At 39.3% G+C, this 115,343-nt stretch carries 119 protein-coding genes, 1 riboswitch and 1 other annotated feature (2 of these 121 cut by a window edge); of the genes, 25 read left to right on the forward strand and 94 right to left on the reverse strand.

Annotated features, from left to right (window positions below):
• The 6 genes from AC0VYV_RS13580 to AC0VYV_RS13605 all read right to left on the reverse strand — a co-directional run.
• Window positions 1-78 carry the start of a 3-hydroxybutyrate dehydrogenase gene (locus AC0VYV_RS13580; protein WP_430246066.1) on the reverse strand. Its footprint begins 699 nt before the window's first position, so 78 of the gene's 777 nt are visible here — the first part of the coding sequence; the start codon lies at window positions 76-78; the stop codon falls past the left edge of the window.
• 240 nt (window positions 79-318) lie between these two features.
• Window positions 319-2,508, reverse strand: coding sequence for an FUSC family protein (locus tag AC0VYV_RS13585; protein WP_475365420.1), 2,190 nt, complete (start codon window positions 2,506-2,508; stop codon window positions 319-321).
• 216 nt (window positions 2,509-2,724) lie between these two features.
• Window positions 2,725-4,254 carry a glycine betaine uptake BCCT transporter gene (locus AC0VYV_RS13590; RefSeq protein WP_475365421.1) on the reverse strand — a complete coding sequence of 510 codons (1,530 nt, stop codon included), beginning with the start codon at window positions 4,252-4,254 and terminating at the stop codon, window positions 2,725-2,727.
• Between the two features lie 268 nt (window positions 4,255-4,522).
• Window positions 4,523-5,859 (reverse strand): IS3 family transposase gene (locus AC0VYV_RS13595; RefSeq protein ID WP_430241928.1). Its coding sequence is split into 2 segments (ribosomal slippage): window positions 4,523-5,475 and window positions 5,475-5,859, totalling 1,338 coding nucleotides; the frame shifts between segments, so codons are not numbered across the junction.
• Between the two features lie 123 nt (window positions 5,860-5,982).
• Window positions 5,983-6,744, reverse strand: a complete 762-nt coding sequence (locus tag AC0VYV_RS13600) for an anti-sigma factor (protein ID WP_475365422.1) — start codon at window positions 6,742-6,744, stop codon at window positions 5,983-5,985.
• On the reverse strand, window positions 6,728-7,300 hold the full coding sequence (locus AC0VYV_RS13605) for an RNA polymerase sigma factor (protein WP_194222029.1): 573 nt from the start codon (window positions 7,298-7,300) through the stop codon (window positions 6,728-6,730). The genes AC0VYV_RS13600 and AC0VYV_RS13605 overlap by 17 nt, the downstream gene beginning before the upstream one ends.
• Before the next feature lie 532 nt (window positions 7,301-7,832).
• Here AC0VYV_RS13605 and fabL point away from each other — a divergent pair.
• Complete coding sequence (gene fabL / locus AC0VYV_RS13610; protein ID WP_430246058.1) at window positions 7,833-8,591, forward strand: enoyl-[acyl-carrier-protein] reductase FabL; 759 nt, start codon at window positions 7,833-7,835, stop codon at window positions 8,589-8,591.
• Between the two features lie 109 nt (window positions 8,592-8,700).
• Here the strand turns inward: fabL and AC0VYV_RS13615 are convergent, their stop codons facing one another.
• Window positions 8,701-9,585, reverse strand: a complete 885-nt coding sequence (locus AC0VYV_RS13615) for a phosphatidate cytidylyltransferase (RefSeq protein WP_475367495.1) — start codon at window positions 9,583-9,585, stop codon at window positions 8,701-8,703.
• Window positions 9,586-9,684: 99 nt separating this feature from the next.
• On the opposite strand from AC0VYV_RS13615, the gene AC0VYV_RS13620 reads away from it, so the two are divergent.
• On the forward strand, window positions 9,685-10,239 hold the full coding sequence (locus AC0VYV_RS13620) for a hypothetical protein (RefSeq protein WP_430246056.1): 555 nt from the start codon (window positions 9,685-9,687) through the stop codon (window positions 10,237-10,239).
• A gap of 95 nt (window positions 10,240-10,334) precedes the next feature.
• Here the strand turns inward: AC0VYV_RS13620 and AC0VYV_RS13625 are convergent, their stop codons facing one another.
• The 3 genes from AC0VYV_RS13625 to AC0VYV_RS13635 all read right to left on the reverse strand — a co-directional run bounded on the left by AC0VYV_RS13625 (window position 10,335) and on the right by AC0VYV_RS13635 (window position 13,294).
• Window positions 10,335-11,264, reverse strand: coding sequence for a manganese-dependent inorganic pyrophosphatase (locus AC0VYV_RS13625; RefSeq protein WP_430246054.1), 930 nt, complete (start codon window positions 11,262-11,264; stop codon window positions 10,335-10,337).
• Window positions 11,265-11,412: 148 nt separating this feature from the next.
• Complete coding sequence (locus tag AC0VYV_RS13630; protein ID WP_475365423.1) at window positions 11,413-12,057, reverse strand: SDR family oxidoreductase; 645 nt, start codon at window positions 12,055-12,057, stop codon at window positions 11,413-11,415.
• A gap of 61 nt (window positions 12,058-12,118) precedes the next feature.
• Window positions 12,119-13,294, reverse strand: a complete 1,176-nt coding sequence (locus AC0VYV_RS13635) for an MFS transporter (RefSeq protein ID WP_475373918.1) — start codon at window positions 13,292-13,294, stop codon at window positions 12,119-12,121.
• 149 nt (window positions 13,295-13,443) lie between these two features.
• On the opposite strand from AC0VYV_RS13635, the gene AC0VYV_RS13640 reads away from it, so the two are divergent.
• Window positions 13,444-14,202, forward strand: coding sequence for a TrmB family transcriptional regulator (locus tag AC0VYV_RS13640; protein WP_430246048.1), 759 nt, complete (start codon window positions 13,444-13,446; stop codon window positions 14,200-14,202).
• Window positions 14,203-14,421: 219 nt separating this feature from the next.
• On the opposite strand, the gene AC0VYV_RS13645 is transcribed toward AC0VYV_RS13640, so the two are convergent.
• Window positions 14,422-14,727 (reverse strand): AbrB/MazE/SpoVT family DNA-binding domain-containing protein, encoded by a 306-nt coding sequence (locus AC0VYV_RS13645; protein ID WP_194222036.1) that lies wholly within the window; start codon window positions 14,725-14,727, stop codon window positions 14,422-14,424.
• A 378-nt stretch (window positions 14,728-15,105) separates the two neighbouring features.
• Between AC0VYV_RS13645 and AC0VYV_RS13650 the strand changes: the two genes are divergently transcribed.
• Window positions 15,106-15,558, forward strand: coding sequence for a MarR family winged helix-turn-helix transcriptional regulator (locus tag AC0VYV_RS13650; RefSeq protein ID WP_430246046.1), 453 nt, complete (start codon window positions 15,106-15,108; stop codon window positions 15,556-15,558).
• Window positions 15,555-18,197 (forward strand): MMPL family transporter, encoded by a 2,643-nt coding sequence (locus AC0VYV_RS13655; protein ID WP_475373919.1) that lies wholly within the window; start codon window positions 15,555-15,557, stop codon window positions 18,195-18,197. Before AC0VYV_RS13650 ends, AC0VYV_RS13655 begins: the two co-directional genes overlap by 4 nt.
• Before the next feature lie 83 nt (window positions 18,198-18,280).
• Here AC0VYV_RS13655 and AC0VYV_RS13660 read toward each other — a convergent pair whose 3' ends face one another.
• From AC0VYV_RS13660 to AC0VYV_RS13685, 6 genes are all read right to left on the reverse strand, one after another.
• Entirely contained in the window at window positions 18,281-19,210 is a 930-nt protein-coding gene (locus AC0VYV_RS13660; protein ID WP_475373920.1) for an aminoglycoside phosphotransferase family protein, read from the reverse strand.
• A 28-nt stretch (window positions 19,211-19,238) separates the two neighbouring features.
• On the reverse strand, window positions 19,239-20,612 hold the full coding sequence (locus tag AC0VYV_RS13665) for a hypothetical protein (RefSeq protein ID WP_475373921.1): 1,374 nt from the start codon (window positions 20,610-20,612) through the stop codon (window positions 19,239-19,241).
• A 313-nt stretch (window positions 20,613-20,925) separates the two neighbouring features.
• A complete protein-coding gene (locus AC0VYV_RS13670) occupies window positions 20,926-21,087 on the reverse strand; it encodes a hypothetical protein (protein WP_475373922.1) in 162 nt (53 codons plus the stop codon).
• Between the two features lie 9 nt (window positions 21,088-21,096).
• Entirely contained in the window at window positions 21,097-21,384 is a 288-nt protein-coding gene (locus AC0VYV_RS13675) for an NUDIX hydrolase (RefSeq protein WP_475373923.1), read from the reverse strand.
• 17 nt (window positions 21,385-21,401) lie between these two features.
• Window positions 21,402-21,965: a M15 family metallopeptidase gene (locus AC0VYV_RS13680; protein WP_475365427.1), complete on the reverse strand. Its 564-nt coding sequence runs from the start codon at window positions 21,963-21,965 to the stop codon at window positions 21,402-21,404.
• Window positions 21,966-22,001: 36 nt separating this feature from the next.
• Complete coding sequence (locus AC0VYV_RS13685; protein WP_430246031.1) at window positions 22,002-22,139, reverse strand: hypothetical protein; 138 nt, start codon at window positions 22,137-22,139, stop codon at window positions 22,002-22,004.
• Window positions 22,140-22,286: 147 nt separating this feature from the next.
• Between AC0VYV_RS13685 and AC0VYV_RS13690 the strand changes: the two genes are divergently transcribed.
• Window positions 22,287-22,826, forward strand: a complete 540-nt coding sequence (locus tag AC0VYV_RS13690) for a P-loop NTPase family protein (protein WP_475365429.1) — start codon at window positions 22,287-22,289, stop codon at window positions 22,824-22,826.
• Window positions 22,827-22,916: 90 nt separating this feature from the next.
• Window positions 22,917-23,378, forward strand: coding sequence for a hypothetical protein (locus tag AC0VYV_RS13695; protein WP_226615440.1), 462 nt, complete (start codon window positions 22,917-22,919; stop codon window positions 23,376-23,378).
• Window positions 23,379-23,425: 47 nt separating this feature from the next.
• On the opposite strand, the gene AC0VYV_RS13700 is transcribed toward AC0VYV_RS13695, so the two are convergent.
• Genes AC0VYV_RS13700 through AC0VYV_RS13710 form a run of 3 tightly spaced genes read right to left on the reverse strand, consistent with a single transcriptional unit; the run spans window position 23,426 to window position 26,741 of the window.
• Window positions 23,426-23,857, reverse strand: coding sequence for a GNAT family N-acetyltransferase (locus tag AC0VYV_RS13700; RefSeq protein ID WP_430246024.1), 432 nt, complete (start codon window positions 23,855-23,857; stop codon window positions 23,426-23,428).
• Window positions 23,854-25,089, reverse strand: coding sequence for an MFS transporter (locus tag AC0VYV_RS13705; RefSeq protein ID WP_475373924.1), 1,236 nt, complete (start codon window positions 25,087-25,089; stop codon window positions 23,854-23,856). Before AC0VYV_RS13705 ends, AC0VYV_RS13700 begins: the two co-directional genes overlap by 4 nt.
• A 32-nt stretch (window positions 25,090-25,121) precedes the next feature.
• Entirely contained in the window at window positions 25,122-26,741 is a 1,620-nt protein-coding gene (locus AC0VYV_RS13710) for an SLC13 family permease (protein ID WP_430246020.1), read from the reverse strand.
• Window positions 26,742-27,034: 293 nt separating this feature from the next.
• Between AC0VYV_RS13710 and AC0VYV_RS13715 the strand changes: the two genes are divergently transcribed.
• A complete protein-coding gene (locus AC0VYV_RS13715; RefSeq protein ID WP_430246017.1) occupies window positions 27,035-27,712 on the forward strand; it encodes a hypothetical protein in 678 nt (225 codons plus the stop codon).
• Between the two features lie 87 nt (window positions 27,713-27,799).
• Here the strand turns inward: AC0VYV_RS13715 and AC0VYV_RS13720 are convergent, their stop codons facing one another.
• The 4 genes from AC0VYV_RS13720 to AC0VYV_RS13735 all read right to left on the reverse strand — a co-directional run bounded on the left by AC0VYV_RS13720 (window position 27,800) and on the right by AC0VYV_RS13735 (window position 32,064).
• On the reverse strand, window positions 27,800-29,095 hold the full coding sequence (locus AC0VYV_RS13720) for a Na+/H+ antiporter NhaC family protein (RefSeq protein ID WP_194222049.1): 1,296 nt from the start codon (window positions 29,093-29,095) through the stop codon (window positions 27,800-27,802).
• 70 nt (window positions 29,096-29,165) lie between these two features.
• A riboswitch (SAM riboswitch) is annotated at window positions 29,166-29,269 on the reverse strand.
• A 193-nt stretch (window positions 29,270-29,462) separates the two neighbouring features.
• Window positions 29,463-30,302 (reverse strand): alpha/beta fold hydrolase, encoded by an 840-nt coding sequence (locus AC0VYV_RS13725; RefSeq protein WP_430246015.1) that lies wholly within the window; start codon window positions 30,300-30,302, stop codon window positions 29,463-29,465.
• Window positions 30,303-30,463: 161 nt separating this feature from the next.
• Complete coding sequence (locus tag AC0VYV_RS13730) at window positions 30,464-30,793, reverse strand: YolD-like family protein (protein ID WP_475367708.1); 330 nt, start codon at window positions 30,791-30,793, stop codon at window positions 30,464-30,466.
• Window positions 30,794-30,807: 14 nt separating this feature from the next.
• Window positions 30,808-32,064, reverse strand: coding sequence for a Y-family DNA polymerase (locus AC0VYV_RS13735; protein WP_475367709.1), 1,257 nt, complete (start codon window positions 32,062-32,064; stop codon window positions 30,808-30,810).
• Between the two features lie 522 nt (window positions 32,065-32,586).
• Between AC0VYV_RS13735 and AC0VYV_RS13740 the strand changes: the two genes are divergently transcribed.
• Together AC0VYV_RS13740 and AC0VYV_RS13745 are read left to right on the forward strand one after the other, a co-directional pair.
• Window positions 32,587-34,242: a M4 family metallopeptidase gene (locus AC0VYV_RS13740; protein WP_475367710.1), complete on the forward strand. Its 1,656-nt coding sequence runs from the start codon at window positions 32,587-32,589 to the stop codon at window positions 34,240-34,242.
• Between the two features lie 109 nt (window positions 34,243-34,351).
• On the forward strand, window positions 34,352-35,155 hold the full coding sequence (locus tag AC0VYV_RS13745; RefSeq protein ID WP_475373925.1) for an SDR family NAD(P)-dependent oxidoreductase: 804 nt from the start codon (window positions 34,352-34,354) through the stop codon (window positions 35,153-35,155).
• An 88-nt stretch (window positions 35,156-35,243) separates the two neighbouring features.
• On the opposite strand, the gene AC0VYV_RS13750 is transcribed toward AC0VYV_RS13745, so the two are convergent.
• From AC0VYV_RS13750 to AC0VYV_RS13765, 4 genes are all read right to left on the reverse strand, one after another.
• Window positions 35,244-35,804, reverse strand: a complete 561-nt coding sequence (locus tag AC0VYV_RS13750; protein WP_430247158.1) for a GNAT family N-acetyltransferase — start codon at window positions 35,802-35,804, stop codon at window positions 35,244-35,246.
• 162 nt (window positions 35,805-35,966) lie between these two features.
• The gene (locus AC0VYV_RS13755; RefSeq protein WP_430247157.1) at window positions 35,967-36,314 is read right to left on the reverse strand and encodes a DUF805 domain-containing protein; all 348 of its coding nucleotides are present in this window, start codon (window positions 36,312-36,314) and stop codon (window positions 35,967-35,969) included.
• A 116-nt stretch (window positions 36,315-36,430) separates the two neighbouring features.
• Window positions 36,431-36,967 carry a GNAT family N-acetyltransferase gene (locus AC0VYV_RS13760; protein ID WP_475367712.1) on the reverse strand — a complete coding sequence of 179 codons (537 nt, stop codon included), beginning with the start codon at window positions 36,965-36,967 and terminating at the stop codon, window positions 36,431-36,433.
• Window positions 36,968-37,158: 191 nt separating this feature from the next.
• Window positions 37,159-37,806, reverse strand: coding sequence for an NUDIX hydrolase (locus tag AC0VYV_RS13765; RefSeq protein ID WP_430247155.1), 648 nt, complete (start codon window positions 37,804-37,806; stop codon window positions 37,159-37,161).
• A gap of 200 nt (window positions 37,807-38,006) precedes the next feature.
• Between AC0VYV_RS13765 and AC0VYV_RS13770 the strand changes: the two genes are divergently transcribed.
• The gene (locus tag AC0VYV_RS13770; RefSeq protein ID WP_475367713.1) at window positions 38,007-38,504 is read left to right on the forward strand and encodes an LURP-one-related family protein; all 498 of its coding nucleotides are present in this window, start codon (window positions 38,007-38,009) and stop codon (window positions 38,502-38,504) included.
• A 248-nt stretch (window positions 38,505-38,752) separates the two neighbouring features.
• On the opposite strand, the gene AC0VYV_RS13775 is transcribed toward AC0VYV_RS13770, so the two are convergent.
• Together AC0VYV_RS13775 and AC0VYV_RS13780 are read right to left on the reverse strand one after the other, a co-directional pair.
• Window positions 38,753-39,544: an SDR family NAD(P)-dependent oxidoreductase gene (locus tag AC0VYV_RS13775; RefSeq protein WP_475365435.1), complete on the reverse strand. Its 792-nt coding sequence runs from the start codon at window positions 39,542-39,544 to the stop codon at window positions 38,753-38,755.
• Window positions 39,545-39,556: 12 nt separating this feature from the next.
• Window positions 39,557-40,525 (reverse strand): MBL fold metallo-hydrolase, encoded by a 969-nt coding sequence (locus AC0VYV_RS13780; protein ID WP_475367714.1) that lies wholly within the window; start codon window positions 40,523-40,525, stop codon window positions 39,557-39,559.
• 415 nt (window positions 40,526-40,940) lie between these two features.
• On the opposite strand from AC0VYV_RS13780, the gene proC reads away from it, so the two are divergent.
• On the forward strand, window positions 40,941-41,771 hold the full coding sequence (gene proC, locus AC0VYV_RS13785; RefSeq protein ID WP_475365437.1) for a pyrroline-5-carboxylate reductase: 831 nt from the start codon (window positions 40,941-40,943) through the stop codon (window positions 41,769-41,771).
• A 90-nt stretch (window positions 41,772-41,861) separates the two neighbouring features.
• Here proC and AC0VYV_RS13790 read toward each other — a convergent pair whose 3' ends face one another.
• Complete coding sequence (locus AC0VYV_RS13790; RefSeq protein ID WP_194222062.1) at window positions 41,862-42,125, reverse strand: HPr family phosphocarrier protein; 264 nt, start codon at window positions 42,123-42,125, stop codon at window positions 41,862-41,864.
• A 261-nt stretch (window positions 42,126-42,386) separates the two neighbouring features.
• On the opposite strand from AC0VYV_RS13790, the gene AC0VYV_RS13795 reads away from it, so the two are divergent.
• Both AC0VYV_RS13795 and AC0VYV_RS13800 read left to right on the forward strand, forming a co-directional pair.
• Complete coding sequence (locus AC0VYV_RS13795; RefSeq protein ID WP_194222063.1) at window positions 42,387-42,695, forward strand: MerR family transcriptional regulator; 309 nt, start codon at window positions 42,387-42,389, stop codon at window positions 42,693-42,695.
• Window positions 42,696-42,804: 109 nt separating this feature from the next.
• Entirely contained in the window at window positions 42,805-43,191 is a 387-nt protein-coding gene (locus AC0VYV_RS13800; protein ID WP_194222064.1) for a DUF302 domain-containing protein, read from the forward strand.
• A gap of 51 nt (window positions 43,192-43,242) precedes the next feature.
• On the opposite strand, the gene AC0VYV_RS13805 is transcribed toward AC0VYV_RS13800, so the two are convergent.
• Window positions 43,243-43,566 (reverse strand): MGMT family protein, encoded by a 324-nt coding sequence (locus AC0VYV_RS13805; RefSeq protein WP_475373926.1) that lies wholly within the window; start codon window positions 43,564-43,566, stop codon window positions 43,243-43,245.
• Window positions 43,567-43,707: 141 nt separating this feature from the next.
• Here AC0VYV_RS13805 and AC0VYV_RS13810 point away from each other — a divergent pair, with 141 nt between their 5' ends.
• Window positions 43,708-45,354: a BCCT family transporter gene (locus AC0VYV_RS13810; protein ID WP_475372642.1), complete on the forward strand. Its 1,647-nt coding sequence runs from the start codon at window positions 43,708-43,710 to the stop codon at window positions 45,352-45,354.
• A gap of 113 nt (window positions 45,355-45,467) precedes the next feature.
• Window positions 45,468-45,671, forward strand: a binding site (T-box leader).
• Window positions 45,672-45,742: 71 nt separating this feature from the next.
• Complete coding sequence (locus AC0VYV_RS13815; RefSeq protein ID WP_475367716.1) at window positions 45,743-47,086, forward strand: sodium-dependent transporter; 1,344 nt, start codon at window positions 45,743-45,745, stop codon at window positions 47,084-47,086.
• Between the two features lie 54 nt (window positions 47,087-47,140).
• Here the strand turns inward: AC0VYV_RS13815 and AC0VYV_RS13820 are convergent, their stop codons facing one another.
• Complete coding sequence (locus AC0VYV_RS13820) at window positions 47,141-49,189, reverse strand: peptidoglycan D,D-transpeptidase FtsI family protein (RefSeq protein ID WP_475367717.1); 2,049 nt, start codon at window positions 49,187-49,189, stop codon at window positions 47,141-47,143.
• Window positions 49,190-49,469: 280 nt separating this feature from the next.
• Complete coding sequence (cls, locus tag AC0VYV_RS13825) at window positions 49,470-50,915, reverse strand: cardiolipin synthase (protein WP_475367718.1); 1,446 nt, start codon at window positions 50,913-50,915, stop codon at window positions 49,470-49,472.
• A gap of 257 nt (window positions 50,916-51,172) precedes the next feature.
• Here cls and AC0VYV_RS13830 point away from each other — a divergent pair, with 257 nt between their 5' ends.
• Both AC0VYV_RS13830 and AC0VYV_RS13835 read left to right on the forward strand, forming a co-directional pair.
• On the forward strand, window positions 51,173-51,310 hold the full coding sequence (locus AC0VYV_RS13830) for a hypothetical protein (RefSeq protein WP_194222070.1): 138 nt from the start codon (window positions 51,173-51,175) through the stop codon (window positions 51,308-51,310).
• A 172-nt stretch (window positions 51,311-51,482) separates the two neighbouring features.
• Window positions 51,483-52,118 (forward strand): FMN-dependent NADH-azoreductase, encoded by a 636-nt coding sequence (locus AC0VYV_RS13835; RefSeq protein WP_475367719.1) that lies wholly within the window; start codon window positions 51,483-51,485, stop codon window positions 52,116-52,118.
• Window positions 52,119-52,170: 52 nt separating this feature from the next.
• Here AC0VYV_RS13835 and AC0VYV_RS13840 read toward each other — a convergent pair whose 3' ends face one another.
• From AC0VYV_RS13840 to AC0VYV_RS13850, 3 genes are all read right to left on the reverse strand, one after another.
• Complete coding sequence (locus AC0VYV_RS13840) at window positions 52,171-52,380, reverse strand: cation transporter (protein ID WP_430246947.1); 210 nt, start codon at window positions 52,378-52,380, stop codon at window positions 52,171-52,173.
• Between the two features lie 123 nt (window positions 52,381-52,503).
• On the reverse strand, window positions 52,504-52,890 hold the full coding sequence (locus AC0VYV_RS13845) for a DoxX family protein (RefSeq protein ID WP_475373927.1): 387 nt from the start codon (window positions 52,888-52,890) through the stop codon (window positions 52,504-52,506).
• A gap of 69 nt (window positions 52,891-52,959) precedes the next feature.
• Window positions 52,960-54,576 carry a M20/M25/M40 family metallo-hydrolase gene (locus AC0VYV_RS13850; RefSeq protein WP_475367720.1) on the reverse strand — a complete coding sequence of 539 codons (1,617 nt, stop codon included), beginning with the start codon at window positions 54,574-54,576 and terminating at the stop codon, window positions 52,960-52,962.
• Window positions 54,577-54,728: 152 nt separating this feature from the next.
• Between AC0VYV_RS13850 and AC0VYV_RS13855 the strand changes: the two genes are divergently transcribed.
• Both AC0VYV_RS13855 and namA read left to right on the forward strand, forming a co-directional pair.
• Window positions 54,729-55,514 (forward strand): glycerophosphodiester phosphodiesterase, encoded by a 786-nt coding sequence (locus tag AC0VYV_RS13855; protein WP_430246950.1) that lies wholly within the window; start codon window positions 54,729-54,731, stop codon window positions 55,512-55,514.
• Between the two features lie 76 nt (window positions 55,515-55,590).
• Complete coding sequence (namA, locus tag AC0VYV_RS13860) at window positions 55,591-56,610, forward strand: NADPH dehydrogenase NamA (RefSeq protein WP_475367721.1); 1,020 nt, start codon at window positions 55,591-55,593, stop codon at window positions 56,608-56,610.
• Window positions 56,611-56,640: 30 nt separating this feature from the next.
• Here the strand turns inward: namA and rnz are convergent, their stop codons facing one another.
• Complete coding sequence (gene rnz / locus AC0VYV_RS13865; RefSeq protein WP_475367722.1) at window positions 56,641-57,573, reverse strand: ribonuclease Z; 933 nt, start codon at window positions 57,571-57,573, stop codon at window positions 56,641-56,643.
• Between the two features lie 90 nt (window positions 57,574-57,663).
• Between rnz and AC0VYV_RS13870 the strand changes: the two genes are divergently transcribed.
• Window positions 57,664-58,260, forward strand: a complete 597-nt coding sequence (locus tag AC0VYV_RS13870) for a lysostaphin resistance A-like protein (RefSeq protein ID WP_475367723.1) — start codon at window positions 57,664-57,666, stop codon at window positions 58,258-58,260.
• Here AC0VYV_RS13870 and AC0VYV_RS13875 read toward each other — a convergent pair.
• From AC0VYV_RS13875 to AC0VYV_RS13915, 9 genes are all read right to left on the reverse strand, one after another.
• Entirely contained in the window at window positions 58,237-59,457 is a 1,221-nt protein-coding gene (locus AC0VYV_RS13875; protein ID WP_475367724.1) for a hypothetical protein, read from the reverse strand. The two genes, AC0VYV_RS13870 and AC0VYV_RS13875, sit on opposite strands and share 24 nt — an antisense overlap.
• On the reverse strand, window positions 59,454-60,665 hold the full coding sequence (locus AC0VYV_RS13880; protein WP_475372649.1) for a DUF58 domain-containing protein: 1,212 nt from the start codon (window positions 60,663-60,665) through the stop codon (window positions 59,454-59,456). Before AC0VYV_RS13880 ends, AC0VYV_RS13875 begins: the two co-directional genes overlap by 4 nt.
• Entirely contained in the window at window positions 60,662-61,615 is a 954-nt protein-coding gene (locus tag AC0VYV_RS13885) for an AAA family ATPase (protein WP_430246957.1), read from the reverse strand. Before AC0VYV_RS13885 ends, AC0VYV_RS13880 begins: the two co-directional genes overlap by 4 nt.
• 36 nt (window positions 61,616-61,651) lie before the next feature.
• Entirely contained in the window at window positions 61,652-62,932 is a 1,281-nt protein-coding gene (locus AC0VYV_RS13890) for a DNA polymerase IV (RefSeq protein ID WP_194222081.1), read from the reverse strand.
• Between the two features lie 98 nt (window positions 62,933-63,030).
• Window positions 63,031-63,519, reverse strand: a complete 489-nt coding sequence (locus AC0VYV_RS13895; RefSeq protein WP_430246958.1) for a transcriptional regulator, SarA/Rot family — start codon at window positions 63,517-63,519, stop codon at window positions 63,031-63,033.
• 139 nt (window positions 63,520-63,658) lie between these two features.
• Complete coding sequence (locus tag AC0VYV_RS13900; RefSeq protein ID WP_430246959.1) at window positions 63,659-64,780, reverse strand: M20/M25/M40 family metallo-hydrolase; 1,122 nt, start codon at window positions 64,778-64,780, stop codon at window positions 63,659-63,661.
• Between the two features lie 25 nt (window positions 64,781-64,805).
• Window positions 64,806-66,356, reverse strand: a complete 1,551-nt coding sequence (locus AC0VYV_RS13905; RefSeq protein ID WP_303531129.1) for an acyl-CoA carboxylase subunit beta — start codon at window positions 66,354-66,356, stop codon at window positions 64,806-64,808.
• Window positions 66,353-67,189 (reverse strand): methylmalonyl-CoA epimerase, encoded by an 837-nt coding sequence (gene mce / locus AC0VYV_RS13910; RefSeq protein ID WP_430246960.1) that lies wholly within the window; start codon window positions 67,187-67,189, stop codon window positions 66,353-66,355. Before mce ends, AC0VYV_RS13905 begins: the two co-directional genes overlap by 4 nt.
• A 21-nt stretch (window positions 67,190-67,210) precedes the next feature.
• Entirely contained in the window at window positions 67,211-68,869 is a 1,659-nt protein-coding gene (locus AC0VYV_RS13915) for an acyl-CoA mutase large subunit family protein (protein ID WP_430246961.1), read from the reverse strand.
• A 206-nt stretch (window positions 68,870-69,075) separates the two neighbouring features.
• On the opposite strand from AC0VYV_RS13915, the gene prli42 reads away from it, so the two are divergent.
• Window positions 69,076-69,168 (forward strand): stressosome-associated protein Prli42, encoded by a 93-nt coding sequence (gene prli42, locus AC0VYV_RS13920; RefSeq protein WP_142329569.1) that lies wholly within the window; start codon window positions 69,076-69,078, stop codon window positions 69,166-69,168.
• A gap of 146 nt (window positions 69,169-69,314) precedes the next feature.
• Here prli42 and AC0VYV_RS13925 read toward each other — a convergent pair whose 3' ends face one another.
• From AC0VYV_RS13925 to AC0VYV_RS13990, 14 genes are all read right to left on the reverse strand, one after another.
• The gene (locus AC0VYV_RS13925) at window positions 69,315-69,860 is read right to left on the reverse strand and encodes a L,D-transpeptidase (RefSeq protein WP_475373928.1); all 546 of its coding nucleotides are present in this window, start codon (window positions 69,858-69,860) and stop codon (window positions 69,315-69,317) included.
• 46 nt (window positions 69,861-69,906) lie between these two features.
• On the reverse strand, window positions 69,907-70,875 hold the full coding sequence (locus AC0VYV_RS13930) for an aromatic acid exporter family protein (protein ID WP_430246963.1): 969 nt from the start codon (window positions 70,873-70,875) through the stop codon (window positions 69,907-69,909).
• 225 nt (window positions 70,876-71,100) lie between these two features.
• On the reverse strand, window positions 71,101-71,823 hold the full coding sequence (locus tag AC0VYV_RS13935; protein WP_475373929.1) for an amino acid ABC transporter ATP-binding protein: 723 nt from the start codon (window positions 71,821-71,823) through the stop codon (window positions 71,101-71,103).
• A complete protein-coding gene (locus AC0VYV_RS13940) occupies window positions 71,816-72,475 on the reverse strand; it encodes an amino acid ABC transporter permease (protein ID WP_475373930.1) in 660 nt (219 codons plus the stop codon). The genes AC0VYV_RS13935 and AC0VYV_RS13940 overlap by 8 nt, the downstream gene beginning before the upstream one ends.
• A 26-nt stretch (window positions 72,476-72,501) precedes the next feature.
• Window positions 72,502-73,302, reverse strand: coding sequence for a transporter substrate-binding domain-containing protein (locus AC0VYV_RS13945; protein ID WP_475373931.1), 801 nt, complete (start codon window positions 73,300-73,302; stop codon window positions 72,502-72,504).
• A gap of 252 nt (window positions 73,303-73,554) precedes the next feature.
• Window positions 73,555-73,983 carry a BrxA/BrxB family bacilliredoxin gene (locus tag AC0VYV_RS13950; protein WP_226614125.1) on the reverse strand — a complete coding sequence of 143 codons (429 nt, stop codon included), beginning with the start codon at window positions 73,981-73,983 and terminating at the stop codon, window positions 73,555-73,557.
• 126 nt (window positions 73,984-74,109) lie between these two features.
• Window positions 74,110-75,405, reverse strand: a complete 1,296-nt coding sequence (locus AC0VYV_RS13955) for a dihydrolipoamide acetyltransferase family protein (RefSeq protein ID WP_430246966.1) — start codon at window positions 75,403-75,405, stop codon at window positions 74,110-74,112.
• Window positions 75,406-75,432: 27 nt separating this feature from the next.
• Window positions 75,433-76,416 carry an alpha-ketoacid dehydrogenase subunit beta gene (locus tag AC0VYV_RS13960; protein ID WP_404681646.1) on the reverse strand — a complete coding sequence of 328 codons (984 nt, stop codon included), beginning with the start codon at window positions 76,414-76,416 and terminating at the stop codon, window positions 75,433-75,435.
• 12 nt (window positions 76,417-76,428) lie between these two features.
• Window positions 76,429-77,421, reverse strand: a complete 993-nt coding sequence (locus tag AC0VYV_RS13965) for a thiamine pyrophosphate-dependent dehydrogenase E1 component subunit alpha (protein WP_194222093.1) — start codon at window positions 77,419-77,421, stop codon at window positions 76,429-76,431.
• A 28-nt stretch (window positions 77,422-77,449) separates the two neighbouring features.
• Window positions 77,450-78,871, reverse strand: a complete 1,422-nt coding sequence (lpdA, locus tag AC0VYV_RS13970; protein ID WP_475365458.1) for a dihydrolipoyl dehydrogenase — start codon at window positions 78,869-78,871, stop codon at window positions 77,450-77,452.
• Window positions 78,872-78,949: 78 nt separating this feature from the next.
• Complete coding sequence (gene buk / locus AC0VYV_RS13975; protein WP_475367727.1) at window positions 78,950-80,056, reverse strand: butyrate kinase; 1,107 nt, start codon at window positions 80,054-80,056, stop codon at window positions 78,950-78,952.
• A gap of 14 nt (window positions 80,057-80,070) precedes the next feature.
• Window positions 80,071-81,168, reverse strand: coding sequence for a branched-chain amino acid dehydrogenase (bcd, locus tag AC0VYV_RS13980; protein ID WP_194222096.1), 1,098 nt, complete (start codon window positions 81,166-81,168; stop codon window positions 80,071-80,073).
• A gap of 30 nt (window positions 81,169-81,198) precedes the next feature.
• Window positions 81,199-82,095: a phosphate butyryltransferase gene (yqiS, locus tag AC0VYV_RS13985; protein ID WP_475367728.1), complete on the reverse strand. Its 897-nt coding sequence runs from the start codon at window positions 82,093-82,095 to the stop codon at window positions 81,199-81,201.
• 118 nt (window positions 82,096-82,213) lie between these two features.
• On the reverse strand, window positions 82,214-84,280 hold the full coding sequence (locus AC0VYV_RS13990) for a sigma 54-interacting transcriptional regulator (RefSeq protein WP_475365461.1): 2,067 nt from the start codon (window positions 84,278-84,280) through the stop codon (window positions 82,214-82,216).
• A 237-nt stretch (window positions 84,281-84,517) separates the two neighbouring features.
• Here AC0VYV_RS13990 and AC0VYV_RS13995 point away from each other — a divergent pair, with 237 nt between their 5' ends.
• Window positions 84,518-84,757, forward strand: a complete 240-nt coding sequence (locus tag AC0VYV_RS13995; RefSeq protein WP_430244680.1) for a DUF2627 domain-containing protein — start codon at window positions 84,518-84,520, stop codon at window positions 84,755-84,757.
• A gap of 66 nt (window positions 84,758-84,823) precedes the next feature.
• Here the strand turns inward: AC0VYV_RS13995 and spo0A are convergent, their stop codons facing one another.
• The 30 genes from spo0A to AC0VYV_RS14145 all read right to left on the reverse strand — a co-directional run bounded on the left by spo0A (window position 84,824) and on the right by AC0VYV_RS14145 (window position 110,540).
• Window positions 84,824-85,624 (reverse strand): sporulation transcription factor Spo0A, encoded by an 801-nt coding sequence (spo0A, locus tag AC0VYV_RS14000; protein WP_194222100.1) that lies wholly within the window; start codon window positions 85,622-85,624, stop codon window positions 84,824-84,826.
• Window positions 85,625-85,866: 242 nt separating this feature from the next.
• Window positions 85,867-87,162 carry a SpoIVB peptidase gene (gene spoIVB / locus AC0VYV_RS14005; protein WP_430244683.1) on the reverse strand — a complete coding sequence of 432 codons (1,296 nt, stop codon included), beginning with the start codon at window positions 87,160-87,162 and terminating at the stop codon, window positions 85,867-85,869.
• Between the two features lie 124 nt (window positions 87,163-87,286).
• Complete coding sequence (gene recN / locus AC0VYV_RS14010; RefSeq protein ID WP_475367730.1) at window positions 87,287-88,981, reverse strand: DNA repair protein RecN; 1,695 nt, start codon at window positions 88,979-88,981, stop codon at window positions 87,287-87,289.
• A gap of 35 nt (window positions 88,982-89,016) precedes the next feature.
• Entirely contained in the window at window positions 89,017-89,466 is a 450-nt protein-coding gene (ahrC, locus tag AC0VYV_RS14015; RefSeq protein ID WP_098444159.1) for a transcriptional regulator AhrC/ArgR, read from the reverse strand.
• Window positions 89,467-89,645: 179 nt separating this feature from the next.
• The gene (locus AC0VYV_RS14020; RefSeq protein WP_194222102.1) at window positions 89,646-90,452 is read right to left on the reverse strand and encodes a TlyA family RNA methyltransferase; all 807 of its coding nucleotides are present in this window, start codon (window positions 90,450-90,452) and stop codon (window positions 89,646-89,648) included.
• A 6-nt stretch (window positions 90,453-90,458) separates the two neighbouring features.
• Window positions 90,459-92,351: a 1-deoxy-D-xylulose-5-phosphate synthase gene (dxs, locus tag AC0VYV_RS14025; protein WP_475367731.1), complete on the reverse strand. Its 1,893-nt coding sequence runs from the start codon at window positions 92,349-92,351 to the stop codon at window positions 90,459-90,461.
• A gap of 18 nt (window positions 92,352-92,369) precedes the next feature.
• Complete coding sequence (locus tag AC0VYV_RS14030) at window positions 92,370-92,978, reverse strand: CNNM metal transporter family protein (RefSeq protein WP_194222104.1); 609 nt, start codon at window positions 92,976-92,978, stop codon at window positions 92,370-92,372.
• A 768-nt stretch (window positions 92,979-93,746) separates the two neighbouring features.
• Entirely contained in the window at window positions 93,747-94,628 is an 882-nt protein-coding gene (locus AC0VYV_RS14035) for a polyprenyl synthetase family protein (RefSeq protein WP_242057410.1), read from the reverse strand.
• Window positions 94,625-94,861 (reverse strand): exodeoxyribonuclease VII small subunit, encoded by a 237-nt coding sequence (locus tag AC0VYV_RS14040; RefSeq protein WP_194222105.1) that lies wholly within the window; start codon window positions 94,859-94,861, stop codon window positions 94,625-94,627. The genes AC0VYV_RS14035 and AC0VYV_RS14040 overlap by 4 nt, the downstream gene beginning before the upstream one ends.
• The gene (gene xseA / locus AC0VYV_RS14045; protein ID WP_194222106.1) at window positions 94,848-96,206 is read right to left on the reverse strand and encodes an exodeoxyribonuclease VII large subunit; all 1,359 of its coding nucleotides are present in this window, start codon (window positions 96,204-96,206) and stop codon (window positions 94,848-94,850) included. Before xseA ends, AC0VYV_RS14040 begins: the two co-directional genes overlap by 14 nt.
• Before the next feature lie 21 nt (window positions 96,207-96,227).
• Window positions 96,228-96,614, reverse strand: coding sequence for a transcription antitermination factor NusB (gene nusB / locus AC0VYV_RS14050; RefSeq protein ID WP_475367734.1), 387 nt, complete (start codon window positions 96,612-96,614; stop codon window positions 96,228-96,230).
• A gap of 127 nt (window positions 96,615-96,741) precedes the next feature.
• Window positions 96,742-97,137 (reverse strand): Asp23/Gls24 family envelope stress response protein, encoded by a 396-nt coding sequence (locus AC0VYV_RS14055; protein ID WP_194222108.1) that lies wholly within the window; start codon window positions 97,135-97,137, stop codon window positions 96,742-96,744.
• Between the two features lie 10 nt (window positions 97,138-97,147).
• Window positions 97,148-98,515: an acetyl-CoA carboxylase biotin carboxylase subunit gene (accC, locus tag AC0VYV_RS14060; RefSeq protein WP_194222109.1), complete on the reverse strand. Its 1,368-nt coding sequence runs from the start codon at window positions 98,513-98,515 to the stop codon at window positions 97,148-97,150.
• A gap of 11 nt (window positions 98,516-98,526) precedes the next feature.
• Window positions 98,527-99,015: an acetyl-CoA carboxylase biotin carboxyl carrier protein gene (gene accB, locus AC0VYV_RS14065; protein ID WP_194222110.1), complete on the reverse strand. Its 489-nt coding sequence runs from the start codon at window positions 99,013-99,015 to the stop codon at window positions 98,527-98,529.
• A 439-nt stretch (window positions 99,016-99,454) separates the two neighbouring features.
• A complete protein-coding gene (locus tag AC0VYV_RS14070; RefSeq protein ID WP_475372655.1) occupies window positions 99,455-100,018 on the reverse strand; it encodes a SpoIIIAH-like family protein in 564 nt (187 codons plus the stop codon).
• Entirely contained in the window at window positions 100,019-100,657 is a 639-nt protein-coding gene (gene spoIIIAG / locus AC0VYV_RS14075; protein ID WP_430244693.1) for a stage III sporulation protein AG, read from the reverse strand.
• A 5-nt stretch (window positions 100,658-100,662) separates the two neighbouring features.
• Window positions 100,663-101,268 carry a stage III sporulation protein AF gene (gene spoIIIAF / locus AC0VYV_RS14080; protein WP_475367736.1) on the reverse strand — a complete coding sequence of 202 codons (606 nt, stop codon included), beginning with the start codon at window positions 101,266-101,268 and terminating at the stop codon, window positions 100,663-100,665.
• A 10-nt stretch (window positions 101,269-101,278) separates the two neighbouring features.
• Window positions 101,279-102,469: a stage III sporulation protein AE gene (spoIIIAE, locus tag AC0VYV_RS14085; protein ID WP_408962615.1), complete on the reverse strand. Its 1,191-nt coding sequence runs from the start codon at window positions 102,467-102,469 to the stop codon at window positions 101,279-101,281.
• Window positions 102,470-102,484: 15 nt separating this feature from the next.
• Window positions 102,485-102,874, reverse strand: coding sequence for a stage III sporulation protein AD (spoIIIAD, locus tag AC0VYV_RS14090; RefSeq protein WP_194222342.1), 390 nt, complete (start codon window positions 102,872-102,874; stop codon window positions 102,485-102,487).
• 12 nt (window positions 102,875-102,886) lie between these two features.
• Entirely contained in the window at window positions 102,887-103,093 is a 207-nt protein-coding gene (gene spoIIIAC / locus AC0VYV_RS14095; RefSeq protein ID WP_048308951.1) for a stage III sporulation protein AC, read from the reverse strand.
• A gap of 19 nt (window positions 103,094-103,112) precedes the next feature.
• Complete coding sequence (gene spoIIIAB / locus AC0VYV_RS14100) at window positions 103,113-103,625, reverse strand: stage III sporulation protein SpoIIIAB (protein WP_194222114.1); 513 nt, start codon at window positions 103,623-103,625, stop codon at window positions 103,113-103,115.
• A 1-nt stretch (window position 103,626) separates the two neighbouring features.
• On the reverse strand, window positions 103,627-104,562 hold the full coding sequence (spoIIIAA, locus tag AC0VYV_RS14105) for a stage III sporulation protein AA (protein ID WP_430244698.1): 936 nt from the start codon (window positions 104,560-104,562) through the stop codon (window positions 103,627-103,629).
• A 76-nt stretch (window positions 104,563-104,638) separates the two neighbouring features.
• Entirely contained in the window at window positions 104,639-104,899 is a 261-nt protein-coding gene (locus tag AC0VYV_RS14110) for a DUF2619 domain-containing protein (RefSeq protein ID WP_475365465.1), read from the reverse strand.
• Window positions 104,900-105,105: 206 nt separating this feature from the next.
• Window positions 105,106-105,765, reverse strand: coding sequence for a TetR/AcrR family transcriptional regulator (locus AC0VYV_RS14115; RefSeq protein ID WP_430244701.1), 660 nt, complete (start codon window positions 105,763-105,765; stop codon window positions 105,106-105,108).
• Window positions 105,766-105,780: 15 nt separating this feature from the next.
• Complete coding sequence (locus tag AC0VYV_RS14120; RefSeq protein WP_475373932.1) at window positions 105,781-106,794, reverse strand: ABC transporter permease; 1,014 nt, start codon at window positions 106,792-106,794, stop codon at window positions 105,781-105,783.
• Window positions 106,791-107,513, reverse strand: coding sequence for an ABC transporter ATP-binding protein (locus tag AC0VYV_RS14125; RefSeq protein ID WP_475373933.1), 723 nt, complete (start codon window positions 107,511-107,513; stop codon window positions 106,791-106,793). The genes AC0VYV_RS14120 and AC0VYV_RS14125 overlap by 4 nt, the downstream gene beginning before the upstream one ends.
• A gap of 125 nt (window positions 107,514-107,638) precedes the next feature.
• The gene (gene efp / locus AC0VYV_RS14130) at window positions 107,639-108,196 is read right to left on the reverse strand and encodes an elongation factor P (RefSeq protein WP_194222120.1); all 558 of its coding nucleotides are present in this window, start codon (window positions 108,194-108,196) and stop codon (window positions 107,639-107,641) included.
• A gap of 19 nt (window positions 108,197-108,215) precedes the next feature.
• A complete protein-coding gene (locus AC0VYV_RS14135; protein WP_475373934.1) occupies window positions 108,216-109,283 on the reverse strand; it encodes a M24 family metallopeptidase in 1,068 nt (355 codons plus the stop codon).
• 226 nt (window positions 109,284-109,509) lie between these two features.
• On the reverse strand, window positions 109,510-109,929 hold the full coding sequence (gene aroQ / locus AC0VYV_RS14140) for a type II 3-dehydroquinate dehydratase (RefSeq protein WP_194222122.1): 420 nt from the start codon (window positions 109,927-109,929) through the stop codon (window positions 109,510-109,512).
• Window positions 109,930-110,009: 80 nt separating this feature from the next.
• Window positions 110,010-110,540 (reverse strand): YqhR family membrane protein, encoded by a 531-nt coding sequence (locus AC0VYV_RS14145; RefSeq protein ID WP_194222123.1) that lies wholly within the window; start codon window positions 110,538-110,540, stop codon window positions 110,010-110,012.
• Window positions 110,541-110,763: 223 nt separating this feature from the next.
• Here AC0VYV_RS14145 and AC0VYV_RS14150 point away from each other — a divergent pair, with 223 nt between their 5' ends.
• Window positions 110,764-111,711 (forward strand): DUF1385 domain-containing protein, encoded by a 948-nt coding sequence (locus AC0VYV_RS14150; protein ID WP_194222124.1) that lies wholly within the window; start codon window positions 110,764-110,766, stop codon window positions 111,709-111,711.
• Window positions 111,712-111,733: 22 nt separating this feature from the next.
• Window positions 111,734-112,123 carry an SA1362 family protein gene (locus AC0VYV_RS14155; RefSeq protein ID WP_430244717.1) on the forward strand — a complete coding sequence of 130 codons (390 nt, stop codon included), beginning with the start codon at window positions 111,734-111,736 and terminating at the stop codon, window positions 112,121-112,123.
• 136 nt (window positions 112,124-112,259) lie between these two features.
• On the opposite strand, the gene AC0VYV_RS14160 is transcribed toward AC0VYV_RS14155, so the two are convergent.
• The 3 genes from AC0VYV_RS14160 to AC0VYV_RS14170 all read right to left on the reverse strand — a co-directional run.
• Window positions 112,260-113,165, reverse strand: a complete 906-nt coding sequence (locus tag AC0VYV_RS14160; RefSeq protein WP_475365467.1) for a patatin-like phospholipase family protein — start codon at window positions 113,163-113,165, stop codon at window positions 112,260-112,262.
• Window positions 113,166-113,242: 77 nt separating this feature from the next.
• On the reverse strand, window positions 113,243-113,689 hold the full coding sequence (mntR, locus tag AC0VYV_RS14165) for a transcriptional regulator MntR (protein ID WP_194222127.1): 447 nt from the start codon (window positions 113,687-113,689) through the stop codon (window positions 113,243-113,245).
• A gap of 297 nt (window positions 113,690-113,986) precedes the next feature.
• Window positions 113,987-115,343: the 3' portion of a vitamin B12-dependent ribonucleotide reductase gene (locus AC0VYV_RS14170; RefSeq protein WP_475365468.1), read on the reverse strand. 1,208 nt of this gene lie beyond the right edge of the window; the window shows 1,357 of its 2,565 coding nt (coding positions 1,209-2,565); its start codon lies off the right edge, out of view; the stop codon is at window positions 113,987-113,989.

Genomic DNA, 115,343 nt, shown 5'->3' on the forward strand with positions numbered 1-115,343 from the left:
CTCTGCGAACGTTTCACCAATTTCAAAACCAATACCTCTAGCTGCGCCTGTAATAAATACAGTCTTGTTGTTAACCATGAATATTTCCTCCTATTGTCAATCCTAAATTAAAATTATACTGTCACACCTCTCTATTCCCGCTCTACCTTTTAATAAACTAATCATTTTTGATTTATTTTCATAGCTCCCACTTCAAGTCACTTCATTAAGGATTAGTTAGCCTATATTTAAATGTATTGATTTCTGGTTTATTCGAATGAAAGCTTAGTTTCAATCGCCCCATCAACATTTTGCTCAACAAAAAAATAACCCGGTGCGTTACTGCTCCAGGTTACGATTTGTATTAAAATGATCAGATGCTTCTTTATTCTTTATTGAGCCAAGTTCCTTCCCTAATATCAATAGTGACTGGTTAATTCTCCATATATAATAGAGGTCATTTACAAACTTTTTCAAATTTACATCTTCATATTCAACTTTTTCTGAAAGACCTTCAATATGCTCTCTTTCTTTATTTAAACTATACATCGTTAACCCTGTTTCACCTTTTAATAGTTTAAGTAATGTATGGACATTATGTTTAATCACTTCATTAACCTCGAAAAGTGTGTTCTCTGATCCTTCTATGATAGTTGAACGGTTATTTCGATTTGTCGAAGCCAATAGATGTTTAGCAAAATAATTAATCGCTGTTAGTACAGTTAACCAGCGTTCAATCCCTGATCGGGCAAGAATAGCAGGTCGATTACGAAGCGGCCTCGCATCTTCAACGATTTTTCGCATTTGTTCATCAATACCAAACGCCTGATTTGTAAAATTAAAATTCTTTTCAGTATGTGAAAAGGATTCAAGATAATCCGACACATACTCATTTAATTTATTAAGAAAATCTTCCGCAGTATCTGCAACCTTTTCACGTGTAGTTTTAGGATAGATCACTGCTGCCGCTAGAAAGCCAATGAATGCTCCTGCTAACGTATCAAACACGCGAGCTATTAGAATCTGTTCTGTAATCCCACCTAGGATAAAATCGTACATAATTGCGATTAGCATTGTCATCCAAAACATCATCATCGCATACGAAATGGATAGCAAATAAAACGCCATAAAGATACAGCAAAATAATGCAATTAACTCTAAGACAAGCCTTCCTTCAAGAAGATGCGCCAGGCCAAAACCTGCAACCGCGCCGAAAATAGTTCCCAGTGACCGTTGAAAAGCTTTTTGTAACGTCATTCCAACGGTATCCGTTCCTAAAAGTACTACAAATGCAGAGAGGAGAACCCAGTACTGGTGAGTAGGTGAAAGAAAATAACCTAAGAAAATAGCCACTGCGCCTGCTACGATAGCTTGGAGCGCCTTCTTTGTAGCTGCTCTTGGTTGATTTGATTTTTCACTTTCTTGAACATTTTCTTTCTTTACTTCTTCTGGATCGTCTAATCGAACTTGTTCTTCAATATTTGCCATCCGTCTAGCTCCGAGTTCGTTTGAACTTTCAATAAGATGATTGGCAATCGACTCTATTCTCCTAATTAACCATAACCAATCTTTATTTTGATGATTAGATATTCGTAATTCGATCAGCTGATTTTTTAATTCTTCGATAACGGTCTGTGTTTGCTTTAAGTTTCCAACGATATCGTGGCTTCGTAACACCTCAGCGTCTCTAATGGATTCAACGACTTTATATAGCAATTTTCTCACTTCATTATGTTCAAGTGCATGAAGTTCTTTCATTCTTTTAACTGCTGGGTAAAGTGTTTCAATTAACATTTCTGCATCAAAGACGTACATTCTAAGTTGCTCAGCGTCTATACCACTCCAGACTTCTCCTGGATCAGTCGTTGTTAATTGGCTTGAAATAACCTGTGCATACTCATTAAGTTTTCTTACATCTCGCTTTAATAACAAGGCTCTATAGCGATTCGGAGTCGGATCTGCAATGGCATCAAGTACGAGATCTAGCGTTAGATTTGTTTGAATATGAAACGACTTCATACTTCGACTTAGCTGTCTTTTAGGACGATTTCTAAACAGAATAAAGTGATAAAGATACGAGTATGCTCCCCCGACAACAATTCCGAGGATAAAACCGAGCAAATCGGATGGTTGAAGTTTCAATAAGGTTGAAAAATAGATTGATAAAAAAGCAATCATAAATAGTCCAAAATATCGAAAACCATAATGTTGTAAGTAGTAAGCAAAAAAGATCACAAGTAAAAACAAACCATCCGTAACAAATGGAATAGAGCTAAGCAATGTTCGAAGTGTTAGCCAAATAATACTTGAAATTACTAACAAAAGGGCAGTGATTTTTTTCTTTTTATCTGTGTCATCATTCACAAGCAATAATGATAAAAGACTTACCACCCCAGCAAGAATAGCTGGGGTAAATGATATCCCAAGTATTGTGGTCAACCACAGCATTGTCATGACGGAAGAAAAAACGCTAATCGTTATTCTTGCTGCTTGATGTAACCTAGTCCTGCCGGGGTCTGTAGCAGCCAAACGAGACCACCAGCTTTGTATGATTGTTTTCTCGTTTTTAGTCCACATACATTAATAATAGCGAAATTTGATTCATTCTGCCAACATTGCGTATTCCATCCCTGCTTTTATTTGATCGGAAGTTAATGTTAGACCGCTCATATTGCTTATCTTCTTTTCCTCGGTATCTAGCTCTATTTAAAAAACCTTTGGAGAATGTTCTCCAAAGGTTTTATTTTAAACCGTTTTTAGATCTTTTTTGGACTTGGCTTTCTTATCCATACTACGTTGCTTTCTTGGTACTTCTTCATTAAATGATTTAATCATTCCCCAGCACGTAAATAACAGAATAATTGTAAGCGGGAAAGCACTAACAATTATAGCCGTCTGCATACTTTCAAGTCCACCCGTAATCATTAGAACGATCGCTGATGCTGATAACAAAAATCCCCAGGTAAATTTCACATAGTTCGGGGGATTCAAACTTCCATTTGTTGTTTGCATTCCAAGCACAAATGTAGCTGAATCAGCAGATGTAATAAAGAATGTAGAGATTAACAATAGTGTAACGATAGTTAAAATACCACCGAGTGGAAGTTGTTCATATAAGAAAAATAACCCCGTCTCAAGACTTTGACCTGCTATATCTGTTCCTTGAGTAAAATCAAAGAAAATACCAGATCCTCCAAATACGCCAAACCAAAAGGCACAAACGACTGTTGGCACAACTGTTACGGCTATCATAAACTCTCTAATCGTTCTTCCTTTCGAGACCCTTGCAATAAATGTCCCAACAAAAGGAGACCAGGCAATCCACCATGCCCAATAAAAGATTGTCCAATCTTGAATCCACGTTTCACTTTCTGCATTCATTGGAGCAAGTCTCATGCCCATAGCAAATATATTTTGAACGTATTCTCCGAAAGTAGTGACAAATAAATCTAACACAAATTTTGTTGGTCCGAGAATGACAAACATGATAAGCAATAATACAGCAAGCGCCATATTAGCATTACTTAAATACCTTATCCCCCTCTTTATTCCTGTTCCTGCTGAAACAGTAAAAAGAACAGTGATAATCGCAATAATAATCAATTGAATTGTGAAATTATTAGGTATGTTTGTTAAATAACTTAAACCACCGTTAATTTGTTGAGCCCCAAGACCTAGAGAAGCGGCAACACCAAATATTGTCGCAAATACTGCAATAATATCTACTGTAATCCCGATAGGGCCTTTCACTTTATCTCCTAATAGTGGATAAAGCGTTGCGCTCATTAATCCCGGCGCCCCTTTTCTAAATTTATAATAAGCTAGCGCTAAAGCGATGGTTGCGTAAATAGCCCATGCATGGAATCCCCAATGTAAATATGTATATCGAAGGGAAAGGTGCGCGGCTTCAACCGTTCCTCCTTCACCATATGGCGGGGTAGAAAAGTGGGACATTGGTTCTGATACACCAAAGAACAATAGCCCTATTCCCATCCCGGCGCTAAAGAGCATAGCAAACCAGGTGAGCCTGCTATATTCAGGCTTATCTGTATCCTTTCCTAGCTTGATATGCCCAAACCGACTAAAAATCAAATAAATTGCAAATATTAAAAAGAAAGTTGCGGCAAGCTGATAAAACCAACCAAATTGATCTAAGAAGAAATTTTGGGATACCGTCATAACCTGATTAAGGTTATCTGGCATGAGCACCCCCCAACCAACGAAGACAATCGCAATAGCGATTCCTATCCAAAAAACGTTAGTAACTTTGTTCATTCTCTCCACTCCTACTTTTAATATGTGGATCTCAAAAATATTTTAAAATAATAACCACATCGTTACTAATCATAAGCAAAACTGAACTTATTTTCAAATTTTTATAAGAATTTAGTATAATATACCCCATACTCCTTTACTAAAAACCCTTTCATATATTGTATTTGTTTTACGTTATATTCTATAATTCAGCCATTCTCTATTTATTATATAAAAAAAAGAGACGTATTTTAATATGTACCCTGTGTAAAGGACAGTTTAAAAAAGACTAGGCAACATTAAGAAGATGATTCCTGTATTGAACAGGGGTCATCTTTTTTAAGTTCCACTGACATCTATCCAGGTTGTAATACATCATATAACTCTTAACTTCACGTTTTAATTCGATTAGTGTTTGACAAGGTTTTATTGAGGCTTCGTCTTTAAAGTGACCAAAGAAAGATTCCTGTGGGGCATTATCCCAACAGTTTCCTCTTCTAGACATAGACTGATCTAAACCGTATTTCTTTAGCTGTTTTTGGTAGGTAGGGTGAGTATAGTGAAAGCCTTGATCAGAATGAATAAAGGCATTCGCATCTAGTTTTGCTTTACGGTTGTTTTTAAGTTTTACTAACGTATCTGTCGCTAGATCGAGCGTAATTCGGTCAGACACATGATAAGCTAGGATCTCATTCGTAGAGCCGTCCTTTATGGTAGATAGATACGCTTTCTTCTTATTTCCATAAAACAAATAGGTAATGTCAGTTAGAAGTACTTTCCCTGGGATGCCTTGTTTGAAGTTTCGCTCAAGTTTGTTTGGTACAACGCTGTGCTCTTTCGTTGCTTTCGCCATACGACGATAGGGATTCGCTCTTCTGATCGGACATACGATTCCGTATTTTTTCATGATTCTGCGTATGCGTTTTAAGTTATAGGTTATTTGATACTGGTTAGCTAGCGTCATCTTGATTTGACGTGCCCCTTTTTTTCGCTTTTTAAAGGCATAGGCTTTTAGGATCCAGTCTTTTAAAACTTGGTCTCGCGCCTCGTTTTCTGTTCGACGCTTTCGAGCACCTTCAGTGAAATAACGATAATAACCAGATCGTGAGACACCCACTACGGAACATAAGTATCGGACCATATTTTTAAGTTGATACTCATGGATGATATGGCGGATTAATTCAAACTTGAGAGAAGCAGCTAATTTTATCTCTTTTTTCCCATCCCCTTTTCCATCATTTCGAGCTTTTTTAGGAGATCATTCTCTGCTTTTAATAGGTTATTTTGAGCTTCTAAACGTTTGTATTTTTCCTCTAAAGACAGTTCCTTATCTTTGGATCTTCCGGAGCTTTCTTTACGAGTGTCAGTAAGTCCATTAATCCCTTTGTTTTTATAACCCTGTCTCCACCTTCTCGCGGCAGAATGTACTCTTTCGTGTCCGAGAGTATCGACATCAAATCCATTTTCTTTAAAAATCTGACTCGGTAGTTTTCCTTTTTCATACTCCGTAATGAATATTCGCTTAAATTCATCACTGTATGTGATTCCTTTTTCACTAACTGATTTCACAAATTTATTAGAGGCAAGTGTTTTGACATCTTCCTCTGAGAATACTTTCTTACTCATTAATAATCATTTCCCATCGTAGAATTTGTCCTCATTATACATAAAAGTACCCTATAGGGCAGACTTTTTTTAAGTGTCTACTCTATAGGGTACATATTATTTTACGTCTCTGCTTTTTGTGTTCTATAAACCTGAACTTAATATAATTTTCCCTTTAGGCGTTTCACTTGTATTGTCCGGTTCAAGAGTAATCGCGACAGCATCCCAGTCGTGCTCACCTTCATAATCCACCTGATAAGCTACCTCACCTTTTCCTTCCTGATTCGGAACAAAAGAGCCTGCACGGTATGGTTTTTCACCTTCAAGTAACCAAACTTGATACACTTGATCACCTTCAACTCCTGATACATCGTTCACTTGTACCACTAAATTCATTTTACCATCTTCGTTCATAAGCGCTGCAGATCCTGCTGAAGCTTCTGCTTCAGTTGGCTGTAGTTGTACAGCTTTGATGAGAGATGAAATTTGTTCTGAATTATCTATCTCGCCATCAGATTCGTTTATATACGTATACAAATTTCCACCAAGGGAGAGAAAAAGTGCTGCTGCTAATGCGGGCGCTACCCACTTCCTCTGTCTTGATTTTCTTTCTGTTTGCAGATCTATTACTGTATTACTTTGTTTCTCTTCCGGATTTTCGACTTCATTGTTACCTACTTCTTCAGCATCGCTCTCAAACACACTTGTCAAAACACGATCTTTCATGCCAGCGGGTGGTTCTTCTGGTATAGAGAGATAAGGAAGGTCACCTGTCAATTCTTCCAGCTCCTTTAACTCCTCTCTGCACTCTTCACAAGATAAAAGGTGAGTTTCGAACTGTTCTTTCTCTTCTTCTGATAAGGTTTCATTAAAATAGTCAAGTAGTTGCTCACAATTTGCTTTCATCTGAGACCCCTCCTTTCTCTCTGAGACTGGTATTTAAATGTTTGAGCGCTAGCCGAATTCGGCCTTTCACAGTACCCAGAGGGAGGTCGAACTCTTCAGAGATCTTTTTGTGCGTCATTCCTTTAAAATAGAACATTTCAATTATTTTCTGTTGCTCATCTTTAAGTTTTGATACAGCTGTACGAAGTATCTGTCCTCGCTCTTTCCATTCAACCTGATCCTCCACTGAAGATTCATCGCTATGAAGAGAGTCTCGTTCATCCAGTTCAAAATCTGGCTCTTTTGATTGCTTGCGGAGCAAATCAATTGCCGTATGCCGCGTCATTGTAAGGAGCCAAGAAGAGAATTTCCCTTTGTCAGCACTATACTCGGCCTTCCCTTTCCATAGCTTTATGAACACTTCTTGCATAACTTCTTCTGCAAGTCCTCCATCTTTTACAATTCGATATGAGAAAGAATATAACAACTTTTCATATCGATCGTAAAGAGATGAGAGAGCTTCTTTATCCTTTGCCTGCACCTTAACATACAGCTCGGCATCGTTAAGTTCTCTCATATCATTCTCCTTTTCATCGCAACTGACGCTAGCCTGAAGAGGCAGGAAGCTTATGTATAGCTAACGTTACTCAGTCTACTTTGGATGTGTTTTTCATAAAAAATCATCTTACCAATCCACGAAAGCGCTTTTAGTTTATAATGCCTCCCCTAAAACAAAAGCTGCAATTATACATAATTTCTGTCTCCAACACTTCTCTCAAGTATTGGATCCCTAAACCAAGGAGACTCATTACATCCAGTATTTCCCTAAAAAAGTTTTCTTCAAATCAGCTCCCTAAATAAACAGTTTACTGGCAGTTTTGACCAAAACTGATTTTAATACTTTCACTTTCATCTCCATGCTCTACTCAACTATTTAGCATAATTTGTTTCTAGATGAAAGTATATCATAATTGTATTCTTTCCCAATGAATACACCCTCTACCTTAAAAGCTTTTCCTACCAATTCTCCTCAGTTTGATTTCACGAAACTTTTCACATGCTTCTTGTTCCTGTATGATAGGTTGGAGTAAATATTGAAGAGGTGACTTATGATGAGTAATAAAGTAGCGCTAATCACAGGCGGAACAAGAGGTATCGGTAAAGCAATAGCACGAAAATTTGCTTCCGAAGGCTACAACCTTGTTCTCAACTTTATGAGAAAGAAGAAAGATGCGGAACAAACAAAACAAGAATTAGAAAGCGAATATGGCATTACAGTACATATCGTTAAAGCAAATGTTGGTGAAGTGAAGCAAATCACTTCTTTATTTCATGAAACAGAAGAAATATTTGGTCGACTTGATGTATTTGTTAACAATGCCGCTTCAGGTGTTATGAGACCTCTAATGGAAATAGAAGAAAGTCATTGGGATTGGACACAGAACATCAATGCTAAAGCATATCTATTTGCTGCACAAGAAGCCGCTAAAATCATGGAGAAAAATGGTGGAGGAGCGATTGTAGCCCTATCGAGTCTTGGTTCAATCAGGGCGCTTCCAAATTATGTTGCTGTTGGCGTATCTAAAGCATCCGTAGAAGCGATTACTCGCTATCTCGCTGTTGAATTATCACCAAAAGGAATTGTCGTGAACGCTGTTTCTGGTGGCGCTGTGGATACGGACGCTCTTAAACATTTTCCAAACAGAGAGGAATTATTAGAATCTGCTAAGGAAAGAAATCCAGCAGGACGCCTTGTAGAGCCTACAGATATGGCAGATGCCGCTTATTTCTTAACAACTCCAGCAGCACGTATGATTCGTGGGCAAACGATTATTGTCGATGGTGGCTTATCTTTGCTAGGGGAATAAATGTAAAGCACGACCGCGGTATTTTCTGCTGTCGTGCTTTATTTTGTCGCCTTCTCAATAACGACAAGCTAAAATATTATTCCTCGCTGTATGAAACATGCTCTTTTACTTACATAAAATCAAAAAAGTACCGAATTACATGAAAGTAAACAGGTGATGTGTATGCAAGACTATCCACTCTATTTAAGTAATTTCCCTCCAAAGCTTTCATTCTTCGATCGTCACCAAGTAAGAGGTCCCTTTTCAGCACGGAAATTGTTAGACTACCAAGAAAGCCAGCGACGCTGATTAGCACTCCTGATAAAACTCCAAACAACGTACCAAAAGGCGTTAAATAAGGAAATAACGTATAGGCTAGTGCTGTTGTGACGATAATTGCGCATAAAAATCCTTCTAAGGTAAGATAAGGATTGGAGGATGGAACGACTTTACGCCTGCCTACATAAAGAGAAATAATGTAATGAACTGCATCATTTACCTGAGTTAGCAATACAAGAAATAACACTAATTTGGCTCCATAAATTGGGCTAGCTATTTGGAAATAGGCAAGGTGGCTTAGACCAAAAACCATTAGCATTAACCCCCATTGAGTCGAACTAACTGATCTTAGAAAACCTAGCGTCCCTTTTCCTATAATACGTGGAAGCGGTAGCAATAAGAAAACATAAACTGGTATAAACACAATGAACATTCCATACCAATCGATTAGGACCCAATAGAATTGGAGTGGGATAGCGACATAGGACCATAGAAAAATCCTTCTATCAGCTTTCCGAGTTTTCATCATTGAGAAATATTCTTTTAATGCGAAAAAGCTTAATATCATTAAAGAAAACAAGGAAACAATTGGGTTAAATAGTGTGGCAAGACAAAAAACAACAAACATGCCCCACCACGTTTTTACTTTTAACGATAGTCCCGTAAAGTCCTTGTTTGGCTGCTTATTCTTCGCAACAAGAAAAACAGCCTGTGCAAATAAAAGACCTATTAAAATAGTTGCCAATATCCATATTGTGCTTTCCAGAAGAGGTACCTCCTTATCAATCTATTTATGTATAATGAGAGTAAACGTCAAATGTATAAGGATGCCATGATGAGTCAAAAAATATATATTTTACTTTCTGATACCGGTACGCTCTTTACAAAATCGATTAAAAAATATACTAAAGCTCCTTACAATCATGCATCACTTGCCTTCGATGAAGAATTAAATGATATGTATAGCTTTGGAAGAAAAAAACCTGGCAATCCTCTAAATGGTGGATTTGTGAAAGAGGATGTTCTAACGGGAACATACCGTCGATACCCCAAGACGACATGTGTGATCTATGAACTCAACGTAACAGAACGTGATGTGCACAAAATGAAGCGCTTGCTAAAGATATTCATTCGAAACAAACAGCGATTTTTGTACAATATTCTCGGCGTTCTGGGGGTTTCAATAAATGAACCTATTGAGTTTAGTAATTCTTATTTTTGTTCTCAATTTGTTGCTGAAGTTCTTCATCGTTCCGGCATTCAACTTTGGGACAAGCTTCCAGCACTTGTCACTCCAGATGATTTTCGCAAATGCGAAAGGCTGTTACTAATTTACGAAGGAAAACTTTTTGATTATGAACCTATTAGAAAGCAGCTTCATAAATTCTGATGTGTATATTTAGTATGACTTTTATGATGTTTTTCACAATAAATGAATAAAACGTGGACAGATCCCTTAGGATCTGTCCACGTTTGGAACGATCATTAAGCTGTAAACGCTTCTGTTAGAACAGGAACGATTTGTTTCTTACGAGAAACAACGCCTTCAAGTATAGCAAGGTTTTCAATTAATGTGACATCAAAAGCCTTCTCGACTTTATTTGCTTGTTTACCTAGTGCTAAAGCCGTTGAGTTATTTGTAAGAATGTCCGTTACAACAAGTAAGAAAAGATCAAGACCCTTAGCTTCGATCGTTTTCCTCATTTCCTCTTCAACCACATCCTGACGAGCAAGAACATCGAGAGTATCAACAACGTTAACTTGAGCTACTTCCACTTTAGAATCTCCCATACCAAATTCTTTCGCATCAAGAGAGATCAGTTCAGCAGGCGTTTTACTGCTCATATCCGCCCCAGCCTTAAGCATTTCAAGACCATATGTTTCGGCATTTACCCCTGCTATTTCAGCAAGTTCGCTAGCCGCAGCTATATCTTCCTCCGTACATGTTGGTGATTTGAAAAGAAGAGAGTCAGAAATGATCGCAGAAAGCATAAGACCAGCTATGTTTTTATCAACCTGAACATTCTTCTCTTTGTATAACTTATTTAGAATCGTTGCTGTACAACCAACCGGCTCTGCTCTGTAATAAACAGGATCAGCTGTTTCGAAGTTCGCAATGCGATGATGATCAATCACTTCTAGAATCCGAACATTTTCAATATCCTCAGCACTCTGTTGACGTTCGTTGTGGTCCACAAGAATAACCTCATTTGTTTCATTCGAAACGGTTTGAACCATTCGTGGAGCTTCCACATTAAATTGATCTAATGCGTATTGTGTTTCTCCATTGACTGCACCAAGGCGGACTGCCTCTACATTCATGCCAAGCTTCCTTTTTAAATCGGCATAAACGAGAGCAGAAGTGATCGTATCCGTATCAGGATTTTTATGTCCGAAAATCAATACTTTTTCCATAGTTAGACTCCTTTTAGATGAAAAGATTTATGTACTCAATACATATTGTAAAGATCTCTTACCGTAAACTCAACAGCATTTTGTATTCTTTAAATAAGAAAAAGTAAGGAAACCGATTCTTTCGCATAAAGAATCGGTTTCCTTATTATTATAGAGATCCTATTGACTGAGTAATCAAGCTATCCCCAGAAATCAAATCGAAAGATCGGCGAATCGTATTTTGCTTCATTAGTGTAGACACGATAACCTCAGCTACATCATCACGTGGAATCGATCCACGTCCTAGATTCTCAGCGATTGACACCTTGCCAGTTCCTTCTTCGTTTAAAAGACCACCTGGGCGCACAATAGTATAGTCCAATGAACTTGCTTCTAACGCTTTATCAGCGTAATGTTTTGCAGCGTAGTATGGCAATAATGCCTCACTCCAATTTTCTCTGTTGTGTGCTTGAAGTGCACTCAACATCACATAACGCTTAATGCCAAGTTTTTCAGCTGCTTCGATCGTTTTTACTGCTCCATCTAGATCTACTAATAATGTTTTATCTGATCCAGTACTTCCACCAGAACCAGCAGCAAAAATAACGGCGTCGCTCCCTTTCATAGCCTCAGAAATGGTATCGACTGAGTCTTCAAGACTCGCTACTACTGATTCAATTCCGCGGTTTGCTAATTCATCCGCCTGTTCTTTCTTTCGGACCATCGCCTTTAAGGAATGGTCTTTGTTATTATCAAGTAGATTAACAACTTTCTGACCTACCTGGCCGTTTGCTCCAATAACCAATACATTCATGAGTAAACTCTCCTTTTGGATTGTCTATCCATATTATTTCAAAATCAATTCTTAATCTCAACTAACCTGCTTGATTGTTCAATTGCGTTGACGCTTTCCTGCTATCTCTCTTCATAGAAAATACCGCGGCAGCAAGTGAAAGTAAAATAAAGGCACTTCCAACAGTGGCATTCATTTCAACTGAACTGTTTTCAATGACAAAAGCTCCAACCGAGGAGCCCAGTGCAATTCCGAGGTGAAGAGCAGAATTATTCAGGCTTTGTTGAATATCAGATGATTCTGGCGCAAGTTCAATTAAATAGCTTTGTTGTGCAGGTGTGATCCCCCAGCTCAGCATACTCCAAATTACCATTATGATAAGAAAGACCGGAAAGGAGAAAGTTGAAAAGGGAATAATAAACATTGCAACAGCAAAAACCATAATCGATATAAGTATTGTTGGTCTTGTTCCAAATCGATCTGAAGCCATTCCACCTAGTCCGCCCCCGGCAACTGCAGCCACTCCAAAGATCAGATAAACAATACTTACCCAACTTCCTGATAATCCAAGCGTTGTTTTGAGAAACGGCGTTAGATATCCATAAAGAGTTAGGTGACCTGTTAAAAACATTAAGGATGTTAACTGTGCTGAAAATACACGGCTATCTTTCAGGGTTTGTAGCTGTTTTCGAAGTGGAATCGCGGGTTTAGGCTGATTCTTCTCCATAAACAAGGTAACTCCCACCATTGATAACAGTGTGAGAACTAGGATTAAAACAAAAGGCGCTTTCCATCCAAAAGCATTTCCAAGCATTAATCCAATTGGCACTCCCAAAACTAGAGAAGCGCTAATCCCCATAAATACAACCCCTATAGCTCTTGCGCGATATTCCTGTTTTACTATATTTGAAGCAATAGTGACACATAGCACAACAAGAAGAGAACCACTTGCCGCCGAGATGATTCTCGCAGTCATTAACAGACTAAACGTTGTACTAATGACTGCGATTAGATTCCCTATTAAAAAAATAACGAGTGAGAATAGCATCAATTTTTTCCGTTCTATCTTTGCAGTTACAGAAAGTAGAACTGGACCCATTAATGCAAATACGATAGAGAAAACACTAATTAATAAACCTGTCTTCCCTAAACTTATTTGAAGATCTTCTGCTACAAGATCAAGAATTCCTCCTATAATTAATTCCACCATTCCTACTACAAATGAAACAATCGTAAGTAAGTAAACACGTTTATTCATTACCTCTTGCACCTCTCTTATTAAGTTACCACTAAAAGAGTAACTCTTTTTAGGATGGAAGGCAATAGGTAAATGAAGGACGCTTTTGACTGGTCAGTTGATGTGCTATCATTATAGAAAAGATTAGATGAAGCAAGGAGAATCGATAAATGCTGCAAGAGTTTGGATTTACTCAATATGAAAGTCAAGTCTATGAAGCACTGATTACAATAGATGAAGCACTGGATGCCACGGCTATTGTAAAACGTTCTGGTGTCCCTCGTTCCAAGGTTTATGACGTTATCCGTCGTATGATTGAGAAAGGGATGGTGTTAGAATCAACCACTGAGAAAAAAAGACTTTATACCGCTCTTCCAATTGATTCAGCGATTACCAAGCTTAAAAGTGATTTCAACGAAAATATTACACAATTAAAATCAATTCAAACTCGTAAGAAGCAAGCAGATGATCGCGTTTGGACACTTAAAGAAGATCAGTCGATTCATTCCCTTGTCTCAGAGTTACTTCAACAATCATCGAGCTCTATTATCTTTTCGGGCTGGGCCGATGATATCGAGCAACACCTCTCCTTGCTTGCGGAAAAAGAAGCTGAAGGCGTTATCGTTGAATTACATTCAATTGGAGAGATAGATTCTAATCTTAAAAATGTAACAACTTTAATTCCCGACAGCGCTCACCAAAAGTTAGAGCGGAGTCGTATTGTTATTGTAGATAATGAGGACGTTCTATTTGCCGGAATTGAAGATACAAGCTGGCAGGCGATTCACACCAAATCACGACCACTAGTTACCTTTTTCACAGAGTTCTTCTATCATGATATTGCATTAACTGAAATTACAAGAAAATTTGGGTCTTCAATGATGGAAGATCCTCATTTAAGAGAGCTATTATTGAAATTACGTTATTAGCCACGCTTATCTTTTTATCATTTTAACCTACATTAGTAGAAAAGTTCCCGCGCTATCCTATATGATCTTTATAAAGAATCTCAATTGTTAGAAGGTATATTAGCTTATATGATAACCCCCCAAAATTTTCAGCTATTCTATTGGATATCCAACAACTTTCATTAACTTACTGTTAACAAAAAACACCCTTCTCCTTTGGAAGGGTGTTACAGATAACACTTATTTCGCTTTAAGTATTTCCTCATTTTTCTTTCCTAACTTCATTTCCAATTCTTCTCTCAGAAGCGCCATTCCTTCTGGACTAAGAACAATGTTTCCATTTCCAAATGTTTGATTTTCGTCTAATATCTCTCCAGTAACCATACATGCCATATCTGCCTGATACTTTTGTAAGACCACCCTGTTTTCACTTGTGAAGATTTCAATTGGATCTTTCACGTTAATATCTAAAGTTCGTCGGAGTTCTTTTGGAATGACAATTCGGCCTAGTTCATCAATTTTTCTAACAACACCAGTACTCTTCATTCTCATTCCTCCCTTTCGTTTTAGCGAACAAGCGATGGTTTCTTTAATCATAATACCGCCGATCGTATTATGCAATACATATTGTGCCAAAATTCTGCAAATTTACATTTTATTTTATCATTTGGTAGATTTCTCGTGTATTGAAAAAGAAAATCAGTGAACAGAAACAGAATTTCAACATACCCTACTGCTCTTATTGAAAGTTATTTAAAATGAGACCTATTCTTCCGCTCCACCTTATCGTTAACTTAAAACGTTATCTTGAAATACTCCCTTTCACTGACCTTCACACTTCATGCGTATTAAATAGTTGCAAAAACCATAGTTTAGAGGGTAAACTAATAATGTTTAGAGGGTAAACTAGTGGAGGAATGGTAAATGAATAAGAAGTTATGTGAAGCCGTTGAGCTTTTCGAAGAAGTAATCATGTATGGAACAGAACGAATTATTCGTTCTTTTGAGCATCAACTATTTGAAGAATATTCTTCAGAGCAGCTTCAGATGCTTCAAATTATTTCTAAATCAGGTCGTATTTCACCTGGGAAGCTCGCTTCTTTACAAGGCGTTCACAAAAGCGCTATATCAAACCGTTATAAAAAACTTGAGATGAAAGGACTCGTGGTCACAGTTGATTCCGAAGAGGACCTAAGAGGGAAATCGATTACGCTTACTGAAAAAGGAAATGACGTTGTCGACTTATTTGATAAAGTGATCTATGAACATGTCGAGAATATTGTTTTAAACGATTTTCATGAAGAGGAAATCGACGAATTCCTTCGTATTTTCCGCAAGTTAAGTTCAATTTTAAAAGCAGAAGGAGATGCAAAATGAGACAAATTTTAAAATTCAAATGGCCAATTGCCATTGCACTTATTGCTCTAACAGCCGTACTATTTGTTTTATCCCCTAACCTTACGAAACAAGCTGAAGATGCTGGAACCTTTCAATTACCTGAAAATGCAGATTCAAAAATAGCCGCAGACATTCTTGAGGAAGCTGGTGCGGGCGATGAAACCATTTCACTTGTCTTTACCTTCGATGAACCAGTAAATGAGGACTCTAAAGAAAAAGTTTCTTCAATTGCAAAAGAAATTGCTGGAGAAGGCTCACTCATAAAAGAAGTACTCGATCCATTTGAAAGTGAAGAGATGTCTGATCAACTTGTTTCAGATGACGAACAAACCATTCTTCTTCCCATTACAGTCGATGGAACAGACGATGAAGTGAATGAGCTCGCCAATCATATTCGTCAGGATCTAATTCCAGACAATACGACTGCTTACCTTACAGGTGAATCCATTATTAATCACGATGTGAATGAAAGTGCTCAAAAAGGACTTGAACGTACTGAAATCATTACTGTTGTGTTGATTTTCGTTCTACTTTTGGCCGTTTTTCGTTCGATTACAACACCTTTCATTCCTTTACTAGCAGTAGGGGTTACGTATCTCCTAAGTCAATCGATCGTAGCCTTTTTGATTGATTGGATCGGCTTTCCTGTATCCAACTATACTCAGATTTTCCTCGTTGCCGTCCTGTTCGGGATTGGAACAGACTATTGTATCCTTCTCTTAAGCAGGTATAAAGAAGAATTAACTGAGGGACATTCTGTAGAAGATGCGATTGTGAATACGTACAAAACAGCAGGCCGCACCTTATTAATTAGTGGATTAGCTGTATTCATCGGTTTCGCAGCGATTGGCTTTGCAGACTTCCCGATATTTAAATCAGCTGTTGGGGTTGCTGTAGGAATCGCGATTCTTATGCTCGTCCTCTTTACTCTTGTGCCATTCTTTATGGCCTTATTAAAAGATAAGTTGTTCTGGCCTTCAAAGAAATCAGCGTCCCACAAAGATAGTAAACTGTGGACTTCGTTCGGTCGTTTCTCTATTAACAAGCCCATTTGGTCTATGCTCGTTGTCGCTGTTATTATGGTTCCACTACTTTTCACTTACGACGATCAACTGTCGTTTAATACAGTAAACGAGATTGGTAGTGACTATGAATCTGTTAAAGGACTAGATGCAATTGAGGAAGGGTTCGGCCAAGGTGATTCACTTCCGGTTAAAGTGATCATTCAGCAGGATCAAGATATTGTTACAGAAGATTATCTTCCTTATATCGAAACAATTAGTAAAGAAATTGAGAAAAATGATAATGTTGATTCCGTTAGGTCCATTACAAGACCAGCAGGAGATGTGATTGATGATCTTTATGTTGATTCACAACTTGCACAAGTTGGGGATGGGCTCAACGAAGCAACGAATGGCATCGATGATGTTCAAAACGGCCTAACCGAAGTTCAAAATGGATTGGATAGTATTAGTAACCAAATTCCTTCTAGTAGCAATGCTGGTGGACTTGAAGACGCCGTAAATGGACTGGGGCAAATTAACGATCAACTTGGCTCTATTTCCGCTGGGCTTCAACAATCGCAAAATGTTGCTGCTGCTTCCGAACAGCTTGGGCAGGTGCAACAACAGCTCGGACAAATCCAACAGGGCCTCGCTGGCGCCTCTTCGGATCTACAAGGTCAGGCTGGTCAGGCGTCTGAGCTAAGCGGTGGCATTACTGAACTATCTAAAGGTGTGGGTTCATCCATTGATGGTCTTGATGAAATAAAGAACGGCTTACAAGATGCTGCAGACATCGTGACCGATATGGGTAATTCGAAAGCTCTTCGGGCTACAGGTGTATTTATTCCAGATGGAACCCTTGAAGACGAAGAATTTGAGCCTGCCATCGATCGCTATGCCTTCGATGAACAAAAAGCGGTAACACTTGAAGTTATTTTAAAGAAAGATCCTTATTCTACGGAAGCTATTGATACTGTAAGAGAAATTAAAGAAACAGTATCACGAACGATTGACGGTACGCCGCTTGAAGATGCAACTGTCGCTTATAACGGCGTAGCAAGTATTAACAGTGACCTATCTGACATTTCAACAAGTGATTTTACTAGAACAGTCATTATCATGCTTGTCGGTTTGTTTATTATTCTAACAATCCTTTTCCGCTCCATGATCATGCCACTTGTTATGATTGGTTCGCTGTTACTCACATACTTTACATCAATGGCGATATCGGAGTTAATCTTTATTAATCTACTAGGCTATGATGGCATCACATGGGCAGTTCCATTCTTTGGATTTGTAATGTTAATTGCACTAGGTGTCGACTACTCCATCTTCCTACTCGACCGTTTTAACGAAGAAGCTTCCATTGGGATTAGGGAAGCAATGCATCGCTCTATGGCAAAAATGGGGACGGTAGTCATCACGGCCGCTATTATCCTAGCTGGTACATTCGGGGCCATGATGCCTTCAGGCGTTCTTAGCTTAATGCAAATTGCGACCATTGTCATTACTGGCTTACTTCTTTACGGCCTAATCGTTCTACCACTTCTAATTCCTGCTGTTGTTGTCTCATTCGGTAAAGGAATTTGGTGGCCTTTTAAACCTAAAAAATAATCATTCACATTTTCATCGATCAAAAAGGCTCAGAGCGTATCGCTCTGAGCCTTTTAAATAGAAGCAACATTGTGTATCACTACTTAATCTACATAACACCCTATTTCAATTCCGTAATATTCAAAATATAGTCTCTCAAAAATAGAAATCATCCTATAAAAACAGCTATTATAACTCATGCCTTCGACTGTCCACGCTGTCGCGAGTACGGCATGACAATATCCCGACAAAAAGAGTCGCTCTAAATTCAGGTTCAGTTCATTTGTTAAAATTTCTATCCGCTTTTTCGTTACTTCATAAACCCCTTTATCAGGAAGACGATTTAAAAGAAATTGGCTCAAATCATACTCTACTTCACCGATTAATCCCTTTGGATCAATCGCAACCCAATCTCCCTGTTCTGATGCCAGTACATTATAATGATGAAAATCTCCATGAAGCAACTTATATTGAGCGATTGTTTGATTCAGCTTAGCAAAAATGCTTAGTGCATTTACGAGAACATGTTGGGAAAGCGGACCGTATCCTTTCTCATTACGATTGACCGTATCTCGAAGCTCCTCTTCCCTTGCTCTCGTCGTTTGAATTCGAGTGTTTCTTGGAGCAGGAAAGGATAGCCTTCTGACAACTTGCGCTGCTAAATAACAGGCTGTTTCGTCATCCTCTATTTCAGCTAACGCATATCCAGGTGACAATTTCTCTAAAATGAGAATTCCTTTTCCTGTTTCATAGTCAAGAACTTGCACCATCCCCTGATGTTTAAATAAACGTAGTGATTCTAGCTCATTAAGAAAGTCAGCTCCTGGTATACATATTTTCACCACTATTTCTTTTCCGTTCCTAAGCTTAGCAGGGGCAACATAATTAATAGAGAGACGGTAAGGTTTTTCCATTTTCATTGACCATTTTTCTTCACAGTAATGGATGATTCCAGGTAACTCCTGTAGCCATGCTTCTCCTTCTTCCTTAAAATAAAGACGAACCGATTGCACAAACTGCTTTTGAAACTTCACCTTGCACCTCCTATTCTTCACAATGATTCTAGTAAAGAAATAAAGTGAGATAAGCGATCAAAACGCCAATAAAGCCACACATCAAACTATATGGGATGTTTTTTAAGACGATTTTATATGGATTCATTTTTAATCCAACTGAAGTGAGTGTAACAATAAGCCCATAAGGAGCCGAAGGAACGGTAGCTATCGCGCTACTTGCAAGCAGGAGCGTTAACGTCACAGAAGGAAAAGTGTTTAATAATAGTTCACTTACCCCACCAAAGATTCCCATTGTTGCAATGGGATGGACACCTAATAGTGTCATGATAAGAAAAGTTGCCTGAATGAAAAGCATGATATAAACTTGATGCCCTTCTAATGCCACAAGAGGGTCCTGTAAATACCGTAAGTATGGAGAACCATTTAACGTTTCTGTAAAAAAAGAGAGTGTTAGTAGTAAGACAATAAAATTATGTAAATGATTGGTTTGTCTTTTCCAAGTTGGCCAGCCAATTTTAAGGAAGCTTCTTTTTCGTTTCAGGAGTACCGCCCAAATGTAAGCAAACGGGAACAGAGCGATCGTTACAGCAAACAAAAAGTTAAACTGAACAACATTGGTTAAAAATACAACAACGACTAAGAACAGTACAAGCGCCAGAATAAATTGAATTAACTTCTTCCGACTCCCTCTTCTCAAATTCGTAGAAGCCCCAGTTTCTTCAACGACTTCGTTTCGAAAGATGATTTTTCCAATACTCGAATCGATCGCAAAACCAAGAAAAGCAATAAGTAACATCCATGGTAATACTTCTAAATAATTGGCATTCGTAATGAAAATCGAAGTAGCTAACAATATTTCTAACGGACTCCATAACAGAGCAAGTGAGTATCCTCTCAAAGTAGACCTTGCTATAAAGCTATTTCTAACGTTTGTGTTAGCATTCTTCAACTGTTTTTTTAATAGGTCTTGAGAAATGGTAGCGGACGATAGATTTAAAAATGCAGCGAGAGAAACCATAGTCGCTTCTCCACGCACATATAATTCTCCCATCCCTTTCACATTGCCACCAAGTAACGTTTGTAGTAGCTTATTATATCTCCCCGCTTTAACAACGGTATTCATCCATGGAAGCATCGATATAAGAAAAAGCAATCCTATATTCCCCGCAAAAAAGGAGGGGATTTTTGTGATAGACTCATTGCTAGATAAGTAGAAAACTGCCCCCGCGGATAGAAGGATGATGCCAAGTATTTTAAATACACGATCGGCTTCCTTAAAATTAATGACAATCATTACAATTGCAAACAAGCCAATTACGGTATAAAGGGAAGAATTAGACCAGAAAAGGTAAATCACATCCAATAGAAAAACAAATAAATAAAATACATACAAATACTGAGTAAAATTACGGTTCCACATGATATTCTCCTATCCAATAGCGAACGGCAAAAGGTTAAGTTCGTCTACTTCCCTGTTGTTTGGTTGCTGTTCTTATCCTATCGATAACAGCTGGAATTTTCAAGAATTTAGAAGGTTTCAACCGCTAAGAGTTTTATGTCTCATCATTTACATCTCCATTTGAGAAAGATTTACACTCACTCTCTTTCAAGCACTCTTAGCAAAAAAAAGTACCGCCCGATTTAACGGACGGTACAAAAGGGGGAAAATTATGTTAGTTTGAATTTACCCCTTCTCCAAATACCTAAACCTCTTTTTTAAAAAATCCTTACTATTATTTTTTTCGTTCGAAGTTAGCCTGTTTAATGAACTCCTGTGTTTCAGGGTGCTTAAGCATGAGCAATAACTCTTTTTCACCAACAAAACGTAACTGATCAATTTCCTTATCAAGCGGACTAAGATCCTGTTCATCCCCCTCGTACTCATAGTGAAACATGGTGGTAACCTAGTTGTGATAGCCAATTTTATTTTGAACCTCAGCTGGAAATTCAAATGTGATCGATTCATCAAACTTTTTCATCAGCTTGTATTTTATTGATCCCGTTTCCTCTAGCAATTCTCTTCTAATCGAAGCTTCAACGTCTCTATCCTCGTCTTCTACTCCACCTTTAACGAAATCCCACGTTTCACCCTGAGACTCTTGTCCCGCTTTGGTATTCAGCTTTGTTTTATGAACGATCAAAAAACGGTGCTTATACGTTACGATAGCCCCCACAGCCTGTCTTGTTCTCATAACCACATCACTCCAAGCTAGTTTGTCGCATATTCACTCTCATCTGGCCTATGACCATTCTTTAACTCTCGCATTGTGAAACCAAAATCCATTTGAAGATGAGGGTAATCTTTGAAGCTACTCCAATCGCCTCCCCATTCAAAACCAAGGTCTTTCGCCATAGCAACAACCTCCATCCAATCTGACTTCCCGTTGCCATTATCGTCTCGCTCCATATCCCAAACGACGTCACCATCATCTAACTTTAATGCAAAATCAATTGCTAGTCCGTAGTTATGATAGGAACCGCCGCCCGCTACGTTCGTCACCACCTGGCCCCCAGTAGAACGTCCCTTTTCATAAAGAGCATCCTGTTCTTCTTTCGTTCGATGCCCAGCAGTTATCACAATTTCTATTCCAGCTTCAGCAGCTCGATTCATCAACGCCTTTTTTGCTTCATTAACCTTTGGGTGAAGATCAGTTGGTAAGGGCACATCCTTCTTTATGAATTGTCTTTCAAGATCATCACTTATATAGATACAAAAGATACCGACTCCTATTATAAAAAGGAAGGTTATAAGTTTTTTCGATCGTCGTTTCATAACAAAACCTCCCACATTACTAATCTTGTCATTTGATCATAACATAGCAATCTGACATAGGTTAATACGGACGTTCGCTTCATGAAGCGACTTGTCTGTAATACCTGCGCCACAAGGAAGATTTTCTTTAACAAGCTGTTTTGCTAAAGAAATAATGGTTTGTAAGCTGCTCAACTTTTTGCCTTCTTCACATTTTTTTGGGTTTTCGATCCATTCGATAAACAAATGTCCTCTTCTGCTCTTCATCATTTTTTAGGCCTGTTTGCTTACGTTAATTTTTGGTAAACTTTAGTAGTGTATAATAATGGAAGGAGCGAGGATATGAACCGAATTATGGTAATGGGATCTTCCGGCGGGGCGGGTAAATCCACCTTCGCCCGTCGGCTTGGTGAAATTCTAGATCTGAAAGTTTTTCATCTTGATACCCTTTTCTGGAAGCCCAATTGGGTGGAAACTAGTCTTGACGAATTCCGTGATACCCAGGAAAAGATTGCTATGACTGAAAAATGGATCATGGAAGGGAATTATAGCAATTCTTACGATATTCGGGTTGCACGAGCTGATACGATTATTTACTTAGATGTTCCGAGATTGCTTTGCATTTACAGGGTGCTAAAACGATGGGTCACTCATATCGGTCAAACTCGTCCTGATATGGGCAATGGGTGTAAAGAGAAAGTGGATTGGTCTTTTTTAACTTTCATTTGGACGACCTATTATCCTCGTAAAGAGAAAATGAGAAGTAGATTCGAACAATTAGAACAAACTTCCCCCGATAAATCCATAATACATTTAAAAAACAAAGCAGATATCGCTAATTTTCTTCATGAACTTCATTCAAAGCATACAATTTTGTCATAAGCCATGATAAGATAAGGTGCAGTATGTTTGAATTGGAAGTTTCCTGTTCAAAATGAATATAGAAAGACTATTGAAGCACATGGAGGCATTATGCTAACTTTTGAAGAAAAATTAGAAATTATTGAATCATCCTTTCCTGAACTGACACGAAAAGACGTTTCTCTTGGACGTGTGAATTTTCACTATGAAGAAGCGGTTATTGATAAGAAAAATGTTGTTTATCATCTTCACCCTAATGGCAACGGCTATGTATTTGGTGACCTTATTGAAGGGTATCCATTAGATGAAAGAGGAATGGTTAATATCCGTGATTTCTCAAGCAACGAGCTTCGTAAAATCATAGGCGAATCCATTCAATCACTTTCTGTTCTTCCTGGTTCAGATATTGAGATCCAAGTTTGGGTAAACGATGAAGATCAAACTCTGGAATTAATGTATGAGCCTGAGCTCGAACTATGGAATGTTTATGCTGGAGATATCCTTGATGGTACATTCCCTTCTCGTAACGAAGCGATCCAATATCTTGATGAAGAAGGATTTACTAGAAAGTAAACCTTAAGCGCCTGCCACCTTTTAAAGGTGGCAGGCTTTTCCTATTATCAATCTATCGGTTTATAAAACCCCGTGGATTTCCCTGTAAACCCACACGCTTCATAAAAAAGGTGTGCAGACTTCCTTTCATCCCGATTCCCACTATTTAAGACGATGGTTGAGGCACCCTTTTCACGAGCTAGATTTTCTGCTTCCAAAAGCAGAGTCTTCCCAACTCCCTGCTGCCGGTAATCTTTTGCCGTTACCATTGTAATAATTCTTGCAACAAGAATATTAGCAACATAAGATCGTTCATAATGCATTCCAAGCAGTCCAATCAAAGACTCCTGTTTTTCACTTACAAGCGTGACGTACAAAGGATCTGACAAAATTGGTTTTAGACGCTCCGTCACTTCGCAGACAGAGGTCTCATACCCCATTTCTGAAAGCAAATAAGTAAGCCATTCCTCATCACCTTTTCTAGCCCTTCTAATGTTCATCGTGCTTTCTCTCCTCGTAAGTCTTCATAATGATATCTTTTTGAAACCTGTTTTTGTGAAAATAATAATAAAAGCGGCACAATTAAAATAAGTAAGCTCACTACCCCTATCCATCCCAAACCGTCCCATAGGATACCAACGCCCGAACTACCTGCTGCTACTCCGGCATAGTAACTAATCAAATAAAAACTAGATGCCCCACTCTTATGATGCTCTGCCGTCTTTGCAACAGAAGCTGATGCCATCGAATGAGAAATAAAAAACCCTGCACAAATAACGCAAAGCCCAATCATTACCACAATCAGTTCTTGATATAGTGTAATGGCAACTCCTAACGTTAATAATAAGAGGCCCGTTACCATCGTGCGCCGTAAGCCAATACGAGATGAAATTCGTCCTGCAATTGGTGGTGAAACTACTCCGAGAATATACGCAAAATAAGCAAGGGAGATCCATTTTAACGAAAGAGAAAATGGATCTTGTTTAAGGAAGAAAGGCAAATATGTCCACACGCCCGTAAAGATCACTTGAATGAGAAAGCCAAGCGTAAATAGCGATAAGAGCCGACGATCTCTTAAATGTACAAACATTCCTTTCATATCCTTTATAACACTGCTATTCCCCCCCTTAAAAAAGCGAGAGGGCGGCAGGAGCCAATAAAAGCAAATGATCGCTATAATAGCAAACCCTGCAAGGATGATAAAACTTACTTGCCAACTATATAAGTCAGTCAAATATCCTGTTGCGACTCGTCCACTAAGTCCCCCCATTGCATTGCTCGCAATAAAAATGCTCGTAGCAAGTCCTACGTTACTTGGAGCTACTTCATCTGCAAGATAAGCCATCGCCGATGCCGGTATACCTGCAAGAAAGAATCCCTCAATACACCGAATAATAAGCAGAAGAAGGAATGAATTCATAAACGGCATTATTAGTAATGAACTAAGGACAAAAAGGAGCGATATTTTCATCACTACTGTTCGCCCATAGCGGTCTGAAATAAAGCCAAGTATAAGAAGTCCTGGTATCATCGTGATGACGGGCATGGACATAAGTAAGCTTGACGTTGTTGCCGTTAAATGAAATTCACTCACAAATATTGGAAGCAACGGTTGAAAAGCATAAAGTGCCGAAAAGACTAATAATGCTCCACATCCAAGACTAACCGCCGCTCGCCAGAAACCCGCATCTTTTGATGTATATGGCTGATTGTTATTTAGAACAACTGACACTTGATCATCACCTTCAATTTTCTATCTTACTTTTATTTTAACTGATTGGGAATTTGAGTGAGATCAATTCCCCACACCACTGGCATATAAAAATAAATCGCCAGTGTAATAATGACGACAGATGTTAGGTTTAGCCAGAAACCTGCTCTCGCCATATCTGGGATTTTTAAATAGCCTGACCCGAATACAACGGCGTTCGGAGGGGTTGCAACCGGAAGCATAAAAGCACAGCTTGACGCAATTCCTGCCCCAATCATTAGAGCATAAGGATGAACTCCGATCGCGGATGATAGAGACGCCATGATTGGAAACATCATTGTCGCCGTCGCCGTATTTGATGTAATCTCCGTTAAGAAAATAACAAGCGATGTGACAAGTAGTAAAATGACGAACAGATGGATGCCTTCAAGAACCGTTAATTGCTCCCCAATCCAATTCGCAAGTCCTGATTCCTGAAAGCCAGAAGCAATGGCGAGTCCGGCTCCAAATAATAGAAGAATTCCCCATGGTAATCCTTTTGCTGTATCCCAATCTAAAAGAAAGGCACCTTTTTTCGAAGGGGCAGGTATAAGAAAAAGTAATAGCGCTGCAGTCATCGCGATGACAGTGTCATTTATATTCGGATTAAGCTCACTTAAAACAAAGGAACGGCTAATCCAGGCAACCGCAGTGAAAGAAAAAACTACCATAATGACCTTTTCTTCCATAGACATTTTCCCAAGATCCGCTTTCTCCTTATTAATCACCTCTTTCCCGCCTGGCAGCTCTTTAACATTCATCGGAAATGCCATTTTCACAAGGTAATACCAGCAGCCAAATAAAAGAAGAACAGTTAAAGGTACGCCAAACATCATCCAGCGGGCAAATGAAATCTCGATGCCATATAGCTCATTGACCACCGCTGCAAAGATGGTATTAGGAGGTGTTCCAATCAATGTTGCTAAACCACCAATTGAGGCACTGTACGCGATGCCAAGCATAATGGCTTTTCCAAAATTAAATTGCGGAATCCCTTCTTGCTTCATATCAAGCTGCTCGGATACTTGATAAATCACCGCCAGCCCAATTGGCACCATCATCATAGCCGTTGCCGTGTTTGAGATCCACATTGATAAAAAGCCTGTTGCAATCATAAAGCCAAGTACAATTCTCTCTGTACTTGTTCCTATTGCTGATATAATGAAAAGAGCAATTCGTTTATGTAAATGCCACTTCTGCATTGTAAGCGCGATCAAAAAACCACCCATAAAGAGAAAAATGGTGTTATCGCCATAAGCTGATGCTGTTAAATCACCTTTTAGTCCGCCCGTTAGTGGAAATAAAATTAATGGTAAAAGAGACGTCGCCGGTATCGGAATGGCTTCTGTAATCCACCACGTTGCAATCCACGCCGTACTTGCTAAGATGGCCAAACCTGCTTCTGAAAGACCATTTGGATTAAAAAACAACATTATGCTAAGAAAAAGGACCGGTCCGAGGATCAACCCCGTCAGTTTCCTTTTATCATAAGCAGGATCTGGTCCAGATGCATAACCTGGATTTTTTTGAGAACTTTTTGAAGGGATTTCCGGCGTGTGTGAAGAAGCGAATGTTAAGAGATCTTTTGCTCGATCATGTTCTTTCCATAATTGGTTCCAAAGGTGTTGTTCCATAGTCATACCTCCTATCGTTCATTAAACTATAGTGTAGAATTCGCTCGCCACATCTGTCAATAAATTCACAATTTTGGTACTTTATTACTCTCTTTCAAGAAAGGACTTTTGATTCGTTTTTCCATTTCCATACAAGTAATTCATTTCAACCCCCTTAAATTTCCATTTGGGGCGAAAATTATAAGTTGATGATATGTTTTTTATAATTCAAAATAAATAAACTCAATGATTAAATGTAAGTATAGATACACAATCCACAACAAGTTGCTCAAAATCGATCCAGGGGGTATATGATGAGAAAGATACAACAGACTACTATTAATTCGGTTGTGAAATACGGACAAACAAAGCTTCCAAAATCAGCTAATACAGAATGTCCAGAATGCGGAAGCGATGCTTCATTTCAACTGAAGTTCGATTATCAAATTAATCAGGCTGTGTTCTCCACGCTTTCTCGCTGCTCTATTTGTAAAGAAGCTGTGCTTTTCATACTCATTAAAACGTCCCATAATGATCGCGGAGAAGAAGTTGAGCTATTCGTGCATCAAACCTCTTTTACACGAGAGCCGCTCGGCAGACTGACTAGCACAGCTAGATTACCCGATGACCTTGAGCGTGTTTATCGCTCAGCAGTGAATGTACATAACATGAAGGATTGGACCGCAACGGCTGTAATGGCTAATCGTGTTCTTGAGAGCATTACAGGTAGTTTTCTATCTGAAAATGAGCTAGGACAGCCACTTTCTAAACAGCTAGAAACACTTGCTAAACAGATTGATTTAGAAGAACCAATTGTAAAACTAGGACACCTACTAGGCAAAGGTAGTAATTTAAATAACCTCCTTTGTCTTGAGAAAGCTACAAGCGAAGAAACGGCCAACTTAATTATCGACTTACTAGATTCACTTATTGAATACTTGTACATTCTTCCTCAACGAATTGTGCATCTTCAAAAACAAATCGAAGGATAATAAAAAAAAGCAGGTAGCTCAAATTGAGCTACCTGCTTTTTAAATGCTCATATCAAATTTTAATTCAAGATTCTGTTTACTATCACTTTAGCCCTTTTTCGAAATAGAGGGATAGTTGATGAAAATCGCAATAATTCCTGCAATAGCAATGAGGATTGGATAAATTGAATACGGTAGTAGAGCGAGTGGCGAAATCGACGCAAGACCTGCTACTGCAAGCACCTGTGCCCCATATGGGAGCATGCCCTGTATACTACCTGAGAAAATATCAAGAATACTAGCAGACTTTCGTGGGTCTACCCCATATTCTTCGGAAATGTTTTTCGCAAGTGGCCCCCCCATTATGATCGAAATGGTGTTGTTAGCTGTTGATAAATCAAGCACGCTTGCGAGACCGGCGATACCAAACTCTGCTCCTCTACGAGAAGTTACTTTGCTCAGGATTTTGTCCAATACGTATTGTATTCCTCCGTTATGCTTAATGACTTCAATCATCCCTCCGATGACGAGTGCAATCATGGCAAGGTCTTCCATCCCTTTTATGCCCTCTGTAACCGTGGAGATCAGTCCACTCATTCCAAATGTTCCGTTATATAAACCTACAATCCCAGCAAATAAGGTACCACTTACAAGTACAATAAGAACATTAACACCAGCGATCGCTGCGATCAGTACACCTAAATAAGGGATAATTGTAACGAAATCAAATGCGTGATCTCCTCCAACCGTTGCTTGCTCTCCCATCGTTAAAGCACCATAAATAATGGCTGTTACGATAGCAGCTGGCAAGACTATAAAAAAGTTTACTTTGAATTTATCTTTCATTTGCGTATTTTGTGTGCGTACTGCCGCAATCGTAGTATCTGAAATCATAGAAAGATTGTCACCAAACATTGCCCCACCTATGACCGCTGATAAAGCCAGTGCCGGGGCAACTCCGGTTTGCTCTGCAATTCCAATTCCAATGGGAGCAAGTGCTACAATCGTTCCCATCGATGTACCCATCGAAATAGAAATAAAACAGCCAATGACAAACAAACCTACGATTAAAAGATTAGCCGGTAGAATTGATATACCTAAATTAACAATCGAATCTACTGCTCCAATTTTTTCAGCTGTTCCGGCAAACGCCCCAGCCAGTAAAAAGACCAAAATCATTAATATGATATTCGTATTACCTGCTCCACGACAAAACACTTCCACTTTTTTCATAAAGCTTTCTTTTCGATTCATCGAAAGAGCTACGCCCGCCGCAATTAGAGAAGCGAGAATAACAGGCATACTATAAAAGTCCTTTGTTATGATAGCTGTACCAATAAAAAGCACAATAAATATTCCAAGGGGAAGTAAAGCCAGGCCGTTCCCCTTTATTTCTTTCTCCATTATTCATGTCTCCTTCATCTTTTATTCTGTCTCAATAAAAAAAGCCCACTTCAAGAGAAGAAGGCTTTTGCACTTATCTCTCAAGATTTCTCTTGCTGGAAGCAGCACCTTTCTGATCATCAGAGGTTGCTGAAGCTTCTTTGGGCCAGGTCCCTCCACTTCTCTTAATAAGAAATATACAATTATTAATGAGCGCATGCTTCATTTTACTTTTTCATAACGAGCTTTACTTTATCACGCATTATTCTGATGAGTCAACTTTGATTAACTGCATCAAAATAAACTCCTCATCCTTTAAGGAGTTTACCTGATTAACTAGTCTGGTTCAAGCTTTGTATGACTACCAATTTTTGCAATAGATCAATCTTTATTTTCCTAAAAACCACTCAATATCCTTCATAATCGATTCCGGTTTTTCTTCTGGTAGAAGGTGACCGGTTTTTTCATAGATGATCAGTTTAGCATTTGGGAGATCCTTACTGAGACGCTTCCCAATTTTCAACGGCACAACTCTGTCATTTTCTCCCCATATTAGTAGGCTAGGTGTATGAATTTGATTTAGTTCAACTTCTGACAAATCTCCTTCGCGATCTCGAATCATCCTAACTAATGACCGAAAGATACCCTCATTGAAGAAAGGTTGGATATATCCATCCATCATTTCTTCATCGATAAGGGAAGGATCATAAACACAATTAAGCAAATTTCCTCTAACACCTTTTCGATAAAGCCACCTTTTCAAGTATACCGAGAAAAAAGGTAAGTACGATGTATACACTAGACTCTGTTTAGCCTTTTCAAGATATCCTGAACTGCACAGTAAAATATTCTTACTAACGAGATCATCTTTCATAGCCGAGGCTCTCATTGCTACTTGCCCACCCATAGAATGGCCGATCATAACAGTATGATCAATTGAAAGCCTTTCTAAAAGTTCAACCACCACTTCCGCATAATTATGATAAGAGTGGACAAAACGATTAGACTTTTCACTTTTTCCGAACGGAGGAAGATCAATGGCAACAACAGTATATGCCTTTGTTAATAATGGTATCAATCTTCTGAAGCTGAAGCTCGACGATAGAAAACCGTGAAGAAGCGTTAATACTGGCCGATCGACGGCTGTGTCATTTCTATAGTATTCATAGTGAATATCAATTCCTTTGATCTTTTCCGTATTTTGTTTAAGATTTTGAGCTAATAGCATCTTTCATCTCACTCCGGATTTTGAATTCATCTGATCTGATTCACCCTTCGTTTCTAACCAGACAGGATGGTCTCACTTATTCAGGTTTGACTTTATACTTATTTTACCCCAATCCTGAAATGAAAAACTTTTTTTACATCTGAGAGGATACTCCATTTTTTTCATTCTAACTCTACGTGCACAAGGTCCAGCAGCTTTATCGTTGTCCTTTTTTCATTATGGTCAATAATACGCAGTTCTTTCGTAAGTGGATCTACATAGTGCACATATCCAAAGAGAGTTTTCGTTTCTCCCCCACTAAAGTGTTGAAAACAAAGCGAGTTGTGATTGGCCATTGCTTCACATATTGTTTCATTCATTTCCGCCATTCTTTGTTCATCAAGTACCGGCTTTTCACTTTTTTTCTCTTCGGTTTTCCAATCTCTTAGCTCTTTCACATGCTCAGGTAACATCATTGACGTCCATTTTATATTTCCGCGATCACGAATCACGCTTCTTCCCCCTTCTATGCTTTATGACCACCCACAAGTTTACTTCTATGCAGTGCCGTACCGGCCTTTGTGTATGAAACGGCACGAAGCAGCGCATCTGAGCCATATTTCTCACGGATCGAATCCATCACATATCCGAGATCCCGCTGCTTTGGGCGTGACGCGTTAAATAAGTCCAACTGCACTTCTTCATCATTGCAAATATTTGAAAGGGTAATGGAAATCTTACGAACCGTTTTTCTTTCAAAGAACTCCTCAAATAACTGAAGACATACATTGTATATTTCGAGCGTAATAGCAGTCGGGCTGTGGATACTCCTTGAACGGTGAAAGCCACCCCCGCCTTCTTCTTTACTATAACCAATCCCAAGGCTAATCGTACGCCCTGCCTTCCGGGCTTTTCTCGCACGTCTTGCAACTTCTTCACTCATCTCAAGAATGACGTGTTGAATGTCTTTTTCGTCATGGTAATCTCGCAACAAAATTTGGCTTTTCCCATAGCTAATCTGTCCCTGCATAATCGGCGCACCCATTTCAGAAAGATCGATGCCCCACGCATGATGATAGAGCTGATTTCCCATAATACCGAATTTTTCTTCTAGTAGATGTAGCGGGTAATGCGCAAGCTGCTTTACATTCATAATCCCCATTCGATTTAACGTTCGCTCGACACGCGATCCGATACCCCACATTTGACTTAGCGGGGAAAGCGGCCAGAGTTTTTTAGGAATATCTTCATAAGTCCATTCTGCAATCCCTTTTTCTTTCGCTTCCAGATCGAGACAAAGCTTTGCCATTAAAAGATTTGGGCCAATCCCTATGGCACATGGTAATCCGAATGTCTCTCTTATTTCATTTCTGATCTTGTGAGCTACTTCAAATTTGTTCCCCCAAAGTCGTTCTGTCCCATCAACCTGCAAAAACGATTCATCAACGCTATACGTATGGATACATTCTGATGGTACATAACGATGAAAAAGCCTCGTTATTTCCATTGATTGTTTTAAATATAAAGACATTCTCGCATTAACGATATGAATGTTTTTATTATTTGGAATTTCAAATAGTCTGCTCCCTGTTCGTATTCCAAATTCCTTTTTTAGTGCCGGAGACGCTGCTAGCACAACACTTCCCTGTCGCTCGGTATCACCAACAACCGCGAGATAGCATGTAAGTGGATCAAGCCCCATCTCTACTGCTGAACAACTTGCATAAAAACTTTTCATATCAATACATAGGATTGTTTTCTTTGGAAATTTAGAATAATCCATTTGTATCCCCCCTTCTCCTAATCAAAAAGAACGTTTGTTCCCTTTATATATACCCGTATTTTAACCGAATATACGTTCTCTTTACAATAAGCACTTTCTTCCAATCATAAAACGATTCACTTAGCATCACCCTTTTTTCTAAAGTAACGAAAAGTACCGGAAGAAGAGTAACAATGAACTTAACGATATTCACTCGAAAGTTAGTCATCAGAGCACATACGTATTGGAGATCCTACACTTGTTCCATTAACAGATAGGGAAGTAGAAATACTCGCGCATCAATCTCTAAACGCACAGAAAAAGAACCAGGATATGCCGTTTCATATGGTCATTAACGCCCTTATTTATTAGCACACCACCTCCTGAGTCTAAAGAACCAATACCTTTTTTTAAATAACAGGTATATCTCCCTATAACTCTATCCAAAAGGATAGGTCTTAAATATCAAAATAGTTTAAATAGTTTGAATACTAAATCTTTTATGGTAATGTTAGCTCATCTTAATCACGAGGGGGATATAGAATGGGAAAGAAAAAAAATTTACTTTCAATCGGGTTATCAGTGGGGCTCGTTAGTACCATGCTCGCACCATCCTCAACATTTGCAGCAGCAGATACGAATATGAATAAAGAAACAGGAACACCTTCTTTTGTTTCAGGAAAACTAACAAAAGTAAGCTCTCAAAATGCCAATCAAGTACTATTTGATTACTTGAACGAACAGAAAAACCTGTACAAGTTTAGTGGATCTTCCGCTAAGGATTCCTTTAAAATCCTATCAAAAGAAAAGGACGATCTTGGTTTTACGGTTTTTCGATTACAACAACTTCATGAAGGAACACCTGTTTATGGTTCAACTCAAACGGCTCATGTTGATGAAAGTGGTATTTTAACAGCCGTATCAGGTACAGTTATTCCAGACCTTGGGTCGAAGAAAGAGCTTAAAAAAACAACAAAATTCAAGAAACAGGACGCCGTTAAAAAAGCAGAAGAAGATCTCGGTTTTTCACCAGCCTATGAACAAAAACCCGAATCCAACCTTGTCGTCTATACTGAAGGAGAGTCTGCAACGTATGCTTACCATGTGACCTTGAACTTCCTCTCGCCTGAACCGGGTAACTGGCAATACATAATTGATGCAACAAGTGGTGAAGTTCTAACAAGCTTCAACGCTCTACACGAAGCAAAAAAAGAAGGAGTCGGCAAGCCAGGTGGTGGTGACAATGTTACCGGAACAATTAAGACGGCAAGTGGAACTGGTGTACTTGGTGATCAAAAAACGTTCAATACGCTACTTTCCTCTTCAACTTATTACTTGAAAGACACTACGCGAGGTGGCGGAATCTTAACATATGATGCGGCAAATCGCACAAAACTGCCAGGCTCTTTATGGGCAGATTCAGATAACTCCTTTAACGCAAGCTATGACGCGGCTGCAGTCGACGCTCACTACTATGCAGGAGCGACGTATGATTATTATAAAGATGTCTTCAACCGAGATAGTTATGACGGAAACGGTTCACCACTAAAGTCCACCGTACATTACGGACGCAACTACAATAATGCGTTCTGGAACGGAAGCCAGATGGTCTATGGTGATGGAGATGGCTCAACTTTTGTATCCCTTTCAGGTGGTGAAGATGTTGTTGCTCATGAATTGACACACGCTGTCACTGATACAACAGCTGACTTAATTTATCAAAATGAATCAGGAGCACTGAATGAATCCATGTCTGATGTATTCGGAACGCTTGTAGAATACTACGACAGCAATAACCCTGACTGGTTAATCGGAGAAGATATTTATACACCAGGTACATCCGGGGATGCTCTTCGTTCAATGTCAGACCCATCCCAATTCGGAGACCCTGATCATTACTCTGTCCGCTATACTGGTTCTCAAGATAATGGCGGCGTTCATATCAACAGCGGCATCATGAACAAAGCAGCTTATCTGCTGAGTGAAGGCGGTACATTCTATGGGGTAACCGTATCAGGAATTGGAAAAGACAAACTCGGCGCTATTTACTACCGCACCCTTACGCAATACTTAACCGCTTCTTCAAACTTTAGTCAGATGAGATCAGCAGCAGTACAAGCTGCCACTGATCTTTATGGAAGCGGAAGCTCAGAAGTTCAATCTGTAAAACAGGCTTTTAATGCAGTTGGAGTTCAATAGAAAGAAGTTAGGCAGGCAGCCAATGGCTACCTGTCTTTTCGTTATGTCAGGGTTTTATAAGTATTCAAACGGGTAAAAGGGTGCTAGACCTTAAAAGGAGGAAGGACAAATGGGAATTTTCAAAGAGGATACGCTTAAGCATGAACATGTTCTCATTACCGGAGCCACGGGTGGTATTGGATATGAAACCGCAAAGGCCGCCGTAAAAGCCGGTGCTACGATTACGATAACCGGAAGAAATAAAGATAAATTAACTCAGCTGAAGCAGGAGTGCGAAGAGTTAGTAACGGAAGCAACGGTTGCTGTTCTTCCTGCTGATTTAAACAATGAGAAAGATCGTTCTACTCTTATCGAAAGTGCTATTAAATATAACGGAAGCATCACAGGGTTAGTTAACTCAGCAGGAATTGGCGGCGGCGATACGCTTGATCAATTAGAAGAAGAAGATCTTCGCAAAGTAATGGAGCTAAATTATACCTCGACTGTTTTACTGACTCAACTTGTGTATAAGCGAATGCGTGAGGATAAGAAGAAAGGGGCGATTGTAAACCTCTCTTCTCTCTCAGGTCTTAGAGGAACTTTTGGTAACACGGCCTATAGCGCTTCAAAGTTTGCTATAACTGGCTTCACGCAGTCGTTTGCCCACGAGGCTATCCGTGATGGAATTAGAGTTAACGCAGTATGTCCCGGCTTCGTTGATACAGAAATGGGCCGAAACAGTATTGCTTCAAAAGGGGAGAGAGAGAATAAAAGCTTTGAGGAAGAATTAAAGGCTGTAGAAGCAGCAATGCCATCTGGAAGAATTACGCAGCCTGAAGAAGTCGCCAATAGCATCATTTACCTCCTCTCAAATGCGTCAGAAAACATTATTGGCGAATCGCTCAAAATTTCAGGTGGAAGCGTTATGCGCTAGGTGCTTTGGAGAAATTACCTACAAATCAAAAATGACTCATGCTTGAAGAAAGCATGAGTCATTTTTGATTGGAGCATTCACAAAGCCATTAAGTAATACTCGCGTAGATACAAGTATCTGTTATCTGTGTTCCGTCGATCGACATATCTTCGTTTTTGAGAGTTCCTTCGAAATCATAGTCCAATCGTTCTGGAATCGCACGACTTCGCTCGTTTTCTCGATCGCATCTAATCTCGACCCTTCTGCACTTCAAGTCCTGATGCGCATATTCAGTAAGTTTCTGAACGGCCTCAGTCATATAGCCATGACCACTTTGCTTCGTAGCTACCCAATACCCAATTTCAAGCTTTGGAACATCCCATTCAATGTTATGAAACCCAGTGGATCCAACAAACTCATTTGTTTCTTTCAAAAACACCAGGAACCTTAAACTTTCACGCTTTAGGAATTTAATATGCGCCTCTCGAGTATTAATCTCTGTATCCTCAGGAGTCGGCGTTTCTCTAGCAAAGCCAAGCCAGGGCCTCAGTTCACTTATAGAAGATTGAATGGCTTGATTAACTATTTTACCATCCCCGTATTCAGGCATTCTTAACATTAGTCGTTCTGTTTCAAGTACTGTTTCAATTTCCATTAAGATTGGATTCATTTCTATCCCTCCGACGTAAGTAAAGACATTCCCTCAAAAAAGAAGGAAATTTACAAATAAGCTGGAACAAGCGATTAACTTTTCACCTTCAACTAGAATTTGAACCGCCAATCAAGGAGATTAGCGGTTCAAATGAGAGCAGAATAATGGAAATTGAGCTAACTATACTACTTTAGGATTTTTCCCAAAACGGTTTTCTTCCACATCACTATCTAAGCAAGTGAAGACCAGAATGACAATACTACCAATTAGAGGAATAAGTCCAATGAGCACCCACCAACCGCTTCTTCCAGTGTCATGCAATCTACGCACAGTTACAGCTAGCGAAGGTAAAATAATGAACAATGAATAAATACTTGTCAAAAATGGGGAAATATCAGCTAGAGACTCTACTATCGTTAAGACAATAGAAAAAATAACATTAAAAAGAGTAAACATCCAATATTCTTTACGCCTTGCTCTTCCTTGGAAATTCACATAATTCTTTAATACTTTCAAATACCAGTTCATACTGCTTCTCCTTTAGCGAATAAGTTTAGTAGATTAGTACCTTTTTCATACAAAACAGTATAACATAAAGGCTAACAATATTAGGTAAACAAATCAATAATTGGATATAAAATCTGCTAATTAACTTCTCTTCTCAAAATACTCATTCTAACCCGGTCGACATACTTTCCTTCTCTATACCGATCCTCGCGCAATATCCCTTCTTCAACAAAGCCACACTGCTTGTAAGACTTAATTGCTTTATCATTATCCACTTCTACTCTTAGCCAGATCTTATTTAAACTAAGCTCCGTAAACCCTAAATGAAGCATAGCTTTTAAGGCGCTCATCCCATAGCCTTTCCCCCAATAGCGTTTATCACCTATGGCAATACCTAGCTCTGCATGACCGTTTAACTGATCAATATTCTTTAAGTCTACCCAGCCAATATGTTGACCTTCACCAGTTACAATAGCTCTTTGCTCATACCCGTTCTTTCGAGTGATGCACATTTGAATCCAGTTCATTGTTTCTTCTCGTGTAAAAGGAGGATATTTCGCCGGCATATTCAGATGCTTCGTTACGTCTCGATCCAGGCACCATTGATAGCGATCTTCCACATCTAATAGAGATAGTTCTCTAATCGTAACAAAAGGTAAGGTTTTTGTTTTCATATTCTGCTCTCCTACTTGATCGATTTTAGTGGTGCATTTCTCCCGTTGCAGAAACTTTAATCTTTACTCCCAATAACAAGCCTGAAGGTAGGGAAAACAAGTTACCATTGGCTCGGCTGGACCATACTTTATGAAGAACCAAAGAATGAAGTAATAAGACAGCATTACCCGATTCTTTTTAGAGACCCCTTTTACCTCCTCAGATTATCTTCACTCTGTGTGAAGTTTTTTTCTATCTCCTTCACAACCGATTGATAATAAGAGACTTCATGTGGCACAAAATGAAGTTTATTGATTTTTTCATTCACGTTTATTCTCTCTTCATCGTCATTCAAGCAAAATCCTTTTACATCCACTTCATCCCGCTCTCCCAACCAAAGGTCATAAAATTGATCAAAATCAGCTTGTACGATTCCAGAAACTTCTTCTTTTTGAAGTTTAAACTTCTCCAATGGCTGATTACACTCATAGAGGAAGATATTCGCGATTTCATTATCAAAAAAGTGGTCTTTTTTAATCGAAGCTTTTATGACCTTTAGTGGGGTCAATTCATTATAGGAAACACCAATTCCGAGCTCTTCCTCGACTTCCCTCACTCCGTCTTCAACAGACTCATCAGCCATTAAGTGACCAGCCGCTGTGATGTCATACAGCCCTGGAAAATCCTTTTTCCGATCACTTCGAAGCTGAAAGTAAATCTTTCTAACACCATTTTCGATCCGCACAAACCAGCATTGAAAAACCTCATGCCAGTAACCTTCTCTATGTACCTCTTCTCGAGATGCGTTGCCGATCGCTTCTCTATTCTCATTAAATATCCTCACTAGTTCACTTTTCATTTTACACCCTCGCTTTTTATCTTTAGCTGGATAGATAAACTTCTATTCCAGTAAAATCCTCTTCCTTATTTTAGCATTATTACTATTGACTACAATTATTATTTCATCAACGTTTCCATTCACATATCTAATAAGCTAGATTATTCCGAAACTTCTCTACTGTATTAATCGTATAAATGGAGGAGGGGGTGATGATTAGTATGAATCAATTATTTTTTTCGGATAACTTTTTTTCGGCAGGAAGAACAGACATCTACAATAGCGATCGCGAGACGGTAGGGGCACTTAACCTTAGAAGCGCGTTCTCTTCTAAAGTCGAAATAGAAGACGTCAATGGAGACGTTACTATGGAGGGAGCCTTTACGTTTTTCGCTAACAAATGGATAGTTAGAAGAAAAAATGGCGATGAACTCGGTTACGTGAAAATGTCTTTTACTTTTCTATCAAAGAAATTCCATTATTTCAAAGACGGTAAGAAATTCACTATAACGTCACCTGCATTTTCAAAAGCATACAGCATAACCGATGACTCCAATCGTGAGATAGCTACTTTTCAAAGAACAAATAGCTATTTTGAATCAGCGAATTATGAACTTAAGAATATGTCAAGTAACCTTTTAGCAGAAGAGTTGATTTCAATTATTATGGGCGTGAACGCCTTTCAAAAAAATGTTAGTGCAGCCGGAGCAGCTACTTAGCCAATAGGAAGTAAAGAAAGGGGAAATCACGATAGTCAGCTAAAATCCAAATAATCATCACTGTAGCAGGCATATTGTTTCTCTCTACGAAAGAAAGAGTGGCTCTTTCTAATGAAAACACCACTAGTGCCTATATTTTCATCATACTCGATCCACTTAACCTTAGGCAGGGGCAAATGAACGAACGGCTTCTAGAAAAGAAAACCTAAAAAAGAAGAGCACTTTAAAAGCGCTCTTCAAACAACTCATTATTTTTGATCAAAAAACTTACCCGCCACTTTTTCAACCACGCCTGGAGCAGTATGATAAAGTTTTGCTCCTACGTTCATCCAGCCTGGGAGATTGACTTCTCGTCGACCTTTTTCAATAGCTGCTATGATTTCCTTTGATACCTTCTCTGAAGATAACATCATTTTTTCAACATTTTTAATATAAGTCCCACTACTATCGGCTGTCTCAAAAAAGCTTGTATTAATTGGACCTGGGTTAACTGTAGTAACAAAGATGTTATGTTCCTTCATTTCCATTCTTAAACTATTCGAAAAGCCAAGCACAGCATGCTTGGAAGCAGAATAACCGGAGGATTTTGGAGTAGCAAGTTTACCTGCCTGTGATGCTACGTTAACAATGTGTCCCTGTCTTTTTGCAATCATCCGAGGCAGCACATGAGATGTAAAGCGCATCAGTCCCAATACGTTCACATCAAACATTGCTTCAATATCTTTCATATCTGCATCTACAAAAGCATCGAATTTCCCAAATCCCGCATTATTAATTAATACATCTATAGGTGGCATTTCCTTCAGCAAAGAAGGCAATAGTTGATCAACCCGCTTACGGTCACCTACATCCAGGCTCCATACAGCTGGAGGGTATGCTCCACTTTCTTCGATTTGCTTCTTAACGTCCATTAATTTATCTTCGGAACGAGCAACGAGGATGAGTTTAGCGCCTTTTCTAGCTAAGTCAACAGCCAGCTGTCGTCCTATACCGCTTGACGCTCCGGTGATCAAGATTACTTTGTTTTTTAATTTCTTCATTAGTTCCTCCTCTTACAGCTTATACCGATAATAAGTTTGTTCTTTATCCTTTATTTTGACGATGACATTTTCCGACTCTAAATAATCTAAGTGACCAATTGTCTCTGAAAGTGTCAGGCCCACTTGCTTCTTATAAACACCTGGAAATAATTCCTTACATACTTCGAAAGCAGTTAGCGGCTGTTTTTGCAAGAGCAACGCTACTTTATCAGAGCGTTCTTCTTGCTTCCTTAGGCGCTCCTTAATTAAATCATCCGGATTTAAAATAGGCTCTCCATGTCCCGTATATACATATTGCAAATGAGCATCTAACGTTTTCCGATAAGAATTACGCTGCTGAATGAGTGGTTTTGGACGCTCTGTTCCTTTTACATAGGGCGGTTCAAGAAGCGGATTAGATGAGATTTTCTTAATAAGATGATCGCCAGCGATCATCGTTCCTGTTTCCTTATGCCATAGAGAAATATGACTTTGTGCATGACCAGGAGTTTCCATGACCGTCCATTCTGAACATCCAGGGACGCCATCCCCTTCTGATAGATGGATATCGCACTTCGCTCGATCTGTAAAAGCAAGATAATCACGCGTGTCGCGAGCATGATCAAAATACTGATCAGCCACGCCCGCTTCTCGATAGATACTTGTCATAAATGTATCATTTTCTTTCAAAAAAGAATCGCTCATTTGAAGCCAGCGATCATTTTTCCAATGTCCAAGCACGCGTACTCCTCTTTCCATCATACCCCCAACCAGTCCAATGTGATCTGGATGATGATGAGTTAGTACTACTTGTTCAATATCCTCGAACGCATAACCATTATTTACCAACTGCTCATTGAGTTCTCGCTGTGCCTCAGGTGTTCGCGGACCTGTATCTACAAGCGTCAGCACATCTCCTTTTATTAAAAAACAATTAACAGGGCCAACTGCAAATGGTGTTGGTACCGTCATTGAAAGAACGTCAGCTTTCGTTATATTCAAATTACCCGCCACCTCTACTTTTCTTTCGTTGCATGAACTAACTCTATTCTACCGCTCTTCCCTCTATTTGTCATTATAGCAAGATAATTAAATTTGAATTTTCCGACAATAACTATTGACAATTATCCCTGTTCGTTGCATACTATGTAAAATTAGATTGAACGTATTGGCTTTGAACGGGACTAGTAAAAGACTAGATAAGTGTCAGAGAGAGGAATTCACCGGCTGAAAAATTCCTTCACTTCGCCTACTTTGAACCTGCCCCGGAGCCTGCTGTGAAAACACAGCCGCTTCCCACGTTACAGGGTACTTGAGGATATCGCTATGATATCAAATGAAGGTGGTACCACGGATAACGCCCATTCGTCCTTTAAATAAAGACGAATGGGCGTTTTTATATGGAAGGATGAGTAAGATGAAGAAACACACCATCGCATTCATAGGTGCCGGATCGATCACAGAAGCCATCATCGAAGGTATGATCAAAGAAAAATTTATTCATGCAAATCAAATTGTTGTGATGAACCGCTCAAACTTGGATCGCCTTGAAGAACTTAAAGACAAATACAATGTGCAAACTACACAGAACATAGAGCAGCTATTAAAGAACAATAAAGTAATCATCCTCGCCATGAAGCCTGCTGACGCAGAAACTGCCTTAAAAAATATTCAACCATATATTAATGAGAGCCATCTTATTATCTCTGTACTCGCCGGAATCACAACCTCTTATGTTGAGGAGGCTATTGGAACGTGCACACCTATCGTTCGAGCTATGCCTAACACATCAGCTATGATTGGATTATCCGCAACAGCGATTTCTCCAGGTCATTTCGCTAAGAAAGAGGACCTGTTATTTGCAGAAAACTTATTCCTTACAATCGGAAGTGTTGTACAGGTTACAGAAGATAAAATGAACGCTGTAACAGGGTTATCTGGTAGTGGCCCAGCTTATTTTTACTATATGGTTGAATGCATGGAAAAAGCTGCGATTCAAAATGGCCTAGACCCGGATACAGCACGCGAGCTGCTGCTTCAAACAATGAATGGAGCCGCAAACATGCTCCGTCGCACTAATCAATCTCCAACTTTATTAAGAGAAAAAATTACAAGTTCAGGAGGAACAACACAAGCTGGAATAACTTCTTTAAAGGAATATCAATTCGAAAGAGCAATATTGTCTTGTATTACGGACGCAACTAAAAAAGCAGAAGAGCTAGGAAAAGCGTTTGAGAAACAAAAATAACTAGCTTAACTAACCCGGACATTCGTACAATGTCCGGGCAAACAAAAATAGAGCGCCATTTTAATTACTTTAAAAGCCCCCTTTTTCTATTTAAACACTCTTCTTCTGAACAACTTCACACCTCTTTTTCAAGTGATATAAAGCCTCTTCACTGTCGAGTCCATTTGCAATAATTTTCATTGGCCCAAAATGAGTTGTTAACCGTCCCATACTTAATATACTTTTAGCATTTAATCGTCTTCCTTCAACTTCAACAATAATATAACTACTAAACTCATTCGCACTTTTGACAAAATCCATTAAAAAGGTCATCGTCACTTTACCTGTGATCAAAACGGTTTCTTTATATACCATTGCAACATCCTCCTTAATAATATATACAACCGTTTGCACATTTCTATATTGACACCCTCTTTGGGTATCCGCAAGTCTTATGGCACCTTTCCTTACACACTCATTGCGAACAATACATAACATACGTTAGGTATTCTAACATGTAATACATTTTCTTTTAACGCTTATGCTATAATCAAAGTAGATTGCCAGTTTAGAAGACTTCAATAGTATATGTAGCGGTAGCTGCATTATGAATATATCCACAGGGAGTGACTGGAGATGTCATATAAAGATAAAAAAGTTCTGCCAATCGGTTCAGTTAGTGAACTAACGGGACTATCTTTACGAAAAATCCGCTACTACGAAGAAAGAGGACTAATCTTGCCAGAACGATCTGGTGGCGGAACTCGAAAATTTTCATTTACGGATGTAGAGAAATTAATGGATATCGCCAATCAAATTGAAGATGGCATGCAAACATTTGAAATCAAAAAGCTATATAAAAAAGAAAAGCAGAAAGACAAAGATAAAATCAGAGATGAAATGATTCGTGGTCAATTAAATGCCGCTTTCAAAATGACGAAATAAACAAAACAGGCGACAATCGCCTGTTTTTTTCATATGAACTCGTTTAAAATATACGATGCCGGGTATACCAATAAAGCATAACGATATTTATTTTAAGGGGTTGTTCTAAATGAGTTTTCATTACACAGTTGAAACATCCAAAACAGTCGAACAGGCAGTCTCTGATTTAAGTACGGAACTTCAAACAGAAAAATTCGGTGTATTATGGGATTTCGATCTATCTGCTAAGTTACAAGAAAAAGGAATGGACTTTCATACACCTTATCGTGTTCTAGAAGTTTGCAATCCTAAAGAGGCTGAACGCGTTCTAAATGAAGACAAATTAGTTGGGTACTTTCTCCCATGTAAAATTGTTGTATATGAAGAAGATGGTCAAACTAAAATCGGAATGCCCAAGCCAACAACATTATTAAATTTAACGGGTGATGACAACTTAAGCGATATTGGCTCTGACATTGAGAAGCGCCTTGTTTCATGTATTGATAAAAGCAAATAGAATTACTGAACAAGAAGGTGTATCTCTAACGAGATACACCTTCTTGTTTTATTAACCATTGTCTCGCAGAGCTGGCTCATAGCGATAGACAGTTAAATCAACTTTTGAATTAGGAAGAAAGACAATTCCTTCTCCTTCAAGCAACATTTTCTGATCAATAGAACCTTCTTCTGTTTTGATACCAATTTCTCCTTTTGCGTTGATCACACGATGCCATGGGAGTTTATACTTCTGACTCATTGAATGGAGAATTCTAACCACTTGTCTTGCTCCTCTTGGACTTCCCGCACACTTTGCGACTTGTCCATATGTCATCACTTTACCAGATGGGATTTTACTAATAATCGAAACGACTTTCTCAGTAAATGACTCCAAATACTTCACCCTCTAATGTAACTTTCTATCCACTTATTATAACAAAACCGACGTAATTCCAAAAAATAAAAAGCGTTGTATAAAAAAATGTTCGTGCTAGAAACTAAGCTTAGTCCGCTATTGCAAAGGAGCTTAAATGTAATGGATAAGCGAATAATTGATTGGCCTACCTTTCTGGGTGCTTTAAGTTTATTACTGCTCGTTACCGTCCCACTTACTCTTTTTCCCGAGAGTGGAAAGGAATTCGTCAATAAAGCAAATGAGTTTGTTACAACCCAATTTGGTGTCCTTTATTTAATTGTCGGTCTCGGTATTTTTTTCTTTTTAATCTATGTGGCATTCAGTGATAATGGACGTGTGCGATTAGGTGAAGAAGGAGAACGTCCTGAATTCAATAATTTTTCTTGGGCAGGAATGCTATTCTGCGCAGGAATAGGATCAAGTATTTTATATTGGGGAACGATCGAATGGGCCTATTATTATCAAGGACCACCGTTTGGATTGGAGCCTGGAACAGAAGAAGCTATCCTTTGGGCAAGTACATACGGCATCTTCCACTGGGGACCAATCGCATGGGCGATCTACACCCTTCCTGCTCTTCCTATGGCTTATTTCTACTATGTTCGTAAAAAACCCGTTCTCAAAATAAGTGAAGCGACAAGACCGTTAATTGGAAACCTTGTTGATGGGCCTTTAGGGACTATTATTGATGTTCTATTCATGTTTGGACTTCTTGGCGGAGCAGGTACAACGCTTGCCCTTGGAACTCCTATGATCGCTGAGGGAATCGATGCTCTGACAGGTATTGGAGTAACAATGGGCTTAAAGACGATGATTCTTATACTGGTCACAGCCATTTTTGCCATTAGTGCCTACTCAGGTTTAAAGAAAGGAATTAAGGTGCTATCAGATATCAACTTAGTTCTCTCGATTTTTCTGCTTCTCTTTGTTTTAATAGTGGGTCCGACGCGGTTTCTCGTTGAAACGGCAACGAACAGCGTCGGATTATTGTTAGATAACTTCTTTCATATGAGTACATGGACAGAGCCATTCAATGCTCTTGGTCCATATGATAAAACTGGATTTCCAGAGAGTTGGACCGTCTTCTACTGGGCATGGTGGCTTGTTTACGCACCTTTTGTTGGGCTATTCGTTGCCAAGATTTCAAGAGGTCGATCTATTAAACAAATGATCCTTGGAACCATTAGTTACGGAACACTAGGAAGTTTATTATTCTTTGGTATCCTTGGAAATTATGGACTTCATATGCAGTTAACAGGTGAATTCGACGTCATTAAAGTACTCAATGATCAAGGAGCACCAAGAGCGATAATTGAAACAATTGCTCAGCTTCCCCTTTCATGGTTTATGATTCTCGTTTTTGTTGTGTTAGCGATCATCTTTCTTGCGACGACGTTTGATTCTAGCTCCTATATTCTCGCTTCCGTTGTCCAAAAAGAGGTAAAAGATGAACCCCTCCGTTGGAATCGACTCTTCTGGGCATTTGCTCTTTGCTTAATGCCACTGGTGCTGATGTTTGTTGGGGGACTTGGAACTCTCCAAACCGCAAGTATTGTCGGTGGGTTTCCCCTTCTATTTATCATGATTATGCTAGGTTGGTCGTTTATGCGTGCTTCAACAGCCGATATTAAAGCTTCAGAACACTATGAGCCTAAGACTTTTTCATTAAATTACAAAAAGATTTTACAGACAATTCGCCGTAAGAAAAATAAGCCGCAAAAAGGACCAGTTGATGCGCATTTTGAAGACGATAAAAAAGACAACTAACTTTTCGGCACCTGATTCAAACTAAAAACATGTTCTTGATTATTTTTCCATATCGAAATTCATATTGACACTTTCAGTTGGTCATGATAAAAATTGAATAACTCTATAATAATTGAACTGCTTTGAAGGAAATTAAGTAGCCACCTTTTCCCTATTGAAGAGAGCCGATGGTTGGTGAGAATCGGTATATAAAAGGACGTGAATTTCATTTCTGGAGCTTCTTTTGCAATCGCAAAAGACGGTGAAGATCGTTACACTATGAAGTGGTGAGTTCATCTCACAACCAGGGTGGTACCGCGATAACAATCGTCCCTACGGATAACGTAGGGACGATTTTTTTGTGGCATAACGTGATCAGCATTCAATACAAATTGAAAGGAGAAACAGCATGAGTCAAAACGAACAGTGGTCATCAAGACTTGGATTTATCCTAGCTGCAGCAGGTTCTGCCATCGGGCTTGGCGCAATTTGGAAATTCCCTTATACAGCAGGTCAGAACGGAGGCGGGGCTTTCTTTCTGATCTTCATCCTATTCACCTTAATTCTCGGTCTCCCTCTTTTGCTTGCAGAGTTCTCTATTGGAAGAACTGCTCAAAGTAATGCGGTAGATTCTTATAAAACCATTTCTCCTGAATCAAAATGGTATCGTGTAGGAATTTTGGGCATGATTACATCCTTCATCTTGTTATCCTTTTACAGTGTTATTGGGGGGTGGATTATTGCCTACCTGTATAAAGCAGTGACAGGAGAGCTAAATGGACTATCTTCAGATGAATACGCTCAGGTTTTTGGGACGACCATTTCGAATTCATTTATTAGCATATTCGCACAATTTATTTTTATTATATTAACAATTCTTGTTGTAGCAAGAGGTGTTGAAAAAGGAATTGAACAAGCAAGTAAAATTATGATGCCTGCATTATTTCTTCTCTTTATTATTCTTGTCATTCGTGCGGTAACGTTAGAAGGTTCGATGGACGGGATCTTATTCTTGCTTCAACCCGATTTCTCAAAAGTTACATCACAAACCATACTTGAAGCAATGGGGCAATCTTTCTTTACATTAAGTGTTGGTGTATCCGTTATGGTTACTTACAGTTCTTATTTACCAAAGACGCAAAGCTTACCACGCTCAGCGATCTCGATTGTCGCAATGAACATTTTCATTGTATTGCTTGCTGGTCTTGCGATCTTTCCTGCTGTATTTGCTTTCGATCTTGAAGCAGGCGCTGGTCCCGTTCTATTGTTCAATGTCCTTCCGACAGTCTTTGGGCAATTACCGTTCGGCATGCTCTTTTTCATTGCATTCTTAGTTCTTTTCTTATTTGCAGCATTAACCTCCGCCTTCTCTATGCTTGAAATCATTGTATCGGTGATATCAAAAGGCGATCTTAAGAAACGAAAAAAATGGGCATGGATTATCGGACTTGCGATCTTTGTTGTTGGAATTCCATCTGCCCTATCATACGGCGTTTTAAGCGACGCGACATTATTTAATAAAACGATTTTTGATTTAGCTGATTATGCAGTAAGTAACGTTTTGTTACCAATAGGAGCTTTGTTAATTTCACTATTTGTTCCATTAAAAATGAAGAAGTCAGCACTCTATGAGGAATTAAAACGTGGAAGTGGCTTGAAAAAAGGATTGTTTGAAACGTGGTATTTTCTTATTCGCTTCGTTGCACCTCTTCTTATTTTGTTCGTCATGTTAGATGTCCTTGGTATCTGGTAGTATGAGTAAAAGCCTCACCAATCTGGTGAGGCTTTCTTGTTATATCATAATCTGTTATTCAGCATCTTCCTCTTCACCAGGAGAAGCTGGTTTTGGTTCGTCTTTAAGATCAAAATAAGCTTCAAATAATCGTCTAGCTATGTCTTTATTTACTGATTCATTTCGATCACTACTTAAGCTAGGGACTACAACGGCTAAAGCAATTTCAGGGTCCTCATAAGGAGCATAGCCAACAAAGGTTAAATTAAAACCCTTAACCTGATTATCATTACCGAATGACACCTGAGCAGTCCCTGTTTTACCCGCATGAGTGAAATCTACTCCCTTAAAATACTTTGTCGCTGTACCATTGCTAGCATTCGTCACTCGCCATAAACCATTTTGCACTCGATTTATATCACTTTGACTCATTTGAATACGATTCATTACGTTTGTATCGAACTGATCCACGATAATATTGGATAACCCATCGACATTTGAAGCTTCATGAACTTCTTTTAAAAAGTGTGGTTGAATTCTTTTCCCATCATTTGCAATCGTTGAAATATACTGAGCCATCTGCAAGGGGGTATACGTATCAAACTGACCAATCATTAAATCCATTAAGTTACCAATTTGCTGAATGCCTCCATTGATTCCTGTTGTTTCAATTGGCATATCAATTCCCGTCTTATTACCTAATCCAAATTGATTGAAGTGATAACGAACAGCATTATAGCCATCTCGATTCCAAGGAATCCCGCTTGTGTCTGGAACATAATCAAACCCTGCTATCATCATAGCGATTCGGTACATATACACGTTGGAGGATCTCTCTAATGCTTCCACATCATTTACCCACCCTAAGTTTGCATATGACGCTTTCTTGGGGGTAGAAGGAATAGATATTGGAGTATCGAATAGAGTTGTCCCATGGCTAATCACACCCGTTTCATAACCCGTTAGGACGGACGCCCCTTTCACCGCTGATCCCATTTCATATGATTCTGAAAGGGTCCCATAGGAATACTCGATATACTCATTTTCTTTCGAGCTATATTTTGTTCCACCAAAGGCTAATACTTCACCCGTTTCTGGGTCCATTCCAATCGCATACGCACGATCAGCGTATGGGTTCCCACGCGCTCTAGCCTTTCTTAATTCCTCTTCAAGAATTGTTTCAAGCTTCTGCTGAAGATCTATATCTACTGTAAGAACGAGATCATTCCCTCTTTTTCCTGGAGTCACCTCAGGTTCACCTATTGGTTTGCCTGATTTATCCGTTACGTACTTCTTCATCGCTTTCTGCCCTCTTAATAAATCCTCATACTGCTTCTCAAGATAGCTGATGCCTACAAGATCATTATTGTCGTAGCCTTTCATTGTATAGGCATCTAAAGATTCTTTAGGGATTTGTCCTAGATTACCAAACATCGTCTCCATCGTTTCATCGTATGGATAGACACGTTCGGCATCTGGTGAGATATCAACTCCAGGAAGCTCTTCTAGGTTCTCGCTCACTTTTGCGATTTCTTCTCTCGTTAATCCTTTTTTAATTGCCTGAGAAGAAAGCGCATACCCAGTATCCATTTGTCTTTTAATTGCAGCTATTTTTAATTCCTCTTGATCACTCGTTATCTCTTTAAGATCTTCTTCTTTAATCCGATCAATTTGCAATTGATATGCTTTTTTAGAATCAAGATCATTCCTTTCTTCTTCCGATAACTTCTCCTTTGCCTTTTCTGGTCTCGTGATAATCCAAAAATCCTTTAAATCTCGTTCAGTCACTTTATCTGTATCCATTTCAATAAATGCTGCTAACTTACGAGCTACATCAAGTCTTTCCTGCTGTTTCGTCTTCTGATTTCGGATATACGTTAATGTAAACGTTGGTTCGTTATCAACAAGTACTCTTCCATACCGATCATACATCTTCCCTCTTGGCGCCGATGATTTCGCTGTCACATTTTCTGTTTGCTCTGAGATTCGCTCAAAATCTTCCCCTTGCACAATTTGAATCACACCAAGCCGTAAGATTAAAACAGAAAACAATAAAAAAACAAAAAGAAATAAGATATTCAGCCGAAATGGCACATGTGTTTTCTTCATTTTTTCTTTAATCATAAAGGCCCCCCACGACATTTCCTTATCTTCCCAACTATCATAACATAGGTTTATTAGGACTTTTTTCCTTATTAGAAAATAAATACAATTTCTTAACACCAAAATAAACGCTTACTCTCTCTATAGTTAGACGATTCAATACGTTTGAATGGTTCAATTTAAAGTGTAAAAGTAGCTATGTGTGATCGATTCAGACCTTTTTACGCTTGTTTCTCCGTAAAGACATAACAAAAGGAGCGTGTTTCGTTAACACACTCCTTTACGTATTTCTATTAAGATCTTATAGTATTGGCGAAAGCAAGCGTGAAATTGATTCTTTAAAACGTATCCAAAGCGAACGTTCAAGATATTCCACTTCTGTTAGTTCCTCACTCTTCTTCATATCATTTATGAAAATATTCTCCAGTTTCTTAGAGATTTCCTCATCATAAATAAAGGCATTCACTTCGAAATTAAGTCGAAAGCTACGAACATCAATATTTGCTGTTCCTACCGAAGATATTTCGCTGTCAACCGCTATAGTTTTAGCGTGTATAAACCCGTTCTGGTAAATGTAAATTCTAGCTCCCGCTTTCAGTAATTCTCCCACATAAGAATAGGTTGCCCAGTAGACAAACAAATGGTCAGGTTTGTTGGGAATCATTAACCTCACATCAACCCCGCTAAGAGCCGCTATACGTAAAGCATCTAACAGACTTGCATCTGGTATAAAGTAAGGGGTTTGAATGAATATGGTGCGCTTTGCTGATGTAATAAGCTTAATGTACCCATTCTTAATCTGTTCCCATTCTGAATCTGGTCCACTACTGACGACCTGCACACCTGCTTTTCCAATCGATTCGATAATAGGAAAATAACAAGATTTATACCCTACTTTGTTCCGAGCAGCATGATTCCAATCTAAGAGGAACCGTGTTTGCATAGCGAGCGTTGCACTTCCTTCTATTCGTAGATGTGTATCACGCCAATACCCAAACTTCGGATTTAAACCTAAGTACTCATCACCAACATTAAACCCACCAACATAGCCAAGTTTCCCATCAATAATAACGAGCTTGCGGTGATTTCGGTAATTCAAGCGAGTATTGACATATGGAATTCGAGAAGGGAAAAACACCTCCACTTCTCCTCCCGCTGCAATTAAATCTCGGAAGAATCGCTTCCTTGTTTTTCTTGAACCCATTTCATCATAAAGAACACGTACCTTCACACCTTCTTGTGCCTTTCGAGTCAACTTTTCTACCAGTTTTCTACCAAGATCATCTTTTTGAAAAATATAGTATTGAAAGTGAATATGATCACTCGCACGACCAATATCCTCAATTAGTGCGTTGAATTTTTCTTCTCCATCTGTAAAAACGCTTATTGCATTATCCTGAGTAAGTACTGCGTCATCATTTACAAGATGCATATAAATAAGATCTTTATGTCTGGCAATTTCTTCATGTCTAAATGGATAAATCCCACTTTTAATCTCACTAACTTGTTCCTCAATTAAATCCTCGATTCCTACTTTTTTAATATTATCCCAATCAAATAATCTTCTTCGACTAAGGTTTTGTCCAAAAACTAAATACATTACAAAACCAAGGAGCGGAATAAAAAGAAGGACCATTAGCCAGGCCCATGTGGCACCAGCATCCTTCCGTTCCAGGAAAATAACGAGCGCAGCAAAACCAAGATTTAGAACGAATAATATTCCTAATAAAATCGATATAATGTGCATAAATCATAACTCCTTTATTAACCACAATGACAAATTTTACTCTCTAATCCCTTAAGTTTACCTTATTTCTAAACTGTTATTAAGATTAATTGTGAAACAAGTGAATCCTTTCCATATTTCATCTCATTATTAAGTGATTTTATCCATTTTCTCTTGTTAGTTGAAACAAAAAATATTGAATTTTATTACATAAAAGCTATTCCACTTCTTCTTTTTTCCAAGTAAAATAGAAGCAACAAATACAAGGAGGAGTTTAAATGAATGGTAAACCAATTCATTTCGATGGAAGCTCTGTTCCCTCTGTAACTTCAGCTAAGAATCAACCTCTTAAAATCACTGATGACGTTCGAAAATGTATCAGCTGCAATCCATTTCAACTGCCACCAACTAAATAATTCTTCATAAAAGCCTTGCTCATTTAGCAAGGCTTTTATGACTTTAACATTGATTTAATTACTATGAGGCAAATTCCTTGAATCAAACTTACGTCTGTTTTATAGTTTGTCTTGAATTAAGAATAACTCAATTCGAGATAATCGGAACGAATAGGAAAGGAATGAATCTGTAATGGCAAAAGTTTTATACATCACTGCTCATCCACACGATGATACTCAATCTTATAGTATGGCAGTAGGTAAAGCATTTATAGAGACGTATAAGCAAGAAAATGAAAACGATGAGGTAGTTCATATTGATCTTTATAGTGAGCATATTCCTCAAATCGATGCTGATGTGTTCAGCGGCTGGGGAAAATTGCAGTCAGGAAAAGGGTTTGAAGAACTATCAGCAAGTGAGCAAGAAAAAGTACAGCGTCTTAATGAATTAAGTGAAGAATTTATTGAAGCAGATAAATATGTATTCGTTACTCCACTCTGGAATTTCTCTTTCCCTCCAGTAATGAAAGCCTATTTTGACTCTGTATCTGTGGCTGGTAAAGCCTTTAAATATACTGAAAATGGCCCTGTAGGTCTTTTAACAGATAAAAAAGCCATTCATATCCAGGCACGTGGTGGCGTGTATTCTGAAGGTCCCGCTGCTGAAATGGAAATGGGTCATCGTTATTTCACAACGATGATGCAATTCTACGGTGTTCCAGAATACGAAGGACTCTTTGTAGAAGGTCATAATGCTATGCCAGATAAAGCAGAAGAAATTAAACAGGAAGCTATTGCTCGTGCAAAAGACACTGCACATACATTCTAATCTCGATATATATTCACGAAAACCAGCTGAAGAATTAATTTCAGCTGGTTTTTTATACCTTCACATCATACCCCTGCTTTTCCACTACTTTCTGTATATCTGAGGTAGACACTTCATTTTTATCATAGGTTACTTTAGCATTTCCTTCCTTGAGATGAACTTCTACAGCCAAAACTCCATTCAATTCTAGTAAAGCAGTCCGAACGATCACCATACAATTTTCTCCAGTCATTCCTTTAATCTTCAAAGTTGTTTTTTCCACTCCTTGTTCACCCCTCCAGTTGTTAAGTTGACTCTATTCTTCCCCTATTCTTGTTAAAGTACTATGTCCAAAAATTCAAAGCTAGAACTTTCAATTATAGCAAAAGACAGCAGGGGAAATTCCCTAACTGTCTTTTTGAGCTGCGGCCCAGAATACCCACCAGATCAATAATGGTTGGAAAAGTAATCTCACCCATAATAATACTTGATTTGCTTCATCTTGCCCTGGAGCAGGTACGCCAGCAATTGCTGCATAAATATTTGCTGGAAAAATGGCGATTAAATATATGACCGTCCACAATCTAGCCTGTTTTCGTGTGGAAGGAACAAGTAGAAGAATCGCTAATACGATTTCTATGATTCCAGTTAAATAAATGAAGCCGAGTTTAAACGGAACCCAATCGGGTACCATTGCGGCAAAACCTTCACCCTGAAGAAAATGAGCAAATCCTGCAAAAATAAAGAAGAAAGCAAATAAGACGAGCGCTATCATCCGAATCGTTTTTTTCATAAATTATCTCCTTTTCACTTCGATTCTTTCATGATAGCAAACTCACCTTCATTTGTTGAAGGAAAACGCTTAGCGAAGCAGCTCCTTAATTGTATAAGGAAGCATTTCATGAAGCGTTTCAAAAGAATAGGTGAGTTCAAGGCGTTCTGTCCATTTATGCGCATCTTTACCCTTAGGGCCAAGGTTCATGACGGGAACTTTTAGCTGCTCTAAAGCTTCTAGAGGCAATTCGTATGATTGACCATATAACGGCATGTTGCTCATTAATGGTTGGATTGTTTCTTTCGTTCTTTCAAGCCCTACGAAGCTTAAATCAGAAAGTCCTGGAAAATAATGTTGAGGTTTCAGCGTCACCTTATGTTTAGTTGAACTATAAGCGACCACTCGCTGAATGGTTTCCTGAATAAAAGAATCATGCCTGGAAGATACAGCCGGATAAAATGGCGGATTATAAAAAAGGATAATCATCGGACCATCATCTTTACAAAGTGCGGCTAAATCAAAAACCATTCTTGTTGAAAGATCTCGATCGCCTAGATCTTTAAAATTGGCAGATATATAATCTTGCCGACGTTTAATTTCTGCCTCCCCAAACAGCATAACAGCACGTTGGTGCAGCTGCTCATAAGTCAGAACGTTAACCTTGAATGGTTCAGGGACATAGTTTTGGAGCATGGAGAACGCTGTAGCTTTCTCCAAATAGTGATTTTCAATGCGTTTGGCAGCAACTTTGACTGCCTCCATTAATTGATTTGTAATATGCTGAATGCTCCTCTCCATACCAAGAACATTGAAAAGAGTTACACCCACATGCGGAATCTGTACGGAGTATCCTTCTTTTAAATCCTTTTGCATTAAGTTAGTTGGCGGAGGTGTTACCTCCCCATCGACAACTTCACAAAAATCAGCGTTAAGCTCAAGCTCTCTTGTTACTTCAGCAGCCATGTAGTTAGCGTTCAATCCTGAGAACGGCTCACCAACGTGCGTTTCTTGACCGTAACAGAAAAAGCCAGGTAATAGCTTTCCAATTGATCCTGAATAAACATACAAGTTCTGGTCGCCAGGATAATTTGTAAAAACAGGTTCTGAATTTAAGCAGGCAGTATAAATTAAATCATGCTGTTTAGCCATTTCGACAAGTACAGGAACAGCTTCGATCATGCCAAGTGAATTCGCTTCTTCATCAGGAACGGTAAGGAATAAAATATTCCCATCAAATTCACCAAAATTTGCTTTTTCAAGCATACTCATTTGAAGGGCAATCCCAGCTTTCATATCCATGACACCACGCCCAAACATCCACTCGCCACTTGTAAGGTCGTTTTGAACTTCAACCGGCATTTTATCAATATTTTTGTATATTTCTTCTGTAAGATCATATGGACTAAAAGCTAGATTTTTGAATTGTCCGTAGTCTTCTATGTCTACCACATCAAAATGGCTAATTAAAATAACTGTTTTCTTAGACCGTCCTTTTTTAATAAGTCCTGTAACGAAAGAGCGACCATCACTTGTTGGATGAAGAGCGAGCATTTTAGGATTGTCTTTGAAATAGTCCAAATCCTGAAGCTGAAGGTGAATATATTCAGCAAGTGCTACCTCCGGATATGATCCCGTTACACTCTGATGTTCAACTAGCCTGGATAGTAAGTACATCAAGGTTTCTTTCGTTTGCCATTTCCCCATCTCATCGCCCCCTCATATGTCTGTTATTTTTGCAAATTCAACCTGTTTTTGGTAGGTTTAATGGGAATAGACGGACTTTTATGAACTCTTTTTCCGTTTATCATATTTTATACATACTAAACCCGAAAAGACCAGCAGAAATGAGGGGAACAATGACAATTATATTCGCTCACAGAGGCGCAAGTAGACAATGCCCCGAGAACACAATAAGTGCTTATCAACGCGCTGTTCATCTTGGAGCAGGCGGAATTGAAATTGATATTCAGCTTTCAAAAGATGGGATCCCTGTCGTCATTCATGATCGAACGCTGAAAAGGACAACATCCGGAAAGGGGATTGTGACACAAACCACTCTCTCTGACCTCAAAAAACTTGATGCGGGAAGTTGGTTTTCTCCCGATTTTAAACATGAAAAAATCCCTTCGTTAGAAGAGGTTTTGTTATGGGCAGCAGACTACCCAGACGTTTGGTTAAACATTGAATTAAAATACTATCGAGAAGACGACGAACAGCTTGCCAAAGTGGCGATTCCACTCATTAAGAAATATCGCTCTGAGAAGAATACAATGATTTCTAGCTTTGAACACCATCGGCTGATAGATGTGCATAAGTTATGGCCAAAATTAGAAACAGCACCTCTTTATAAGGGGAATTTACATGAGCCATGGCATTATGCTAAGAAATTAAAAGCAAAAGCGATCCATCCGCAATTCAAATCAATCCATGCATCACTCGTAAAAGCAGTGCATTCACATGGCATTAAAATACGTCCTTACACGGTCAATGACGAAAAAGGACTCAGACAATTCCTCGATTGGGAAGTGGATGGAATTATGACAGACGTCCCAGACCTGGCGCTTAATATCATGCATAATAAACAAATTCCTCAACAAAAGAAATCATGGTGGAAAACTGTCTGGAGTGTAGTAACAAAGTAGATCAAGATTTGCGACATCTATTTTAAGACATGCTATACTTTTGGGGTCACGAAAGAAGTAATAAAGGAGCGATTGCATGTCTTCAGCATTATTTACACCATATACTATTAAAAATGTCACCTTCCCTAACCGGATTGTGATGAGTCCCATGTGCATGTATTCATGTGAAGCACAGGATGGTAAAGCCACAAACTTCCACTATATTCACTACACTTCCAGAGCTGTAGGAGGAACAGGCTTGATTTTCACAGAAGCAGCAGCCGTCACAGAACAAGGTCGTATTTCTCCACAAGATCTTGGAATCTGGAGTGATGACCATATCGAAGGATTAAAAAAAATTGTTCATCTTTCTCAAGAACAGGGATCAAAAGTTGGCATTCAACTTGCGCACGCAGGTCGAAAAGCCGTTCTGGATGGACCGATTATTGCACCATCTTCCATTCCTTTCAATGAGGAGATGAAAACACCAGAAGAAATGACGGTCGAACAAATTAAGGAAACCATCGTTGCTTTTAGAAAAGGAGCGGAACGAGCGAAGGAAGCAGGATTCGATGTGATTGAACTACACGGCGCTCACGGATATTTAATCAATGAATTTCTATCCCCACTCACTAACAAACGTAAAGATGAATATGGCGGTTCAAAAGAAAGCCGTTATCGTTTCTTAAAAGAAACCATTAATGAAGTAAACAAAGTTTGGGACGGACCTCTATTCGTTCGAATTTCTGCTGAGGAATACCATGAAGAAGGTAATACAATGGAGGATTTCATTTATTTTTCTGACGAAATGAAAAAGCAAGGCGTCGATCTTGTTGATTGCAGTACTGGTGGAGTTGTTCCTGCGCGTATTCAAGCCTACCCAGGTTATCAAGTAAAGCATGCCGAACAAATCCGAAAGGAATCTAACATTGCGACTGGAGCCGTTGGATTAATTACCCATCCTCTTCAAGCAGAAGAGATCATTCAAAATGAACGCGCGGATCTTGTTTTACTCGCTAGAGAAATGTTAAGAGATCCTTATTGGGCTAGAACTGCCGCAGCTGAACTTGGAGGAGATTTAAAAGCTCCTAAACAATATGAACGTGGTTGGAACTAATGTGTTGAAATAAATATAGATAAAGCGAGCTCAAGTTGAGCTCGCTTTTCTTAATGGAATATGTACCGTTGTCTGGTCCTCCATTAAATCGGTATTTTCAAAGAGATTTCTCGCTTCTTCCACCAGTCCGACAACATCAGATTCCTGGTAGCGAGAACTAATATGATTTAACAACAGTTTCTCCACCCGAGCATCCTTTGCAATTCGAGCTGCTTGCACTGTAGTGGAATGATAATACTCATACGCTAGTCTAGTGTTTGCCTCAGAAAAAGTAGATTCATGAATCAAAACGTCGGCATTTCTGGCAAAATCAATGGTCTTTTCTGTAAATCTTGTATCGCCACAAACGACAATGTGCCTACCTTTAATGGTTGGTCCTGTCACGTCACACGCATGAATCGTTTGCCCATTCTCCAGTTTAATTGAACTACCGCTTTTCAACTTTTGATAGATCGGTCCAGGCTGTACGCCGAGAGCCTTTAATTTTTCAACATTTAACGTACCTGCTTTATCCCTTTCTTCAATACGATAACCAAAGCTATCGATTCCGTGCTCCAAAAGAGCAACCTTAATGGAAAAATGAGATTCATTCACTTGAATCCCGTCCTCTACTTCTACAATACGCAGCGGATAACGTAGGTAGGTGCCACTAATCCGAATCGCTGTATTAATAAAATCAGCTAATCCTTTGGGACCGTATACAATCACCTCTGATTCTCCTCCCTGAAAGGAGCGACTTCCAAGGATGCCTGGTAATCCAAAAATGTGGTCTCCGTGCAAATGAGTAATAAAAATTTTTGTCATTTTACTAAGAGTAATGGATGAAATAAGAATTTGATGTTGTGTCGCTTCTCCACAATCAAACAACCATACTTCTCCAGAATCCAATCGCAGGGCTGCGGAACTGACGTTGCGTTTTGTGGAAGGAACACCGGCACCTGTCCCAAGAAATGTGATTTCCATCTTAATTCTCCTTTTCATCGTCTCTTTGTCGCAAACATTTCAATGATCAGCTACACTGTATGTATGAATCCTATATAGGAGCTGAATCTCATGTCTTCGAAATATAGATTAATAATTGCATTGTTCCTATCTCATATCCTTTTATTCTTGTCTTTCTTTTTGTTAAATGACATCTTCTGGCCGCTCTTTACCGTATCTCTTCTCTTACTCGGTAGTTTTTCATTCCGTCATGTTAAATGGAGGAAACCTTCTTTCGCTCAACTCATAATCGGAATTGGAAGTGGTGGCTTGCTGTATCTTATTTTTTATGTGGGTAAAGTGATGATGCTCTACATACTCCCTCAATCGATCACTCAGGTTGAAGCACTCTATCAACTTGTAGCGCCTGATCAAACCTGGCATTATTACAGCCTAATTCTTATCATTATTCCGGGAGAAGAACTGTTTTGGAGAGGATTTGTACAAACACAGCTAAGAACGATTCACATCAAGTATCCAATCTTACTAGCTGCTCTGCTTTATATGAGTGCACACATATACGCAGGCGCTTTTCTATTGCTAATAGCTGCTGTTTTAGCAGGAATTGTATGGGGATACCTGTATAACCGCACAGAAAATATGATCGTTCCGCTGCTTTCACACCTTGTTTTCGACTTATTTCTTCTAGTTTTCTTTCCGCTTCTCTAGTTTATACGAAAACTTTACTTCATGAAGGAGGTTCTTCACATGCTTTTTATACAGAAGAGCCTCTTTGTGATCTGGATGTTTCTCTCCATAGCGAACCTTCTCGTAAATTTTAACAATAAACTCTTTGTTTTCACGACTACCAGGAATCCTTCGCAACCATTCACTTAACGTTTCATCTTTTTGGCGACCATTACGATATTTGAAAGCTTTTATTTCAAGATCATAGAGCTGTTTTCTTATTTGATCAGAAGGTGGCTTTAATTGCTTCATTTGCTTACCTTTTTGTGAATACAATGTTTCACTTGTCGAAGTTGCAAACGATTTGACTTGAAAACGAGTAAGAGCCAACCTTTTCTTATACAAAACGATCACAACAATAACGAAGCAAATGAAAAGTAATGTATAGAAAATCATCTCTATCGGAATATCCATCCCTTGATTCAGAATTTTTTTATCGTTCATGATTTCTTGAGTCTCACTACTCGAGCTCGTCTGTAATAATTCCTGACCATCTTCAGTAAAGCGACCTTCAAGAAACGATGTTAACCAGTAAATCGGTAGACCAATAACATAACCTAGTCCGCTTATCGAATAAGAGATTGCTTTTACTATCGGTTCTTTCACCCAAATCAGGATACTAAACAGAACACTTGAAGCAGATAACAAAATGAAGATAAAGCTTATCGCCCACCTTGCCTGCTTCTTCCCTCCTGTTTTTCTAACTTCTACAGCGGCTCTACAAATAAGAAGCATCACAAACTGCACAAGAGGCAACAAAAAAATAACCTGTCGAAGCTCAGATGAATTACTAAATAAAAAGAATAGAAACGCCCCAATTAAACTCAAGAAAAATATGAGCGCATCATTACTTCGCTCGATTTCCCACATGTTTATATAACTCCGCCAGGCAATGACTATTGAAAGAAGAACCGTATATAGGAACGGAAAACCTAGCACTGCTACTCCCGCAAGAGTCGTCAAAACCATTAGCAGCAACATCAATGTAAACGAAATGTATGCTCGGTTTCGGGCGTAGACACCGAAAAATACTAAGCCTCCCCCTATAACCATGGTCAGAAAGGGAAATATCGGTGGAAAGGTTTTTTCATACAAATAAAAAAACGAAATGATAAGATACACAAACAACATGTCATAAACGTAATAAAGAATATGAGGGAGTTCCTTTCGTAAACTCATGACTCCTTCTTCCTCTCTAAATGGCTAAGATATGCGTCATCACCTGACATTTTCACTTCATAGCATTTATGTCCTTTCCTTTCTAATAGATGGTAAAACGCTGCTTCTTTGCTCTCTTGGATCGGTTCTCCTAATCGAATGATAACAGAACGATCTGTTATTCGCTTCCGCAGCCATGCACTCATTCGCTCAAAAGATAACAAAGGTCTCGTTTCGTCAATTCGAGCTAGCATTTCAAGCGCATTACTCAACTGAGCATTTCCCTCACCTGCTTCCAGTGTCATACATGGGGACGGTCCCTCTGGATCTAAATTGATATGTAATTCGAATGACACTCCTCTTTTGGTAGCAAGCTTGCAGAGAAAAGCAAGTTGACTAATATACGTCTCGATGTCTTTAGAGACCTGCCCAGGACTATTTTTCTTTTTAACAGATAAATCAAGAACAAATATCCACCTCAAATCAATCGAACGTTCGTATACTTTTGTTTTCAATTCTGAGGTTCTAGCTGTGGCTTTCCAATGAATGCGATTGAATGGGTCCGAACTTTCGTATTCCCTGGCACCTGCTGGAGATGAGAGGTTTTCATATAGCGAATGTTCATATGAATGGCTTCCCAATTCGAACATCGAAAGTTGCTCTACACCTTTCACCTCTAAAAGTTCGGGATATATCAGAATTTCTGTCTGAAATAAACTTTCAAGAATGGATAACTGTTTCCCCCATCCAAAGAGATCTTTAATCAAAAGCTCTACTTTTCTTATCCGAGTCACTCCTCTTTTATCTGCATAAATCGGAAAGGAAATGGTTTTCCTTTCCTTTTTACCAAGATAAAAAGGTATGGAATAAAATTGAAGGTATTTGGTATTTTGGACTAGATCAACGTTTGAAACATGCAGAATAGGCTCTAGAGAAAAATGGAGCTGACCATTCCATATCGGCAATTTCCCTGTATTGTTTAGTGTAAAAGAGAGGGTTTCCTGCTCCCCTTTGAAAAGCTTAATCGTTCGACGGTTATTTTCTAACTCAACTTGCTCACCTGCCTTTTTCAAGTACAGACGAGTAAAAAAGGTTAATAACAATAGCGCAATGGTGATTAAGAAAAGTTCAAAAGATTGAAAATAAAATGAGGAAAGAAGCACAATCCAGCTCAGGGCAAAAAATGAAGTTAGAAACAATGAAAGCCTAGTTGACGATCTCCACCTCATGTTGCTGATGTCCCTAACACTTCCACAGGCACTTCAATTTGAGTGAGAATTTCATTAAATACTTTTTGTTTCGTCATCCGCATGGATCCTTCCATCGTAAGTACAAGACGGTGACTAAGAACATAAGGAGCCACGAACTGGAGATCATCAGGAGTGACATATCGTCTCCCTTCTAAATACGCTTTTCCCTGTGCGGCTTTCATAAAGGCAATTGTGCCCCTTGGACTAACGCCAACACTTATGTACTCTGAATTTCTTGTGGCTTCCACAATATTAAGTAAATAATCTTCAATCACATCAGAAAGTTCAACTCGTTTTACTTCCTCTTGAAATGATTCAATCTCACCTTCTTCAAAAAGACACGTCAAATCATCAAATGGATTATGTAATCTCATCATTTGAATCATCTGTTTTTCTTCTTTCATGGTTGGGTATCCACTTTTCATTTGCATAAAGAAGCGATCCATTTGTGCTTCAGGTAATGAGAAGGTGCCCTGTGATTCTAATGGGTTCTGTGTCGCCATGACGATAAAAGGAGTAGGGAGCTTTAACGTTGTTCCTTCAATGGTTACTTGCTTCTCTTCCATAACTTCCAATAAACTCGACTGGGTTCTTGGAGTAGCTCGATTTATCTCATCTGCGAGTAATACATTCGTCATAACGGGTCCGGGTCGTAATTCAAAATCTTGTTTCTTAGGATTGAAAAATTGAATACCTGTGACGTCACCTGGAAGAACATCAGGAGTAAATTGTATTCTCTTAAATTCCCCTCCTAGTAAAACGGCCATTGACCGGGCAAGAAGTGTTTTCCCGGTACCTGGAACATCTTCTAATAAAACATTCCCATTATTCAACAATGAAATCACTACAAGTTCAATCGTTTTTTCTTTGCCGATCAGCACCTTTTGCATTTCTTGTTGAACAATCTTCATTTTTTCTACAATTTTCATTTTGTCAGCTCCCTTTCAGACCAGATGAAAAATAGGCTATTCTTTTTCTTTTTTATAATTCCAAAGAAAATCACGATCTAGACTCGTCCCACGTCTTTTCTCGTCTCGCAGTTTATGGCTTCCATCTTCGCCAAGCTGGTTCCCTTTTAGAAGAGCACTATCTCCGTATTTTGATCGGATAGATCCAATGGTTTTCTGTAAGCTATCTCTTCTTGAATCAGCTTCAAAAGAAAATAAATCAAGCTGAACAGTGGCTTCGTTTCGATCTACTAATTGCTGTCCAGTTATTCCGAGTAATCGAATTGGCTGCCCGGACCAGTTCTTTTCAAATAGTCGCTGAGCTGCATCTAAAATATCAGCAGATTGAGAAATCGGGTTTTGAAGCTTCTTGCTTCTGGTTACAGTTGTGCGATCATTGTAGCGAATCGTCAGCTGAATATTAAAGCTCAAAACATTTTTCTTACTCATACGCTTCGCGACCGAATCTGATAAATTAGTCAGCGCAGTATTAATACGATGATGATCAATGAGGTCCTCTGGAAAAGTGGTTGAATTCCCAACGCTTTTAAACTCATCTATGGCGTCAGGATCAACCGGACGGTCGTCCCTCCCATTTGCGCGGTCATGTAACCTTCTTCCGTTAATACCAAGCTTCATTTCAAGCTGCAGAGGATTCGCATGAGCAAGATCGTGAATGGTTTTAATATTGAGTTCATGCAATTTTCCCTTCGTTTTCTTGCCTACGCCATGCATTTCACCAACATCTAGCGGCCAGAGTAATTTATCTAGCTCTCTTTTACGAAGAATCGTTATACCTAAAGGCTTCTTCATATCAGAAGCCATTTTAGCCAAGAATTTATTAGGGGCAATTCCGATACTACAAGGAATACCAATTTCAGAATGAATCCGCTGTTGAATTTCCTTTGCAATAGCAACAGGACTTTTCTCACCACAATCTTCCGTAATATCTAAGTAACCTTCATCAATCGATACTGGCTGAACGAGTGGCGTGTAGGTTTCTAACAATTCGAATATTTGGAGGGAGGTTTGGCGATAAAGGGGAAAGTTAGGCGGCATGATGAGAAGTTCTGGACAGTACTTTTTCGCTTCCCATACCGGCATTGTTGTTTTCACACCTTTCTTTCTCGCTTCATAGCTACTCGTCACCACAATGCCTCGCCTTTCCTCAACATTCCCGGCAATCGCAAGAGGTTTTCCGCGAAGCTCAGGATTATGAGCAGCTTCAACTGACGCATAAAAACTGTTCATATCCACATGAAAAATAATTCTCCCTCTTCCCTTTGCACTCCTATCCATTCCACACATCTCCTTAAACCTAAATCGACTCCGTTCGAGTCTATTCGGGCGGTGCCTGTCACTAGTAACTAACAAAAAGACAGGAGTGGCCCCCTGTCTTACGTCGTTTTAACTTGTTGTCTTTCAACCCATTTCACAAATTCATTTCCGTGAAAATGCTTATTGAACTCCAACTGAAATTGATACATTGCTTCAAGAAATTCAGCGTTTTCTTCTGATTTGGAGCGATATTCTTCAAGGTATTTCATAACGGAGTATGAATACTGGTCACTCGCTTCTACTTTCGTTAGTCCTTCTTCAGTCAAAGTAACGTATGATACGCGTCGATCATCCGTTTTCTTTTCAAGTTTAACGAACATTTTGTTTTTCAACCGCTTTAATACCTGCATAACGGTGGAGACATCCCATAAACCGATTTCCGATATTTTGGTTATCGTTACCTCTTCCTCAAAGTAAACAATCCACATGACATGTTGTTCAGCCTGAGTTAATCCAATCTCTCTTGCATTTTTTTGCCATTCATTTTCGAGAACTTTATATGTTCCGCGCATATAGTTCATTAGTTTATGAGTTTGAATAGAGTCCATCTTAACACCGCTTCCACTTCTTAAATTGTAATCATACGAATCTATTTTAACATAATATAGGAATCCTGCCACGAAGATGAGAACAACAAAAAAAGAACATTGTCTAAATTCGACAATGTTCTAAACAATGCTTTACTTACTATGCATTTGCAACTTCTTTAATAATAGATACAACGGCTTCAGAAACTTTCACTAATTCTTTAACCGGCATCCGTTCATTTGTCGTATGAATTTCTTCATAACCTACCGCAAGGTTAATTGTAGGGATACCGTGTCCAGCTATAACGTTTGCGTCACTTCCACCGCCACTAGTTAATAATTCTGGGGAACGACCAATCTTTTCCATAGCTTTTTTCGCTATTTCTACAACGTAATCACCATCGTTGAACTTAAATCCAGGGTACATGACCTTTATATCAAGATCAACGGAGCCTCCCATATCTGAAGCTGTTGTCTCAAATGCTTTCTTCATTTTTTCTACTTGAGCTTCCATTTTCTCTGGAACGAGCGAGCGTGCTTCTGCAAGAACTTCCACATAGTCGCATACAATGTTTGTTTGTGAGCCACCTTGAAAACGACCAATATTCGCTGTCGTTTCATTATCCAAACGTCCAAGAGGCATCTTAGCAATAGATTTTGCTGCCATCGTGATTGCAGAAACTCCCTTTTCAGGTGCTACTCCTGCATGAGCCGTTTTTCCATAAATAGTTGCCTTGATTTTTGCTTGAGTAGGAGCCGCTGTGATAATTTTACCAACTTCACCATCACTATCGAGAGCGTAGCCAAATTTGGCAATTAGCTTCTCTGGATCAAGAACTTTTGCACCTTGTAGCCCAGACTCTTCTCCAACAGTTATAATAAATTGGATCGTTCCATGCTCGATATTCTGTTCTTTTAATACACGAATAGCTTCAAACATCGCAGCTAGTCCAGTTTTGTCATCGGCACCAAGAATCGTTGTTCCATCCGATACAACATAACCATCTTTAATTGAAGGCTTAACTCCTTTTCCTGGGACAACTGTATCCATATGCGAAGTGAAGTAGATCGGATCTGCACTTTCGACGTTGCCTTTTAGTGTACAAATTAGGTTACCGGCTTCATGTTCCGTTTTTTCTGCTGCATCATCTTCTTCTACTTCCACACCAAGTGATGTGAACTTTTCTTTTAAAATGGCAGCTATTTTCTTTTCGTTTTTTGTTTCAGAATCAATTTGAACGAGTTCTAAAAACTCATCCACAAGTCTTTGTTCATTAATCATGATGTCGTGCCTCCTGTAATTCATTTTATAGCGGAATGTTACCATGCTTTTTCTTTGGACGTTCTTCTCGCTTATTTCTCATTAATTCCAGTGCTTCAATCAATTTCATTCTAGTCTCTCTCGGATCAATGACATCATCAACCATCCCGCGTGATGCGGCTATGTATGGATTAGCAAATTTCTCCCGATACTCTTCAATCTTTGAAGCGCGCGTTTCTTCGGGATTATCGCTCCCATTAATTTCTCTCGCAAAAATGACGTTTGCGGCTCCCTCTGGACCCATTACAGCTATCTCTGCATTCGGCCATGCATATACAAGGTCAGCTCCAATGGATTTCGAGTTTAGGGCAACATATGCTCCACCATAAGCTTTTCTTAAAATAACTGTAATTTTGGGAACCGTTGCTTCAGAATATGAATAAAGAATTTTTGCTCCGTGACGAATAATGCCACCATGTTCTTGCTTGATCCCAGGGAAAAATCCTGTAACATCCTCAAACGTGATCAATGGTATATTAAATGAATCACAGAATCGGATAAACCTTGAAAGCTTATCAGAAGAATCAATATCAAGTCCTCCTGCCATTACCTTAGGCTGATTGCAAATCATTCCAACTGTTTCTCCCTTGATTCTTGCAAAACCGATGACGATATTCTTCGCAAAATACTTTTGTACTTCTAAGAAAGAATCTTTATCAACCACTGAATCAATTACGGCTCTAACGTCATATGGCCTCGTGGAGTCAAATGGGACAATATCGGCAAGATCTGAACAAAAATCATCTCGTTCCGGACTTGCCACGATTGGCGTCTTCTCCTCGTTATTGGATGGTAAGTAAGTGATCAAATCGCGAACGTTTGCGAGAACTTCTTCCTCAGTTTTTCCTGTGAAGTGCGCATTTCCACTTTTAGAACGGTGAACTTTCGCACCGCCAAGATCTTCAGCAGAAATTTTCTCACGCGTAACCGTTTCGATTACTTTCGGACCAGTAATAAACATCTGACTCGTATCTTCTACCATAAAAACAAAATCAGTAATTGCTGGTGAATAAACAGCCCCACCTGCACATGGACCCATAATCACAGAAATTTGTGGGATCACTCCGGAATAGATCGAATTTCGATAGAAGATATGTCCGTACCCGTCCAATGATACCACACCTTCTTGAATTCTCGCACCTCCAGAGTCATTCAAACCAATGATTGGAGCACCATTACGAGCAGCAAGATCCATAACATGGGTTATTTTTTTGGCGTGCATTTCCCCTAATGCGCCACCAAACACAGTGAAATCTTGGGCAAAAACATAAATGGGACGACCATCTACTTTTCCATAACCTGTCACAACACCTTCTCCAGGTGCTTTTAAATCTCCCATTCCGAAGTCTTGAGAACGATGTTCAATGAACGAGTTCAACTCAACAAAGGTACCTGAGTCAACCAGCAAGTCAATTCGTTCCCTGGCGGTTAATTTACCTTTCTCGTGCTGCTTGTTAATCCGTTCATCACCACCGCCCATTTCAACTTCTCTTCTGCGATCATACAGTTCATTAATTTTATCGTACATGTCCATTATTCTGCCTCCTTCGTTCCCTTTTCACAAAGTTCGTATAGTACTCCTCCTGCTGATTTAGGATGCAGAAATGCAATGTTCGCTCCACCAGCTCCTTTAACAGGTGTTTCATGAATCAGCTTAACACCGTTTGAAGAAAGCTCTTTCAATCGTTCTTCAATCCTGTCATCAGCTAGAGCAATATGGTGAATACCCTCGCCTCTCTTCTTAATGAATATGGCCACTGGACTAGACTCACTCATTGGTTCGAGAAGTTCGATTCTCGACTCACCGATTTTCATAAAAGCGACTTTCACACCTTCAGAAGCGACTTCCTCAATCGCTTCAAGCTTCAAGTGAAGCTGATTCACATAAAAAGGTAGTGCTTCTTCAAGAGAAGAAACGGCAATCCCAATATGATCAATTTTCTTTGGTGGTTCTTTAACTGTTTGGTCAATTCCATCACGCTCATATACTGCTTTTTCAATAAAAATGGCTGTATCTTTTGTAGGTGTTCCAGGCGTGAAAACTTTTTGAATCCCTTTTGATTCAAGAAACGGAATGTCTTCCCATGGAATTACGCCCCCTCCCACTACAATAATATCCCCTGCACTGCGCTCTTCTAATAATGAAACAATCTCAGGGAATAATTCATTATGGGCCCCAGATAAACAAGATAGGCCAATTGCATCTACATCTTCTTGTACAGCAGCTGCAACGATTTGCTGTGGCGTCTGTCTTAACCCTGTGTAGATCACTTCCATTCCATAGTCTCGAAGGGCCTGCGCAATAACAAGAGCACCTCTATCGTGTCCGTCAAGACCTGGCTTCGCAATCAATACTCGAATCTTCTTCATATCGTTCAACTCCCAGTTTGTTTAGATTCCTGTGTACTCACCAAATTCTTCCCGAAGTACCCCGCAGATTTCCCCAACCGTGCAATAGTCTCTAACACAGTTAATAATAAGAGGCATTAAATTGCTAGTTCCTTTAGCTCCCATTCTCAATTCTTCCAACCGAGCGCTCACTCGATTCGGTTCTCTCGTTGAGCGCAGCGATTCAAGTTTCTCGATTTGTTTGCGCTGAAGCTCCGGATCAATACGATGTAATTCAGGCTTTGGTTCATCTTCTAGAGTATATTGATTCATTCCAACAACGACTTCTTCGCCGCTTTCGATTTTCTTTTGAGTTTCATAAGAAGCTTGATGAATTTCCCGCTGCATATAACCTTGCTCAACAGCTGAGACTGCACCACCCATATCATCAATCTTGCGAATATATTTAAACACATACTCTTCTAACTGATTAGTTAGTTTCTCAATAAAGAAAGAACCTCCTAGCGGATCAACCGTATCCGTAACACCACTTTCATTCGCGATAATTTGCTGCGTTCGAAGAGCAATCCGTGCTGAATCTTCTGTTGGTAACGCTAATGCTTCATCCTTTGCATTCGTATGCAAACTCTGGGTACCACCTAATACTGCTGCAAGCGCCTGAATGGTAACTCGAACGATATTGTTATCCGGTTGTTGGGCTGTTAGCGTTGATCCTGCTACTTGAGTGTGAAAACGTAGCTGAAGGCTTTTCGCTTTTTTAGCTCCATACCGTTCCTTCATAATCTTTGCCCAAATTCTTCTCGCAGCTCTGAACTTCGCAATTTCTTCAAGGAACTGATTGTGTCCGTTAAAGAAGAAGGCCAATCTTGGTGCAAAGTCATCGACCTTTAACCCAGTTTCAATGGCTGCGTCAACATAAGCGATTCCGTTAGCAATTGTAAAAGCTAGCTCTTGGGCCGCTGTCGATCCCGCTTCTCTTATGTGATAGCCTGATATACTAATCGTATTCCATCGCGGTACATGCTCAGCACAATAAGCGAAAATGTCTGTGATAAGTCTCATAGATGGTTTTGGTGGAAAAATATACGTGCCCCTGGCGATGTATTCTTTTAAAATATCATTTTGGATCGTTCCAGAAATTTGTGCCTGTGACACTCCCTGTTTTTCTGCAACGACAATATACATAGCAAGCAATACAGATGCTGGAGCATTAATGGTCATGGAAGTACTGACTTTATCAAGAGGGATATCTCGTAAAAGCGCTTCCATATCATTGAGTGAATCAATAGCAACACCCACTTTACCAACTTCACCTTTGGCCATCATATCGTCTGAATCATAGCCGATCTGTGTAGGAAGATCGAAGGCTACTGATAATCCAGTTTGACCTTGATCAAGTAAATATCTAAAGCGACGGTTGGTTTCCTCAGCTGATCCAAACCCCGCATACTGTCTCATTGTCCATGTTCTACCTCGGTACATCGTTGGTTGAATACCTCTTGTATATGGATATTGGCCTGGTAAGCCCAATTTCTCCATGTAGTTCTTATCCAAAGTTTCTGGATGTCCCAAACGGTCTATATCAATTCCAGAGCTCGTCTTAAACGCTTCTTTCTTCTCCGGAAACTTCTCAATTAGTTTTTCAGTTAGTTCTTTCCATTCCTTAAATTGAGTTTGAAAATCTTTGTTCTCTGTCTCCATCCCCATTCCTCCCTAGTTGTCTTGCTATAAAATTAATTCGAAATTTAGATGTCTAACTTATATCTAATTCTTCATTAAGTAAGCGTTTTCCTTCTAGAACTACAAAATTTGTCGATACTCGCTACCGTTTCATGAAGGATTGTCTTGTCCAACATAAGAAATCCATGTAAAATGACAATAGAATGTTTATTTTGGGAGGGACTCTCATGCCTCGTAAAGCCACAAAGATTGTTGTATATATTATGATTATCTCGATGCTTCTTAGTTTGTTTGCTGGAGCAACTGCGATGTTGTTTTAATAACGAATTGTTTTTAGCAAAAAAATCATTCTCAAATAAAGAAATAGTTTTTATTCTATACAAAGAAGAGGCTGTCAGCTGACAGCCTCTTCTTTGTATAAGCAATCTCTTTTAGTATCTATCATTATTCATAGCTATGAACGAAGTTAATTTTGGGCTCCTTTATGATCTAAAATAGCTTTATCCTTAGATAGGGCTCCAGATTCAACCCCAAGCTTATAAAAATCATTCTCACTCGTAGTAATCATGATTTTCGTTCCAATTGGAACGACCTCAAAAAGCGACTCAACCTCTTTATTTAAAAGACGTATGCAACCCGCCGTTATATATTCACCAATTGAATATGGACGATTAGTACCATGGACACCGTAAATCCGACCATTTGTGCCTTTTGCATCAAACCCAATCCATCTTGTACCAAGTGGATTGTCTTTCCCACCACCCTTTATGTTTTTCTTTCTGTAATAAGGGTCTTCGGCTTTTATAATGATTGTAAAAAGCCCTTCTGGTGTATCTTCTATACTTCGACCGGTCGCTACTGGTAAAACACGTTGAATTTCATTGTCATTAATGAAAGCAAGCTCATTTGTCATCTTATTGACGATAAGAAACGGATCTCCGGCGTTAGGCTGATTACCGAATGGGAAAAGAATGGACACAGAGAGATATATCGATAGTAAGAAAGAAGTCATAGTCTAACACCCCTTTTAGTATCTATCATGCATCTATTTATTCAATTCATTCGGATTTTGAGAAAGCTCCCGGTTTAAAGTATCGTTTTAATAGCAAATATTGTTCGATTTCATTTAGAAAATATAGAAGAGCTGACCGCGTTTCAAATTCGTCTCGAGCAACAGGTAACGGCGAATTCCTAAATTCTTCTCTCATGGATTCAAGCTCTTCTAGAAAAAGATTCGCAGTATTTTGGGGTTTAACAGCTTCACTAAGCTTTTCCATAAAATCGGCAATTTTACGACCGTGAATATATGTTTGATCGAGTGAAGAAATAATCGGCAACACTCTCTCTAATATCGTAAATTGTTTTTCTCGCATTTTGAAATAAACATAGTACTTATCATCATCGCGAATCATATGATTTTCGATATCTTTAAGAGCTAAGTTCTTCGCATACTGAAGCAAATCACCTACTTCAATGATTTCTTTACCGTCCCAGCTGCTTTCACCTTCTCGAAGATAAACCGCGTATTCCATTAAGATCACAGAAAACTTCTCTTCAATTTGTTTTCTAATATTCAATAAATCTTTCTCAAGACTTGGCATATAGAGGTTAAATAGAAGAGCAACACCTATACCAATAACAATAATAGCTACTTCGTTCCATACAATGTCCCAGCTTACTTGATTAAAATTATAAATATGGAGAATGATAACTGAGCTTGTAATAACGCCTTCGGTTGCCTTGATGGCGACAACGGCTGGTATAAAGAAAAGCAACAATAGTGAGATGCTAAACGGTGTATATCCGATTCCTTCAAAAAATACAGCGCTAAACACAATTCCGAGTAAACAAGCTAGAAATCGTTCCCATGAACTTCGAAAAGACCGTTTAGTCGTCGGTTTTATACAAAGAATGGTAAGTATGCCAGCAGAAACGTAGTTATCAAGAGAAAACAATTGGGCGATTGTTATCGCAACACCAGTACCTATTGCCGTTTTTACCGTTCTATAACCAATTTTCACTTTCAATAAAGATACTTCCTTCCAAATATGACTTACTACTTTAATATCCTTCAATTATCAGAGTCTAAACCATTTTCGAATCGTTGAACAGCAAATTCTCTTTAAATAGCGCTTTCAAAAAAATATTTTCACAATAAAACCTTACATTCTATAGTTGTGATAGTCCGATTATATATCCAATTCAGACGCTTTATCTTATACTCAACAAAAAAAGTGAGCCATAGGCTCACTTCATAACACTTTTTCTAAGAATGCTTTTGCTCGATCTGTTTTTGGTTCATTGAAGAATACTGCAGGTTCACTTTCTTCCACAAGCTTTCCTCCATCAAGAAAAAGGATACGATCAGCTGCTTCTCTTGCAAAAGCCATTTCATGTGTAACAATCACCATAGTCATCCCTGATTGACCAAGATCCTTCATTACATCAAGAACTTCTTTTACCATTTCAGGATCGAGTGCAGAAGTCGGTTCATCAAACAACATATACTCAGGTTCCATAGCTAGGGCTCTAGCTATGGCTACACGTTGCTTTTGACCTCCAGAAAGCCGTTTCGGATATTCATTCGCCTTCATTGAAAGCCCAACTTGCAATAGGAGCTCATGTGCTTTTTTCTCAGCAGCCTCTCGCTTTAATCCTTTTACTTTCATTGGGGCATAAATAAGATTTTCCAATACTGTTTTATGAGGAAAAAGGTGAAAATGCTGGAACACCATCCCAATAGACTGACGTAACTCCATGACGTTTGTAGTGGGATCTGTTAATTTTTTATCATCTACCCAGATTGTTCCGGAGGTTGCATTCTCTAATTGATTCATACATCGAAGAAGAGTTGATTTACCAGATCCAGAAGGTCCAATAATTGCAACTACTTCTCCTTTTTGAATCGTTGTTTGAATATCAGTTAATACTTTAAGAGTTCCAAACTTCTTGTGTAAATTGTCTATTTTAATCACTCCGCCTCATTCTCCTTTCCACCATTTTTCCAACTAGAGTTAATATCATAACGAGTAAGTAATAAATGATCCCCGCAATAAGTAATGGCTCAAAATACTTGAACTTCTCTGCTGCCACTATTTGACTTCTTCTCATAATATCAAACACACCAATAACAGATACAATCGCTGATTCCTTCGTTAATGTAATAAATTCATTCATGAGTGCAGGTAAAATGTTTTTCATAGCCTGTGGTAAAATGATATCCTTCATCATCGGACGATAAGGTATACCCAATGCAGCAGCCGCTTCATTCTGTCCACTGTCTACTGCACGAATTCCAGCCCGAATAATTTCGGAAATATATGCAGCTGAATTTAGACCAAATGAAAGGACACCGGCTTCAAAAGCTGAAATATCATAACCCGTTAGCTGAGGAGTTGCATGATAGAATAATAGTAGCTGTAAAATAAGTGGCGTTCCCCGGAAAACGGAAGTATAGGCATCAGCTATCCAAGTTAGAACCTTTACTCTACCAATTTTAAATAATGCGAGAACCGTACCAAGCACAAATCCTACTATTGCAGATACACTTACAAACTTTAACGTGACCAATATTCCTTGCAGGATGTAGGGAATATTAGGCACGAATTGGCTGAAATCCAAATCCATGCCTGATCATCCTTTCTTCTAAGGTGTTATTTTACAGTGTCTTGACCAAACCATTTCTCAATAAGCTCGTCCATCTTGCCATTTTTTTTCATTTCTTTAATTACTTCGTCAAATTCTTCAGTCAGTTCACTATCTTTTGGAAAAGCGACAGCTGACCCTGCTTCCTCGGTATTAGGAAGGTTCTCACCAGTTAAATCTTCATTACTTTCTAAGTAGCCCTTCGCTACCGTATCTTCAATAATAATGGCATCGTAACGTCCTGACTTAAGTTCTTGAATCAGTTCTGGAATTCGATTTAATGTGATAATCTCCATATTTATTCCACTGTCTTTTAGCTCATTCGCTTTATCTTCTTGAATCGATCCAAGCTGAACACCAACTTTTGCTCCGTTAAGGTCTTCTGGCTTTGACATTTTATTATCTGATAAAGAAACAACCATGTGATTAGCTGAATAATAAATTTCTGAGAAATCGACATTTTCCTTACGTTCATCTGTAGGCGTCATTCCTGCAAGAACGAAATCAACACGTTCACTACTTAGTGCTGTAATTAATCCGCTAAAATCCATATCTTTAATTTCCACATTATATCCCAACTCATCAGCGATGTAGTTTGCAATATCGACGTCAAAACCAATAATATCTTCTCCTTTTGCAGAATCAATGTATTCAAACGGCGGATAATCAGCTGAAGTTCCCATAATGAGCGTTTCTTCAGATGAACCTCCACTTTCTTCTTCGTTCGAATTTTCATTTGAAGATCCGCATGCAACTAGTGCCATCACCATGAATAATCCAACCATAACCATTAGCCAATTTTTCTTCATTTTAAATCCCCCTGATCAATGTATAATAATTCGTTTTTTTGTATAATGATTACTATAGCAGATAATAATTTAGATTTCTACATATTTATTCATATTATTTTATATAAATTAAAGTTGTTAAATTCGGTTTATTCTGTATTATTAAACAAAAAACTCTCTTGTTCCTTCTTAATTAAAGAAGCAGAAACTAATATTATATGCAAAAAAGCACCAGGCAAGTTTGCCTGGTGCTTTTGAGTAAATGAGTTCAATTTAACAATATTTATTAAATAAGTATTGTAGCATTCCAGATACTTCTTCAGGATCGCTACCTTCGATTTCATGACGTTCAACCATATTAATAATTTCTCCGTCTTTTAATATAGCAAACGATGGAGAAGATGGTGCAAAACCTTTGAAGTATGAACGTGCTGTTGCTGTAGCCTCTTTATCTTGACCTGCAAACACAGTTACAAGTTGATCTGGCACCTTCTCGTTTGTAATAGCCATTTTTGCAGCCGGTCGCGCAACCCCTCCTGCACATCCACATACAGAGTTTACCATCACAAGCGTTGTTCCTTTACTTGTCACAACCTCTTCTACTTCTTCAGAAGTTGTTAATTCTTTATATCCTGCTGCTTTGATTTCTTCACGAGCTGTTGCAACAACGTCGTTCATAAATAAATTAAAGTCCATAGACATTTTATATTCCTCCCTTTATCATGAAAGCTTCTCTCTTATTGTATCGCGAATCCCTATACTTTTCCAAGAAACGCTTTCAAACTTTATCAAAAAAAACAGCCATCCGAGTAAGGACGGCTGTATTTCTTAATAAACGGAAGTATTGTCTTTTGAAATCGTCTCTAGATTTTCTTTTACCCGAGCAAGAAACTTACCGCAAATCATGCCATCTAGAACTCTATGGTCAAGAGAAAGGCAAAGGTTAACCATATCACGAACAGCAATCATACCGTTGTTCATAACTACAGGACGCTTCACAATACTCTCAACTTGAAGAATGGCTGCTTGAGGATAGTTTATAATCCCCATGGATTGAACAGAGCCGAAAGACCCAGTGTTATTCACAGTGAATGTTCCACCCTGCATTTCTTCACCCTTCAATTTACCCGTTTTGGCTTTTTGAGCAAGCTCTTTCACTTCGCGAGCAATGCCTTTAATTGATTTTTCGTCTGCATTTTTAATAACAGGGACGAAAAGAGATTCATCTGTTCCTACAGCAATGGAAATATTAATATCTTTTTTCTGAACGATCTTATCGCCAGCCCACATTGAATTCATTTGAGGGAATTCTTTCAGAGCTTCTACGACAGCTTTAACAAAGAACGCAAAGAACGTTAAGCCATATCCTTCCTTCTTCTTAAAGTCATCTTTTATCCCATTTCGATATTCAACGAGATTCGTTACGTCAACTTCAATCATCGTCCATGCATGTGGCGCTTCATGCTTACTGCGAAGCATATTGTTGGCAATCGCACGACGAACACCAGTAACAGGAATTTCAATATCCCCTTCTGCTACAGGAACATCTGCTCCTTTTCCTTCAGAAGTTTCTTTCACTGGAGCTTTTGGAGCTTCTTTCTTCTCTTCCTTCTTGCTAACAGCTTTAGGTTCTTCTTTAGGTGCTGGCATTTCACCTGACTCAATCACCTTCTGGATATCTTTACGGGTAATACGCCCACCTTTACCAGAACCGCTTATTTGTTCAAGATCAAGATTGTTTTCCTGAGCCATACGGAGAACAGCTGGTGAATAACGACGTTTCATCGGCTGATCTACTTCTTCTTGATCTTTTTTATCTTCAGATATATTCTCTATCGCTTTTTGACCAGTAGATTCTTCTTGCTTTTCTTCTGATGCTCCACCTTCAATATCGATATAGCAAACCAGTTCGCCTACTTCAATCGTATCGCCTTCTGCAGCTACAAGCTCTTTAATTACGCCTGTATAAGATGATGGAACTTCCGCATTCACTTTATCAGTATTTACTTCCGCAATTGGATCGTACTTATTAACAGTATCGCCAACTTCAACTAGCCATTTCTCAATTGTACCTTCTGTGACACTCTCGCCCAACTGGGGCATGAGTATTTTTTCAACTGCCACTCTAATCCCTCCTATTCATCCCACGGTTTAAAATTCAGCTAATTCACGCATCGCTTTCTCGACTTTATCAGGATTTAACATGAAATATTTCTCCATCGGAGGAGAATACGGCATTGCTGGGACATCAGGTCCTGCAAGGCGTTGAATTGGAGCGTCAAGATCAAAAAGACACTCTTCCGCAATTATCGCTGAAACTTCACTAATAATGCTTCCTTCTTTATTATCCTCTGTAACAAGAAGAACCTTTCCTGTCTTCTTCGCCGCTTCTACAATCGCTTCACGATCAAGCGGGTATACTGTTCGAAGATCAAGAACATGAGCAGAAATACCGTCTTTCTCAAGCTTCTCGGCTGCTTGAAGGGCAAAGTGAACGCTTAGACCGTATGTAATAACCGTGATATCGTCACCCTCACGCTTCACATCCGCTTTTCCTATGGGAAGCGTATACTCTTCTTCAGGCACCTGTCCTTTAATTAAACGATAAGCTCGTTTATGCTCAAAGAAAAGAACTGGATCGTCATCACGAATCGCTGCTTTTAGTAATCCTTTTGCATCGTAAGGAGTTGATGGCATAACAATTTTAAGTCCCGGTACATTAGCAAAAAGCGCTTCGACAGATTGCGAATGATAAAGAGCACCATGCACCCCACCACCATAAGGAGCACGAATGGTAATTGGACAGCTCCAATCATTGTTAGAACGATAACGAATTTTTGCCGCTTCTGATACGATTTGATTGACCGCAGGCATGATGAAATCAGCAAACTGCATTTCAGCTACAGGACGCATCCCATACATTGCAGCACCGATACCAACGCCCGCGATAGCAGACTCTGCAAGTGGAGTATCAATCACTCGTTGTTCTCCAAACTCATCATACAAACCATCAGTAGCGCGGAAAACTCCACCTCGTACCCCAACATCTTCACCTAATACAAAGACTTTCTTATCACGCTGCATTTCTTCTCTTAGGGCCTGGGTTATCGATTGAATATATGAAATAACTGGCATAATGGTTCCCCCTTACTCTGCGTATACATGCTTCATTGCATCTTCGGCAGGTGCATAATCCGCATTTTCTGCGTATTCTGTTGCTTCATCGACCTCTTTTTGAACACGGTCGTGAATTTCTTTTTCAATCTCATCTGTTAGAACGCCAACCTCTTTTAAATAAGCTGCAAAGGTAATGATCGCATCCTTTTTCTTAGCTTCTTCTACTTCCTCACGCGTACGATAGGCGCGATCGTCGTCATCACTTGAGTGAGGCGTTAAACGATAAGAAACTGTCTCAATCAATGTTGGACCATCACCGCGACGTCCTCTTTCAACTGCTTCTTTTGATGCTTCATATACAGCAAGTGGATCATTTCCATCAACAGTTACTCCTGGCATACCATAACCGATCGCACGGTCTGATACTTTCTCACAAGCTAACTGCTTAGAAACTGGTACTGAAATCGCATATTTATTGTTTTCACATACGAATAGAACTGGTAACTTATGAACACCAGCAAAGTTTGCTGCTTCATGGAAATCACCCTGGTTCGATGAACCTTCACCGAATGAGCAGAATGTGACAAGATCTTTCCCTTCCATACGCCCCGCAAGAGCAAATCCTACCGCATGTGGTACTTGCGTTGTTACTGGAGAAGACCCAGTAATGATATTATTCTTCTTCTGTCCGAAATGCCCAGGCATTTGACGACCTGCAGAGTTTGGATCTTCTGCTTTCGCAAATCCAGATAGCATAAGGTCTTTTGCAGTCATACCGAACGCAAGGACAACTCCCATATCACGATAATAAGGAGCGACAAAATCTTTTTCTGGATCCATTGCAAAGGCAGAGCCTACCTGTGCTGCCTCCTGCCCTTGACAAGAGATTACAAATGGAATTTTCCCAGCTCGGTTAAGTAACCACATGCGTTCATCAATTTTACGAGCCATTAACATTGTTTCAAACATTTCGAGCACTCTTTCATCAGAGAGACCTAATGCTTCATGACGATTTTCAGCCATAATGTTTTACCTCCTTATATAACCTTTATTAAGAATGAATTGCTTTTCCATCCACTGCAAGCGCAGCTTCACCAATTGCCTCGGATAATGTAGGGTGAGGATGGATTGTATGTGCCACTTCCCATGATGCAGCATCTAGTACTTTTGCAAGACCAGCTTCAGAAATCATATCTGTTACATGAGGACCAATCATATGTACGCCAAGGAGATCCTCGTTATCAGCATCAGCTACAATTTTCACAAAACCATCAGACTCCCCAAAAACAAGCGCCTTGCCAATCGCTTTAAAAGGGAATTTCCCAACCTTAACATTATGACCTTGTTCTTTTGCCTGATTTTCTGTCAAGCCTACACTTGCCATTTCTGGACTGCTGTAAATGCAGCTAGAAACCATTGTGTAATCAATTGGTTCAGGATTTTGATCCGCTAAATGTTCAACGGCGGTAATCCCTTCATGAGAAGCCACGTGAGCTAGCTGCATTCCTCCAATAACATCACCAATCGCATAAATATGAGATTCTTTCGTTTGGTAATATTCATTGGTCTGGATGACACCCTTGTCTACCTCGATCGTCGTGTTCTCAAGTCCAATGTTTTTCACATTTGCCTCACGCCCAACTGATACAAGCATTTTGTCAGCAGTAAATGTTTTGGTTTCCCCTTCATGCTCAGCATCAATGGAGACACCATTATCTATTGTAAGAGAATCACCCATCACCTTTGCTCCAGTGAAAAGCTTGATTCCTTTTTTCTTCATAAGCTTATGCGCTTCTTTAGAGATATCCTTGTCTTCTGTTGGTACGATCCGATCCGCATATTCTACAACCGTAACGTCTACACCAAAATCAACAAGCATTGAAGCCCATTCAATCCCGATTACGCCTCCGCCGACAATGATGATCGAAGATGGTAGACTTTCCATACGAAGCGCTTCATCAGAAGTCATAACATATTCGCCATCTATTTCAAGGCCTGGAAGCGTACGCGGTTTAGAACCAGTTGCAACAATAACGTTTTTGGGAATTAGCATTGCATTTTCTTCTCCGTTATTCATCTCGACTGAGACCGTACCAGGCATTGGAGAAAAGATAGATGGTCCAAGAATTCTACCAAAGCCCTCAAATACATCAATCTTCCCCTGCTTCATTAGGTGTTGAACACCTTTATGAAGTTGGTCAACGATACCTTGTTTACGTTCTTGAACTTTCTTAAAGTCTAGGGCAATTTCTTTAGCCATAACGCCAAACTCTTCACCGTGCTTAGCAGTAGCATACACTTCAGCACTTCGAAGCAATGCTTTACTAGGAATACATCCACGATGCAAACATGTTCCACCAAGTTCACGTTTTTCAACAATTGCCGTTTTGAGACCAAGTTGTGAAGCCCGTATAGCGGCTACATAGCCACCAGTACCTCCACCCATAATGACGAGATCATATTCTTCAGCCATTCAAATTCTCCTTTATAGAACAATTTATTCCCTTTTACAGTTAAGGTCGTAACAATCATATGAAAAAGTTAATAACCATTACATGACAGTCGATTCTACGGAAGAAACAGGGTATACTTTTGCCTTTTCTTCTTTTCTCAACACCCGTAATCCACCTTCAGCTAAAGCCTGGAGCTCATTTTCTCCAGGATGGACAATAACGTCAGCGATCCACTTAATCTGATCTGTTATTTGAGATACAAACTGCTTACCATATGCTAGTCCACCCGTTAATACAATCGCATCGACCTCTCCAGCAAGAACAGCGCTAGCAGCACCGATCTCTTTTGCTACTTGATATGCCATTGCGTCAAAAACGAGCTTTGCTCTCTCATCACCTTCACTGATTCGCCGCTCTACTTTCACAGCATCATTCGTCCCCAGATAACCAACGTAACCAGCTTGTCCAACGACCTTTTTCATAATTTCATCTGCATAGTATTCTCCGGAGAAGCACATAGATACTAATTCTCCTACCGGAACTGTACCGGCACGTTCAGGTGAGAAAGGACCTTCCCCATGCAAACCATTATTCACATCAATAACTTTCCCTTTATGATGCGCGCCTACCGTAATCCCCCCACCCATATGAGTTACGATAAGGTTCAACTCTTCGTATTTACTATTCAGTTGGGATGCAACTCTTCTAGCAACAGCCTTTTGGTTTAAGGCATGAAATATACTTTTGCGCTCTATTTCAGGCACTCCCGAAAGACGGGCCACATCTTGAAGCTCATCCACAACAACCGGATCTACAATAAAAGAAGGAATATTTAGCTGTTCAGCAATTTCAAAGGCAATAATTCCACCTAAATTTGAAGCGTGTTCACCTGAGAAACCGTTTCGAAGATCTTCGAGCATCATGTCATTGACTGAATACGTCCCCCCTTCAATGGGACGTAATAAACCACCACGGCCTACTACTGCCGATAACCTCGAAATGTTAATATCTTCTTCATCTAACGCTTCAAGAATAGTGTTTTTTCTGAATTCATACTGATCGATGATGGTTTTGAATTGATTAATCTCATCCGTATCGTGCCGTAATGATTTCTCAAATACGGCACGTTCATTATCAAAAACACCTATTTTAGTCGATGTTGATCCCGGGTTGATTACCAGAAGTCGATATTCTTTATCTGTCACTCGAAACCCTCCGTTTATCTGCGATGACCTAGAATGTGCTGAGAATTCATTAAGAATTGGCTTCTTGATTGCTTCATTTGCTCAATTCTTTCTTCAGCAAGGCGGTCAGCTGCTGCATAAGTAGGAATACCATCGCGTTTAGAGATTTCAATGACTTTCGCAATGGTGTCATAAATGCCATCAACACGTTTCATAGCGCGATCGCGATTATAACCATAAAGCTCATCAGCAACGTTAATAACGCCACCTGCGTTAATTACATAGTCCGGTGCATATACGATACCCATTTCGTGAATCTGATCACCATGAGACGTTTCGCGAAGCTGGTTGTTAGCCGCTCCTGCAATAACTTTTGCTTTAATTTTCCCTATAGTCTCGTCATTAATAATGGCACCAAGTGCACAAGGAGCGAAAATGTCGCACTCTACTTCGTAAATATCGTCCGGATCGACTGCTTTCGCTCCAAAATCAGCAACTGCACGATCAACAGATTCTTTGTTAATGTCAGTGACTACAAGTGAAGCTCCTTCTTCGTGAAGATGTTTGCAAAGGTTATATGCAACATTCCCAACTCCCTGAACTGCTACTGTTTTACCTTCTAACGAATCGGTACCGAATGCTTCTTTTGCAGCTGCCTTCATTCCAACATAAACACCGTATGCTGTTACAGGAGAAGGGTTACCAGAAGAACCAAATGCCGGTGAAATACCCGTTACATACTCTGTCTCTTCGTGGATCATATCCATATCTTGAACTGTTGTACCTACGTCTTCCGCAGTAATATAACGACCATTTAGACCCTGAATGTAACGACCGAACGCACGGAACATTGCTTCGTTTTTGTCTTTGCGAGGGTCACCAATAATAACAGTTTTTCCCCCTCCAAGATTCAAGCCAGCCGCAGCATTTTTGTAAGTCATCCCTTTTGCAAGACGAAGAGCATCTTCAAACGCCGCTTCTTCGGAAGCATATGTCCACATTCTTGTACCACCAAGAGCTGGTCCTAGTGTTGTATCATGAATGGCGATAATCGCTTTTAACCCTGAAGCTTTATCCTGACAAACTACCACTTGTTCGTAATCATATTTCTCCATATAAGTAAAAAGTTCCATTTAAATCTCCCTCTCTGTTTTCCTAAAAATTTATTTAGCTGAACTAACCGCAAGCGCGATACTATAAACTTTACTTTGTGCACTATCTGCTCGAGAAGTTAAAACAATTGGCGCCTTTGCACCTGCAATAACTCCACCAACTTTTGCATTTGCAAAATAAACGAGTGATTTATATAGTGCATTCCCCACTTCAATTGAAGGGACAAGAAGAATATCTGCTTTACCTGCAACTTCACTCTTTATCCCTTTATGCTCAGCTGCCTCGACAGAAATAGCATTATCTAGTGCAAGTGGTCCATCAATGATACAATCAGCAATTTGACCTCTATTATTCATTTGTGTAAGTGCTGATGCATCAAGCGTCGCCTGCATAGCAGGATTGACCACTTCTACTGCAGCAAGCGGTACAACTTTAGGTAATGTAACACCAATGCTTTTCGCAATATATACAGCGTTTTTAACAATTTCAACCTTTTGCGTTAAATCCGGGGCAATATTCATACCTGAGTCTGTCACGAAGATCAGGCGTTCGTATCCCTGAACGTCAAACGCAGCTATGTGAGAAAGTACTTTTCCTTTTCGTAACCCATATTCTTTATTTAAAACTTCTTTTAAAATAACCGAAGTGGAGACCATTCCTTTCATTAACACATCAGCTTCTCCATTTCTAACCGCCATAACAGCAGCTCTCGAAGCCTCCTGGTCTGATCGAGCCTGGACAACCTTGATAAATGTTGATTGAGATAATCCGTGATTATCTAGCATTTGCTCGATTTTGTTCTGATCTCCGTAAAGGATGAATGAAGCAAGTTGTTTGTCAATGGCTTTATGAACTGCTTCAATCACTTCTTGATCTGCCGCGGAGGCAAGCGCAACTGTTTTAGTCGGCTGTTCCGCTACCTTCTTCACAAGTTGATCTAGATTCATTGATGTCCCTCCTTTTACGCCATCATACTATTATGCAAGTTCCATGCCAATTCTCACTTGTTGACGCAACAAGGATTCGCGGTTATTGAACTATGCAATAATTCGCAACCCATGCAAATTATTGCATGCTAGATTTTTCAATTTCGTGTTTCTCCATTTTATAATACAAATTTCGAAGTGACACTCCTAACGCCTTTGCCGTGGCAGTTTTATTCCCACCGTAATGCTCAAGAGTTTGCTGAATCGTTTTCCTCTCAAATTCATCAACTAACTGGGATAGCATTTTGTCAGGGGTACGTTCTACCGACAATAAATCAGCGTCTTTCTTTTCGCTTAATAAGGACGGAAGATGTTCAAGGTCAATCATGCTTTCAGATGTATCCATATGAATAACAATTCTACCAAGTACATTTTCAAATTCTCTAACGTTTCCAGGCCAATCATAGCTTTTTAAATAATCAATAGCTGATGACGTAATCCCCTCAACGTTTCTTCCATAATCTTGGTTGATTTTTGTAAGAAGATGCTCAGCAAGTGAAGCAATATCTTCTTTGCGTTGCCTTAGTGGAGGGATTTGGATCGGTAAACGATTTAATCGATAGTATAAATCTTCCCTAAATGAACCATCGATTATTCTTTTTTCAAGTTTTGCATTGGTGGCTGCAATAATTCTTACATTGATGGAAACCGGCTTCGCTCCACCCACTCGAACAATTTCACGTTCCTGAAGAACGCGAAGAAGCTTCGCCTGTGTACCTAATGACACCTCTCCAATTTCATCAAGAAAAATACTTCCGCCATTCGCTTCTTCAAAAAGTCCTCGTTTCCCCCCTTGACGGGCACCTGAAAACGCACCGTCCTCATAGCCAAAAAGTTCACTTTCAAATAGTGATTCTGAAATAGCCGCACAGTTCACTCTAACAAACTTGTTGTACTTACGATCACTGGCATTATGTATGGCATGTGCAAATAGTTCTTTCCCAGTCCCGGATTCTCCACGGAGGAGCACGGTTGCTGGTGTAGAGGCTGCAAGCTTTGCTTGCTGGACAGAAAACGTCATTTCTTCTGATTTCCCTATAATATCTTCAAATGAATATTTCGCTTCAAGCGTTCGAATAATTTGTCTTGCTCTCTGCAGTTGACTATTCAATGAATGAAGTTCTGAAATATCGTGAATGACGCCTACACTGCCCTTCAATCTGCCATCGACAATAACCGGAGAAACATTAACAACAACTTCTCTCTTACTCGGTCCAACCTTCATCTGAACACCACGCACAGGCTTCCTGGTCCTTAATACACGCATATGCATGCTTTCACCTTCAGATATGTCTGTACTCGCCGGCTTGCCAATAACTTGGTCATGTTCAAGACCCGTTAACCTCGTATAAGCCGGATTGATCATTAGACCTTTCCCTTGTTCATCAACAACAGAAATCGCTTCATCAGATGATTGAATAATGGCTTCAAGCATTGACTGCACGCTTTTTAAATTAGTAACTTCTTGTGCCATTTGCTCAATAGCTGTCATGTCTTTAAAAACCGCTAATGCGCCAATTCGTCTGCCTTCATCATCAAACATCGGGATTCGTGTCGTAATAATTTTTTTCCCATTTGGAAGAAGCTGCTCTTGATTAATTTCCGGCTGGCCGGAAGATAAAACCCGAGGCAACATGCTAGAGGCCATGAGAGACCCAATTATTTTTCCACCAGCATGTGTTTTGGAAATTCCGGTAATTTTCTCAGCACTCCGATTAAATAACGTCACTTCTTCATTTATATTGACCGCAATCATACCGTCATGAGTAGAATCAAGAATAATTTCCTGCTGTTTTGATTGATGGCGCAAAGTGTCAATTAAATCTTCTTTTTCTTCAATTAACTTAAGGACGATGTTAGCAACTGAACCTGGAATCAATACAGTATGCTTCTCTCGCATGTCTCTAATCTCTTCAAAAACACTCTCATTTCCAGTAGCTTCAACAATGACATCGATTTCAAAACGCTTTAGTGCAACTTTCCAATTGTCAAAAACAGCAATGCCGCTTTGACGAGCTTTAAGAATACCAGGCGCATCTAAATTACAATCAACCATTGCAATAACATTCATCATTTCAGTCTCTTGTAAGATATCCAAAAGTGCTACCCCGCCTTTTCCGGCACCTACAATCATACATGTTCGCAAATATTCATCACCTGCATCCTATACATGCAATATATTTCATACCTATCATACATCTCTTTTCTTATTTTGACAAATCATGCATGGTTCACTTTTTTGACTATGTTAACTTATCGTGTTGATTATCCATTTAGTATTTCTCAATGCCGTTGTAACAAAATCCGGTACAAACACGCATAGACACTTTATTCAGAGTTCGCTACAATAACACTAGTGATGTCTAGAAAGGGTGCGCGGGTAATGAGGTTAATCGCTTTACTTATCGTATTAATTCCAGGGATTTTAGGAGTAATCGGTATTAAATTAATGAGAGACGTTCTTTTCGGTGTACTTAACCCACCGTTCAATTCTCTTATTGTTCAATTCATTCTCGGTCTAGTCTTTCTTATAGCCGGTCTTTCTTTTGTCGGTGGGTTTATTTTCTATCGTGATCGTAAGCGAAATAAAGTGCAGCAGAAATTTTCTTCAAAGAAACAATAACAAAAAAACAAAGCCCTTTTGATTTCGGGCTTTGTTTTTCGTTAAAAACTTATTTAATAGTGCACTTTACCTGCTATGAGAATAATTATCCATATTGTGCTCAATGCGAAGCTTATCGGCAACCATCGCAATGAATTCACTATTTGTTGGTTTTGCTTTTGACATGCTTACTGTATAACCAAACAGATTGGAAATAGACTCCACATTCCCTCGACTCCATGCTACTTCGATTGCATGACGGATAGCCCGCTCAACTCTTGAAGAGGTTGTATTGAATTTCTTTGCGATATCTGGATACAAGACCTTCGTAATAGATCCAAGTAGTTCAATATCATTGTAAACCATCGTGATCGCTTCTCTCAAATACATGTAACCTTTAATATGTGCAGGAACTCCAATTTCATGAATAATACTAGTGATACTTGCATCAAGGTTTCTTGGTCTGTTTTCTCGTTGCGGGCGTTTGTATGATCCGCCATTTGTGGTAAACGTTGTTTTCTTACCACTTACCTGCCTCACATGGCTTGCCAAATTATCCATATCAAACGGCTTCAAAATAAAGTAGGATGCTCCAAGGTCCACAGCTTTTTTGGTTACATCCTCTTGTCCGAACGCAGTAAGCATAATAACGCTACAAGTGTAATTCATTTCACGTAAGCGTTCCAGAACTGCTAGGCCATCGAGATGAGGCATGATAATATCTAGAACAAGTACATCAGGCTCGTGATCTTCAAGCACTTCCAAGCACTCCTGACCATTGGAAGCGGTTCCGACTACCTCCATATCCTCCTGTCGTGACATATATTCCTCAATCAAATTAACTAATTCGCGATTATCATCAGCTAAACATACTTTTATTTTTTGCACGGTTCCGTCTCTCCTTCCACAAGTTTGGTTACCGTAGTATAGACATTCAACGGATTTGGTAAATTTCCTCTAAAATTTCTAAAAACTTTTAAAAACAATATTTATTCCACATAATTCTTAGCTATTCTTCAATTTACTACACGTTACTACTTTTTCTGAATACTCTTTCAATTTTGTCGAATTTTCTTCATCCACAGTATATCATGGTTGAAAAACGAAAGAAAGCGAACAGTGAGCTTTTTTTAGCTCGCTGTTCGCTTCTCATGACGACTTTCTTCATAAATATTAATCCCAGCCTCTTCAAGCATCCATTCAATGTGAACACCATAGCCTGAAGTGGAATCATTGACGAACACATGCGTGACTGCACCGATTACTTTTCCCTCTTGAATAATCGGACTTCCACTCATTCCCTGTACAATTCCACCTGTTTCTTTTAATAGTTCAGAATCCGTTACCTTAATAACCATTCCTTTTGTAGCTGGAAACTTCTGTGGTATTGAACTGATCACTTCTACATCGTATTCTTTTACTTCACTACCTTTAACCACTGTTAATATTTTGGCAGGACCTTCCTTCACTTGGTGAGAAAGTGCAATAGGCATTGGTTGGTCATACATGCCTTTTTTGACTTCATTATTCATTTCTCCAAAGATTCCAAATGGACTGTTGCGCGTAATCGTTCCAAGCTTTTGGGCCGTATTAGAAAATCTAGCCAGCTTCTCACCTGGATGTCCATTGCTCCCTTTCTCAATAGAAGTGACAGATGATGGATAAATTTCTCCATGGTTCACTACAATTGGCTTTTTTGTATCCATATCAGATATAACGTGTCCGAGTGCACCATACTTCTTTGTATTAGGATGGTAAAATGTTAATGTTCCAACTCCAGCTGCAGAATCACGTATATATAATCCAATCCGGTATGATTCATTTTGTTTATCTTTCACCGGAATCAGCTTCTTACTTAATTCTTCATTTTCTCTCACGATTGTAACTTTTAGTGCATTACCGTCGCTACCGGCTTTCTTAACAATTGTTCCAATATCACTCATTTTCTTAACGGTCTGACCATTGATCTTAGTAATAATATCGCCAACTTGTATATCTGCTATTTCTCCCGGAGAACGATCTCCCTCATTTGTATGAATTAAATGGTGGCCAACTACTAACACCCCACGTGTGTTTAATTTAACACCTATAGACTGTCCTCCAGGTATAACCTTAAAATCAGGAAGAACTTTCACGCCAACTTTTTTGACCGGGAAATCGCCTACCGTTAAATCCAGAATATCAGAACCGCTTTTTTTGCCGTTTATCGTAAGGTTGCTTTGCTGCTGATCTAGGCTTGCCACTTCTGTACTTCCTAGCGAAGCAACAGCGGGTATTACAGATGAGATCCTAGTTTGATCTCCTTCGAACATGATAATCTCGTCTGGGATAGTTAAAAATAATTGTACTGGCTTTGAAAAACCAAGTGCAATTAAAAAACCAAGGAGAACTACGCCTAACAATTTACGAAACATCTCTATCTTCAATCCTTCACTCTCCTCGCTCTTGCTCACACCTCCAACATGGCTGTATCTATAATTTTGCCTTGAGTCGCGGTTATTATAACCTCTAAAAATGAAAATGCTACCCTGAGTTGGATAGCATTTCAAATCATGATTTTATTTGGTTCGCTTGATGCAATAATTCTCTCGCATGTTTCTTTGTTAGCTCTGTCATTTCAGCGCCAGATATCATTCTTCCAAGTTCTTCAATTTGTTCTTCATCACTTAAATTACCAACACTTGTCTTTGTTCGCCCTTCACCCGTTTCTTCTTTAGAAATATAAAGGTGATGGTCAGCCATTGCGGCAACCTGAGGAAGATGTGTAATAACAAGAACTTGTGAACCAGAAGAAAGGCGCTGAATCTTCTCAGCCATCGCTTGAGCAACTCTTCCACTAACACCTGTATCAACCTCATCAAAAATAATAGAGGTTATTCCCTGGTGTTTTGAAAAGATGGATTTTAACGCTAGCATTATACGTGATAATTCTCCGCCAGATGCTGTTTTTGAAAGCTCTTTAAGCGGCTCACCTGGATTTGTAGAGATCATGAAATCAATATCATCTTGTCCTGATCTGTGAAACGATTCTTTTTTATTATTTAAGTCGTTAAAATGAATAGCAAATTCTGTCTTTCCCATATATAAATCTCTAAGTTCATGATGAATCGCCTCTACAAGATCACTGGCGACCTTTTTACGAAGTCTTGTAAGGTTTTCCGCTTCTACGGTCAGGTCCGCTTTAATACCTTTTAAATTGGATTCAAGCTCTTCTACGCGGTCTTCTCTATTTACAAGTTCATCGACTTCATCTTCAATAGAAGCAGCATATTCCAAAATTTCTTCTACCGATTCACCGTATTTCCTTTTGAGCACCTGTATTTCATTAAGACGCTCTTCTACAAAATCTAGACGAGCAGGATCAAATTCAAGTTGATCTCGATATGTATTTAACTTTCCAGCCGTTTCTTCAAGCAGATAAAATTGATTAGCTACTTCTTCGTGGTATCCTTGTAATTCCTCATCAAGATCAGTTACTGATTCAAGTTGCGCCATCGCAAGTCCTACCCAGTCTAATCCTTTATTATCTCCATGCAGAGAATGATAGACATCTTGAAGAGCAGAAAATAATTTCTCAAAATTGCCAAGACGTAGCTTCTCTTCCATTAATTCTTCATCTTCATTTGGAGATAATTCTGCTTTTGAAATTTCTTCAAGTTGGTATTGAATTAAATCTAATCTATGTGCCATTTGTTGTTCGTTTTCTGTCAGATTCTTCATCTGCTGCTGAATTTTCTTGTATCTTTGAAAAATGTCTCGATATTCCACTAACGCCGGACTAATAGCACGGTCACCAAATTGATCGAGCAACGTTAAATGTTTGTCTGATTGCATCAAATCTTGGTGTTCATGCTGCCCATGTATATCAATAAGTGTTTGACCAATTTCCCTTAAAATCCCGAGTGTGACTAACTTTCCATTGACTCGACAAATGCTCTTACCAGTATTTGAGATATCACGTCGCAATACAACCATTTCATCAGTAAACTCAATCCCAACGTCCTCAAGTTTTTGAACTGTTGGATGCTCAGGTTCAATGTGAAACAACCCTTCGATTTCTGCTTTTTTTGTTCCATAACGAACGAATTCAGCAGAACCTCTCCCACCAACTAAAAGTCCAATGGCATCTATGATAATGGATTTACCTGCGCCCGTTTCTCCAGTAAGGACTGTTAATCCACGATCAAATGAAACGGTGATCGCTTCTATGATCGCAAAATTACGAATGGATAGTTCCGCTAACATATTCTCCCACCTTCAAAAGATCCTCTTTCATTTTCCTAAAGCATGTCAATAAAGCGTTGTGATAACATAGGTGCAGCATCAGCACTTTTGCAAATGATTAATATAGTATCATCTCCGCTAATGTTTCCCATGATTTCTTCCCAGTCTAAATTATCTATTAGCGCACCAATCGCATTCGCATTACCAGGAAGCGTTTTCATAACGATAAGATGATCCGCATGATCTATGCTAATAAATGCATCTGTTAATGTTCTCTTCAATTTCTGAAGTGGATTAAAGCGCTGATCTGCAGGAAGACTGTATTTGTATCTACCATCAATTGTTGGCACTTTAACAAGATGAAGTTCTTTAATATCCCGTGAAACAGTGGCTTGAGTTACATTAAAGCCAGCGCTCTTCAGGCAATACACAAGTTCATCTTGTGTTTCAACATCTTGATTGGCAATCATTTCACGAATTTTGATATGACGTTGTCCTTTATTCATTGTATAACCTCCAGAAGTTCCGGTAAGTAAAATCTGACAGCCTTATTATATAGCCACGCTTCTCTTTTGTATAGACCCTCATAAATATTCACTCGTAAAAAGATATTTTCTGGACTAAATACGAATAAACTTCTCTGGTACAGTGACGAACGAGAAAAAGGACACACAGCGTGTATCCTCTATAACTTTTGATGCGCTTCTTCTACAACTTCTTCAGGCGTAGGAATTGTTTCGTTAACCATATCCTGCTGCCAGCCCAAGTATAATAAAAATTCGATATTTCCTTCACCACCGGTTATTGGAGAAAAAGAGATGCCTTTGATCTGATAGCCTTCTTTAGTCGCGAAGTCCATCATTTCTTTTAGTACACGTAAGTGAATTTTTTTATCACGTACGATTCCTTTTTTCCCAACTTCTCCTCTTCCAGCTTCGAATTGAGGTTTTACAAGTGCAATCACTTCTCCATTTTCTTTTAAGATCTGCTTAAGAACTGGCAAAATCAATTTTAAGGAAATAAAGGAGACATCTATGGTGGCAAGATCTGGCAACCCCTGTTCAAAGTCTGCTTTCTCTGCATATCTAAAATTTGTTCTTTCTTTAACAACTACTCGGTCATCTACACGTAATTTCCAAGCTAATTGATTATAACCAACATCAAGTGCATACACGAGTGAAGCACCATTTTGCAGCGCGCAATCCGTAAACCCACCTGTAGATGAGCCGATATCCAATACAACTTTGTTTTCGGTGAGAAGAGAGAAGACGTTAATCGCCTTCTCAAGTTTTAAACCACCGCGTCCAACATAACGAAGCGTATCACCTTTTATTTGTAAACTAATGTCTTCTGCTACTTTCACACCCGGCTTGTCCATTCTTTCTGTTTCCGAAAATACAAGGCCAGCCATGATCGCTCTTTTTGCTTTTTCTCTTGTATCGATTAGTCCACGATTAACAAGGATTACATCAAGTCTTTCCTTCTTAGCCATTCTCTTTTATGCCCTCTTTTGTTTTGCTGGAATTATTTTCTTCGCTTTCGCAACAATATCATCTGGAGTTAAGCCGATTTCTTTTAATAGTTCATTGACACTGCCGTGTTCAATATATGCATCTGGTATGCCCATTCTTTGAATTGTACCGTGTTGATAACCGCTGTCGTTCACATACTCAAGTACAGCACTACCAAATCCACCTTGAAGAATCGCTTCCTCCACTGTTAACATCGGAATTCCTTCTTGCATAAGTTCAGCCATCATTTTCTCATCAAGAGGCTTAATAAAACGAGCATTAATTATTCGAGCTGAGATGCCTTCTTGTTCAAGTTTCTCTGCAGCTTTCAAAAGGTCTTGAAGCGTAGGACCAAAAGAAAGGAGTGCGACATCTGTTCCTTCGCGAATGACTTCCCAAGTGCCAATTGGAATTTCTTTTAAGTCTTCATCCATCTTCGCACCGATGCCATTTCCTCGCGGATACCGAACTGCAATCGGGCCTTGATTATACTTCATTCCAGTATTCACCATATGTTGCAATTCATTCTCATCTTTAGCCATCATTAAGACCATGTTCGGTAAATGACGAAGGAACGAGATATCGAATACTCCCTGATGTGTTTCCCCGTCTGCTCCTACAAGACCAGAACGATCAACTGCAAGAAATACGTTTAGGTTCTGCCTGCACACGTCGTGGACAAGCTGATCATAGGCTCTTTGAAGAAACGTGGAGTAGATAGATAAGACAGGCTTCAGGTTTTGTGTTGCAAGTCCTGCTGCCATCGTTGTAGCATGCTGTTCTGCAATTCCTACATCAAAAAGTCTTTCTGGAAATTGCTTTTCGAACGCTTCCCATTTTGAACCAACTGTCATAGCTGGTGTAATAACAGAAATGCGATCATCTTTTTCAGCGAGCTTCCGTACCGTTTCACTTACTACCTTGCTATAGCCTGGGGCAGCAACTTTCGGTTTAATCTGTTCCCCAGCTTCGATTTTATAAGGACTCACACCGTGCCATACACCGATTTGATCGCTTTCAGCCGGTTGATAACCTTTTCCTTTTTTTGTTAACACATGTATAAGGACGGGCCCTTTTGTTTTCTTAGCGTACTTAATATTATCCATTAGAGCTTCAACGTCATGCCCATCTACTGGTCCAAGGTAGGTGAATCCAAGTTCCTCAAAGAAAATACCAGACACCAATAGATATTTCAGAGCATCTTTAACACGCTCAGCAGTCGATGCAAGCGCACCACCGAAAGCAGGGATTTTCTTAAGCAAATATTCAAGCTCTTCTTTCGCTTTATGATATTTACCTGCTGTACGAAGTTTTCCTAGAATATTATGAAGTGCTCCAACATTAGGAGCAATCGACATTTCGTTATCATTTAAAATCACTAGCATATCTTTCTGCTCATGACCAATATGGTTGAGCGCTTCTAAGGCCATTCCACCTGTTAATGCGCCATCCCCTATGATCGCGACAACACTCTCGTCGCTTCCTTTCATATCACGAGCAGCAGCCATACCCATCGCCGCAGATAATGATGTAGAACTATGACCAGTTTCCCAAACGTCATGCTCACTCTCATTTCGCTTAGGGAATCCACAAAGACCTTTGTATTTTCGCAAAGTATCAAATCTAGAAGCTCGTCCTGTCAGAATTTTATGAACGTATGCTTGGTGTCCTACATCCCAGATAAATTTATCTTTTGGACTATCATAAATTTTGTGAAGAACGATTGTCAGTTCAACCACACCAAGGTTAGGACCAAGATGTCCACCAGTTTCAGACAATTTATTAATTAAAAAACTTCTAACTTCTTCTGCAAGCTCGGTCATTTCATTGATATCATAATTTTTGAGAAACTTAGGATTCTCAATCTTTTCTAAATCCATGGGAATGTCCTCCCCTTCTTATTTCGATTTACGGTTTCCCTTTTTCTTTTTGGATTGGTTGCCTACCATTTTAATTTTAAATGTTTTTTCTACATAATATAAGAACCGACCTACTTGAAAAATGATTCCAGTAGAAAAATGGATCGCAAACGTTTTTCCGAGCGCTTTTCCTCCGACCGTCAACGCAGCTATGACGCTGGTAAATACTACTGATACTATATATTGAAACAAAGATCCATCGCTATGTCCAAGTTGAAGTGTTAATTGTACGACAACGGTTGCGGAGGCTGTACCACTTATAATACCCGAAATATCACCAATTACATCATTACAGAAGCTTGCTACGCGATCTGCGTTACGTGTAACAAAAATTGCATGCTTCGCCCCGGTTAGGCGTTCAGCAGCCATGGCGTGGAAGGGTACCTCATTTGCTGCTGTTGAAGCAACCCCAATTGTATCAAAGAAAATACCAATTAGAACGATTAATAATACTACAATCATACCAATTGCCCAAGATACACCACTTAATACTGCCGTCGATATAATTGAAAAAATAGCCGCTAACACAAGTGTGATAACGGCAATAGCTAAACTCCAGTTTATGGATTTTGATACGGAAGCTTTCATATCTACTCCTTGTCCATTATATAATTACATAAAAATAGGTATCCATCTGGCAGGAATTCATGGGGTCAGTTCGTTTCCCCCTGTTCCCTGTCAGTTGAACACCCCTTTACTCATATGTATTGAAGAGTGGTCACTTAAAGAGTAAAGACTGCGGCTTAGGTCCAGTAGGTTTTCCCAGATAGATACCTGAACGTCGCCATTCAGGCGGTTTCCCTTTATATCTATCTTAGCGTAGTCACCATGCGCTAGACTGGATTACCACTTAGTCCGCACTATAATCCCCTTTAAGTGTCACTCGGAACAGTCTAGGAGTTTTCCTCAACAGTTCCACACATTTCCTAGCCTCTTTTGCAGAGCAGATTTCATATGGGTGGTAGGAAAAAAGCGGCCGGCCGAGCTGCAAATTTCCAATAATCCATAATCCCCTCTAGCTCCACTCAAGGCAGGCTACGCTGTTCAACTGCGTTCCCATGCAGCTGCAACAGGTTCATACCCCAATTCATAGCAGGCAGCGTTAACCGCTCTACTACAAGAATGGGCCTCCGCGGAAGCAGGGTCAACGCCCACATGCCTTTGTGGATCGCCCTGCGACCTTAACTCCCAGCATCGACCCAAGTCTGGGCGACTCAAGCCAACACCAGGAACTTCATCGATGTGCCCTATGGCGGATTTTTAGGCCCGCCTTCAGAAATGGCGAACTGACTAGAATACTGCACCACTCAATCTTAACTTATTATACCACAGGTTATGATTATGCTCAATTATATGTTAATGATCACGCTCTACAATAAACTTTGCAATCGACCTTAATCTATTTTCCTTTATGTTAGCGGCAGAAAGGTGAGATAATCCCTCATCAAAATGATGCTTTAATTTTTCTTTAGCGCCCTTTAAGGACAGAAGCTTAGGATATGTGCTTTTCTCGTTATTCTCATCACTTCCTGGTTGTTTACCAATCTTGCCTTCATCTCCTTCAACATCAAGGATATCGTCACTTATTTGGAAAGATAACCCGATGTGCTCACCGAATGCTTGGAGATGTTCCCGTTGAAGTGGCGAAGCATTTCCAATAATCGCCCCTGCCATAATGGAAAACATAAGAAGCTTCCCAGTCTTATGATGATGAATATACTCAAGTTGTTCTAACGTTAATGCTTGTTTTTCACCATCCAAATCTGCCATTTGCCCCCCAACCATACCCGAAGGTCCAGCAGCATGAGACAATAACTTAATAAGCTCTACTTTTTGCTCGCTCGTTAAGTTGGAGTCTGCAATAAGTTCAAAGCTTTGGGTTAAAAGGGCATCACCAGCTAGAATAGCCGCCGCTTCGCCGAAAACGATGTGGTTTGTAGGTTTTCCTCGACGCAAATCATCATTGTCCATAGCGGGCAAATCATCATGAATTAGCGAATACGTATGAATCATTTCTACAGCACAGGCAATGGGAATTGCTTGATCGATCGATTCGCCAAATGCTTCTACAGTAGCAAGCATTAATATCGGGCGGATCCGCTTCCCTCCCGCATGAATCGAATACAACATCGCTTCTTTTAATGATTCTGGCATTTCAAGATGATTAATATATGAAGGCAGTTCTTGATCAAGCAGTTTTTTACACTCATTCATATAAGAGCTAAGATCTTGGATCACGCTTCATCCTCCTGCACAGAAAAACGCTTGATTTCACCGTTTTCCTCAACAATTTGATCCATTTTCCCTTCAACGGATTGCAGTTTTTCATGACAGATGTTTGATAAGTTCATCCCCTCTTGAAAGAGTGAAATAGCTTTTTCAAGAGGAACGTTTCCCTCTTCTAAGGCCCCTACGATTTGTTCTAACTTTTCCATTGCTTCTTCAAATGTGACGTTCTCATTTTTCTCCATTCGAATCACTCTCCTCTAATCCCCATACATGGCAATCAATTTTTCCATCTGTCATTTCAAGTTTAAGAACATCTCCAGGTTGGACCTGACTAACAGACTTAATGAGTTCTTCTTCTTTATATGCAAGACTATACCCCCGCTCCATTACTTTCAATGGGCTTAATGCATTCAATTTCCCAGCAGCAAGTGAGAAATCACGTTGTTTTCCAACTAAAACACGTTGCATTTCCTTATTCAAAGAATTCTTGAGCTCTACAAGCTCTTGACTCGCTTCTTTTAGAAGTTTTTGGGGGTGCTGCTTTTTTAATTGCTTATGGTTTCGATCGACTTGTTCTTTTGTATACGACAATAACCGCTTCATATTTCTCTGCAATCGCTCTACTTGCAAATCAAGCTCTTGTTCCTTTTGCTTCAATAGTTGATCTGGATAGCGAAAAGCATAAGACTTTTGGAGGTTTGACAGCCGATCTCGATCGGAGACAAGTTTTTCTTGCATTACTCTCATGAGTCTATGTACTCTTTGATCAACTCGCTCTTTCAATTCCACTACACTAGGGACTGCTAATTCAGCAGCACCAGTTGGTGTCGGCGCTCTTAAGTCAGCAACGAAATCCGCAATCGTAAAGTCCGTTTCATGGCCTACCGCAGAAATAATCGGTACGTGCGACCTAGCAATACTTCTTGCGACTTCTTCTTCATTAAATGCCCATAGTTCTTCAATAGATCCACCGCCACGCCCCACAATCAGCACATCAATCATTTTCATCGCATTCGCCATCTCTATGGCTTGAACAATCGATCCCTTAGCACGATTTCCCTGCACGAGAACGGGAAAAACCGTAATTCGCGCAGCTGGATACCGTCTTTTAATTGTCGTGAAAATATCTCGAATGGCCGCTCCAGTAGGGGAAGTAATAACGCCAATTTCTGTAGGATAGCGTGGAATTTGCTGTTTGAGGTTATCAGAAAACAATCCTTCAAATTCGAGTTTTCGTTTCAGCTCTTCGTAAGCTAAATAAAGATTACCAATTCCATCAGGCTGCATTTCTTTTGCGTAGAGCTGATATTGGCCATATGGCTCAAACACAGATATTTCTCCACGGATCAGTACTTTCATTCCGCTTTCGGGTTTGAATTTCATATGCCGATTATTTCCTGCAAACATGACAGCCTGAACACGTGATTTATCATCTTTAACTGTAAAGTAAAGATGTCCTCGATTGTGAAGCTTCACATTGGATAATTCGCCACGCAACCAGACATCTTGCAGTGCAGGTTCATTATCAATCATTCGCTTAACATGTCTCGTAAGCGCCGTTACCGAAATATAGCGATCCGCTTTCACAACTATCCCCTCCTACTTAAATTAGCTTTTTTGGATGATCTTAGAGAGGACACCATTCACAAAACGCCCTGATTCTTCTCCACCGAATAACTTCGCAAGTTCAACGGCTTCATTTAAACTAACGTTAACGGGTATATCATCTCTGACTACCATTTCATAAGAAGCCATGCGTAGTACTGAACGGTCAACATTTCCGATCCGATTAAATGTCCAGTTCACAAGATTTTCTTTAATGACTTCATCAATTTTTTCGAGGTTCTCAAGCGTTCCGAAGACAAGCTCAGATAGAAACTCGTCACCTTCTTCCTCATTTAAAACGTGTTGAAGAGCCTCACGTGGATCGGTGTCTGTTACATCTATTTGAAACAATACCTGGATGGCTTTTTCTCTTGCATGTCTTCTTTTCATTGCTATACTCCCTTTACGCTAATATTGCTATACCAATAAATAATAGCATACTGTAGAGGACAAATACAGGTTTTGCAATGTCCAATTGTTTTCACAAACAAAAAAGCAGGGGGACAATCCCCGCTGCTTATTCTTCGTTCTCTGGTTCTTTTTTATCAAATGTAATGCCTACAACACTCACGTTGACGGCACTGATTTCTAGAGCAGTCATTGTAAGAAGGGCCTGACGGATATTTTCCTGAACCTTCTCACATACTTCCGGAATGGATAAACCATAGCTTACCACCACATAGGCATCTAAGATGATCCCATCTTCATCAAGTTCCACCTTGACGCCTTTTCGATGATCCTTTCGCCCAAAGCGTTCTACAACACCAGAGGCGAAATTCCCTCTCATCTCTGCTACACCATCAACTTCAGAAGCTGCAATACTTCCAATGACTTCGATAACTTCAGGTGAAATCTCTACTTTTCCAAGACCAGTATCGTGCTCTTCCATTTCAAATGATTGAAGTTCATTCATTCTGAACACCTCACTTAGAATTCATTGATTGCTCTGTTAAATCATATTTCTCAAGAAACTTTGTATTGAAATCGCCGCTTACAAATTTCTCATGATTCATAAGGCGCATATGGAACGGAATAGTTGTTTTAACACCTTCAACGACAAATTCTCCTAGTGCTCGCTTCATTCTAGCGATAGCTTCTTCTCGAGTATCAGCATAAGTAATCAGCTTTGCAACCATTGAATCATAAAAAGGTAAAATATCATACCCTGGATAAACAGCTGAATCAACTCGAACTCCAAATCCACCCGGCGGCAGGTACATTTCAACCTTACCAGGGGACGGCATAAACTTTTTGTCAGGATCTTCTGCGTTGATACGGCACTCAATCGCCCATCCTTTAAACGTCACATCTTCTTGTTTGTATCGAAGTTCTTCATCAGAAGCTGCTCGGATTTGTTCCTTAATTAAGTCAATACCCGTTACCATCTCAGTCACAGGGTGCTCAACTTGAATGCGCGTATTCATTTCCATAAAATAAAAATTCCCTGTTGGCTCAAAAATAAACTCCACAGTTCCTGCACCAGAATATTGAACGGCTTGAGCAGCTCGCACTGCCGCATCTCCCATTTTCTTTCTAATTGTTGCGTCAAGAGCTGGAGAAGGGGTTTCTTCCACTAGCTTTTGTAAACGCCTTTGGATAGAACAATCACGCTCACCTAGATGGATCGCATTCCCATGATTATCTGCAAGGACTTGGATCTCTACATGTCGGAAGTCTTCAATAAACTTTTCAATGTAAACCCCAGGGTTTCCAAATGCGGTAGAGGCTTCTTGTTGCGTAATATTGATTCCTTTTACTAATTCATTCTCATCCTTAGCAATACGGATTCCTTTACCGCCACCGCCAGCAGTCGCTTTAATAATGACGGGGTAACCCATTTCGTTCGCAAGAGCTACTGCCTCGTCAGCATCTTTAATAATCCCTTCAGAGCCAGGTACAATCGGAACTCCAGCTTCCTTCATTGTCGTTCTAGCAACGTCTTTCGTGCCCATGCGATTAATGGCTTCAGGACTAGGACCAACAAACGTCACATTGCATTCTCTACAAAGTTCAGCAAAATCGGCATTTTCAGCTAGAAAACCATATCCGGGATGAATGGCGTCAACCCCTGTCACAGTAGCAATACTCATGATATTTGTAAAATTTAAATAGCTGTCTTTTGCTGCTGTGGGTCCGATACAATAAGCTTCATCAGCAAGTCTAACATGAAGCGCATCTTTATCTGCCTGGGAATATACGGCTACTGTTTCTATTCCGAGCTCTTCACAAGCTCGTATGATTCTTACTGCTATCTCTCCGCGGTTAGCTACAAGTAATTTCTTAATCTCCATCCTATCATCACCTATGCTTTCACTAAAAACAGAGGCTGTCCGTATTCAACCAGCTGACCATCTTCAACTAGCATTTCTACGATTTCTCCATTTACCTCTGCTTCTATTTCATTAAAAAGCTTCATTGCTTCAATGATGCAGACTACGCTATCTTCCGAAACTTTTTCTCCTGTTTTCACATAAAGATCTGACTCTGGATTTGGACGAGCATAGAACGTTCCCACCATTGGGGATTCTATCTTATGTAATGATTCATCCTGTTTCTCTTCTTTTGGTTCTTCAGTAGCTTGCTCTTTTGAAGAAGACGCCACTTGCTTCACTGGCTCAGGTGCCTGTTGTGCAACGGGCTGCTGTACAGGCTGCTGTACAGGTGCCTCAGCATATTGTACGTCGTTTTTCTTTAAAACAATTTTAGACCCATCATTTTCGTATTCGAATTCATCAATGCTTGATTGATCAATAAGTTTGATCAATTCGCGAATTTCTTGAACTTTTAACAAGACTTCCACTCCCTGTCATCTTTTTTCAAATTTAGTATTTAGGAGGTTTTTCTGTGCAGAAGACACGCTCCAACTTATAGCAATTATAGCATAATAAAGATGTGTATTAGTATCTCCAGCATTCCATCTAACAAATCAAACCTCAGAATTAAGACCATTATATAAAAGCAGGTCCTAAGCCTATTCATCATATCATATCTTCAGTTTACTTGGTAGAAGGCATCTTTGCACACCGCCCTATTATAAGGGTAACAAACACAGAAAACGTTTTCACCTATAAAATATTATGTGGATTATCTATGTACGCTTACTTTAAAAATTGGTGCTTTATCTACTTTTTTTTATTTGGCAATAACCCTTCATTCTGAACGAAACTTTTTTCACAATATTTTCAGAGCATAAATGGGTCAAAACAAAAAAGATGGAGTGAACTCCATCTTTACTTTGCTGCAGCCTGAAATTCAACCGCTATTCTATGGCCTTCTCCTAACTGTTCTTCTGCTAGTACCATAATGTTGTTGGCCTCTTCATTCGAGAGTTGATCTGCTTTAACAATAACTCTTACTTTATCATCATCTAGCGTATAAACTACCGCATCGCTATACCCTTCTGACTTTATCACATTTTCCAATACAGATTCTTTTTGAGATAATGCCATCAATTCTTGACGTTGCTCATGTGCCTCATTTCTAAGGTCAGCAGATGCTTCGCTTGCAATAACTGCCGTATAGTCTTCAATCGCTGCATCTCGTTGTTCTTGAATCTCAAGTCTTATGGATGCAAAACCTTCCTCACTTGAAACACTTGAAGAAACAGTATCTCCTTCTTCTGCGTTCGTTTCTTTTGCCTCTTCTCCCTTACTTTCCTCACCACTCTGCTCTTGATCCTGATCCCCTACAAACGCTACATTATCAGTTCCAGGAGTCATAATATAATAGGCTGATAAAACAATGATTAAACTTAACATCGTTAGTAACCACACTGTTTGCTTTTTCAAAACCATTTAGGATTCCCCCTTTAATTTTTTCGGAAGCACCATGACACGGTGACTCTTGACGTCTAGCAGTCTTGTTACTGCATCCACGATCATTTTCTTTACTTCCATATTCTCTGCTCCAACCGCTACCACTACAACTCCTCGTACGACAGGCTTCTTTGTACTAACAATGATAGGCTCCTGTCCGTTGTCATTTTGAATGACGACAACTTGTTCTTCACTTGACTGTTCTTCAATCTTTCTTGAACCTCCATCATTTGGAGATTCGTCCGTATATTTATCAGTAGAAGTGCTGTTTTTCTCAACGATTTTTTCTTCTGTAGAATCTAAATTTACAATAACTGTGGCATCAGAAACTCCTGCCACTTCATCTAAAGCTTCTTTCAGCTGTGTTTCGTATACATTCTCGTATTCAGCCATAGACGACGGATTGGACTTCTTTTGACTAAAGGTAGGTTCACTATCCTTTGAGCTCGCCTGCTCTGAAAACACTTCCTGGACTTGTTCAGGTGACTGGAAAAAGCTTCCGGAAAACATGAAGATAACGCCAATCCCCGCAGCAATAATCAAATATAATAACGGGATTCCCTTTTTCTTTTTAGGCTTCTTCAATTGATCAAGCCAGCTAGTTGGTTTTTCATCCACGTTCCCTACTCTCCTCCTTTCACCTGAACTCCGACTTGTTTTGGATACAGCTCCCACTCATCTGCAAGAAAGTATGCAACCTTACGAGAGAGAGTATCCGTTGCTTCGACCTCTTCCTCCTGAATATCAATTGATACGGATACAGCATCCACTTCCTGAACAGATTTTTCTGCTCCTGCTTCATTTACTGTTACTGCAATTTGATCAATATCCTTTTCCCCATCAAGATTCTTTAACTGAAGACTAACGCTTGTGATCTCGAGGTTAAACTGGTCCCTCAACTCCTTTTCTACCTGGCTTTTCATTTGGACAGCCATTTGTTCTTCAATATATGCAGCATTGGATGCTTGTATTTCACTTTTCTTTGATTCTATCTGATTTTCCATATTTGCATTTTGAGTTGAGTCAGTGAGCGTTACTGTTCGGAGCATGGCATCAAAATCTTTAGTGAAAATCGTGAGTATAGGAGATAAAATAACCGCCATTAACATTAAACCTATAACCATCTTTACATAACGCTGCATATTTGAATTTGGCAACAATAGTTCTAGAACTGTTGCTAGAAGGATTAACACAATAATATTTGTAATCCAGCCTGTAATAATATCCACACGACACCTCCTAACGCACCATTAACGTAATATTGCCAGATGCTATAATAATCGTTACAGCAAGAAAGAACATCAATGAAACAATAGCAAGGGCCGCAAATATGAACAAAATGCTTTTTGATATAACATTTAGGGATTGAATAATTGGACCACCGCCCAATGGTTGAATCACCGCTGCAGCAATATTATAGATTAGTACTAGTGATAATACTTTTAGCGCCGGAAAAGCGCATATCATTAAGAGAATGACAACCCCAGCTAAGCCCACCGTGTTTTTTAATAGAACAGAGGCGCTTAACACCGTGTCGGTGGCATCTGTAAACATCCGACCAACGACTGGGATAAAGTTACCCGTTACAAATTTCGCAGCTCTTATCGTAACGCCATCCGCTACCGCAGTTGTCGCACCTTGTACTGAAATAACCCCTAAAAAAACCGCAAAGAAAACGCCAAGAGTTCCTATCGCTACATTTCGTAATAAATTAGAAAGCTGGGTAACCTTGTACTGCTCACTGATAGTACTTACAATAGCGAGGACCGCTGATAGAAAGAGCATTGGAAGTACAAACTTCTGAATAAGTAATCCACCAGTATTTACAAGAAATAAGACGATCGGATGAAAGAAAGCAACAGAAGCTACTCCACCCACAGATGCCATTAAAGCTAAAAGCAATGGAATTAATGCAAGTAAGAATCCCATCATGTTAGCTATAGCATCTTCTGTATACTGAATCGCAACATGAAAGCTATTTAGTGCCAGGATAATTAAAACCATATAAATAATGCCATACGCTACTGTACTAACTGCTTTATGTTCAAATGCATTTTGCATGTTCTGCAGAAGGATACTAAAGATTGTAAGAAGGATCAGACTCCCAAGAAGCTTTCCATGCACAAGCAGTTCATGGAAGAGAAACTTTAGTAGGCCAATAAAATACGCTTTTAAAGATATCTGCTTTTCTCCTTTAATGAATTCCATAAAGGAGCCTTTCTGACTTTCAGGTAAAAAACCCCCGTATTCTTCAATGACTTCATCCCAATAATCTTGTATTTCTTGTAAACCAAGCGTATTTAACTGCTTGTCTACAAATTGACTTGAAAGAGGCTCCTCTTCCCCTTTTGCCGCTACGGAAGATTCAAAAAACATAAGAGAAAAGCAGAGGAATAGCAGCATCAACAGCATTTTTTTCATGTGAGGCATGTCCCTCTCCCCCTCTTATGATGGTAATAATTTCAATACTGTTTCTATGATTAACGTTAAGATTGGAATTGCCATAGCAAGAATCAATAATTTACCAGCAAGTTCAATTTTCGATGCAATTGCGCCTTGACCCGCATCTCTTACAATTTGCGCACCGAATTCTGCTATATAAGCGATCCCAATAATTTTTAAAACCGTTTCCACATAAACGATTTCAACATTCGCTTTTGCTGCAAGACTCTCAAGCATACGAATAATGTGTTGAATTTCTCCTATTAAGTAGAGAAAAATTAAAGCGCCTGTGAAAACCGTAATCGTGAAGGCAAACACAGGCTTTTGCTCTTTGACCACAATAACTAGGAAGGTAGCGATTAATCCTAAGCCGACTATTTGTAAAATATCAATCGCAGTCACCCCCTACCCTTGAAAAAGGAAGACTCCTCGTATTTTCTGAAAAAGATCATCTATAATTGTAATGACCATATAAAGGACAACAATAAATCCTATTAAAGTGACCCAGTGCGCGTATTCCTCTTTTCCCATTTGCTTTAAGATTGTATGAAGCATGGCAACGATAATACCAATACCAGCTATTTGAAAAATCGTATTTACATCATGATTCATCTACGCTTCCTCCCAATGACTAAATCAAAAGTATGACAAGAAGAATACCGCCAAGTACACCAAGGCTTTTAAACATTCTTTCATATTTCATCTGATTATCTCTCGCTTCACTTTCTTCTCTCTCTAAGTGAATTAATGCCAGCTTCAGTTGCTTTTGCTCATGTTCTCGATCATGCTGACCAATGGTAGCGCCTAATTGCTTCATCACTTCTTTTTCCTCATTTTTAAAGGCAGTGTATTTCCAAACTTCCTCCATACTTTCAATCCATGCTTCATACGCAGTAGCATGGCCTGCCTCAAGCTTCCTCCTAAATGAATCAAAAAACCACGATACAGGATGACCAACCTGTCTACATATATGACTACAAGCAACGCTTAAAGGTGTCATTCCGTAAACAATCTCTGCTTCTAGTGACTGTAATGCCGCCTTCAACTGACGTAATTGGCGTGACCGTTCACTAACTGTCCTGGACCATTCCACACCTGCCCATGTGCTTGCCATAATGATGAGCACTGCACCTAGTAACTTCATGCTAGATCACCTTTTTACGTCGAATTTCCTTACCGGTTTTATCTTTAATCGCACTAATTGTTCCTGGACCATCTTCTCGCGACAGTTCGACGATACGATCAAAGCACCCCGACTTTAATAACCCCTGCATACTTGGCCTACGGTTTAAATCATCCAATTTCGTCCCATGGACTGTCACTACGAGGTTAATCCCAGCATTTATTGCTTCGATAATCGCTTCACTGTCTTCTTTTCGTCCAATTTCATCTACAATAAGTATTTCTGGACTCATGGAGCGAATCATCATCATCATTCCTTCCGCTTTTGGACAAGCGTCGAGTACATCAACACGATCTCCCAGTCGATGTTGAGGGATCCCCTGTACACATCCAGCTATTTCTGATCGCTCATCGACAACGCCTACCTTTGCTGATGGAATCCTTCTTAATTCATCACCTTCAGCCATAAGTCGAGTTAAATCACGAAGCATTGTCGTTTTACCAGACTGAGGGGGCCCTAATATAATCGTATTCATCCATCTCCCAGCATATAGATATGATACTAGTGGTATAGCTATTCCAAGCTTTTGCTTCGCAATTCTCACATTAAATGAAGCAATATCTCTAATGGCTTTGACATGTCCATTTAGTGTAATAACCTTCCCTGCGAGGCCTACACGATGCCCTCCCTCAATCGTTACAAAACCTTTTTTAAGTTCTTCTTCCAGAGCGTAGAGAGAGTAGTGACTTAGCTTATTTATCATTTGTAGACCATCTTCTTTTGAAATAAAATAGCCATGGCCATTTAAGAGAGGAAAATCCGGCTTCCCGTTAATCATGATCTCAAGTGGACGGTTAATACGCATTCGAATTTCTTCAATCGTCGATCTTTCAACAATTGAATACTGATTCAAGATTTTTTGTACATTTTCCGGAAGCACGCGAAGAACTTCTTCCAAGAATGTCCCCCCTCTCTAAGCTTGTTTCTCCCTACACTACTATTCCTGTCTTGCTTAAATTATGTCTCTACTAAATCTATGAAAGGGTTCCAATTAAAATAAAAGCAACCCCTATCATGATAAAAATAATTTTCATAATTGATAGATCACCTGCTAGACCAATCAACCCCACTGACATGGTAACTACTAAAATAATTGGACCAACTATAGCGAGAATGGCATTAATCATCATGGCTATTCTTAGATCCTGAATAAAAAGAATGAGAATCGCTGCTGTAAGCTCGATCACACCAGAAAGTATTCGAAGCACTCCCATGACAAGAACGGAATGAATCATCTCTAGCCTCCCACAAATTGTTTGTACAACTTATGATGAATTTATGATTTTCAGAAGAAATTCGTAAATCATATAACTCATTTCATTATTGAGAAATCAGCTTCATAAAACACCGGAAGCAAATAGTTTGTTAGCTAAATTGTTACATTTAAAATATTGAACTTATTGGAGGAAAACAAAAAAACCACCCAGCGAAGGCTGGATGGTCATTTTGCTTTTAAACCATTTAATATAAATTGAACTGTCAGTTCGATCTCCTGCTCATCATCCCACTCACTCTCCGGCACCATAATGTATCGTGCAAGAAAAAAACCGAGAACGGCTGTTATCGAAAGTCTGATCGCTGAGGAAGGCGGAATTTGGATTAATTCGCCTTTCTGTTGGAAGTGGAGAATCACTTTTTCAAACCGATCAAACAAATCCTTCGCTACATGCTCGATAAATTGAGTACGAAGTTCCTCATGAAAAGGAATCTCCTGCATCAAAATCTTAACAATTGGTAAGTGCTTGTGTATGAACACCTGTCTATTTTTTACAACAGCTCTCAAAAAATCCTCATAGTGCTCATAGTTTGGTTTTAATACTTTGTCTAAATCTTTCACGATGAAAGGGGCGACCAGATGGCTCATAACAGGTGTAACAATAGCAAGCAGCAAGTCTTTCTTCGTATTATAATGGCGAAATATTGTTCCTTCCGCTACGCCTGCACGTCTCGCAATTTGACTTGTTGAGGAAGCGGAGAATCCTTTTTCCTGGAACATTTCAACTGCCGCTTTAACGATGCGTTTTTGTTTCTCAGTTAAATCTCCGGACTCGCTTACCTCTTCATCAAATAGCCATTCCATGCTGTCTTCTATCTTTTTCATAAGCTCCCCCTGACTCTAAATGCGTCGGTGTTTTTTTAGTGCGTATATATTTAAAATCATAAAACCGATTGAGAATACAAATAAAACAAGTAAATCAATCCATATTTCAGTTATTCCCTGTCCTTTAATCATAACATTTCTAAGAGCTTCAGCTCCATAATACAAAGGTGTTAACGGACCAATCCAGCTTAAATAGTTTGAAATCGTATCAAGATTAAATAATCCAGAAAAAAAGATTTGCGGTACAACAACAAGTGGTATAAACTGTATCATTTGCAATTCATTCTTTGCAAATGATGAAAGTAAAGTACCTAAAGTTAGGGCACTTAATGCTAGCAAGAGTGTAACAAGCAGTACATAAAAGAAAGAGCCTTCCATTTTTAAATCAATCACATAAATACTATATAGGGCAATGATCGCTGATTGAAACATAGTAAATAGTCCGAAGCCGATCACGTACCCAATTACAAGTTCCCACCTTTTAATAGGACTAGCTAAAACTCGTTCGAGCGTCCCCTGGGTTCTCTCTCTCAAGAAAGAAACTCCAGCAATTAAAAACACAAAAAAGAAAATAAAGAAGCCAACTAGTACAGGACCAAAGTGATCAAATGAAGTCATGTCACTCGAGCCAAAAAGATAAGATACATCTAAATCCACTTCTTCGTTGTTTACCATAGAATTACTTCTAACAAGATTAATTACTGCTTGATTAATGGAGGGATCACTGCCCTCTAGATGTAGTTTCTTTTCCCCATTGCTGAAGTCAATAACTGCATCATAATCTTCTTTCAGTAGTGACTCAATGGTATCTTTTGACGTAACTTTTTTAACAATAGCATGTTCATCTATTCTTTCGACGAGTTGCTCAGGTATATTTAGTGTGCCCACTTTCAACTCGAGGTCTTCCCCGTTAAACACTAGCGATAACATCGTTAAAATGATAATTGGTGCCACAATCATTAGGCCCATCGTTCGCTTGTCATGAATAAACTGCCTCAATATACGTTTTACAACGGCTGTAATTCTCATTCCTTAACACCCCCATATGAGAGAAAAGCTTGCTCAATTGTCGTCGAATCTGTTTGTTTTTTCAATTCTTCTGGAGTTCCAACAGCAATCAAGCGACCATCTCGAATCATCCCAAGCCTTGAACATCTATCAGCTTCATCCATTACATGAGTCGTAACGAGAATGAGCACGCCCTTTTTTCTCAGATCTTCAAACGTATCCCATATCTTTTGTCGCAAGGACGGGTCTATGCCAACAGTTGGTTCATCAAGCAACAGGACTTCAGGGTCGTGCAATAAAGCGATCGCAAGTGATAAGCGACGCTTCATTCCTCCTGAGAAGTCCTCCACTCTTTTCTGAAGTTCTTTTTCTAAATCTACTAGCCTCATAGCAGACAAGATACGATCTTTTCGATCACGACGACTCACACCGCTAAGCGTTGCAAAGAATTCTAAATTCTCATAAGCGGTTAGTTCACCATACAAAGCATCCGCTTGTGCCATATAACCGATCCGCTTCATAATCTTTAAAGCAGGCATTCGCTCATCTAATACAGTTACCTTTCCTTCTGAAGCCTCTTCAATACCACAGAGCAGTTTGACAAATGTCGTTTTTCCAGATCCTGATGGTCCTAGCAGACCGAAAATCTCACCTTGCTTAAGTGAAATGCTAATATTATCTAAGATCGTAGTCGTGCCAAATCGTTTTGTAACACTTGCTTGGATAGCATCTTTTTGCATATGATCCCTCCTAAAATGAGTGATTACTCACTTTATTATACCATCCATCCCTTTGTTGTAAAGTGAGTAATCACTCATTTTTATTTTTAAAAAAAAACCGCTCAAACAGAGCGGTTTAAAAATGTTTATCCTCTTGATACATACTCCCCTTTAGAAGTATCGATAATTAAAACATCTCCCTGATTAACGAAGAAAGGCACTTGAACAGTTAAACCTGTTTCAACAGTTGCAGGCTTAGTTCCACCGGAAGCTGTGTCCCCTTTAATACCAGGCTCAGTTTCAGTAACAACGAGTTCCACCGTATTCGGCAATTCAACTCCGATCGTTTCTTCACCATAAGTACGAATTGAAATTTCCATGTTTTCTTTTAGAAATTTAAGTTCATAACTAATTTGCTCTGCAGGAAGTTCAACTTGCTCATAAGTAGTAGTATCCATAAACGTATGCATGTCGGCACTTGCATAAAGATACTGCATTTTACGATTTTCAATATGAGCTTTTGCTACTTTTTCTCCTGCTCGGAAGGTTTTCTCTTGAATTCCACCAGTACGAAGGTTACGTAGCTTCGTTCTTACGAAAGCTGCTCCCTTACCAGGCTTCACATGCTGGAAGTCCATTACCGTCCAGATGCCATTATCCACTTCAATTGTAAGTCCAGTTTTTAAATCGTTAACAGAAATCATTAATAGTCCCTCACTTTCATTATTCGCCGAGGATCAGCAATTCCTTAGTAGAATGAGATAACGTCTCATTGCCAGTTTCAGTAATTACTGTATCATCTTCAATTCTTACTCCGCCTTTACCAGATAGGTAAATACCTGGTTCAACGGTTACTACCATACCTGGCTCTAATACTGTATCAGTTTTGGTTGAAAGACTAGGTCCCTCATGTACTTCAAGACCAACCCCATGGCCTAGTGAGTGCCCAAAGTATTCTCCAAAGCCTTTAGAAGTAATTAAGTCACGTGATAGAGCATCTGCTTCTTTCCCGCTCATTCCAGGCTTAATTTGTTCCATTGCCTTTAATTGAGCTTCTAGGACAGTATGATAAACACCCTTAAGCTCTTCTCCAGGATCCCCAACAGCCACAGTACGTGTAATATCAGAACAGTACCCTTTATAATAAGCACCAAAATCAAGTGTTATCAGTTCGTTCTTTCCAATGATTTTATCACTTGCGACGCCGTGCGGAAGAGCTGAACGTATACCCGACGCAACTATAATATCAAATGAAGACGAGGTTGCGCCATTTTTTCTCATGAAAAACTCTAGTTCATTAGAAACGTCCAATTCAGTTAGACCCGTACGAATGTATGATGTAATATGTTGGAAAGCAGCGTCTGCTATTTCGGTTGCTTCTTTAAGAACCTTTAATTCACTCGAATCTTTAATCATACGATGTTTCTCAAGAATACCATTAATCGGTACAAGTGTACCGTCTACTTTATTCTCATATGCTTTAAAAACTTGATATGTAACCTGCGTTTCTTCAAAGCCAAGTTTTTTAACTCCTAGTTCATTCGCAAGCTTTGCTACTTCTCCAACAATCGGGCCTTTATGCTGCACAATATCAAACCCTTGTGCTTGCTCTCGTGCCTGATCCATATAGCGGAAATCTGTTACAAACTTCGCTTCTTTCTCAGTAATGAGAACAACACCTGAGCTACCTGTAAACTGGGAAATATATCTACGATTGCTTGCTGAAGTAATTAACATCGCATCTATATCATACTCTGTAAATGACTGACGTAGTTTCTCAATACGTTCCACTGTTTCGTCCCCCTTTAAAATGATGGCTATGTTAATGAACGTTGTTTATTATTGGCTCATATACGCTCTGTGACGACCAACCGTCTGAACAAATTTATTTGCTCGAAGCGATTGATCGTCACAGAGCGACCTTTCAATAGAGCTGAAAGGCAAGTGAAATGAAGATTTCACTCGAGTGAGCCAAAAATCGAGAATCAACAGTATAAGCTAACATAGCTAACTAAAATTATAGAAATGACCGCAATGCCAGTTCGTACCCATTCAAACCAAATCCTACCACTTGCCCTTCCGTTACTGGTGAAATAACAGATGTATGGCGAAAAGGTTCTCGCTTATGTACATTCGAGATGTGTACTTCCACAACCGGTACAGGAACACTTGCGATAGCATCTCGTATGGCGTAACTATAGTGAGTAAAAGCACCAGGATTTAAAATGATACCTGAAGCACTTTCTGCTTCGTGAATCCAGTCAATGATATCTCCCTCATGGTTTGATTGACGAAAAACAACAGCAGCGTCATTCTCACTAGCAAATTGTGTTAACCGTTGTTCAAGCGTCTCTAACGTGTCATTACCATAGATGCCGGGTTCACGCTTGCCAAGTCGATTTAAGTTAGGTCCATTTATTACGTAGAATGTTTTCATCCCGGTCTCCTTCATCACGATCTGACTTCTATATTAAATAGAAAAAAAAGAGAATGTTCCATGAACATTCTACCATAGCTTCATTTATTTGAATAGGAAGCGCCCTTCTGCTGGTTTTCATGATATTCAAAAGAAATCGAATACCCGATAAAGACGCCGTAAAGAAGATAAAGGCATATCGTAGTAATGACTGTGTTACGATCAAGTTTCGTAATCGTTGGCAGATCGATGAACATTGGATTGAGTAAATAAAATACAATTATCCATAATACAATCCCATAAGCAAGTCCTGCAAGCATGTTATTTATTTTCACGAGCGTTACTTTGTACAAAAAAGCCACAAGTATGGATACAAGCCCAAGGGCAAGAATTCCAATCCACTGCCCTAGCTGTTCATTTTTCCATTCGCCAAGTGCCCATGGTGACAAAATGAGAGAGGGTGGTATCTTAGTAAATTTAAATAAGTATGTGAGATAACCAATTACACCCCAAAAAAGTCCTCCAGCAATCCCGATTGTAATAACTTTTGATGTAAAAGATAAAGGTTGCTCCTGCTTATTTTGTTCAAGTTGCTCATTCTCTTTACCATCTTTCTGCTTCTCTTTATCCATAACACTCACCTCCCCCTTAAGCATTCCCTGTTGATGATGGAATTATTTATTAGAAGAATTGTCTATTGAAAAGATTAAAATTGCCGGTGTTGGGGAAAATGATTATTACAATCTATTACCTAGAGGTTTTTGCCTATTTCTTGTAGAATGGTATAAAGTACAATTTGTTAGAGTTTGATCGCTTCAAAACATTCTACTTCATACAATAGGTTGGTGAGAGATATTGTCAGATACAAATAAGCCTGCTTATGGCGGGCAAGCGGTTGTTGAAGGTGTTATGTTTCAAGGGAAACATACGTCTGTAACCGCCATTCGGCGCAAGGATGATTCAATTGATTATTTAGAAGTTCCGAAGCAGCCGAAGCCTATCCGAACAAAGCTTAAGAAAATCCCATTCATACGTGGTGTTGTTGCGATTATCGACGCCAGTGGCAATGGAACTAAACATTTGAATTTTTCAAGTGAACGCTATGATGTGGACCCTTCGGAAGATGAGGAAGTGTTAGGTAAGGAAGAGCCTTCCAAAATAACGCTTTTATTAGGTGCAGCAGCCATAGGCGTTATCTCGTTTGCATTCGTAAAAACGATTTTCACTATATTACCCGCCTTAGCCGCAGCCTCACTTGAGTTTATATTTCCAGGGCACGTTGTACAGAACTTGATTGAGGGTTTCATTAAGCTCATTCTATTGCTTGGGTATATTTATTTTATTTCGTTAACCCCAATTGTAAAAAGAGTCTTTCAATATCATGGCGCTGAACATAAAGTCATCAACGCTTATGAAGCAGGACTTCCTATTACAATAGAGAATGTTCAAAAGCAATCGCGTCTTCATTATCGATGCGGAAGTAGCTTCATCCTTTTCACAGTAGTCATTGGGGTATTTATTTATCTTCTTGTTCCTACTGATCCATTATGGGTAAGGTTACTCTATCGTGTTGCATTAATTCCGGTAGTTCTTGGAGTTTCATTCGAAGTTCTCCAATTAACGAATAAAGTTAGAGAAGTTCCTGTATTAAAAGTGCTTGGCTATCCTGGGTTATGGGTTCAGCTACTAACAACCAAAAACCCAGATGATAAACAAGTTGATGTTGCAATCCACTCATTTAATGAACTACTTTCTCGAGATAAACAACGAGAGGAAGACGATTCAAGCACAAAAGTTGTGTAAAGATGAACAGGAGGTGAATCATTTGTCGCGCCGTGTTGTTCAACCTCTAATTTATTTATTAATTGGCCTAGCAGCTATTGGTTTTGTTTGGAAAATGGTCACAGACCCTCAAGGACTTTTCATGCAACTTCTAATCACTGCTGCGATTGCTGCAATCATGATCTTCGTTGTCAGAAAGTTAATGGCTAGAAGAATGGGTCAACAATCAACTTCTTATCAAAAGGCCGTTAAACAATCAACCAAAATGAAAAAGAAAAAAGCTACACCAAGAAGAAATGCACCTCACCTTCGTGTCATTCCATCTAAACGTCTTTCTCCTAGAAAGCGCTCTTTACAGGAGGATCGAAAACAAAATCCTTTTACCGTAATCGAAGGACGTAAAGGAAAAAAGAAAAACAGAGCTCTCTTTTAACATGGTTCACTTGTTTTACCGATAAGATTGGGCGACTTAATAAAAAGTCATTGTCCTGAATGGAAAACTCCTTCTATTTGGAAGTAACTAAACTAACATAAATATGAAAAGGTGGCTGATGAAATCAGCCACCTTTTCATGTAATATTGTCAGGCAATTTTCTCCACGTATTGAGAAATTGAGAAGTTCGCTCTTCTCCTAACAAGATTAGTTTCTTTTGACTTTGTCTCTCTAGTTTAAAAGCTGTCGTCAGATCATGATCCACAGGTATAAACACAATGTTCTTGGCTTTTTGTTCTTCAATATATCGAGCATCATGAGCCTGCTTCATTGTTTCAAATAATGCCTGATACATATCAACAGCATTTGTAATTTTATTTTCAGGAACGTGGTTAAAGTTTGCACTCAATTGAAAGCCTAATACCGGTCTTTGTGGTTTTTTATTTTCAGGAGGTTGGAATATCCATAAAGGGAAGTTACTTAAAATTCCGCCATCTACCATATAGTGCTTTTTACCATCAATGGAGTAGAGCGGTTGAGGTTTAAAGAAAAATGGTAAACTCGCACTCATCCTAACAGCTTTCGCGACAGAGAACCGCTCTGGTACGAAGCCGTACTGTGCTAAGTCATCAGGTATAACGACAAGCCTACCTTTCGATATATCGGATACAATAATCTTCAGTGATCCCTCGGGTAAATCACCGAATGTTTCAATGCCTTTGTTTTTTAATAAATCCCCAACCCATAATTCTAGGTCCTTTCCAGAATAGAGTCCAAGATTCCAATACAACATCAACCACCGTATCAACGGGAATGTATAACCCGAGTTTTTTTCGAGTAGTGTCGTTAGATCCGTATCGAGCAAGATCTTTTCTAACTCATTTCCCTTATAACCTGAAATAATTAAAGATGCAATTATAGCTCCAGCACTCGTGCCCGCTGTACGTTTAAATTCGAGGCCTTTTTTCTCAACGGCTTGAAGTGCTCCCACTAGCGCTATCCCTTTAACTCCGCCACCTGAAAAGACGCCATCAATGTACACTCTCAAACCTCCTTCCCACCTTATTAAAGCCTAAGCTTTAACGGGGGAATTTAGTACAAAAAAAAGAAACAACCCGATTAAACTTCGGATTGTTCCTCGTGTGCTTCTTCATTTTTACGTTGCACTTCTCTAAGTTCATCCACTCGTACATTTGTCTCTTCAAAGTACTGGACAAGATCACCAATGCGATCGATAGCGTCCCAGCTTAGATGATGTTCAATACCCTCAACATCTTCATATATATTCTCTTCGTTAACCCCGATAACACCTAGAAATTGTTCAAGCAAAGCATGGCGATCAACGAGTCGCTTTCCTAGCTTTTTCCCTTTAGGAGTAAGCATAAAGCCGCGATATTTTTCGTATACGACATATTTACCTTTATCTAATTTTTGAATCATTTTGGTTACCGAGGAGGGATGTACCTCTAATGCTTCCGCGATATCTGATACGCGAGCATACCCTTTTCCGTCTATAAGTGCATAAATACGTTCAATATAATCTTCCATACTGGGAGTAGTGGCCATTGGATTCCCTCCATCTTTTATTCCATTTAAGCCAGTTAATAAAAGCATACACCATAGTATGGGCGGATACAAGGAAAGGTTCCATAAGCTTCTATTAACTGCATTAACTCAGTTCTAATACTCTTATGTAGAGCAGATATTATATCATATTTCATTTAATCGGTTTTGTAAATTAGTGGATAAAATACAAAGTCACTTGAACACCCCAACAGCACTTGCGAAAAATGTCCCTAATCTACGCACAAAAAGATGAAGGATAAACGTTTCCGTCTATCCTTCCCTTACATCAGTTAGCTATTAAAGTCCGCACTTCAGCTGTGCACCACAATTATCACAAGTATTGCAACCACCCATTTCCTTTACCTGACCCTTTCGACAAACAGGGCACGTATTACCTACTTCAGACCCGATTGTAACGTCTGTAGAGCGTAGATCTGTAATCGTGTCAACTAGTACTACTTGCTTCTTTTCTTGCATGCCATCTTCAAACTCAAGCTGTTCAAATGAATTTTCTTCTGCTTTAAGAGTTAGAACCTGAGAATCACGGCTACCATCTACATAAACGGTACCGCCTTTGGCTCCTCCATTATATAGACGCTCATAAACTGCTTCCACTTGTTTCACTGAATACCCTTTTGGAGCATTAACAGTTTTTGAAATCGAGCTATCAACCCAGCGTTGAATAACGCACTGAGTGTCAGCATGATCTTCTGGTGCGAGCTCCATTGCTGAAACGAACCATTCCGGAAGGTTTTCTGTATCAGCTTCTGGGTTTCTTTCAAAGTACTCTGCAAGAATATCTGCTTTTACTTCGATAAATTTACCAAGTCGTCCACTACGGTAATAAGAGAAAGAGAAGTAAGGCTCAAGACCGGTAGAAACCCCTACCATCGTGCCAGTGCTACCAGTAGGCGCAACTGTTAGAAGATGTGAATTACGTATACCATAGTCCATAATGCTGTCGCGTAGGTCATTTGGCATTTGTTGCATATAACCTGTGTTAACAAATGCTTCACGTAATCTATTTGTTTCCGCAACTGTTTCACCCTCAAGGAAAGGGAAGCTTCCCTTTTCTTTAGCAAGATCCACAGAAGCACGATAAGCTGTTGTAGCAATTGTTTCAAAAATCTGATCTGTTAAATTATTCCCTTCTTCTGATCCATATATTGTTTCACAGTATATAAGAAGGTCATGTAGCCCCATTACTCCTAGTCCTACTCGACGTTCGCCAAGAGCTTGCTTCTCATTCTCTTCTAAGAAGTAAGGTGTGGCATCAATAACGTTATCTTGCATGCGTACGCCAACTTCAACCGTTTCTCTCAGCTTATCGAAATCAACAGTCTTTGTCTCCTTATTAGCCATCTCAGCAAGGTTCACTGCTGCTAGGTTACATACAGAGTAAGGTGCTAATGGTTGCTCACCACATGGGTTAGTAGCGACAACTTTTTGACCGTAAGAAGTTGCGTTTGTTTTTTCATTTGCATTATCAATAAAGAAGATACCTGGCTCTGCAGAGTAAGTAGCACAAATATTAATTAAATCCCACAGCTCTTTTGCCTGAACCTTACGATAAGTTCTTACTGGAAAGCCTTGCTTCTCCCAGTCACGTACATCCCCTGATTCATGCCAGTTCTCATTATAAAGTGCCATTTGT

The sequence above is a fragment of the Anaerobacillus sp. QJM3NY_17 genome (assembly GCF_056173665.1).

Excerpts from the sequence above, each read along its gene's own strand:
- AC0VYV_RS13590 (WP_475365421.1), bottom strand. The coding sequence starts at position 4,254 with ATGAACAAAGTTACTAACGTTTTTTGGATAGGAATCGCTATTGCGATT.
- AC0VYV_RS13600 (WP_475365422.1), bottom strand. The coding sequence starts at position 6,744 with ATGAAAGCAAATTGTGAGCAACTACTTGACTATTTTAATGAAACCTTA.
- AC0VYV_RS13605 (WP_194222029.1), bottom strand. The coding sequence starts at position 7,300 with ATGAGAGAACTTAACGATGCCGAGCTGTATGTTAAGGTGCAGGCAAAG.
- fabL (WP_430246058.1), top strand. The coding sequence starts at position 7,833 with ATGATGAGTAATAAAGTAGCGCTAATCACAGGCGGAACAAGAGGTATC.
- AC0VYV_RS13620 (WP_430246056.1), top strand. The coding sequence starts at position 9,685 with ATGAGTCAAAAAATATATATTTTACTTTCTGATACCGGTACGCTCTTT.
- AC0VYV_RS13625 (WP_430246054.1), bottom strand. The coding sequence starts at position 11,264 with ATGGAAAAAGTATTGATTTTCGGACATAAAAATCCTGATACGGATACG.
- AC0VYV_RS13630 (WP_475365423.1), bottom strand. The coding sequence starts at position 12,057 with ATGAATGTATTGGTTATTGGAGCAAACGGCCAGGTAGGTCAGAAAGTT.
- AC0VYV_RS13635 (WP_475373918.1), bottom strand. The coding sequence starts at position 13,294 with ATGAATAAACGTGTTTACTTACTTACGATTGTTTCATTTGTAGTAGGA.
- AC0VYV_RS13640 (WP_430246048.1), top strand. The coding sequence starts at position 13,444 with ATGCTGCAAGAGTTTGGATTTACTCAATATGAAAGTCAAGTCTATGAA.
- AC0VYV_RS13645 (WP_194222036.1), bottom strand. The coding sequence starts at position 14,727 with ATGAAGAGTACTGGTGTTGTTAGAAAAATTGATGAACTAGGCCGAATT.
- AC0VYV_RS13650 (WP_430246046.1), top strand. The coding sequence starts at position 15,106 with ATGAATAAGAAGTTATGTGAAGCCGTTGAGCTTTTCGAAGAAGTAATC.
- AC0VYV_RS13655 (WP_475373919.1), top strand. The coding sequence starts at position 15,555 with ATGAGACAAATTTTAAAATTCAAATGGCCAATTGCCATTGCACTTATT.
- AC0VYV_RS13665 (WP_475373921.1), bottom strand. The coding sequence starts at position 20,612 with ATGTGGAACCGTAATTTTACTCAGTATTTGTATGTATTTTATTTATTT.
- AC0VYV_RS13670 (WP_475373922.1), bottom strand. The coding sequence starts at position 21,087 with ATGTTTCACTATGAGTACGAGGGGGATGAACAGGATCTTAGTCCGCTT.
- AC0VYV_RS13675 (WP_475373923.1), bottom strand. The coding sequence starts at position 21,384 with ATGAGAACAAGACAGGCTGTGGGGGCTATCGTAACGTATAAGCACCGT.
- AC0VYV_RS13680 (WP_475365427.1), bottom strand. The coding sequence starts at position 21,965 with ATGAAACGACGATCGAAAAAACTTATAACCTTCCTTTTTATAATAGGA.
- AC0VYV_RS13690 (WP_475365429.1), top strand. The coding sequence starts at position 22,287 with ATGAACCGAATTATGGTAATGGGATCTTCCGGCGGGGCGGGTAAATCC.
- AC0VYV_RS13695 (WP_226615440.1), top strand. The coding sequence starts at position 22,917 with ATGCTAACTTTTGAAGAAAAATTAGAAATTATTGAATCATCCTTTCCT.
- AC0VYV_RS13700 (WP_430246024.1), bottom strand. The coding sequence starts at position 23,857 with ATGAACATTAGAAGGGCTAGAAAAGGTGATGAGGAATGGCTTACTTAT.
- AC0VYV_RS13710 (WP_430246020.1), bottom strand. The coding sequence starts at position 26,741 with ATGGAACAACACCTTTGGAACCAATTATGGAAAGAACATGATCGAGCA.
- AC0VYV_RS13715 (WP_430246017.1), top strand. The coding sequence starts at position 27,035 with ATGAGAAAGATACAACAGACTACTATTAATTCGGTTGTGAAATACGGA.
- AC0VYV_RS13720 (WP_194222049.1), bottom strand. The coding sequence starts at position 29,095 with ATGGAGAAAGAAATAAAGGGGAACGGCCTGGCTTTACTTCCCCTTGGA.
- AC0VYV_RS13725 (WP_430246015.1), bottom strand. The coding sequence starts at position 30,302 with ATGCTATTAGCTCAAAATCTTAAACAAAATACGGAAAAGATCAAAGGA.
- AC0VYV_RS13735 (WP_475367709.1), bottom strand. The coding sequence starts at position 32,064 with ATGGATTATTCTAAATTTCCAAAGAAAACAATCCTATGTATTGATATG.
- AC0VYV_RS13740 (WP_475367710.1), top strand. The coding sequence starts at position 32,587 with ATGGGAAAGAAAAAAAATTTACTTTCAATCGGGTTATCAGTGGGGCTC.
- AC0VYV_RS13745 (WP_475373925.1), top strand. The coding sequence starts at position 34,352 with ATGGGAATTTTCAAAGAGGATACGCTTAAGCATGAACATGTTCTCATT.
- AC0VYV_RS13750 (WP_430247158.1), bottom strand. The coding sequence starts at position 35,804 with ATGAATCCAATCTTAATGGAAATTGAAACAGTACTTGAAACAGAACGA.
- AC0VYV_RS13755 (WP_430247157.1), bottom strand. The coding sequence starts at position 36,314 with ATGAACTGGTATTTGAAAGTATTAAAGAATTATGTGAATTTCCAAGGA.
- AC0VYV_RS13760 (WP_475367712.1), bottom strand. The coding sequence starts at position 36,967 with ATGAAAACAAAAACCTTACCTTTTGTTACGATTAGAGAACTATCTCTA.
- AC0VYV_RS13765 (WP_430247155.1), bottom strand. The coding sequence starts at position 37,806 with ATGAAAAGTGAACTAGTGAGGATATTTAATGAGAATAGAGAAGCGATC.
- AC0VYV_RS13770 (WP_475367713.1), top strand. The coding sequence starts at position 38,007 with ATGAATCAATTATTTTTTTCGGATAACTTTTTTTCGGCAGGAAGAACA.
- AC0VYV_RS13775 (WP_475365435.1), bottom strand. The coding sequence starts at position 39,544 with ATGAAGAAATTAAAAAACAAAGTAATCTTGATCACCGGAGCGTCAAGC.
- proC (WP_475365437.1), top strand. The coding sequence starts at position 40,941 with ATGAAGAAACACACCATCGCATTCATAGGTGCCGGATCGATCACAGAA.
- AC0VYV_RS13790 (WP_194222062.1), bottom strand. The coding sequence starts at position 42,125 with ATGGTATATAAAGAAACCGTTTTGATCACAGGTAAAGTGACGATGACC.
- AC0VYV_RS13795 (WP_194222063.1), top strand. The coding sequence starts at position 42,387 with ATGTCATATAAAGATAAAAAAGTTCTGCCAATCGGTTCAGTTAGTGAA.
- AC0VYV_RS13800 (WP_194222064.1), top strand. The coding sequence starts at position 42,805 with ATGAGTTTTCATTACACAGTTGAAACATCCAAAACAGTCGAACAGGCA.
- AC0VYV_RS13810 (WP_475372642.1), top strand. The coding sequence starts at position 43,708 with ATGGATAAGCGAATAATTGATTGGCCTACCTTTCTGGGTGCTTTAAGT.
- AC0VYV_RS13815 (WP_475367716.1), top strand. The coding sequence starts at position 45,743 with ATGAGTCAAAACGAACAGTGGTCATCAAGACTTGGATTTATCCTAGCT.
- AC0VYV_RS13820 (WP_475367717.1), bottom strand. The coding sequence starts at position 49,189 with ATGATTAAAGAAAAAATGAAGAAAACACATGTGCCATTTCGGCTGAAT.
- cls (WP_475367718.1), bottom strand. The coding sequence starts at position 50,915 with ATGCACATTATATCGATTTTATTAGGAATATTATTCGTTCTAAATCTT.
- AC0VYV_RS13830 (WP_194222070.1), top strand. The coding sequence starts at position 51,173 with ATGAATGGTAAACCAATTCATTTCGATGGAAGCTCTGTTCCCTCTGTA.
- AC0VYV_RS13835 (WP_475367719.1), top strand. The coding sequence starts at position 51,483 with ATGGCAAAAGTTTTATACATCACTGCTCATCCACACGATGATACTCAA.
- AC0VYV_RS13845 (WP_475373927.1), bottom strand. The coding sequence starts at position 52,890 with ATGAAAAAAACGATTCGGATGATAGCGCTCGTCTTATTTGCTTTCTTC.
- AC0VYV_RS13850 (WP_475367720.1), bottom strand. The coding sequence starts at position 54,576 with ATGGGGAAATGGCAAACGAAAGAAACCTTGATGTACTTACTATCCAGG.
- AC0VYV_RS13855 (WP_430246950.1), top strand. The coding sequence starts at position 54,729 with ATGACAATTATATTCGCTCACAGAGGCGCAAGTAGACAATGCCCCGAG.
- namA (WP_475367721.1), top strand. The coding sequence starts at position 55,591 with ATGTCTTCAGCATTATTTACACCATATACTATTAAAAATGTCACCTTC.
- rnz (WP_475367722.1), bottom strand. The coding sequence starts at position 57,573 with ATGGAAATCACATTTCTTGGGACAGGTGCCGGTGTTCCTTCCACAAAA.
- AC0VYV_RS13870 (WP_475367723.1), top strand. The coding sequence starts at position 57,664 with ATGTCTTCGAAATATAGATTAATAATTGCATTGTTCCTATCTCATATC.
- AC0VYV_RS13875 (WP_475367724.1), bottom strand. The coding sequence starts at position 59,457 with ATGAGTTTACGAAAGGAACTCCCTCATATTCTTTATTACGTTTATGAC.
- AC0VYV_RS13880 (WP_475372649.1), bottom strand. The coding sequence starts at position 60,665 with ATGAGGTGGAGATCGTCAACTAGGCTTTCATTGTTTCTAACTTCATTT.
- AC0VYV_RS13885 (WP_430246957.1), bottom strand. The coding sequence starts at position 61,615 with ATGAAAATTGTAGAAAAAATGAAGATTGTTCAACAAGAAATGCAAAAG.
- AC0VYV_RS13890 (WP_194222081.1), bottom strand. The coding sequence starts at position 62,932 with ATGGATAGGAGTGCAAAGGGAAGAGGGAGAATTATTTTTCATGTGGAT.
- AC0VYV_RS13895 (WP_430246958.1), bottom strand. The coding sequence starts at position 63,519 with ATGGACTCTATTCAAACTCATAAACTAATGAACTATATGCGCGGAACA.
- AC0VYV_RS13900 (WP_430246959.1), bottom strand. The coding sequence starts at position 64,780 with ATGATTAATGAACAAAGACTTGTGGATGAGTTTTTAGAACTCGTTCAA.
- mce (WP_430246960.1), bottom strand. The coding sequence starts at position 67,189 with ATGAAGAAGATTCGAGTATTGATTGCGAAGCCAGGTCTTGACGGACAC.
- AC0VYV_RS13915 (WP_430246961.1), bottom strand. The coding sequence starts at position 68,869 with ATGGAGACAGAGAACAAAGATTTTCAAACTCAATTTAAGGAATGGAAA.
- prli42 (WP_142329569.1), top strand. The coding sequence starts at position 69,076 with ATGCCTCGTAAAGCCACAAAGATTGTTGTATATATTATGATTATCTCG.
- AC0VYV_RS13925 (WP_475373928.1), bottom strand. The coding sequence starts at position 69,860 with ATGACTTCTTTCTTACTATCGATATATCTCTCTGTGTCCATTCTTTTC.
- AC0VYV_RS13940 (WP_475373930.1), bottom strand. The coding sequence starts at position 72,475 with ATGGATTTGGATTTCAGCCAATTCGTGCCTAATATTCCCTACATCCTG.
- AC0VYV_RS13945 (WP_475373931.1), bottom strand. The coding sequence starts at position 73,302 with ATGAAGAAAAATTGGCTAATGGTTATGGTTGGATTATTCATGGTGATG.
- AC0VYV_RS13950 (WP_226614125.1), bottom strand. The coding sequence starts at position 73,983 with ATGTCTATGGACTTTAATTTATTTATGAACGACGTTGTTGCAACAGCT.
- AC0VYV_RS13960 (WP_404681646.1), bottom strand. The coding sequence starts at position 76,416 with ATGCCAGTTATTTCATATATTCAATCGATAACCCAGGCCCTAAGAGAA.
- AC0VYV_RS13965 (WP_194222093.1), bottom strand. The coding sequence starts at position 77,421 with ATGGCTGAAAATCGTCATGAAGCATTAGGTCTCTCTGATGAAAGAGTG.
- lpdA (WP_475365458.1), bottom strand. The coding sequence starts at position 78,871 with ATGGCTGAAGAATATGATCTCGTCATTATGGGTGGAGGTACTGGTGGC.
- bcd (WP_194222096.1), bottom strand. The coding sequence starts at position 81,168 with ATGGAACTTTTTACTTATATGGAGAAATATGATTACGAACAAGTGGTA.
- yqiS (WP_475367728.1), bottom strand. The coding sequence starts at position 82,095 with ATGAATCTAGATCAACTTGTGAAGAAGGTAGCGGAACAGCCGACTAAA.
- AC0VYV_RS13995 (WP_430244680.1), top strand. The coding sequence starts at position 84,518 with ATGAGGTTAATCGCTTTACTTATCGTATTAATTCCAGGGATTTTAGGA.
- recN (WP_475367730.1), bottom strand. The coding sequence starts at position 88,981 with ATGTTAGCGGAACTATCCATTCGTAATTTTGCGATCATAGAAGCGATC.
- ahrC (WP_098444159.1), bottom strand. The coding sequence starts at position 89,466 with ATGAATAAAGGACAACGTCATATCAAAATTCGTGAAATGATTGCCAAT.
- AC0VYV_RS14020 (WP_194222102.1), bottom strand. The coding sequence starts at position 90,452 with ATGGCTAAGAAGGAAAGACTTGATGTAATCCTTGTTAATCGTGGACTA.
- dxs (WP_475367731.1), bottom strand. The coding sequence starts at position 92,351 with ATGGATTTAGAAAAGATTGAGAATCCTAAGTTTCTCAAAAATTATGAT.
- AC0VYV_RS14030 (WP_194222104.1), bottom strand. The coding sequence starts at position 92,978 with ATGAAAGCTTCCGTATCAAAATCCATAAACTGGAGTTTAGCTATTGCC.
- AC0VYV_RS14040 (WP_194222105.1), bottom strand. The coding sequence starts at position 94,861 with ATGGAGAAAAATGAGAACGTCACATTTGAAGAAGCAATGGAAAAGTTA.
- nusB (WP_475367734.1), bottom strand. The coding sequence starts at position 96,614 with ATGAAAAGAAGACATGCAAGAGAAAAAGCCATCCAGGTATTGTTTCAA.
- AC0VYV_RS14055 (WP_194222108.1), bottom strand. The coding sequence starts at position 97,137 with ATGAATGAACTTCAATCATTTGAAATGGAAGAGCACGATACTGGTCTT.
- accC (WP_194222109.1), bottom strand. The coding sequence starts at position 98,515 with ATGGAGATTAAGAAATTACTTGTAGCTAACCGCGGAGAGATAGCAGTA.
- AC0VYV_RS14070 (WP_475372655.1), bottom strand. The coding sequence starts at position 100,018 with ATGGTTTTGAAAAAGCAAACAGTGTGGTTACTAACGATGTTAAGTTTA.
- spoIIIAE (WP_408962615.1), bottom strand. The coding sequence starts at position 102,469 with ATGCCTCACATGAAAAAAATGCTGTTGATGCTGCTATTCCTCTGCTTT.
- spoIIIAC (WP_048308951.1), bottom strand. The coding sequence starts at position 103,093 with ATGAATCATGATGTAAATACGATTTTTCAAATAGCTGGTATTGGTATT.
- spoIIIAB (WP_194222114.1), bottom strand. The coding sequence starts at position 103,625 with ATGAAGTTACTAGGTGCAGTGCTCATCATTATGGCAAGCACATGGGCA.
- AC0VYV_RS14110 (WP_475365465.1), bottom strand. The coding sequence starts at position 104,899 with ATGATTCATTCCGTTCTTGTCATGGGAGTGCTTCGAATACTTTCTGGT.
- AC0VYV_RS14115 (WP_430244701.1), bottom strand. The coding sequence starts at position 105,765 with ATGAAAAAGATAGAAGACAGCATGGAATGGCTATTTGATGAAGAGGTA.
- AC0VYV_RS14120 (WP_475373932.1), bottom strand. The coding sequence starts at position 106,794 with ATGAGAATTACAGCCGTTGTAAAACGTATATTGAGGCAGTTTATTCAT.
- AC0VYV_RS14125 (WP_475373933.1), bottom strand. The coding sequence starts at position 107,513 with ATGCAAAAAGATGCTATCCAAGCAAGTGTTACAAAACGATTTGGCACG.
- efp (WP_194222120.1), bottom strand. The coding sequence starts at position 108,196 with ATGATTTCTGTTAACGATTTAAAAACTGGACTTACAATTGAAGTGGAT.
- aroQ (WP_194222122.1), bottom strand. The coding sequence starts at position 109,929 with ATGAAAACATTCTACGTAATAAATGGACCTAACTTAAATCGACTTGGC.
- AC0VYV_RS14145 (WP_194222123.1), bottom strand. The coding sequence starts at position 110,540 with ATGGATAAAGAGAAGCAGAAAGATGGTAAAGAGAATGAGCAACTTGAA.
- mntR (WP_194222127.1), bottom strand. The coding sequence starts at position 113,689 with ATGGCCACTACTCCCAGTATGGAAGATTATATTGAACGTATTTATGCA.